This window comes from Ruegeria sp. BF7, from assembly GCF_056538605.1.
The window spans coordinates 1-107,721 of sequence record NZ_JBQFTM010000014.1; the positions used below are offsets into that span (position 1 = coordinate 1).

Genomic DNA, 107,721 nt, shown 5'->3' on the forward strand with positions numbered 1-107,721 from the left:
GGCCCCATGACCATCGCATGCCTGCTGGCCAACACTCTCACAGCATGCTGCCGCACAAACAAACTACCAGAACCAGAAGGCCTGACCGCCTGATCCTGTGCGCACTACAATCTATTCGGGGCCGAGGGTTGGAAACACTTCTCGGCCTAATTGTTTCAACATACTCGCGTTAAGTTTTAAATCTTGGGGTTTGAATGTAACGGGTATCAATGATAAACAAGTGAATCCAGCCAGTTACGTTGTGATATTGCAAGTCTCTGGGGTTGCGCTGGACCCGCAGGCTTTTTGTTGAGTTGGTATGAACATATTCCTGAGCCCAATTCTGGCCGAGGTCTCGTTGCGCAAAGTGATTGCCGCCGTTGCCTTTCCGCCTTTGCTGGCCTCTGCTTTCCAACCTTTTTCAACCATTGACCTGACCTTTTTTCAACGCCTGGTGTTTTGGGTCGGGGTCATGGGACTGGCCCTGATTGTGACGCGGATCGCAAGACACGTGACGCGGATCATTTTTTTGGGCGTTCACTTTTCCAGGCGCGATACCGCGTTGGTTCTGGTCAATATGGCGCTTTTCGTTCCGGCCCTTTGGGTGTTGTCCTACCTTTTGATCACCTTCAACGGGCAACAAGCCCCCGGTTTCCTGTCAGTGGCTCCGTACGGAGCGCTGTTTGTCACCGGTTTGGTGCTGGTACCGGGGCATACACAGAAAGAGACGCCGCCGGAAAAGGCTGAACCCGCGCCGCCGCGGCTGACAAAGCGTCTGCCGGAAACGTTTAAGGGCCAGATTTATCGCCTGACTGTCCGGGATCATGCCGTTGATGTCGTAACGTCCGAGGGAACATTCACCATTCGGTCGCGCCTGAGCGATGCGATAGCCGAGATGGAGCCGGTGCCGGGCCATTGTACGCATCGCTCGCACTGGGTGGTGGATGATGCCATTGCCGGTGTTGAGCGGCAGGGCGGCAAGACCTTTGTGCGGCTGAAGAATAACAATCTTGTTCCAGTCAGCCGAAAGTACAAACCGACATTGGAACGGGATGGCTTAATCTGAGCCACCTTACCTGGGCATGGGAATGATCTGTGGATGGGGGCCGGTCAGGATGGCCAGGGCCCCGTCGTGCATCAAAGCGTTCAGCACGTGGTCCGAACTGCGCAGCCCGCCTGTATAGGTGCCGTAGGCGGGCAGGATCAGCCGCGTCTTGTCGACCAGAAAAGCCGGGCGGCTGATCGAGCATCCGCGCGCCCTCAGCCGGGCCTTGGGGTGGTAATGGCCGGACACCTCCGCCTGTGCCTGGGGGTGTGCAATGTGCCGAAACGTCAGCGGGCCGATATTGCATTCAGACAGGTGTGTCCCACCCAGATCAATCGGGCCGGGATCGTGGTTGCCTTCTATCCATATCCAGCGGCGACCAGCTTGCAGGGCGGTGACGTCCCGTTTCTCGGCCGTACCCATTGCCATCGAGGCATCCAAATCGTCAAAGCTGTCGCCCAAACAGACTACGGTGCCCGGATTGGTGTGCGTGATGTCGGTGGCCAGGCGGGTCAGGGTCTCCTGGCTGTCATAGGGCGGCAGGGTCGAGCCTCCGTGCCGGGCGATGCGCTCGGACTTGCCCAGATGCAGGTCAGAAACACAGAGCAACTTCTTCTCGGGCCACCAGAGCGCCCCGGACCCCAGCGCGCTGAGGCATTGCCCGGCAAAAGAAAACGCGATGCTGTTCATGATCCGTTCTTTGCGCGTTTCGAGCCGGGGCGCAAGCGGTATCAGCCGGGTTCCAGCCCCGCAGCCTGCAACAGCCGGGCACTTTCCTCGGCGAGCAGGCGTTCCTCGGCCGCGCCCTTGACCGGAACCTTGCCGACCTCAAGGAACAGCGGCGCCGCAAGGGGTGAGACGCGATCCAGACGCAGCAGATCAATCCTGTCTCCAATGCGTTCAATCATCGCCTCGACTCGCCCGAAGTCCACCAGCCCGCGCATGGCTTCTTCTCGGGTGATCTGCATGAGCAGGTGATCGGGGTCGTATTTCAGCAACGTGTCGTAAAGGATATCCGAGGAAAATGTCGCCTGGCGTCCGCTTTTCCTTTGCCCACCGGTGTTGCGCTCGATCAGACCGGCGATGGTGGCCGAGGTTCGAAAGGTCCGTTTCATCACCGCATTCCCGGCCAGCCAGGTTTCCAGCCCATCACGCAAGGCATCCAGTTGAAACAGGGGGCGTGGATCAGTCACCGCGTCCAAGCCCCAGATCAGAGTTGCATAGTCGGTGGCCACGAAACCCAACGGCGCCAGTCCGGTCTCCTCCATGCGTTTGGTCAGCAGCAAACCCAGCGTTTGCTGCGCGTTTCGGCCCGCGAAACCGTAGACACACAGATGCTCGCGCCCGTCATTGGGAAAACTCTCGATCAGCAGGCGGTCGCGTTGGGGCAGGCGGGACATGTTCCGTTGCAGGTCCAGCCAGTCCGCCGTGTGCGCGGGCAATTGCGGCCAGTTGGGTTGCGCGAACATCCGCAGGATACGGTCGCTTAGCTGCGTTGAGGTTGCGAATTTCGTGCCAGAGAAAACAGCCACCTTTGGCTTACGATCCGCGCGGCGGCTGACCTCGACCACCATTTCGCGCAGCCCTTCATAGCGGACGATTTGCCCGCCGATCAGAAACGTGTCTCCGGGGGTCAGAGAGGCAGCGAAGGCTTCTTCCACCTCGCCCAAGGGTTTGCCGCCGCGATTGCGCTTCAGGCGCACCTTAAGCGTGTCGGTATCCTGTATGGTGCCAAGGTTCATGCGGATACGCTGTGCCGCGCGGGGGTCGCGCAACTGCCAGCGACCATCGGCGCGCTGTTGCAACCGTTGCCACCTATCGTAGGCGCGTAGGGCGTAGCCCCCGGTGGCGCAGAACTCCAGACAGGCGTCGAACTCTGCACGACTTAGCTGCGCATAGGGCCCGGCGGCGGTCATTTCGGTGAATAGTGTATCCGCATCGAACGGCCCGGCTGCCGCTGCGATCAGTATATGCTGACACAACACGTCGCGGGGCCCCCGGCCGCGCGGTTCTCCGTCAAGTTCGTGCGCCTTGGCAGCCTCGAGCGCAGCGACGCATTCCACCACCTCAAACCGGTTTGCAGGCACCAGCAGAGCCTTGGAAGGCGCGTTGTACCGGTGGTTCGCCCGCCCGATCCGCTGCACCAGTCGTTTGACGTTCTTGGGAGCACCGATCTGGATCACCAAATCCACATCGCCCCAGTCGATGCCCAGATCCAGAGAGCCGGTGCAAACGATGGCACGAAGGTCCCCGCGGACCATGGCGGCTTCAACCCGCTCGCGTTGCTGCCGGTCCAGACTGCCGTGATGGATGCCAATGGGCAGGCCGTCTTCGTTGGCGAGCCAGAGGTTGTGAAAAAAAATCTCGGCCTGTGCGCGGGTGTTGTGAAAGATCAGCGTGGTCTTGTGTTGCTTGATCTGGTCCAGAACCGACGGGATCGCGTAAGCTGCACCGCCGCCGGACCAAGGCGGCATTTCCTGCGTTTCCAGCATCCGGATGTCGGGGTCGGGGCCTGGGTCGGCCTTCACGATCTGACACGAGTCAGGGTGCCCAGCCAGAAAGCGCGCGATGGCATCGGGGTCCTCGACCGTGGCTGACAACCCGACCCGGCGCAGGTCGGGGCACAAGGTTTGCAACCGTGCCAAGGCCAGCATCAGTTGATCGCCGCGTTTGCTTTCAGCCAAGGCGTGGATTTCGTCTACGATCACCCGCTGCACACCCGCAAACATCCGTGGTGCGTCCTCATATGAAGTCAGCAGGGCGAGGCTTTCCGGTGTGGTCAGCAGAATATGCGGCGGGTCCACACGTTGGCGTTTCTTCTGCGTGGCAGAGGTGTCTCCGGTGCGATCTTCGATCCGGATAGGCAGACCGATCTCATCCGCGGGGCCGCGCAGATTGCGGCGGATATCGGCGGCCAGCGCCTTTAAGGGCGATACATAGATCGTGTGCAGGCCCGTGTGATCCTGTTCCGCCAACTCGGCCAGCGTCGGCAGAAACCCCGCCATGGTCTTGCCGCCGCCAGTAGGGGCGATCAGCAAAGTCGCCGGGTTCGAGGCCCGGTCGAACATGTCCTGTTGATGGGGGTGGATCGACCAGCCCTTGGTGGCAAACCAATCGGTGATCCGGGCGGGAATCTGCGTCATGGTCGCATGATTACCTGCCCGGGATCAGAATGGCAGGGGGTCAGTGAATGATCTTTTCTTCCTTGACGAACATGTTGGCCCAGGCGCGATCGATCAGATCGGGGCTCATCTGATAGGGGATACCTTCGAATTCGCAAATCGAGATCATCTGATCGATCAGGAAGATCGGCTGATAGTTCGCGTAAATATTGTTGATGGTCGGGTATTTGACCTTCAACAGATGTACCAGAGCCGCTTCGTCCAATGGCATACCGCGTTTGCGAGCCACCATGGCAAAGATTTTCAGGAAGTTTTCCTGATTCGGCCCGTCGATCTTGATCTTGAAGAAGATCCGGCGCAGGGCCGCTTGGTCGAAAATCTCGTTGGGGTGGAAGTTGGTCGAGAAGATGACCAGCGTGTCGAAGGGCACCTCGAACTTTTCGCCCGATTGCAGGCCGAGAATATCCTTCTTCTCTTCCAAGGGAACAATCCAACGGTTGATCAGCGCCTGCGGTGGTTCCTGCTGACGTCCAAGGTCATCCACGATGAAGATGCCACCGGTCGATTTCAGCTGCAGCGGTGCCTGATAGGTCCGCGCGGTGGGGTTGTAGACCAGGTCCAACATGCTCAGCGACAGTTCACCACCCGTCACAACGGTCGGGCGTTCGCACTGAACATAGCGCGTGTCGAATCTTTTGCGGCGGCGCAGGCTGTTGGGATCATCAGGTTCCTGCTCAACGGCGGTGTGCACGATCGGGTCATATACGGTAATCACCTGACCGGCATACTCGATGGCAAAGGGAACATAGACATTATCCCCCAGCGCATCCTTGATCCCGTTTGAAATCGAGGATTTCCCGTTGCCCGGTGGGCCATACATTAGGATCGAGCGACCGGCGCTGACTGCGGGGCCGAGATGGTCCAGCAGGCTGTCTGGCAGAACCAGATGGCCCATCGCGCCGGTAAGTTGGTCTCGGGTCACCTGAATGTTGCGGATCGACTGGCGTTTGACCTGTTCGCGATAGACATCCAGCGGTACGGGCATCGCGCCGAAATACTCTGACTGGCTCAGCGCATCCAGTGCACGGGCCTTGCCGGCATCGGTCAACTGGTAACCCATCTCGTTCCCGCTGTTGGCGTTCAGCGTCCCGGTGGCCTCGATCAACTTTTGCTCGCGGGCCATGTCGATCAGTTCCTGCGTGACAGAACCCGGCAGACAGACCGCAGCGGCGATCTCGGAGACGGTGTCCACATTCTTGCGGAAGATTGTTTTCAACAAGATGTCGCGCATCATGACGATGGGCAGTCTCATTTCGCCCAAGCCTTTTGGGGCAGGGGGGGCCATTACCGAGGTCGTCTGCATATTCATGAGCGTTGCCCGTCTATCCAGTTTTCGCGCAAAAGGCCCCGAAAAGGGCCGTTAGTGGAAAATCTGGCCCGGCTTTGTGTCAGCACCAAGGCGCGGACAAGGCGGCTTAATGATAGTTTACGAGCCGTAAACAGTGCCGAGAATCAGATAGAGGGCTAGGCTGCCGCCGAGAGAAAGACCCATCGGTATATGTCTGGCCCTGCTCCAACTTTTCCAATCGGGCGCGAAACTCCGAAGCCCTGAAGTGCGCGCCAGCCGGTGGGTGGCCAAAGCCGCCACATTCATCGTGGCCAGAATGAAAACCACCAGGAAATAGTCGCCGGGCCAGATAAATGGCGAGGCTGCGGCCAGAAACTTGGCGTCTCCAGCCCCCATTTGGCGCATCACGTTGAACAGGATACCAATGGCTAAAGCCGGAATGACATGCAATAAGTGCCAAACGTAGGGGGGGAGCGAGATCGACACTGGGCCTACGGTAGCCGTTGACCACGTGGTTGACCAAGGTGGCAGAACGAAAAGGCCAACGATAACGAACACCGCCAACAGCGCGTAGACCGCCTGATTTCTGATCTTCATGGCGCGCAAGTCCGTGAAGGTCACGTACAGGCAGATCGGTAGAACAAAGGGCAGAAATAACAGCGCCGCACTCGCGGGAATGTTCATCTATCAGGCATCCTCGAGCGCCCGGAGCGAGCGGACGGCCTCGTCAAAATGCTGAGGGTGCGTGGCGATGGCTTCGCGGAACAGGTTCTTGGCCGTGGCCACATCCCCTTGTTTGACTGCAGAAATCCCCATCGTGTTCAGCAACATGGCGCGCTCGGTCTGAGACATTGGAACAACCGGCAAACTGTAGTTGCCCTGCGCGGCCCGGGCCAGAACCAAATTGTTCTTGGCGGTGAACAGGTTCTTGTCCTGCTGGATCGCCTCATTGAACAAGCGTTCGGCTTCGGCATATTGACCGCGTGTCAGCTTGGAATAGCCCCAGTTGTTCATTACCCCGCCGGGGCGTGTGGTCAGGCCAACCGCGGTTTCATAGAAGTGATCCGCGCGTTTCCAATCCTTTTTGGAATCAGCCACCACTGCTTCAAGGCGATAGCGTTTGAAGGTTTCATACGTGGGCGGCACTGAATCCAGTACGGATTTGGCCTCACTCCAGTTGCCGGCACGCACAAGGGCGTCGGCATATTCAACCTTGTCGACACTTGCGGCGCCCTTCATGGTCGTCACTTTTTTCCAGGCGGCGACGGCCTCGGTCGAACGTTTTGCCCGGGAAAGAGAGATCGCCAATCCGCGCTGCAGGTCAATCCTGCCGGGGTTTTTGGCTGCCGCGCCCTGAAAGTAAGTAACTGCTTCGTTCGGGTCCGCGGCGGTCAAAAGCACCTCGCTCAGGTTGGTCTCGTCAATGACGTTGACCTCCTGATAGGTGCGCTCGACTTTTTCTTCCTCGGTTTCTTTTTCGCAGGCGGACAGGATTAGCCCGCACATCATCATCGGCGCAATCAAGAATTGTTGGCGCATTTTTGCGTCCCTTACTGCTCTTGCCTGTGTTATGGGAGCTTGCGCAGCTTGTATTGCCCGTCGCCTTGCCGCTCCAGCGTATATTCTTGTTCTTCCGCTGTATTATTAGCAGGATTTTCCATTTTTGCGAGTGCTAAGCGCAGATTGTCGCGGATTGCGTCACTTTCGCCATTGTCGAGCGCATAGGCACGTTTGAAGACCTGCGCGGCCTCAGAGTATTCGCCTGTCTCGACCAGCAAAACGCCAAGATTGTTCCAGGCAACCGACCACTCGGGGTCAGCTTTTACGGCACGGCGCAGCAGGGTTTCGGCCTGCCCCAGGCGTTTGAGCCCAAGGTTGGCAGTACCCATCGCGGTCAGTATCTGCGACGTCATCCCCTGATCCAGAGCGGCGCGCGTGAAGGAATCCAGCGCCAGTTCGTATTCTCCGGCTGCCATCAACCGGTTTCCAACTGTAAGCTCGTCTGCGCCCCTACCGTTCGGATCAATCCCGGGGGCATCCAGATCATTCATTGAACCCGTATCAGTACAAGAGGCCACCGTGGCGATCACCACGGCGGCCCTTAGTGTGTGGCATATCCCAGAGCAGATACGCCTGAAGGTGAACTTCGCGGGCTTATCCGCCGGCACTTTTTCCAAAATCTGCGATCCCTTTTGCCGAAGGTCCGACCAGAATGACCAGCAAAGGCGGCACCGTCAGCATCATTGTGGCAAGTGTCATCTTGGTTGGCAACTTGTTCGCGGCCTCTTCGGCCCGCATCACGCGTTTGTCACGCATCTCGCTGGCATAAACCCGCAGAGCTTCGGCAATGGATGTACCGAATGTTGCCGATTGAATCATCACGGTCACGAATGAGCTGACATCCTGAACGCCGCAACGGGTTCCGAAATCGCGCAACACCGTATCCTTGTCCTTACCGGCTTTCATTTCATGGGCGACAACTTCGAATTCCTGCGCGATATCCGGGTAGGAGGTGCTCATCTCGCGGGCCACGCGCACAATGGCCTGATCCAGTGACTGACCGGCCTCGACACATACCAGCATAAGGTCCAGCGTATCGGGAAACCCGGCGGTGATTGCCTCTTTCCGTTCCTCGACGCGCCGGGTGACCCAATAGCGCGGCAGGAAATACCCTGCGGCTGACGGAATCAGAACGCGAATTGTCATTTGGCTTCCGGTGAATTCTTCTCCGCCTGACAGCACCGTTACCAACAACACACCGATCAGAATTCCGACGATACCCAGTGCAAACTGCGCAAAATGGAAGAATCGCACCGCATCCTTCGAGTGATACCCGGCCTGACGCAACTTGAGTTGCATCGCCGAAAGCTCTTCTTCGTTCTGGGGTTCGAGGAAGGTGGCGAATTTCTGAAGTTGTTCGTTGCGGCTGGCGTTGCGGAGCTTGTCCTTTTTGGACTTTTTATCCGACTTGGGTGCCGCGGTTGATTTCTGTAGCTTTTTCAGCGGATCCTCTGGCTGGTTCAGCATCAGAGAAACGGCGATCAGGATCATGAATAGCCCAAGAACGCCGATAACGATCAGCGGTCCGAACTCACCCAGGTATTGTTTGATCAGGTCGTTGATTTGGGTCAGGAATTCCATTGCTATACCCTCAGACCTTAATGTTGGTAAGAACGCGCATCACAATCAGGTTCAGCGTCAGCATAATACCGACAAAGAAACAGAGTGGGATGAACAGAGGGTGATCGATCACGTCGTCATAGTATCCGGGATCGTTCACAAGAATGAACAACAGGCAAAAGACCGGGAAACCGGACAGGAATTTGCCGGACCATTGCGCCTCGGCGGTGATCGCCTTGACGCGCCGGAACAGGCGGAAACGGGCGCGGATCACCTTGGCCAGACCGGCCAGGATTTCGGCAAGGTTACCACCCGACTGTTGCTGAATCCCGACGGCCACCGACAAAAAGCGAAGATCCTGCATGCCCAGACGCTCGGCCATGTCTTTCAGAGCCTCACCCACGTCACGGCCATAAGCGCATTCATCGGCGATGATGCCAAACTCTGTGCCCAACGGGTCCTGTACCTCGTTTGCAACGATCTGGACGGATGAGACGAACGGGTTACCGACACGCAGCGAACGGACCATCAGCTCAACCGCATCAGGCAGTTGCTCTTCCATCAGGGCCATGCGTGTTTTTGCCTTGCGATTTACCCACGTGTAAACGCCGCCAACTCCGATAAAGCCTGACAGTGCGACCCGAAGAACCATATCCGTCGCGGTGCCGATGCTCAGGCCTACAAAGGCAAAGCCGGACAACAGGATCATAACCATGATCAGTTGTCGCGGAGTAAAGGCGATCGCCGCCTTTTGTGCCTTGTCGGCCAGCAGCGAATAGAGCGGGATGCTCTGCGTCTTCATATGCTGCTGCATTTCCTTGCGCAGCTGTTCCAGAACCTGCTCCCGCCCGACTCCTTTGTCGAGCATGTCGAGACGGCGGTTGACTTTGCTGTTCAGGCTGATGGATTTCCCGAAGGCCACCAGATAGATGCCTTCGACCAGAAAGAACACCGCGATGAAGATCACGACATATATGAGCGCCTCAAGAGGCAGTTGCATATCCAGATCTCCTACATAGTCGTCGGTTCATAGATCGAAGTGGGCAGATCAAAGCCCCACAGGCGGAATCGCTCGGAATAGTGGCTTCGCACGCCTGTTGCCGTGAAGTGGCCGATGATCTTGTTGTCCGGTGTCAGGCCAACCCGCTGGAATTTAAAGATTTCCTGCATCGAAATTACATCACCTTCCATGCCGGTAATCTCGGTGATCGAGGTCATACGGCGCGAACCATCCTGCAGGCGGCTGGCCTGCACGATCAGGTTCACAGCGCTTGAGATCTGGCTGCGGACCGCCTTGATAGGCATTTCAATACCGGCCATAGCGATCATGTTTTCCAGGCGCGAGATACCATCACGCGCTGAGTTGGCGTGGATCGTGGTCATCGAACCGTCGTGGCCGGTGTTCATGGCCTGCAGCATGTCGATCACCTCGGCGCCCCGCGTCTCACCCACGATGATGCGGTCAGGACGCATACGCAGAGCGTTTTTCAGACAGTCGCGGGGACTGACCTCACCTTTGCCTTCAACGTTGGGCGGGCGGCTTTCCATCCGGCCCACATGGGTCTGTTGCAGCTGAAGTTCCGCTGTATCCTCGATGGTCAGGATGCGCTCGGCGTCGTCGATAAAGCTGGACAAGGCGTTCAGAGTCGTCGTCTTACCCGAACCCGTACCACCAGAAACGATGATGTTCAGCCGAGTTGACACAGCGGCCTGCAGGTAGGCCGCCATCTCCTCAGTGAACGCGCCGAAATTGACCAGGTCATCGATGCCCAGCTTGTCTTTTTTGAACTTACGAATCGACACCAGCGAGCCATCCACCGCAATCGGCGGGACCATTGCGTTGAAACGCGAACCATCAGCCAGACGGGCGTCAACATAGGGGTTGGATTCATCAACGCGACGACCCACAGCGGACACGATCTTGTCGATGATCCGCATCAGGTGCTTTTCATCCTTGAAGGTGATGTCGCTGATTTCCAGCTTACCGTTGCGTTCCACGAAGATCTGCTGAGGACCGTTGACCAGAATATCGTTGACCGTGTCGTCCTGCAGCAAGGTCTCAAGCGGACCCAGGCCAGTTACCTCGTCATACAGCTCCTTGTTGAGCTGCGTGCGATCCTCGCGGTTCAGGACGATGTTGCGCGATTCAAGAACTTCGCTGGCAATCGCACTGATTTCTGCGCGTAACTCCGCTTCGCCTGCGTTCTCAAGCGCGGCGAGGTTCAGGTTTTCCAGCAGCTCGCGGTGCAGTTCGATCTTGATTTCACCAAGACGCTCTTTGCGTTTGCGGTCGCGATCGGCCACCACAGGCTCGGCGGTTTTCTTTGGCTGGGGGCGTCGGGCGACCGCATTGGCCGACGGAGCTTTTTCAACCGTAGGCTTCGGTGTTGCGGCCGGGGATTGAACCGGCTGCGCTTCGGACTGTTTCTTGTATCTTGAAAACACGGCGGCTCGTTCCCTTTCAGACTGAGTTACGCAGCTTCAGCGTTGCTGCTGCCCAAGCTGTGAAGCGATTTAGCAAGTTTCGCGATTTCGCGACGCAGTGGGTTCTTGGCGGCTGCATTGGCCAGCGGTTGTCCGTGGTCACCGCTTTGCATGACTGGTTTGCCACCATCAGGCAGTTGCAGATCGATGGAGATACCCAGGCTTTCCGCCATCCGCTTTACCCGGCCCTTGCCGTTCAGATCGGTGAATTTCGGAGCCCGATTTAGGGCGAAACGCAATTTTTCGAACGGCAGTTCTTCGGCCTGCAGGGCACGTTTAAGCCGCAGCGCGTTCTGGGCCGAGCGCATGTCCAGTTCGATCAATGCGAAATACACGTGCGAGGCCTGAAGTACTGTCTCTGACCAGTGAACAAGCGTCGATGGCATGTCCACGACGACGTAGTCAAAGTGGCGGCGGGCCGTGTCGATCACCCGCTGGATATCTTCCGGCGTGATCAGGTCCAGTGGAACCATATCCGACGGTGCGGTCAGAACCTGCAGCTTTTCCTCGTAGGTTTGCAGCGCCTGCGCAAACACTTCCTCATCCATCGAGGCTGTGTCAGACAGCATTTCAAAGACGGTTTCGCGGCGCGGCAGGTCCAGATAGGTCGATACCGTGCCAAACTGCAGGTCCAGATCGAGCAGGCAAACCGACGGTTCTTCTTTTTCGGATACGGTGGCCAGTTCCCAGGCCAGGTTGACCGCCATCGTAGTGGATCCCACGCCTCCGGCCAGACCGTGCACGACGAACAGGGCACCTTCCTTTGATTCGCCTTGCGTCAGCGGCGAAGCCGTCTCGTGAACTGCGACCGGATCGGGCTGGTTCATTCGGGTGATCGCTTCCTGCAGCTCGCCTTCGGGCAGGGGGTAGGGGACAAATTCATCCGCACCCTTGCGCAGCAGCTGATGCAGAGACGCCGGCGTGACGTCTTCGGCGATCAGAACAATCTTGATCTTCTTTTCTTTAGCGCGGGTGATGATTTCGCCCATCAGTGACAGGTTGTCTTCATCTTCGCCATCGATTGCCAGTGCCACAAATTCCAGAGAATCGGCATCGGGTTGGCTGAAAAAGGCCAGCGCTTCAGCGAAACCCAGGTCACCCCAGCGTTCCCCCAGTGCCGCCTCCATGTCCTCGATCAAAAGATCGAAGTTCTGGACATCACGGCTGATGGTGCAAGCCTGAATGGCATTCTTGTCGTCTTGTGGCGAAGCGCTCGTCATTAACACAATCCTCGTCGCGGGAGCAGGCAAACACAGTGGGCTTGAATACCCTGTCTGGTTCGCTCTTGCCCCAGTGCGGCCAGGATCGGCCGCAAGTCACCTAATTGTTGAAAATTTGGCTTGGAACTTAGGCAAGATTTGGGCGCAAAAGAACCAATTGTAGGGAAATGGGCGACGATGCCGCCCATTTCCTAAAGATTATTCACCACCAGAGCCGTCTTCGCGTTGGATGTAGCTCGCTCTTGTCGCGCTCTCGACATATTCGCGATAGATGACTTCGGCGTACTTGCCATCCAGCAGCTGCGGTGCACGATCCACAAAGCCTGAAACTTCTGTCACGGTGCGGCGGTTGCGGCGATCCCTGTCCGGGGTGTCGATAAGAGGCCGCGTTTTCCCAAAGGACACGACAGCCTCGAGGCGCGAGCGCGAGATGCCTTGCCGTGTCAGGAACGCAACGGCCGCATTAGCGCGCCGCTGACCCAGTGCTTTGTTATATGACGTCGAACCAACCGCATCGGTATGGCCATACACGCGGAATCGTGCTTCGGGGAATTGTTTGATCCACGAGGCCTGCCGCAACAGAACACGTCGAGCCGTTTCATCTAGCTGTGCACTGTCGAAGGCAAAGTTGATCTGCGTCGGAACCTCGGCTGCGAAGCGCTGGCCTAGGATCTGAGCGTAGGTCAATTCGCCATTCATGACCTTGAGGTTATTCAGAGTCGCGTTTCCGAATGCGCCTTGGTCTACTTCGTACCCCGCCTCACGCGTGCATGCGGAGACAGCGACCGAAAGACCCAGTGCGATAATCCACTTCTGCATTGGTCCTATCCTCCTATCAATCCAGAATGTAGCCGTAGGAGCTGCCAAAGTCCTGTTTGGCCACTTCCGAAGCCGCACCGGAACCCGGACGCGTTGTACGACCGACTCTGCCGTTAACGAACAGATCAAATTCGCTGGGCGGTTTGACTCGGTCCGTCGGCAATGCCAGGGCTTCGCCACGTGTTGGGGACACAAGATGAACTGTGACGATGATGACTAGCTCGCTTTGTTGGCGCTGGTAATTCGAGCTACGGAACAGGGCGCCGAGCACCGGAACATCGCCGATCCATGGTAGTTGACTGGCAGCGTCCCTGAAATCATCCTGAATCAGGCCGGCAATGGCAAAGCTTTCACCGTCTCGTAGTTCAACCGTCGTCTTTGTCTGTCGAACGATAAAGGTTGGGACGTTGTTACCTGCAATTGTGAAGGACGAGTTAGAATCAATGCTTGAAACTGAAGCCCCCATCTCGAGATTGATCAGATCACTGTCCACTACGCGCGGTGTAAAGAGAACCTGAACACCGAAGTTCCGGTATTCGATGGCGATTTGCCCGTCATCCCCGGGGACCGGGATCGGAACTTGGCCACCTGCCAGAAATTCTGCTTCTTGCCCCGAAAGGGCGGAAAGGTTCGGTTCTGCGAGGCTGCGTGCAAGCCCTTTGGCTTCAAGGGCCTCCAGCAGCAGGCGGACCTGTGTAGAGCCTGCGCCAAAACCGAACAAGATCGCGCCGGTATTAGTTTGCTGAACAGGAATGTTGTTGTTCAAGGCGTTGGCCAACGCACCAGCAGTGTTCAGTGTGTTGATACCTCCGGTTACGTCACCGCCGCCAAAACCTAACGATGCGGTCAGACTTTTGGCCACACTACGGCTCATCTCGGCAAAACGTACCTTCAACATTACTTGTTGAACGTCGCCGACGGACATCAAGTTCGAAACGCGGTCGGGTGCGTATCGTTCGGCCAGTTCCAGTGCACGGCTAAGTTTCGCGCTGCTTGAAACCACACCTGAAAGCACGATTCCGTCATTGGCGGTCCGGACTTCGATCTGCTCAGCCGGAAGAATCTGCCGCAGCCGCTCCTTAAACTCGGACACATCCGGAGACACGCGCACCCGAACGTTCGCCAGCAGGTTGCCCGCGCCGTCAAACAGGGTCAGCGTGGTCAGACCCGGTGTTTTGCCCAACACATAAATCGTACGATCCGAAAGCGACGAGATATCAGCGATGCCGGCATTGGCGATGCTGAGCTCGGCGAACGGTTCTTCGCTTTCCACGACAATTGCGCGGTTCATCGGAACGTCCAGCGTTTCCGCTGTGCCATTCTTCACCACGCGCAAAGTTTCAGCCCAGGCCGTTTGGCCGACCGGACCAACTGTAAGCGCCAACCCAAGCAGGGTTGCGCTGATCCAAGAACGTATTTTCATGTGACCTGCCTCTCCGATCACGCCTCGTTTTTTGGGTCTAATGCCCTATGCTGGGTAACACTGCGCGAATTACGAATTTATTGCAATAATCAATGGTTTCCGGAATTTTCCTTATGTGGACAATGCGCAACATCCAAAACGTAACAAGCCGCGCACATGGCGCGGCTTGCGGTCGTAAATCTCTGATTTACATCAGTTTGTACAAGGAATTTGGGTTTTGACGATCTCACCGCCGCGCCGCGTGTTCACGGTGCAGACCTTTTCTGTGACCGGGGCCGGAGCAGGAGCCGATTCCTTGAGGTTCAGCAATTTGCGCTGGTCCACTTCAACTGCAGTTGCGACCGTATCGTCCTGCACACCAACCAGGGCCAGTGACAACTGGCCAGTGTTCTGCGCCTGCGCCAAAGCCGCGATCTGTTCCGGTGTTGCAGCAACGGTCACGGTGCGCGCGATCGTCGCGCCGGTCAGGTCAGATCCGGCGGTCTGGTCCACTGCGATCAATTCGATGTTGGTCTGAATCAGGCGGGTGATTTGGTCACCGCCGCCTTCGAATTCTCGGCTGACAGAGCCGGTCCAATACACATCCACGCTGTCGCCTGGACGCAGAAAGCCGGAAACGCCCGACGAAACATCGACGCTGATAGCAAACGCGCGCATACCCTTTTCAATTCGGGAAACAAGGCCTGCTGCCTGGCCAGGCTTGGTGACCTTGACCTCCATCAGCGCTTCGTCTTTTTCCAACGCCCTTAGCACGAATCGATCACCTTTGGCGTCTTCGGGGAACAGTACTTCCATGTCCAAAAAGCTGCCTTCTGGAATGGCATCCTCGGGCCAGTTCACGATTCGAACATCATCCTCGACCAGCGGCTCGCCGTATTTCATGGCCCGGTTGGAAACGATGACGCCTACGGTTGGCACCGATTTGACGTTTGCCAGCGCATCCTTTGTGGCTTGGCGTTCACGGGCGAGCTGATCCTGGTGCTGAGCGATGTAGTCGCGAGCCATATAGACCGCACCCCCGGCCAAAGCTACCCCGGCAATCAGGACAAGTCCAAATACCAAACGCATTCGCGTCCCCTCGTTTTTCTTTTCCGTTTAGTTGCCGCAGAAACTACGACAAAGATCAGTTTTGGATAAAGGTAGATTGTGTCGAAAAAGGGGACAATATTTGAAATATTTTGCCTCCGTGGCTTTCGGGACAATCAAGGGCCGTATCGATCAGGGATCGGTTGCGCCGAATTTGACGCTGATCTCTTCAGCGACATCAACCTTGCTCAGGGCTGCGCCAGCTCTGGCATCCAGTTCTTTGACGGGTTGGCCAAAGTAAGCGTATACACCTGCGCCGATGCCCACGATCGCAGCTGTCAGCACGACCCAGTCAACAGTGACTGCCCCGTCTTCGTGCTCTATGAAAGTTTGGATTCTGTTCATCATGAAAGCGCCGGAGTTGGAGTTGTTGCAAAACAAATGGGGCCACGCCTGAACAGGCAAGGCCCCACAAAAGAATTTCTCAGACTAAGCTGTGGTTCCGATTACTTCGGGGTGATCGGAATATCGCTTGCAACGTTGGAGGCTGCGACATCCAGGGTCGAGCCAACGGCGTCTGCGATTGCTTTGGTACCATCACCAACTTGGGTGTAGGCAACGGCGGCCAGGCCAACAACAGCTGCGGTCAGAACAACCCAGTCAACAGTTACGGCGCCGTCTTCGTCTTTGCGGAAGTTCTTGATGAACTTGATCATGTTACGTCCCTCCTAAAGGATCAAAAAAGTCATTTAAACCTCGGCGTCTAACAGAGCTTTCTCTCTCAGTCCGCTCCCGACCGTCTCGGTATGGCATTATGTTTGCCTGTCTGGCATGGCAGGAATTGGGCCAAACACCGTCTTTTTTCTTCCGGGCTTAACTTTTTGGTAGTTTTATTTCTAACATATTGAAAATAAAGGTTTAAAAAATCACAAGGGAGGGCGCCCCATGTTGCCGCCGATGCAAAATTGCGGCAAATGAGGCGAAATTGCCCCAATTCGACGTGTTTTTCTGGCTTTTCAAAGGGATTCGCGCTTCAAAATGTTGAAAAGAAAAAGCACGAGGCAGGCAAATGAAACTCCGGGACGCAATGACCTGCGCCGGCATCTTGGCGCTGGTGGTGGCAGCACCAATGTCAGCTGTCGCAACCGAGACTGAACCCAGGGGCGTATATAAGAGAGTGAAGGCGCCAAAGCCTGGCACGCGGCCCAAGGTGACTGTTCAAATATCGCCCGAGGAACATGCGGCGGCCCCATACGCACCCAGCACCGGGGCTGAGATTTCCGTTCCCGAGGTTGCAACGCGCACAACAGCTGTCCCCCCAAGCGTTCCGGGCACAGGGCCAAAGAACAAGCCGGTCGGGTCATACAAAGCCTTCTGGGACAAAATTTCTCCGGCGCTCTCCGCATCGGGTGCGGGGCGGTTGAACGAAGCTATAAAAGCGTTGGCCGCGACCAATGTGGCCTCACCACGACTGCAGACTCTTCAGAACATCGCACAACAGCAGGGCATCGAGATCCTGCGCTCGACCGTGGGGACCAATGTTTCTCCGGCATTGGTGCTGGCCGTTATTTCTGTTGAATCCGCTGGTCGCGCGGATGCAGTCAGTTCTGCCGGGGCGCAGGGGTTGATGCAGTTGATGCCAGCAACCGCCAAACGATTTGGTGTTAAAGACAGCTTTAAGCCCTCTCAGAATATTTCGGGTGGGGTGAAATACCTGAACTGGTTGATGGAAGAATTTGGCAATGATCCGATTCTGGTGTTGGCCGGGTATAACGCGGGCGAAGGCGCGGTCCGCAAGCACAGTGGTGTGCCACCTTATGCCGAGACGCGCGACTATGTGCCTAAGGTCCTTGCGGCCTTTCAGATTGCCAAGGCCCTGTGTTCAACTCCGCCTGAGCTTATTTCGGACGGGTGCGTCTTCCAGACCCAGAACTGAAAAAGACCCGCCAGTAACGGCGGGCCATTTTGGTGTAAAGGATCAGTTGACGATCTTGGCTTCGGTGGCGGCGCGGATTTCGTCCTCGGTTACGCCCTCGGCAATTTCGACGATCTTCAGGCCACCTTCGACCACATCCAGAACACCCAGATTAGTGATGATGCGATCCACCACCTTCTTACCGGTCAGCGGCAGGGTGCATTTCTTCAGCAGTTTGGACTTACCGTGCTTGTTGGTGTGATCCATCACGACGATTACACGGCCCACGCCGGCCACAAGGTCCATCGCGCCGCCCATGCCTTTGACCAGCACGCCGGGAATCATCCAGTTGGCCAGATCACCTTCCTCGTCCACCTCCATCGCGCCCAGAACGGCTGCGGCGATCTTGCCGCCTCGGATCATGGCGAAAGAAGTCGCGCTGTCGAAGTAGGATGTGCGGGACAATTCGGTGATAGTCTGTTTGCCTGCGTTGATTAGGTCGGGGTCTTCCTCACCCTCGAACGGGAATGGTCCCATGCCCAGCATACCGTTCTCGGATTGCAGGGTGATGTCTTTGTCACCCACATAGTTCGCCACCAGCGTCGGGATGCCGATGCCGAGGTTTACATACATGCCGTCTTCCAGCTCTTGCGCCGCGCGGGCGGCCATCTGATTGCGATCCCAGGGCATTATGCGTCCTCCTTCTTGCGGGTGGTGCGCTGTTCGATGCGCTTTTCGTGATCGCCCTGAATAATGCGATGTACATAGATGCCGGGCAGGTGGATGCTGTCCGGGTCCAGCGAGCCGCGGGGTACGATTTCTTCGACCTCAGCGATGCAGATCTTTCCGCAGGTCGCGGCGGGTACGTTGAAGTTGCGGGCGGTCTTGCGGAAGATCAGGTTGCCGGTGTCGTCGGCTTTCCACGCCTTGACGATGGCCAGATCGGCGAAGATGCCCTCTTCCAGAATATAAGTCTCGCCGTTGAAGTCTTTGTGCTCTTTGCCCTCGGCAATCACGGTGCCCACGCCGGTCTTGGTATAGAAGCCGGGGATACCCGCACCACCGGCGCGCATCCGTTCGGCAAGGGTGCCTTGCGGATTAAATTCCAGCTCCAGCTCTCCGGCCAGGTACTGACGCATGAATTCGGCGTTTTCTCCGACGTAAGAGCTGATCATCTTTTTGACTTGCTTGGTCTGCAGCAGAATGCCGATCCCGAAATCGTCGACGCCCGCGTTGTTCGAGGCAAAGGTCAGGTCCTGAGCGCCCGAGTCCTTGATGGCCTCTAGCAGCAACTCGGGAATACCGCACAGGCCGAAACCGCCCGCGGCGATCATCATGCCGTCCGAAATCACTCCATCGAGCGCCTCGGTGGCATTGGCATAGACTTTCTTCATGGAAAACTCCCCCAATGACATGGTGATGGCGCAGGTTGTGCCGCCGCGTCACGGGGAAGTCAATGAAACCAAGGCGTAGGTGGTATTTCTACCTAGCCGACAGTCAGGTGGCCGCCTTTTTGGCCGTTTTCTTGGCGGCAGCTTTCTTCTTGGGGGTTGCTTTTTTCCTGGTGCCCTTTTTGGCCGCGCGCTCGTTGACCAATTCGATGGCCATTTCCTGCGTCACGTCTTCGGGCTTGATGTCCTTGGGAATGGTCGCGTTGACCTTTTCCCATTTCACATACGGCCCATAACGCCCGTCCAGAACCTGCATCGCACCGCCATCGGGGTGTTCGCCCAATTCTTTCAACGCTTTGGCTGCTGCGCGACGGCCCCGCCCGGGGTTGGCGCGCTTTTCGGCCAGCATTTCAACCGCGCGGTTCATGCCGATCTCGAACACGTCGTTGGGGTCTTTGAGGTTGGCATAAACCGGTTTGGCCTCATCCGCCAGCTGATGCATCAGATAAGGACCAAACCGCCCGAAGTTCGAGCTGATCATGCCGCCCTCGGGGTGTTCGCCGATCTGTCGGGGCAGGGACAGCAGGGTCAGAGCCTTGTCCAGATCCATGTCATCCTTGCTCCACCCGCGCGGCAGAGACGCACGCGGCGGTTTCTTGTTCTCGGGCGTCGGTTCGCCCCGCTGGACATATGGCCCAAACCGACCGGATTTCAGCCAGATCTCATCGCCAGCATCTTCGCCCAGCAGACGTTCATCGCCCTCGGCACCTTCACCGGCAATGGGGCGCGTGTATGTACACTCCGGATAGTTGCCACAACCAACGAAACCACCAGTGCGCGAGGTTTTCAGGTGCAATTGGCCCACGCCGCATTTCGGACAGACGCGCGGGTCGGACCCATCCTCGCGCGGCGGATACAGCTGTGGCGCCAGCGCTTCGTCCAGCTTGTCCAGAACTTCGGAAATGCGCAGTTCGGACGTCTCACCAATGGCGGCCGAGAAATCGCGCCAGAACTTGCTCAGCAACTCCTTGTAGTCACGACCACCCGCGCTGACGTCGTCCAGCTGTTCCTCAAGATTGGCAGTGAATTCATAGCCCACGTATTGCCGGAAGAAATTCAGCAGGAAGATCGTGACGATCCGTCCCTTTTCCTCGGGGATCAGCCTGTTCTTGTCCTTGCGCACATACTCCCGGTCCTGAATCGTGGTCACGATCGAGGCGTAGGTCGAGGGGCGCCCGATGCCCAGCTCTTCCATGCGCTTGACCAAGGTGGCCTCGGTGTAACGCGGCGGCGGTTGGGTGTGGTGTTGCAAGGCTAGAACAGCCTCGTTGTCCGATAGGAGGGCGGCCTTGTCCTCCGCCTTCGCGAACTGATCTTTCAGAGAGGTTTTGGCGAACGGCGCCGGATCGCCCTGCATGATCTGCGGCAGGCGCTTTTCGTCGTCGTCAGAGACGTCATCGCGACCTTCTTCATAAACGCGCATGAACCCGTCGAACAGAACCACCTGACCGGTTGCGCGCAGGCCGACCTGGCCATCGGCGCTGCCAATCTCGACCGTCGTCCGCTCCAACCGGGCGGCGGCCATCTGGCAGGCGATGGTGCGTTTCCAGATCAGGTCATACAGTCGGCGCTGATCCTCATCCGTGACCTTCAGTGCCTTGGCGTCGCGCGACATATCCGTCGGACGGATACACTCGTGGGCTTCCTGCGCGTTCTTGGCCTTGTTCTTGTACATGCGCGGGCTGTCAGGCACGTATTCCGCGCCATATCGCTCGGTAATCGCGTCGCGCGTGGCTGCGACGGCTTCGGGCGCCATGTCGATGCCATCGGTCCGCATATAGGTAATGTAACCCGCCTCATACAGCCGCTGTGCCACCTGCATCGCGTGCCGCGCGCCCATACCGAACTTGCGGCTGGCTTCCTGCTGCAGGGTCGAGGTCATAAACGGCGCGCTGGGATTGCGGGCGGCGGGTTTGGCCTCGACCGATGTGACGCTGAGCGCGCGGCTGGAGATTGCCTGAACCGCCAGTTCCGCCTGCGTGGCGTTCGCCAGATCGTGTTTGTCCAGTTTTCTTCCGGCCAGAGTGACAAGCCGCGCTTCGTAGGTCTGACCGCGCGGAGTTTCGAATAGGGCGCGCACCGACCAGTATTCAACCGGCTTGAACGCCTCAATCTCCATCTCGCGCTCGACAATCAGACGCAGGCAAACCGATTGCACCCGGCCCGCCGATTTCGCGCCCGGCAATTTGCGCCACAAAACCGGAGACAGGTTGAAGCCTACCAAATAATCGAGTGCGCGGCGGGCCAGATAAGCCTCGACCAGAGGCATATCGACCTCACGCGGGTTCTGCATCGCCTCGGTCACCGCGTCTTTGGTGATGGCGTTGAAGGTGACCCGGCTGACCGGAGTGTCCTTCTTGATCGAGCGCCGCTTGGTCAGCGCCTCCTGAAGGTGCCAGCTGATCGCCTCGCCTTCTCGATCGGGGTCAGTGGCCAGGATCAGGGCGTTGTCTTCCTTCAGCGCGTCAGCGATGGCTTTGACGTGCTTGCGGCTGTCATTGCCGACTTCCCATTTCATCGCAAATTCATGCGCGGGATCGACCGATCCGTCCTTGGGCGGCAGGTCCCGCACATGGCCATAAGACGCCAAAACCGTGTAGTCGGGGCCAAGATACTTATTGATTGTCTTGGCTTTTGCCGGGGATTCTACAACAACTACAGGCATTTAAGGGAAAACCTCGCTCGACGAATTGGGCGCCTTCTATGATCGTGCAAAATGTGTAGGGCAAGAGCGAATTGTCAATGCGTTCCTTCAAAAACCGAAATTAGACGGCAATTTCAGCGTGCTAGAAGTGAAAATACCCGTGCGTCACGCGAAAGTGCGTCAGGCCGTCAGGGACAGCAAACCGCCGGGCTGGCGCTGAACTCGCCCTTCCAGTTCCAGATCGACCAAAGCCGGACCAATCTCGCCCGCAGTGGCGGAGATGTCGCGGATCAACTGGTCTTCGGCTATCGGTGACGGTCCCAGCCGGGCCAGTATCTCATCATGTAATGCTGCACTCGAGGGGGCCTGTTCCACAGATGCTTCAGGCAGCGAGGCCTCAAACAAGTCTGCCTGCTGCTGCGGCAGCGCTTCGATTACGTCTTCGGCGGACCGCACCAGGGTGGCCCCGTCGCGGATCAAAAGGTTGCATCCGGCCGCACGGGCATCAAAGGGGTGGCCGGGTACAGCCAGAACCTCGCGGCCCTGATCCAAGGCGTCCCGCGCGGTGATCAGGCTGCCGGATTTAGCGGCGGCTTCAACCACGACAACCGCCTGAGCCAGCCCCGAGATGATCCGGTTGCGGCGCGGAAAGTGCCGTGCTTGCGGGGTCACGCCCATCGGTTGCTCGGACACGCGCAGCCCCGATTGGGCGATCTCTCTGGCCAGATCGGTGTTTTCTGCTGGGTAGATTACGTCCACGCCGCCAGCCATGACAGCAACAGTGCCGGTATCCAATGCTGCCATATGTGCAGAGGTGTCGATTCCGCGCGCTAACCCTGACACAACGATATACCCTTGCTTTCCAAGGTTGACCGCCAACCCACGCGCCATCCGTGCACCCAGTGACGAACAGTTTCGCGCCCCGACCATCGCAATGCAGGGTTTACGCAGCAAAGACACATCTCCAATCGCCCACAACATCGGAGGGGCATCCGACAAGTTATTCAAGGCATCAGGAAAATCAGCGGACCCAAGGCACAAAAGCCGCGCATTTGCGGCTTTTGCGGCCTTGAGTTCCGCCTCAATCACGCCGGGCGGGCAAATTTCATACCCTTCAATTCCGGCTGCACGTGCCATTTCAGGCAGCGCGGCCAGCGCGTTCTGCGCCGAACCATGTTCGCGCAACAGCCGACGAAACGTCGCCGGACCGACCTTGCGCGAGCGCAACAGACGAAGCCAGGAAAACCGATCCTCTTCCGTGGTGGGTGGGAGTGTGGGGTGATAGGAAGAAAGCTGCTCTTCGGTCATCCGTTGCTCCGCCTGATTGCAGAACTGGTTTACGGCTGCAGGGGTTAACAGCTTGTGAATCCTGTCAAATTATTCGGATAATTTTCGGGGCTTTATGTGCGAAACTTTGTAATAACCTGATTTTAAAGCGCAAAATAATGGCGCCCACTTGAGGTGTGAATCAAGCAGGCGCGAAAAAACCAAACTTCCAATGGCTAGGCGTTAACCATCGCTGGGGCGATTCTCTGTCAGGCTGCTGATCCGCCGACCGTCAGACCATCCAGCAGAACTGTAGGCTGACCGACACCTACCGGCACCCATTGACCGTCCTTGCCACAGGTTCCCATGCCCGGATCCAGTGCCATGTCGTTGCCCAAGCCGCGGATGCGGTTCAGTGCGGATGGCCCGTCGCCGATCAGTGTAGCGCCTTTGACCGGCGCGCCGATTTTACCGTTTTCGACACGGTAGGCTTCGGTGCAGGAAAACACGAACTTGCCGTTGGTAATATCCACCTGACCGCCGCCAAAACCCACGGCCCAGATGCCGTCTTTAATACCTGCAACCAAAGAGGCAGGATCGTCGTTCCCGCCCAGCATCACCGTATTGGTCATGCGCGGCATGGGATTGTGCGCATAGCTCTGTCGCCGCCCGTTGCCGGTAGGTGTAACCCCCATCAATCGGGCGTTCTGCCTGTCCTGCATATAGCCGGTCAGAATGCCGTCCTCGATCAGCACGGTCCGCGAACTTGGCGTGCCTTCGTCATCCACCGTAATCGAGCCGCGCCGGTTCGCGATGGTGCCGTCATCGACGACTGTCACGCCTTTGGATGCAATCTGCTGGCCCATTAGTCCGGCAAAGGCTGAACTTCCTTTGCGGTTGAAATCGCCTTCCAGCCCATGCCCGATGGCCTCGTGCAGCAGGATGCCGGGCCAGCCGGGGCCAAGGGCGACCTCCATCACACCGGCCGGGGCAGGGACGGCGTCCAGATTGACCAGCGCGATCCGCAGCGCCTCGCGGGCTTTGTCCTGCCAATCAGAGGGATCAATCAGCCCGTCCAGACCCACGCGACCTCCACCACCTGCCGAGCCACTTTCGCGGCGGCCGTTCTGTTCAACTATGACCGAGATATTCAGGCGGGTCATCGGACGCACATCGCGCACCAGAACACCATCTGGGCGCAGGATTTCGACCTCTTGCACGGCGGCGGCAATGGTGGCGCTGACCTGTACGACGCGCGGGTCAAGGTCGCGGGTGTAGGCATCTATCTCGCGCAGGGTTTCGATCTTGACCGGGAAGCTGGCGGATTCGATCGGGTCTTCGTCCGTATAAAGTCGCGTATTTGTAGGGCGCGGTGCTTCTGCCAATGTACCGCCACCGTCGCCCACAGCCAGGCGGGCGGTTTCTGCTGCCCGTTTCAGCGCGGGAATAGAGACGTCGGTAGAATGGGCATATCCTGCAACCTCACCTTGAACGGCGCGCAGGCCGAACCCTTCGGATGCGTCATAGGATGCGGTCTTCAAACGCCCGTCATCAAAGACCAGAGATTCGGACTTTCGCCGTTCTACGAACAGTTCTCCGTCTTCCGCCCCGGCAGTAGCAGACTGCAAAACCGCGAGCGCTTCGTCCTGCGGAAGAGCGCTTTCAAAGGGGCGAAACGGGTCGTTGGGCATCACTTGGTACCTTTCGGGTTTGATCCAGATCAAAAATAGCGTCTGTTTGACGCAAGCATTTTGCTTTATCTAGCATCAGGAATATGGTTTTTAACTTCGCCAAAGACAACGGGAGAGGTGCGACCGATTCACACCTTTTCGCCAGGGACGCAAAGATCAAACGATCAGGACAGAAAATGAAGAATGCTTTGATGCTTTCGGGGTTCATGACAGCCCTCTCCAGCCTTCCCGCCATGGCTCAGGAGCTTGAGATTATTGGCAAACCGGTTGACGGCGGCTTGGGTTTCCAGCCCGCGGCCACCAGTCTTGCCGACGGGATTCAGCGGCTGGACAGCATGATTCTGGTGATCATCACCGCGATCTGCCTGTTCGTGGCTGCGCTGCTGGTCTATTGCATCGTGCGTTACAACCAGCGTGCGAACCCGACACCGGCGCGCTTCTCGCACTATACCCCGGTTGAAATCGCCTGGACGTTGGGCCCGATCTTGATTCTGGTCTTTATCGGCGCCTTCTCGTTGCCGGTTCTGTTCAAGCAGCAGGAAATTCCCGAGGGCGATGTTGTGATCAAGGTGGTGGGCAACCAGTGGTACTGGACCTACGAGTATGTCGATCACGATTTTGCATTCGACAGCTACCTGCTGGGCCACCCGGCCACGCTGGACGAAGGTTCGCGCCCGGGTGATGCGGATGTTACTCCGTTTGTTCTGGATGACGCCATGCGCGCCAAGCTGGCCGATGCCGGTTACAGCGATGACGAATGGCTGCTGGCCACCGACACCGCCGTTGTCGTACCGGTCGGCAAGGTCATCGTGATGCAGGTCACCGCCTCCGACGTGATCCACTCGTGGACCATCCCGTCCTTCGGCGTAAAGCAGGACGGTGTACCGGGTCGTCTGGCGGAACTGTGGTTCCAGGCCGACAAGGAAGGTGTCTATTTCGGCCAGTGCTCGGAACTGTGCGGCAAAGACCACGCCTATATGCCGATCACGGTCAAAGTGGTCAGCGAAGAGGCGTATGAGCAATGGCTGCAAGGCGCTCTGGAAGAGTATGCAGGCCAGCCTGCTGCCTATCAGGTTGCCTCGAACTGAGCCTGCCAAGGCTTAGGTAAACACTCGCAGGCTGCGCGGGGATCGCGCGGCTTTGGCCCCCAGAAGGACCGGACATGAGCGACGCAAGCATCAATGCCAGCACTGTGACCGCCACGGCGCGCGCGGACGAGGCCAGTTTTGGCGACTATTTCGCCCTGTTGAAACCGCGCGTGATGTCTCTGGTTGTGTTTACCGCTCTGGTCGGTCTGCTGGCTGCGCCGGTACAGGTACATCCGTTTGTGGGCTTTTGTGCCATCCTGTTCATCGCCATCGGTGGTGGCGCGTCCGGCGCGCTGAACATGTGGTGGGATGCGGATATCGACAAGGTGATGAAACGCACGAAACGTCGCCCGATCCCGTCCGGTAAGGTCGATGAGGGTGAAGCTCTGGCGCTTGGACTGGCGCTTTCCGGCCTGTCCGTGATCATGCTGGGGCTGGCGACAAATTGGTTCGCCGGTGCCTTTCTGGCTTTCACCATCTTTTTCTACGTGGTCGTCTATACTATGTGGCTGAAGCGCTCGACGCCTCAGAACATCGTGATCGGCGGCGCAGCCGGGGCATTCCCGCCGGTGATCGGCTGGGTGGCCGCCACCGGGTCGATGACGCTGGAACCGTGGTTGATGTTCGCGCTGACCTTCATGTGGACGCCGCCGCATTTCTGGGCGCTGGCGCTGTTCATGCGTTCGGACTATGACGATGCGGGCGTGCCGATGCTGACCGTAACCCACGGTCGCCGCGCGACACGCTGGCATATTCTGGTCTATACTGCGTTGTTGGCCGCGCTGGCAGTTGGCACCGCATTTTCGGGCATTGGCGGCCCGATCTATCTGACTGTTGCGGTGGTGATGAACGCTCTGTTCCTGCGCGGTGCGTGGCAGATCTCGCGTCGGACCGAGGACGACGCAGAGGAGGACAATTTCAGGGTCGAGCGCGCTTTCTTCAAGCTGTCACTGCTCTACCTGTTCCTGCACTTCGGTGCGATTCTGGCCGAAGCGCTGTTGAAACCCTATGGCTTGGGAGGATGGTCATGAGCCTGCGCAAAGGCCACGAACTGCATGAACGCCGCTTTAGCCGAAATCTGGGGGTTGGCCTGACATTGGCGGCCTTCATCGTGATCATCTTCGGCCTGACCATCGTCAAAGTCTCAGGCACAAGCCTGGGTGTGCCGGCGCAGGAGGTGCAGAACTGATGGCATTGACCGGTCCACAGAAAACGGTGGCGCAGACGGTGGGTGTGGTTGTCTTGATGGGCAGCCTGGCCTGGGCCGCTGTCCCGTTCTACGACTGGTTCTGCCGCGTCACCGGTTTTGGTGGCACCACCGGCGTTTCCGCACAGGCGCCCGAGGATATTCTGGACCGCACCGTGACCGTCCGCTTTGACGCCTCGAAGGCCAAGGACATGGCTTGGGAGTTCAAGCCCGTCGAGCGCGAGATGGAAGTGCGCATCGGTGAGACCGGGTTGGCCTTCTATGAGGCCTATAACCCGACCGACCGACCGATTGCAGGGCAGGCGTCCTATAACGTCGCGCCTTATTCGGCCGGTGGGTATTTTCAGAAAATCGCCTGTTTCTGCTTTGAAGAGCAGGTGCTGAAGCCCGGTGAACGGGTTCAGATGCCGGTAACTTTCTTCGTCGAACCTGAAATGGTCGAGGATCTTGAAGCCAAGTATGTGCATACGATCACTCTGTCGTATACATTTTATGAAATAGACCTGCCCGAGGGCTACGCCGCCCTTGAAACGCAGGCAGATACAAACACGAACTAACGCCTGTAGGTGAGGGACGCTGATGGCACACGCTAAAAACCATGATTATCACATTCTGACCCCGTCGATCTGGCCGCTATTTGGCGCGGTCGGCGGCTTTGTGATGCTGTTCGGAGCTGTCCTCTGGATGCACGGCATCACTTCGTTCATGTTCTGGGCCGGTCTGGTGGCAGTTCTCTACACCATGTTTGCATGGTGGTCCGAAGTGGTGGCCGAAAGCCGCGCGGGCGATCACACACCGGTTGTTCGTATCGGCTTGCGCTATGGTTTCATCCTGTTCGTGATGTCCGAGGTGATGTTCTTTTTCGCCTGGTTCTGGTCGTTCTTCAAACATCGCATGTACCCGATGTACGATTATGCAGGAACTGAGTACATACAGCCGGATATCCACGCGGTTGATCCGTTCCACCTGCCGCTGATCAACACTCTGGTTCTGCTGCTGTCGGGGTGTGCCATTACCTGGGCGCACCATGCTCTGGTCCATGGCAATGATCGCAGGGCGCTGGTGCAGGGTCTGGCCATCGGTATCGCTCTGGGCATCGCATTTACCTTCCTGCAGGGCTTTGAATATTATGAACTGCTGGCCCATGAAGGTTGGAAATTCGGTGGCGATCAGTTCTATTCGAACTTCTTCATGGCCACTGGTTTCCACGGTGCGCATGTGATCATCGGCACCATCTTCCTTTCGGTTTGTCTGATCCGGGCTCTGCGTGGTGACTTTACCCCCGAAAAGCACGTCGGGTTCGAGGCCGCGGCCTGGTACTGGCACTTCGTTGATGTTGTGTGGCTGTTCCTGTTCTTCGCCGTCTACATCTGGGGTCAAGCGCCACTGATGTAACGCCGGTTGGGCTGTTCAATTGCAAAAGCCGCCCTTTGGGGCGGCTTTTTCTCAATTAGGTAGCAAGATTGCGCCCCATACAATTGCGTGGTTGCAATTCGGTCCGCGTGCCCCTTAACAAGACGCCGGTTCCGGATTTGCAACATGGTCTATAGATGCGCCGCATTCTCTTTTTGATGATTTTCGGTCTTGCCGGCTTGGGTGTGTTGCTCTGGCTGGGCATCTGGCAAGTGCAGAGGTTGGCGTGGAAACAGGAAGTGCTGTCGGACATCGAGGCCAGGATTGAGGCGAAGCCTGTGGGCTTGCCACGGGATATCTCGCCAGAGCGAGACAGATATTTGCCGGTGACGGTGGCCGGAGAAATGGAGCCGGGAGAAATCCATGTTCTTGTTTCGGTCAAGCAGGTTGGGGCGGGGTATCGGATCATTCAATCCTTCAGCACGGAAGCCAGGACCATTCTTGTGGACCGGGGTTTTGTGCAGACGACTGCCAAGCAGGCTGATCGCTTAACCGGGCCGATGGAGGTTACTGGCAATCTGCACTGGCCGGACGAGATCGACGGTTACACGCCCGAACCAGACATTGACGACAACATTTGGTTTGCCCGGGACGTGCCCAATCTGGCTGCGGCCCTGGGGGCCGAGCCTGTACTGTTGATCGCCCGATCGGAAACGGACCCGGGTGTTACGCCTCTGCCGGTGGATACGGCGGGCATTCCCAACGATCATCTGCAATACGCAATCACATGGTTTGGTCTGGCTCTGGTCTGGGCCGCGATGACCGGCTATTTCCTGTGGCGCAGTCGCGCCCCTTCTGAAAGTGAAGAGCAATGAAATACATCTCGACCCGTGGCCAAGCGCCTGAACTGACCTTTGAAGAGGCGATGCTGACCGGGCTGGCCCGTGACGGCGGCCTGTACCTGCCTGCCGAGATCCCGGTGATGTCGCAGGACGAGATCGCGGCGCTGGCCGGTCTGCCCTACGAGGAAATCGCGTTCCGCGTGATGTGGCCCTTTGTCAGCGGTTCGTTCGCCGAGGATGAGTTCAAGGCCATCATTGCCCGCGCCTACGAAGGGTTTGGTCACGACGCGCGCGCGCCGCTGAAGCAACTGAGCGAAAATCACTTCCTGCTGGAATTGTTCCACGGGCCGACGCTGGCGTTCAAAGATTTTGCGATGCAGCTGATCGGCCAGCTGTTTCAGGTGGCCCTGAAGCGCCGCGGTGAACGTGTGACCATCGTTGGCGCGACCAGCGGTGACACTGGCTCGGCGGCGATTGAGGCGTTCCGGGGGCTGGACGCGGTGGACGTGTTCATCCTGTTCCCGCATGGCCGCGTGTCCGAAGTACAGCGCCGCCAGATGACGACGCCTGCGGACAGCAATGTGCACGCGTTGGCCGTGGATGGCGATTTCGACGATTGTCAGGCCGCGCTGAAAGACATGTTCAACGATTTCGACTTCCGCGATGGAGTGAAACTGGCCGGGGTGAACTCGATCAATTTTGCGCGGGTTCTGGCGCAGATCGTCTATTACTTTTCGGCTGCTGTCAGCCTCGGCGCGCCGCACCGCAAGGTGAGCTTCACCGTTCCCACCGGCAATTTCGGCGACATCTTTGCGGGCTATCTGGCCAAACGCATGGGGCTGCCCATCGACCGTCTGGTGGTGGCGACCAACCAGAACGATATCCTGCATCGCTGCCTGTCGGGCGAGGGGTATTTCAAGGGCGACACCATCCCTTCGATCAGCCCGTCGATGGATATTCAGGTCAGCTCGAACTTTGAGCGTGCGCTGTATTATGCCTATGGCGAGGATGGCGGCGCCGTGGCGCAGCTGATGGATGAACTCAAGACCGGAGGTTTCAACGTCAGCCAGGGTGCAATGGAAGCCCTGCGCGAGAGCTTTGACTCGGGCCGTGTGTCCGAGGATGAAACTTTGGAGACCATCAAGCACACGCTGGATCATAGTGCCGAGCTGGTCTGCCCGCACACCGCCGTGGGTATCAAGGTTGCCGAAGAACAGCGCGCGGTGGCGGTTCCCATGATCACATTGGCCACCGCACACCCGGCGAAATTCCCGGCGGCGGTCGAGAAGGCAAGCGGCGAACATCCGCCTCTTCCCTCTCGCATGTCTGATCTGTATGAACGTCCGGAACGGGTGACCCGCATTGCCAACGATCTGGGTGCCCTTGAGGATCATATCAGAAGGCACATCGCTGAGTGACAGTCAGACAAGACCAACTGAAGAACGGGTTTCGTATCGTCAGTGAAAACATGCCGGGGCTGCAATCTGCGGCCATCGGCATTTGGGTGACCGCCGGCGGGCGGCATGAGCGGATCGAGCAGAACGGGATTGCGCATTTCCTTGAGCATATGGCGTTCAAGGGCACCGAGCGGCGTTCTGCGCTGCAAATCGCCGAAGCGATCGAGGATGTGGGCGGGTACATCAACGCCTATACCTCGCGCGAGGTGACGGCCTATTACGCGCGGGTTCTGAAAGACGATGTGGCGCTGGCGATGGATGTGATCGGCGACATCGTTCTGAACCCGATCTTTGATCCGCGCGAGATCGAGGTCGAGCGCGGCGTGATCTTACAGGAAATCGGCCAGGCTTATGACACGCCCGATGACGTGATCTTTGACTGGTTGCAAGAGCAGAGCTATCACGATCAGCCGTTGGGCCGCACCATTCTTGGCCCGACCGAGCGGGTGAGTGCTTTCTCGCGCGAGGACCTGTCGGGATTCGTGGCCGAGCATTACGGCCCCGAGCAGATGATCCTGTCGGCTGCTGGCGCCGTGGATCATGACCAACTGATGAAAATGGCTGAAGAGATGTTTGGCTATCTACAGCCGAGCAGGGGCCTTATCCCCGAAGCAGCACAGTTCACAGGTGGCGAAGCGCGGCAGGAGAAAGAGCTGGAACAGGCGCATTTCGCGCTGGCGTTGGAAAGCCCGGGCTATCGCGACGATGCGATCTATACGGCACAGATTTACTCGACTGCATTGGGCGGGGGTATGTCCTCGCGCCTGTTTCAGGAAGTGCGGGAAACCCGCGGGCTCTGCTACACGATCTTCGCGCAAACCGGGGCCTATGCGGATACCGGGACGACGACGATCTATGCAGGGACCTCCGCCGATCAGGTAGCGGAACTGGCGACAATCACTATCGACGAGATGAAGCGCGCCGCCGAGGACATGAGCCCCGAAGAGGTTGCTCGTGCGCGTGCCCAGATGAAGGCTGGAATGCTGATGGGGCTGGAAAGCCCGTCGAACCGGGCGGAACGTCTGGCGCGGTTGGTGCAGATCTGGGGCCGAGTACCCTCGCTTGAGGATACCGTCGCCAAGATCGATGCGGTCAGCACCGAGGACGTGCGTGCCTTTGCCGAAGACATGGCCGTAAAGGCCCCGGCAGCGCTGGCCCTTTATGGTCCGGTTTCCGGTGCACCCACCTTGGCTGAATTGCAGGAGAGGCGCGCGGCGTGATGCTGTTGGGCAGACGCAAGCTGAAACTCGAAACCGAGCGCCTGAGCCTGCGCCCGCCCGTGCATTCCGACTTCAATGACTGGGCGGCGCTGCGGCGTGCGTCCAAGGAATTCCTGACCCCGTGGGAGCCGGTCTGGGCCAAGGATCACCTGAGCCGGAAATCCTTTACCAATCGGGTCTATTGGGCGCAGAGGTCGGTTTCCAGCGGCACCGCGATCCCTTTGTTCCTGTTCCGCCGATCTGACGATGTGCTGCTGGGCGCAATCACCTTGGACAATGTGCGTCGCGGTCCGGCACAGGCAGGGACGCTGGGGTATTGGACCGGTGAGGCCTTCGCCCGCAACGGGTATATGCGCGAGGCGATCGGGGCCGTGGTGCACCACGCCTTTACCCGTCTGGACCTGAGCCGGATCGAGGCTGCCTGTCTGCCGGAAAACAAGCCGTCCCGCGGGTTGCTGGAAAGCTCGGGCTTCAAATACGAGGGCGTGGCGCAGTCTTATCTGCAGATCAACGGGCGCTGGCGGACGCATGTCTTGTACGCCAGCCTGCGATCGGACCGGCGCGGAAAGACTGACGCAGGGTAGGGCGTGGCGCGGGCAAGGAAGCCGATGGTCTGGATCAGCCATGCAATGATGAGCGTTTCAAAAATCAAAGGGTTTGAAGCTGACCTAGTCCTGAGTGACAGTAAACGCGCTATCGAGGCGATGACCCGGAATAAGCTTGGAGAAGTTCAGCCAGACGAAATTTTCCCAAAAGAATTACATGCAAAATGCAAAGACAAAAAGGAAGGGAAGCAACCCCACCTATTCATGGTTGGAGGTTTTTGGGCGGTTTCTTCTTACTGTGCCGCTGTTTTGCGTCAATTCGATCTGGGTGAGGGAAAGCTCTATCCAGCGAAACTGCTTCAACATGACCGTACCAAGCCCGTTGAAGGCGAGTACTTCTGTTTGAACTTTGGTGCGCAGAAGACGGCCGTTCTTACGGATCAGCCACCACGCATAGATTAGCCTAGCGCGAACCATGACGTCTGGGAGCCTATGGCGTGCAGGACAAGGATATCGCTGTCTCGTCGAACGCTTAGGAAGGACTGGGTCTTTGGATGGACACGCGGTTGCACCGCGCTTTTTTTGTGAGTGATCCGTTGGTACAAGCCTTACGCGTAGCGAAGGTTTCTCGCCCATACGCGCTGCGCAAGTGCGTCGTCATCTAAGACTGCCGCTATGACCAGCCCCGTGTTTTCGCTGACCCACCATTTGCAGGGGTGACTTAACTGCGCGCTGCGCTACACTTCCCTCATGCGCTGGATTGTTGCGGCATTGATGGTGATTTCGGGCGGGGCTGCGGCGCAAGAGCGGCGACCGAGCCATTGTATAGCCATCGCGGATGCTGCGCCTGGAATCGAGTATGTTCACAAGGCCGCGTGGCAGGACCCGATACCCGAGTATTCAGTTCGGATCAGCTATATCGCACACGCCTCGTTTCTGATCCAGACGCGCGGCAGGTTGAACGCGGTGACCGATTTCACCGGCTTTATCGGCAGCGCTGATCTGATCCCGGATGTGGTCACCATGAACCACGCGCACAGCACCCATTGGACCGCGCATCCCGATCCGGCCATTCCGCATGTACTGCCCGGCTGGGGAGATTTCGGGCAGGGGATCGAGCATCACCTTGATCTGGGTGAGATGCTGGTGCGCAATGTCTCGACCGATATCCGGTCCCCCTATGGCGGGGTCGAAGAGCGTGGCAATTCGATCTTTGTGTTTGAGATCGAAGGGCTGTGTATCGGTCACCTAGGGCATCTGCATCATGTGCCGTCGGACGAACAGTTTGCTGCCTTGGGGCGGTTGGATGTGGTGATGGCCGCAGTGGATGGCGGCACGACCATGCCTCTGCCCGAAATGATCTCGGTTTTGAGGCGGCTGAAAAGCTCGGTCATTATCCCGATGCACTGGTTTTCCGGCTTTTCGCTGGACCGGTTTCTGGTTGATATCCGCAATGACTTCCCGGTCGAGCGTAATGGTGTCTCGGAACTGACCGTATCGCTGAAGACGCTTCCGGACCGACCCACCGTAGTGGTGCTGGAGCCGCGCTATCTGATTGAATTGGAATAGGGCTTGTGGGGGTAAGGCTGCTTGGGCAAGGAATGGGTATGATACTGAATCCTGCCGATGAGACCCTTGCCAAACTGATCCGGGCCGATCTGGGCGGCGATATCCTGCGCCCTGTCACCGAACGTTACTTGGAGGAACCGCGTCGCCGGTTTGCCGGGCAGGCGGGGCTGCTTGCCCTGCCGCGAACAGTTGAGGACGTGTCTGCATTGGTCCGACTGGCCTCGGAAGCGCGGGTTCCGGTTGTACCCTATGGCGGTGGCACCGGGCTGGTGGGCGGGCAGGTCATGCCCGAGGGGCCTGCGCCGCTGTTGATCTCGCTGGAGCGGATGACGGCGATCCGGGCGGTGTACCCGACCGAGAACATTCTGATCGCCGAGGCGGGTGCCATTCTGGCCGATGTTCAGGCCGCAGCTGAGGACGCCGACCGGCTGTTCCCCCTGGCGCTGGCGGCGCAGGGATCATGCCGGATCGGTGGGAACCTCGCCACCAATGCGGGCGGGGTGAACGTTCTGCGCTATGGCAATGCGCGCAATCTGTGTCTGGGGTTGGAGGTGGTTTTGCCCAACGGTGAGATCTGGCACGGGCTAAGCCGCTTGCGCAAGGACAACACTGGGTATGATCTGCGCAACCTGTTGATCGGGTCCGAGGGGACGCTGGGGATCATCACGGCGGCCTCTCTGCATCTGTTTCCTCGGCCCGAAGCGGTGGGAACCGCGATGCTACAGATCACGTCGCCTGAGTCCGCGATCGAGTTGCTGGCGCTGGCGCGGGACCAGTTGGGTGATGCGGTCAGCACGTTTGAGCTGATCCACCGGCAGGGGCTGCAATTCCTGACCGAGGTGCTGCCGGATGTGCGGCAACCCTTTGTGACCCAGCCGGAATGGTGCGTGCTGATCGAAATAGGGCTGTTTGCCGGGCACGCACCGTCGGAGGCGCTGGAAACGCTTTACGCCGCGGCGGACAAGGCTGGATTGGTTGGTGATGCGGTCATCGCGCAGAGCGAGGCGCAGCGTATGGACCTCTGGGCCGTGCGCGAACGCATCCCCGAGGCGAACCGTTTGATCGGGTCGGTGTCGAGCCACGATATCTCAATCCCGATCTCGCGGATTCCCGAGTTTATTGGTCGTGGTGCCGAAGTGGTGGCAGGGCTTGGCCCATTCCGCATCAATTGCTTTGGGCATATGGGGGACGGCAATCTGCACTACAACATTTTTCCGCCGCTGGGCCATGACCGGTCAGAATTCGATGGGCAAAGGCAGGCTGTAAAGCACGCCGTGCATGATCTGGTTAACGCGTTCGACGGGTCCGTCAGTGCCGAGCACGGGGTCGGACGGCTCAAAGCCGGTGATTTGGAGACATACGGGGACGCGACAAAGTTGGCTGCCATGCGCACCATCAAAACGGCGCTGGACCCTTTGGGGATCATGAACCCAGGCGCGGTTCTAAGGTGAAGGCGCGGCCCTTGGCCGTGTCGGACCGCGCCGAAGCATTTACGAGCCCGGCAGGATGACCTTGTCGATGACGTGTATCACGCCATTCGAGGTCTCGATATCGGCCTGAACGACGTTAGCGTCATTCACCTTCACACCGTTGTCCAGATCGATCGTGATGTCCCCGCCCTGAACCGTGGCTGCGGTCATATCGTCGGACAGATCGCCCGACATCACTTTGCCGGGCACCACGTGATAGGTCAGAACCGCGACCAGCTGATCCTTGTTCTCGGGCATAAGGAGCGTTTCCACAGTGCCTTCGGGCAGGGCCGCGAAAGCGTCATCCGTGGGGGCGAACACGGTGAACGGGCCTTCACCCTTCAGCGTGTCCACCAGATCGGCGGCCTGAACAGCAGCGACGAGGGTTTCAAAGCTGCCGGCACCGACGGCGGTGTCGACGATATCCTTGGAGTGAACATCAGCGAAAGCGGGTGTGCCGACGAGCAGGCTGGCCACACCGGCGTAAGCGAGTTTGCGAAACATGATACAAATCCCTTGTTGAAATGCCTCAAGCGGCATCAACAGGGGTACGGGTTCCCCTCACAACAAGATCACTGAATGTGTCTTTGGGATCGGGTTGATATTGGGCTAAACCGCGCTAAGCCCGCTTAGCCTCGGACATCCACTCACAAATTTGTGACCGCAAAGTGCCTACAGCCCTTCGAATTCGCACAAAATATGCACGTCCATGCCCATGTCTTCCAGCACCTTGCGGCCGCCCAGTTCCGGCAGGTCGATAATGAAGGAGCATGAGACGATCTCACCGCCCAAGCGTTCGATCAACTTGATCCCGGCGGCGGCTGTACCTCCGGTTGCCAGCAGATCATCGACGACAAGGATTTTCTCGCCCGGTTGAATAGCGTCGTCGTGAATCTCGACGATGGCCTCACCATATTCCAGTTTATAGTCTTGGCTGATGGTTGTGCCGGGCAACTTGCCCTTTTTGCGGATCGGGACAAAGCCGACGCTCAACTGGTGGGCAATTGCGCCACCGAGGATGAAGCCGCGGGCCTCAAGTCCGACAACCTTGTCGATCTGCTCGCCAGCATAGGGGTGCAGCATCTGGTCAATCGCCATGCGGAATCCGCGCGGGTCGGCAAACAGGGTGGTAACGTCCCGAAACATGATCCCTTCGTGCGGGAAATCAACGATGGTTCGGATGTAATCTTTGACCGACTTGTTTCTGGACATGGCCAACCCCTCTGGCGTCAAAACACGCGGGCGTGTTTGGCCCATTGGGGTCAGCCTTGCAAGGAAAGATTGCCGCCGCCTTACTTGCGGCGATGCAAAACAGAGTTCGGCAAGCTTTTGTACCGGTAAAGCGCGGCAGGCAGCCACGACAGGTGCGGTTTGCGCCAGTTGCGCTGGTCTCGCAAAAGAAATGCCTGAGCAGCATGAAGGTTCATTGCCATATTCCCCATTTTATTGTTAGGTGCTCGATAACTACAATTTCTATGCCATGTATATACAATGCATCGCTTATAGAATCAAGGGTTGAACAGGGGCAAGACGCGTGGGAAAGAAGGACGGTAGAGGTTCTACCAAGAAAAACAGTCAGTTGGTCTTGCGATTGGACAAGGATGAACGCGACGCATTTGTCGAACTTTGCAAGGAACTGGATACCTCAGCCGCACGGGAAATCCGGCGGTTCATCCGTGGTTTCATGAAGGAACACGCCGAGGATTGATCCTCAGGCCGGGCGACGCAAGACGGCGGTTGCTACCCCCATTCCGATCAGAGTCAAACCGCCGAACCGGGTCATCGCAGTGATGACGCCAGCCTGTCCGATCATCCGACGCAGCCTGTCGGCCAGCAGTGCGTATGCCAGCGCGTTTAGCCAGGCGAGGCTGACGAATGTTGCGATCAGGATTGCGAATTGCGGGCCCAAGGGTTCTGCCGGGCGCAGGAATTGCGGCACGAACGCAATGAAGAATGCGATGGATTTCGGGTTCAGCGCGGTGACGGCGCCGGCGTGGCCAAAAACGCTGCGGGCGGTGACATCGCGCCCGATTTCCACTGTCTGCAGCCCGCCCGCGGGCGCGCTGCGCAGCAATTTGATGCCCAGCCACACCAGATAGGCCGCACCCACCCATTTCAGCACGGAAAACAGGGTGGCTGAGGCCAGCACCAGGGCCCCCAACCCCAGCAGTGACGCTGTCATGGCCACCAGATCCCCTACCGCGACCCCTGTGGCCGAGGCCACGGCAACACTGCGCCCTTTCGAAAGAGCATAGCTGAGCACCAGCAGGACGGTCGGCCCTGGGATCAGAAGCAAAGCGGTCGATGCGGCCACAAAAGCCAGCCAAAGGTCAAGAGACATGGGGGTTCCTGTTCAAGTGTCGAACTCACCAAGCCTCGGAGCGGCGCCAAGGTCAAGCCTTTCGTGGATCGTTCCGATACCTGTTTCGGACGAACAGTTCACAAGCGTGGACAAGTTTTTGTTTCGTCTGTCCCGGGCATGGCGCCCGGCCTGCGCCGAATAAAGATTCTGTTAAGGCTCGTACATCTTTCTTGAAACACGCGTCCGACACTCCAAACTTGGATGAACTCAGGATTGGAGGCAAACGTGACGCAGACGTCCCCTGACTACTCGAAAGTGTTCGAAGACATGTCCCGGTCGAAGACCATGCGGGTGAAACGTGTGCTTACCCTTTTGGTCCTAATCGCTGGTGTTTTCTATGCCGGGATCGTCGGGTACATGTACGCAAATCAAAACGCGCTGCTGTACAAGCCTTCCGGAGAATTGCCCGACCCCAAGGCTGTTGGGCTGGCAGATGTGGACGTAATCAAAGTCCCCATGTCCGACGGTGTAGTACTGACCACATGGTCCGCACCGCCAGCGATTGAGGGCGCGCCGACGGTTCTGTTCTTTCATGGTCAAAGCGGTAATCTGGGCGACCGGGCTGACCGTATGCGTGAAATTCTCAACAGCGGTTATGGCTTGCTTGCGCCCAGCTATCGCGGATTTCCAGGCAGCGAAGGTGAGCCTTCGGAACTGGCGCTGGTCTCAGACGGGATTCAGCTGTTTGACCGTTTGGAGGTAGAGGGCGCAGACATTGTCCTGCATGGCCAGAGCCTCGGCACCGGCATAGCGGCTGCGGTGGCCCAAGAGCGCCCAAATGCGCAGCTGCTGGTGCTTGAGGCACCGTTCACTGCTACTGTGGATGTGGCGACCGAGCGGTATCCGTTTCTACCGGTCTCGGCCCTGATGAAAGATCAGTTCGCCACCCGTGACTTGATCGACAGAATCACCGTGCCAACACTGATATTTCACGGGACCGAGGACGAAACCATCCCGCTGCACCACGGTAAAGCTCTGGCGGCGATGTCTGGGGATACTGCCCAACTTCATGTTATCCCCGGCGGAACTCATAACGACCTCTGGTCGCATGGGCTGTGGGCCGAGGTGCAAAGCGCGTTGGGGCAACAACCTGGCTAGAGGATGCGACCAGCAACCGCATCCAGCTTGGCCAGCAGCGCCGGATCGCGTTTTTCCGGCGCAGTCAGGATGGCGTACTCCAATGCCCGGTCACACCCGTGCGGGCAGGGCACCCGCTCGGTGCCCAGCAGGTCGGGTAGGCCTTTCACCAACGCCCGGCCTTTTTCGGCATTGCCGGTCAGGGTGGCGATGATGGCGGTCACGTCGACCTCTCCATGATCCGGATGCCAACTGTCGTAATCGGTGACCATGGCGATCGAGGCATAACAAAGCTCGGCCTCGCGGGCGAGTTTGGCTTCGGGCATGTTGGTCATGCCGATCACATCGCAACCCCAATGTTCACGATACATTTTCGATTCCGCCAGTGACGAGAACTGTGGCCCTTCCATCGCCAGATAGGTGCCGCCGCGGTGAATGGTGATACCCGCAGCCTTGCCAGCCGTTTCACAGGCATCGGACAGGCGCGGGCAAGTGGGGTGGGCAACGCTGACATGGGCGACGCATCCGGTGCCGAAGAAGCTTTTCTCGCGGGCAAAGGTTCGGTCGATGAACTGATCCACGATCACGAAATCCCCTGGTGCCATATGCTCGCGAAACGACCCGCAGGCAGAAACCGAGATCACATCCGTCACCCCCAGCCGCTTCAGCGAGTCGATATTGGCGCGATAGGGGACTTCGGTCGGCGAATGCACATGCCCGCGTCCGTGGCGGGGCAGGAAGGCCATGCCCACGCCGTTCAGCGATCCGGTCAGAATCTGATCCGACGGATCGCCCCATGGGGTTTCAACGGTAACCCATTCCGCATTCTCCAGCCCATCGATCTCATAAATGCCTGATCCACCGATGATGGCGATTTTGGTCTGGGTCATGGCTGCTCTCCGCATAAAAAATCCGTTGAGGAATTTCTGCGGGGCGGCAAAGGATTTGGCAAGTGGCTTCAACGGTTTGTGTCAGGCGCTTGTCAGGTATGCGCCTGGCGCATATCAGGGTCCCGCCTGACGCGGTATCTCAGGCGGGGTTTGACCGCTAAAAGGCCCCTTTCGCGCGAACAAAAATACCAACAGGACTGTCCCATGCCCCGAGCCATGCTGGCAAGCTTTGCCAATCGTATTGTCAAACCCGACTTGCGTTGGGTACCGGACGAGGGGCTGACTGCTTCGCGTCTGCGGATCGAACTGCTGTCCGGTCTGACTGTGGCGTTGGCGCTGGTGCCCGAAGCAGTGGCCTTTGCCTTTGTTGCCGGGGTGCATCCGTTGGTTGGTTTGTATGCGGCCTTCATGGTCGGTCTGATCACGGCGCTGATCGGCGGTCGTCCGGGCATGATCTCGGGCGCGACCGGGGCGCTGGCCGTGGTCATGGTGGCGCTGGTCGCTGAACATGGGGTTGAATATCTGTTCGCAACCGTAGTGCTGATGGGCATCCTGCAGGTGATTGCTGGGGCCATGCATTGGGGGCGGTTCATCCGTCTGGTGCCGCATCCGGTAATGCTGGGCTTTGTGAACGGCCTGGCCATCGTGATCTTCTTTGCGCAGCTGGGCCAATTCAAGGTGCCGGGTAGCATGGAAAACACCGGCCACGGCGTTGGTGGGGGCGAATGGCTCTCGGGTCTGCAGCTATACACGATGCTGGGGCTGGTGGCGCTGACCATGGCGGTGATCTGGGTCATGCCGCGTATCACGCGCATCGTTCCTGCACCGCTGGCGGGTATTCTGGTTGTCGCCGCGCTTGTGATCGGCTTTGGGCTGGATGTGCCACGCGTCGGCGATCTTGCTTCGATTGAGGGTGGGCTGCCCGCATTCCACATTCCGATGGTGCCGCTGAATTGGGAAACCTTTGAAATTATCCTACCTTACGCGGTCATTCTGGCAGCCATCGGCTTGATTGAATCGCTACTGACGTTGAACCTTGTGGGTGAAATCACCGGCAAGCGGGGAGGGGCCTCGCAGGAATGCATCGCGCAGGGTGTCGCCAACGTGGCCACTGGGTTCTTCGGTGGTATGGGTGGTTGTGCCATGATCGGTCAGTCGATGATCAACGTAAAATCCGGCGGCCGCACCCGCATCGCGGGCATCGCGGCAGCGCTGTTCCTGCTGGTGTTCATCCTGTTTACCGCGCCTCTGATCGAGCAGATCCCGCTGGCCGCGCTGGTCGGGGTGATGTTCATGGTGGTGATCGGAACCTTTGCCTGGAACTCGTTCAAGATCCTGCGCAAAGTGCCTCTGACCGATGCGTTCGTGATCGTGCTGGTGACCGTTGTCACCGTGATGGAGGACCTTGCGGTTGCCGTCGTCGTTGGTGTCATCGTCTCGGCGCTGGCCTACGCGTGGAACAATGCAAAGCGCATTCACGCCGTTACCCGCGAGTCTTCGACCGAAAAGGGGGCTAAGGTCTATGAGATCCAAGGCCCACTGTTCTTTGGTTCGTCCGATGGGTTTGTCGAGTTGTTCGATGTGCCGAACGATCCGGAAACGGTGATCGTGGACTTTGCCGAAAGCCGCGTTGTCGACCAGTCTGCGCTGCAGGCGATCGAGAACATCGCCGCCAAATACGAGGCCGCAGGCAAACGCGTCATGCTGCGCCACCTCAGCCGTGACTGCCACAAGCTGCTCAACAAAGCCGGTCACCTGATGGTCGATAGCGATGATGACCCAGATTACGAGCTGGCGGTGGATTACTCGGTTCGCACCGGCATTCTTGGTGGGCACTGATTTTTGCGGGGCTCTGGCTCGGGCTCCTGGTTATTTTCAGTCAGATGAAAACAGGGTGCCCTTTTTCATCTGACTGGCCTCAAACCCCTCGGGGTAGGCGGCTGTGAGCAACGCCCCTAAGCCGGTGTCAATCGTCTGGGCGGCTGAGAGAAAACAGCTCGGTGACCACCGAATAGTCCCGATATCCAAGCCGCGCGAGTGGGTTGAAGGCCGTCACATCAAAAATACCGTCTTTCAGGCAATCGTCACGCAGGTGAACGCCGGTGACCTCGCCGAACACGACCCGGTTTGACTCTCCCGGTAGAGTGACGATCTGCGTCAGCTTGCATTCCAATGCCGCCGGAGCGCCCTCGACCCGGGCGCAAGGGATAGTTTGGCATTCAACCGCTGTCAGACCGGCATGTTCGAATTCGTCGTGATGTTTGGGCAAGCCTGCGGAGCTGGCATTCATCGCATCCCGATGCGCGTGGGCAACCACGTTCACGCAGAACACGCCGGTTGCCTCGATATTCGATACACTGTCTTTACCGCCGTCCTGATCGTGCTTGGTTCCCGTTGATGCGAACATCACTTGCGGTGGCGTGTAGGCGACGCCGTTGAAAAAGGAATAGGGCGCCAGATTGTTGATCCCATCCGGACCGCGGGTGGAAATCCAGCCGATCGGGCGGGGGGTAATGACGGCGTTGAACGGATTGTGCGGCAGTCCGTGGCCGTCTTCGGGGCGGTAGAACATCTGATCTCCAAGCGTTTGCCCAAGGCGTACCGAAGTGCTAGGGCGAAAGCCAGCAAGTAAAAGAGGGCCGGGGTGCAGCAGTTCGAGATCAGGCCGGAAGAGCCGGATGATTGGTGGGAGGTCGAAGCCCTTTATGACCTGTGCTTTGCGCCGGGGCGCGAGGCGCTGTCCTCGTATCGTCTGCGCGATGATGTGCCACCTGTGACAGGAATGTCATTGGTGGCGCGGGACGGGCAAGGCATTCTGGCCGGGGCCATCCGATTCTGGCCAGTGCATGTGGGCGATCACGATGCGCTGCTGCTGGGGCCGGTGGCTGTGCACCCTACCCATCAGGGCGAAGGCTTGGGCGGATTTTTGATCCACGAAGGTATTGAGGCCGGTCGGGCGTTGGGCTGGGATCGCGTCATGTTGGTCGGTGATGCGCCCTATTACGCCCGATTCGGGTTCTGCCGTCTCAACGGGATAGAGATGCCGCCGCCCACCAACCCGGACCGTGTTCTGGGGTTGGAGTTGCTGCCAGGAGTTTGGAAGGGTGTACGCGGCCCGGTGACCCGGTGGAGTCGCTGACCTATTGAAACGCAGTCCATAAAACCCGATGTCTAAAGGGCAGGAGGGTGTTAATGCAGGACGTGGTTCTTGTCGAAAAGCTGGATGCAGAAGCGGAACTTGACCGTTTGGCCGGGTATTACAGGTCTGCTGGCGGTCCGGGCGTCAAGCTGTTGAACAGTCTGGGCGGGTCGGCTGAATCTCTGCTGGAACAATTGCCGGAACCTATCCGGCAGGGTCTAACGGGTGCGACGGAACAGGCTCTTTGGCTGGCGATGCACGTGGCGGAAGGCTCGCGCCGTGCTGTTCCCGATCAGCGTCCCTGGGTCAATACCGCAGTGACTACAGCAATGGGCGCGGCGGGTGGTTTGGGCGGTGTGTCTACTGCTTTGATGGAATTGCCTGCGACCACCGCGATGCTGTTGCGCGCGATTCAGGGCGCCGCGGCGCGCGAGGGGTTTGATCCATCCGAAGAAGGTGTGAAATTCGACTGTGTGCGCGTGCTGTCGGCGGCAGGGCCTTTGTCCAATGACGATGGTGCCGATCTCGGTTTCTTTTCCGTCCGATTGACGTTGACCGGCCCGGCCATGCAAAAGCTGGTCGCGACGGTTGCCCCGCGTTTGTCCGTCGTGTTGGGGCAAAAACTGGCGGCGCAATCCGTGCCCGTTCTTGGGGCGATCGCCGGGGGCAGCACCAACTATGTCTATACGCGCTATTACCAACAGATCGCCCGCGTTCATTTTGGTCTGCGGCGCTTGGCGATTGACGCCGATATCCCGCATGATGATCTGGTGCGGAAGCTGGCAGCGCGTATGTGATCCAAAGCCGAGGGCTTGGAGAAAAACGCTTTATATGGTACCTGTTTTACCGAGGGCCCGCTAAATAAGCAAAAAATTGCGGGAAGACAGGCAAGAATTGCAGTTGAAAGGCGGCACAGCGTGACTGATGCCAGACTTGCGCCATATGTTTCGCGAAAGACTCGGCACTTGCCGGTGCGGCAACAATCGGCTGCGTTATGCTATCGCATTGAGCAGGGGCGCCTCGAGGTTTTGCTGATAACGACGCGAAAATCCCGTCGTTGGATCATTCCCAAAGGATGGCTGATTGACGGTCTGAGCCCGTCCGAGACAGCCAGCCAGGAAGCATGGGAAGAAGCCGGAATTCGCGGGCTGTGCGAGACGCAGGCGCTGGGGCGGTTCCATTATCAGAAGCAGCGCAAGAAAAAGGGGCCAGTGCTGTGTTCTGTCGATGTGTTTCCCTTATTGGTGCGGTCGGTGGCCCAGCGTTTTCCTGAATGCAGGCAGCGGGATCGAAAGTGGTTTTCTTCGAAAAAGGCTGCTCAAAAGGTAAATTCTCACGAATTGGCAGTATTGTTACGAAAGCTTGAGCCTGTTAGGCACTGAGTTGCCTTTGGAAGGGCTTGATCTTGCCATGTCCCTCGGTATCTATTCGGCAACCGACATTTGGACGGACCATGATTCAATACGCATTGAAATGCAGCAACGGCCATACATTTGACAGTTGGTTTCAATCGGCCGCCGCTTACGATAAACTGGCAACTGCGGGCATGGTAACATGCGCGGAGTGCGGGTGTCGTGACGTCGAAAAGGCCATCATGACACCACGCGTCCGTCCGGCCCGCAACGCCAAGGCGCGACCTCTTGCGCCGATGCCAGGAGCCGATACGATAGATGTGGCAGCCCCTGCACCTGACGTCGAAAAAGTGCTGGCTGAATGGCGCCGCAAAGTCGAGGAAAGCTCGGACTATGTCGGCAAGGATTTCGCTAGCGAAGCCCGTAAGATTCATCTGGGTGATGCCCCCGAACGGGCAATCTATGGCGAGGCCAGGCCGGATGAAGCGCAGGCCCTGATTGATGATGGGGTGCCGGTAACTCCACTGCCATTTGTGCCCAGCAGGAAGACTAACTAGATCATGCATGTTGTGATTACTGGCGCCGGTCGTGGAATCGGTAAAACGCTGGCGGATCACTATCGGGCGCGGGGAGACACGCTGACCGGCACCGCGCGGGACGGTAGCGCTCAAGTTTTACTGGATGTTACCGACCCGGCGCAGCACGCAGATATGGCGGTGCAACTGGCTGATCAGCCGGTTGATCTGCTGATCTGCAATGCCGGGGTTTATCTGGACAAGGGGCAGGACATCGACGGCTTTCCGGCAGAGATGTGGGCGCAAAGTTTTGCCACCAATGTCACCGGCGTTTTCCTGACCGTTCAGGCCTTGTTGCCCAACCTTCGCGCCGCGCGCGGCAAGGTTGCCATCCTGTCCTCGCAAATGGCGTCGCACACGCGGGCACCGGGCGGTAGCTACATTTACCGTGCCTCGAAAGCCGCCGCATTGAACTTGGGGCGGAATCTCGCCACCGATCTGCGCGCGGACGGCGTCGCCGTGGGCATCTATCACCCTGGCTGGGTGAAGACGGAAATGGGTGGATCTGCGGCCGAAATCACTTCGGACCAAGCCGCAGAGGGCTTGATCAAGCGGTTCGACGCGTTGTCACTGAATACCACAGGCAGTTTCGAAACCTGGGACGGACGGCCCCAAGCTTATTGACGGATCAGCGCGGCGGTGGGGATTTCGTAGACCTCATCCGGGTCAATGAAAACCACCGTGAGATCACCGCGGGTTTCGTGGCTGATCTTGGCGGGCGAACTACTGGAACTCGGAACGCCATCGGTGAAGTAGATGCTGCGTACCTCTCCGGCACTCAGTGCCACGGCCAAAGTGGTGGTGCCGTCGTCGTGGTGACGCAATTCGGCGTGGCAGTCGCTTAGTGCCGCGCCGCCCACGGCGCAGGGAACAGTACCCAAAGCATTCTTGCCATCGGTCGCGGCCAGTGTGGATACCTGCGCAATGGCGGGAGAGGACAGCAGGACGGTTGCGATGACAAGGCGGAGCATGGAAAACCTCATGGAAAATGCGTCGCCCAAGGCTGACACTGCAGCAGTCGGATGTAAAGCGACCCGATACCGCATTCGATGCAGTTTTTGAGCCCTTGCCCTTACGGGCCCCCTCGCATAAGACGCACGGGATCTGAATTCCAAGGCGCGGAGAGACCACCCTCATGCCCGTACTCGTTATGAAATTCGGTGGCACATCGGTTGCCAACCTTGACCGCATCCGCCGCGCGGCCAAACGCATCGGTGTCGAGGTGGCCAAGGGCTATGACGTGATCGTCATTGTTTCGGCCATGTCTGGCAAGACCAACGAACTGGTCGGCTGGGTTGATGAGACTTCACCGCTGTATGACGCGCGTGAATATGATGCCGTGGTTTCTTCGGGTGAGAACGTGACCGCCGGTCTGATGGCCTTGACCCTGCAGGAAATGGACATACCGGCCCGCAGTTGGCAAGGCTGGCAGGTGCCTCTGAAAACCACCAGTGCCCACAGCCAGGCTCGGATCGAGGAAATTCCGACCGAGAACATCGGCCAGAAATTCGACGAAGGCATGAAAGTTGCCGTTGTCGCCGGGTTCCAGGGTATCAGTCCCGAAGGCCGCATTACCACGCTGGGCCGGGGTGGGTCGGACACCACTGCTGTGGCATTCGCCGCAGCGTTCGGTGCTGAACGCTGCGACATTTATACGGATGTGGACGGGGTTTATACGACTGACCCACGTATCTGTGAAAAAGCGCGCAAGCTGGATAAGATCGCGTTCGAAGAGATGCTCGAACTGGCCTCGCTGGGGGCCAAGGTACTGCAAACCCGCTCGGTCGAGCTGGCGATGCGGTATAAGGTAAAACTGCGCGTTCTCTCAAGTTTTGAAGAACAATCCGACGAGGCCGGTACGCTGGTTGTCGACGAGGAGGATATCATGGAATCCAATGTTGTGGCCGGTGTGGCCTATTCCCGGGACGAAGCCAAGATGACAGTCGTTTCGGTGGCGGACCGCCCCGGTATCGCCTCGACCATCTTTACCGCGCTTAGCGATGAGGGTGTGAATGTTGACATGATCGTCCAGAACATCTCGGACGAGGGTCGCACCGATATGACCTTTTCCTGCCCCACCGACCAAGTGGCGCGCGCCGAAAAAGCGCTGCTGGGCATCAAGGAAAAAGGCGAGCTAAACTACGCTGAACTGGTTGCCGACGAAGACGTTTGCAAGGTCTCGGTCGTAGGTATTGGCATGCGCTCTCAGTCCGGTGTTGCGGCCAAAATGTTTAAAGTCCTCTCGGATGAGGGGATCAACATCAAGGTCATTACAACCTCTGAGATTAAAATTTCCGTCCTGGTGGATCGGAAATACATGGAACTTGCGGTTCAGGCACTGCATGATGCCTTTGAACTGGACAAGGCGGCCTGAGCATTTCAGCCAAGGATCACGCCTAACGCACTAATTTGGTTGGGCCATGGCGGACGGCACCGAAACAGAATCCCGCAAGCTGCTGGGGCGGCTGCGCGAAGAGATGGCGAGCGAAGCCGCCGGTCAGGAACGTCTTGACCGGATCACCAGCCTGATTGCGGACAGCATTCGGGCCGAGGTGTGTTCGATCTACCTGTTCCGCGACGAAGATACGCTCGAGTTGTGCGCTACCGAAGGCCTGTCACCAGAGGCGGTCCACAAGACCCGCATGCGTATGGGCGAAGGGCTGGTGGGCCGCGTTGCGCAATCCGGCAAAGTGATGAACACGGCGGATGCACCTTCGGCCAAGGGCTTCCGTTATATGCCCGAAACCGGCGAAGAGCGGTTTTCGTCCTTCCTTGGCGTGCCCATTCAGCGCCTGGGCGAAAAGCTGGGTGTGCTGGTGGTTCAGTCCCGCGAGGCGCGCGAGCTTTCGGCGGATGAGGTTTATGCGCTGGAAGTGGTCGCTATGGTTCTCGCCGAAATGGCCGAGCTGGGCGCTTTCGTGGGCGAGGGCGCTGCCCTGTCGCCGTTGCACCAGCAATCGGTGCAACTGAACGGTGGCCCGGCGCAAGAGGGCTCGGCAGAGGGACATGTATGGCTGCACGAACCGCGCGTGGTGGTAACCAACCCCATCGCCGAAGACCCGCATCGTGAGCTTGAGCGCCTGAACGAGGCGGTGGAAGAATTGCGCGTCGGCGTCGACAAGATGCTGGAAATCTCGCAGGGGGCTGACAAAGAACAGCTTCAGGTTCTGGAAGCTTATCGCATGTTTGCCAACTCCAAGGGCTGGATGCGTCGGATGGAAGAGGATATCGCCCGCGGTCTCAGTGCCGAAGCTGCGGTTGAAAAGGAACAATCTCAGGCCCGCGCCCGTATGGGGCAGGTCACCGATCCTTATCTGCGCGAGCGGTTGGCCGATCTGGACGACTTGTCCAACCGGTTGTTGCGGATTTTGACCGGGCAGGGCAAGACCGATGGGGCCGACCTGCCGCCCGATCCGATCCTGGTTGCCCGCAATATTGGCCCTGGTGATCTGTTGGAATATGGCCGTTCGCTGAGAGGTATCGTGCTCGAGGAGGGTTCGGTCGGCAGTCATGCCACCATTGTTGCCCGCGCACTGGCGATTCCGCTGGTTGTTCACGTGGGCCGCATCACCACCGAGGCATTGAACGGCGACCACATCCTGGTTGATGGTGATCATGGTGTCGTGCATTTGCGTCCCGAAGACACCGTTGTCAGCGCTTTCAGAGACAAGATCGCGATGCAGGCCAAGGCGCAGGAACGTTACGCCTCGATCCGCGAAACCCCGACCGTGACGCGGGACGGCGAGCGGATCAATCTGGTGATGAATGCGGGCCTGATGGCCGATCTGCCATCCTTGAACAACTCGGGTGCCGAGGGTGTGGGGTTGTTCCGGACCGAATTGCAGTTTCTGATCCGAAACCAGATGCCGAAACGGTCGGAGTTGGTAGCGCAATACCAGCGTGTTCTGGATGCGGCAGGGGACAAACGCGTTGTGTTCCGAACACTGGATATCGGCTCGGACAAGGTTCTGCCCTACATGAAACACGTGGCCGAGCCGAACCCGGCGCTGGGCTGGCGCGCGATTCGCGTCGGACTGGACAAGCGCGGCGTGATGCGGATGCAGTTGCAGGCCCTGTTGCGCGCCGCCAACGGCCGGCCGCTGACAATAATGTTCCCGTTTGTGGCGCAGGCCGATGAATTCCGCGAGGCGAAGTGGGAGGTCAACAAGACCATCGAGCGGGAAAAGCGCCTTGGCCACGTCCTGCCCGAGACAATCGAGGTCGGCGCGATGCTGGAAACGCCATCGCTTGCCTTTGCGCCGCAGAAGTTCTTTGACGAAGTTGATTTCGTCTCTATCGGTGGAAACGATCTGAAGCAGTTCTTCTTTGCCGCCGACCGCGAGAACGAACTGGTGCGTCGCCGCTATGATACGCTTAATGTCAGCTTTCTCTCTTTCATCGAGCGGATCGTGGAGCGCTGCAACATCTCGGACACGCCGCTGTCCTTCTGTGGCGAGGATGCGGGCCGCCCGGTCGAGGCGCTGTGTCTGGCGGCGATGGGCATTCGGTCGCTGTCGATGCGCCCCGCCTCGATTGGTCCGGTCAAGAGCCTTCTGCTGCGGGCCGATTTGCAGTCGCTGCGCAAAATCATCGCTGACGCGCGCCACCGCGGAGAGCAGTCGGTGCGACCCGCTGTCATGGAATGGCTGCGCAATCAAAGCTGATTTCCCAAATCCGGGCTTGCTTTCTGCATCCGCATTGCCTATTCAGACCGTGAATGTTAGCGATAACATACGCCGTGTCACGTGCGCTGCGAAGGGTCGGTGCTATGATGACTCGGGTGGAAATTGAAGGAGCCTGTCGATGGTTTCACGTGTTATTCCGGTCAGCCCGTTCGATTTGGTGTTGTTCGGCGCCACTGGCGATCTGGCACAGCGCAAGATTTTGCCGGGCCTCTATCACCGTTTTGAAGTGGGCCAGATGCCCGAGGATGCCCGGATCATCGGGACGGCCCGTTCGGATATGGACAGCGATGCGTTTCGTGAGCAGATCCGCACCTCGATGAAGGAATTCGCGCCGGAGTTCAAAAAGGTTGTGCTGGATCAGTTTCTCGGCCGGGTCGAATATGTCCCGGTCGATGCAATGGGTGAGGCGGGTTGGCCAGATCTGGCAAAGGCTCTGCGCCCGGATGTGGTGCGTGCGTTCTATCTGTCGGTCGGCCCCAGCCTGTTCTCGGGCATTGCGCAACGTTTGCATGAACATGGGCTGGCCACGCCGGATAGCCGCATAGTAGTGGAAAAACCCTTCGGACACGATCTGGCCTCGGCCAAGGCGCTGAACGAAGGCTTGCGCGCCTGTTTCGAAGAGCATCAGATTTACCGGATTGATCACTATCTGGGCAAAGAGACGGTGCAGAACTTGATGGCCCTGCGCTTCGCAAATTCGCTCTTCGAGCCGCTGTGGAACGCGACCCATATCGACCATGTGCAGATCACCGTGGCCGAAACCGTCGGGGTCGAGGGGCGTGGAGCTTATTACGACCAGTCCGGCGCCATGCGGGACATGATCCAGAACCATCTGGTGCAGCTTCTGTGCCTTACGGCGATGGAGCCGCCCTCGAAATTCTCGCCCAACGCCGTACGTGATGAAAAGGTCAAGGTAATTGAGGCGTTGGAGCCGGTTGAGCCTAAAGACATCGCGCGCGGTCAGTATCGCGCGGAACATGGGCAAGGCGGCTATGTCGATCATGTCGGCAATCCCGCCAGCCGGACCGAAAGCTTCATTGCCCTCAAGGTTCATCTGGGCAACTGGCGCTGGGCCGGGGTGCCGTTTTATCTGCGCACTGGCAAACGTCTTCGGGCACGGGAATCCGAGATTGCCGTGTTCTTCCGCGATCCCCCGCATACGATCTTTCCGAATGTCGGCCCGCTGCACGGCAACGTGCTGGTGATCCGTTTGCAACCGGACGAAGGCATCACCTTGCGCACCACCATCAAAGACCCCGGCCCGGGCGGCTTCCGACTGTCAGACGTGGCGCTGGACATGAGCTTTGCCGACGCGCTGGGCGCCGAGGCCAGTGTGCCTGACGCCTATGAAAGGCTGGTGATGGACGTCATTCGCGGCGACCAGACCCTGTTCATGCGCGGGGACGAGGCCGAGGCCGCATGGGCCTGGGTCGATCCCATCATTCAGGGCTGGGAGGATCGGGGCGATCGCCCGGCGCGTTATGATCAGGGCAGTTCCGGCCCCGAAGAAGCATTGATGCTGATGCATCGCGATGGGCGCCGCTGGCGTCAGATCGGAGGTTAAAATGGTCCACTCTGTTATCACCGACGTCACCCAGCGGATCATCGACCGCAGCGCTGATCTGCGGGGGCCACATGTAGAGCGGATGGAACAAGCCTGCTCGAAAGGGCCGGCTCGCGCGCATCTGTCCTGCAGCGGTCAGGCCCACGCCTATGCTGGCGCGGGTCAGGATCAGCAATCTATGGCAACGGGGACTGCCGGGAATTTGGGCATTGTCACCTCGTATAACGACATGCTCTCGGCCCACCAGCCGTTCGAACGCTATCCCGGCCTGATCCGCGATGCGATCCGCGCGGCGGGTGGCACCGCACAGGTCGCAGGCGGTGTTCCCGCGATGTGCGATGGCGTCACGCAGGGTGAGGCGGGGATGGAACTGTCCCTGTTCTCACGCGATGTGATTGCGCTGGCGACCGGTGTAGCGCTCAGCCACAACACCTACGACGCGGCGGTGTTCCTCGGCGTTTGCGACAAGATCGTGCCGGGCCTTATCATCGGTGCGCAGGCCTTTGGCCATTTGCCTGCTGTTTTCCTGCCCGCTGGTCCCATGACCAGCGGTTTGCCGAATGACGAAAAGGCCAAGGTTCGCCAAAAATTCGCCGCCGGAGAGGTTGGGCGCGACGAACTGATGAAAGCCGAAATGGCCGCCTATCACGGCCCCGGCACCTGTACCTTCTATGGAACAGCCAACACCAACCAGATGCTGATGGAGTTCATGGGCCTGCACTTGCCGGGGGCCAGCTTCATCAATCCCAACACCCCCCTGCGCGATGCGCTGACACAGGAGGGCGCCCGCCGCGCCCTGTCTCTCAGCGCTTTGGGAAATGAATACACGCCGGTCTACCAAGTGCTTGACGAGCGCGCCTTTGTGAATGGCATCGTCGGCCTGATGGCGACGGGTGGATCGACCAACTTGCTGATCCACCTGATAGCAATGGCGCGTGCGGGTGGTATCGTGCTGGATTGGGAAGACTTTTCTGACATCTCTGCCGTGGTTCCATTGGTCGCGCGGGTCTATCCCAACGGTCTGGCCGACGTAAACCATTTCCACGCAGCCGGTGGTCTGGGCTATTGCATCGGCACGCTGCTGGAAGACGGGTTGCTGCATCCCGACACGCTGACCGTGGCGGGGCAGGGCCTGCACAACTACACCAAAGAGCCCAAGCTGAAGGGCGACGAATTGATTTGGGAAGAGGGCGCGGGCCACAGCCTGAACGACAAGATCGTTCGCCCTGCCAAGGACCCGTTCCAGCCCACCGGCGGTCTGTCACGCCTGACCGGTAACCTTGGTACCGCTGTCATGAAGGTCTCGGCCGTGGCCCCCGAACACCAGGTGGTCGAGGCCCCCGTACGCGTGTTCCACGATCAGGACGAGGTCAAAGCCGCCTTCAAGGCCGGAGAGTTCACTGGCGACGTCATCGTTGTTGTCCGCTTTCAGGGCCCCAAGGCCAACGGCATGCCCGAACTGCACTCGCTGACACCAATGCTGTCGATCTTGCAGGGCCGGGGGCAAAAGGTCGCGCTGGTCACAGATGGCCGCATGTCCGGGGCTTCGGGCAAGGTGCCCGCCGCGATCCATGTTTGCCCCGAGGCGCTGGAGGGCGGTGCAATTGCCTGTCTGCAGGATGGCGACGTGCTGCGCGTTGATGCGGTGAAGGGTGACTTGGAAATTCTCACCCCTGGCGTTCTGGATCGAAGCCCCGTCACCGCGGATCTGTCTGCCAATCAACATGGCGTCGGGCGTGAGCTGTTCACCGCATTCCGCAACAACGTCGGTTCTGCCGACGCCGGTGCCAGCATTTTCGGAGCGTAATCCCCATGTCGAAAACTCAACGTACCCGCGAAATCTGCGCCCTTGCGCCGATTGTACCCGTTCTGGTCGTCGATGATGCCGAGCACGCCCGTCCCCTGGCCGAGGCTCTGGTCGCCGGTGGGCTGCCCGCGCTGGAAGTCACGCTGCGCACACCTGCGGCGCTGGATGTGATCCGCGAGATGGCGCAGGTGCCCGGCGGTGTCGTTGGCGCAGGCACGCTGGTTACTCCTGATGATGTCCGCGCCGCCAAAGAGGCCGGCGCGCAGTTTGGCGTCTCACCCGGTGCAACTGATGTACTGATCGCCGCCTGTGAAGCCGAAGGCCTGCCATTGCTGCCCGGTGCCGCCACGGCCAGCGAGGCGATGCGATTGCTGGAGCAGGGCTACGACATGCTGAAATTTTTCCCAGCCGAAGCGTCGGGCGGCGCGCCTGCTCTGAAGGCAATAGGCGCACCTCTGCCCCAGATCACCTTCTGCCCCACAGGCGGCGTGTCGCCCGCGAATGCGCGGGATTACCTGTCGCTGCCAAATGTCGTCTGTGCCGGTGGCAGTTGGGTTGCGCCCAAGCAGATGGTTCTGGATGGCGACTGGGCCGGGATCGAAGCACTTGCCCGTGAGGCCGCCAAGCTGGTGGATTGACGCCACCTTTTGCGGCGCTAGGGTGGGGGCAATTCAAACAGGTTGATCCCATGACAAACCAAGTCTCTCGCGCGCGGGGCCGCGAGTATCTGGCTATTCCCGGCCCGTCGGTCATGCCCGATGCGGTTCTGCAGGCCATGCATCGCCCATCGCCCAATATCTATGACGGTGAACTGATCGAGATGATGCCCGCTCTGACCCGCGATCTGAAGCGCGTGGCCCGGACCGAGCATCACGTCGCCATCTATATCGCCAACGGTCACGGTACGTGGGAGGCCGCGCTGTCAAACGTGATCGCGCCGGGGGAAACCGTGCTGGCTCCGGCTTCGGGCCGGTTCACCCATGGCTGGGCCGAAATGGCCGAGGCAATCGGAGCCAAGGTCGAGCTGATTGATTTCGGCACGTCCTCACCGTGGGATCTGGAGCGTATCGCGGACGCTCTGCGCGCGGATACAGGCCACCGGATCAAGGCGGTTCTGGCGGTGCATGTGGATACCTCAAGCTCCATCCGCAACGACGTCCCGGCGCTAAGGGCGCTGCTGGACGACCTGCACCACCCGGCGCTTTTGATGGCGGATTGCATCGCCTCGCTTGGCTGTGACCGGTTCGAGACGGACGCCTGGGGCGTCGATGTCATGGTCACCGCTTGCCAAAAGGGGCTGATGACTCCGGCGGGTGTTGGCTTTGTTTTTTTCAACGACAAAGCGCAAGCCAAGCGGGCCGAAATGCCGCGAGTCTCTCAGTATTGGGACTGGCAGCCGCGCGTGAACCCGGACCTGTTCTATCAGTATTTCAATGGTACTGCGCCGACGCATCACCTGTTTGGACTGCGCGCGGCACTGGACATGATTCACGCAGAAGGCATCGAGCATGTCTGGGCGCGCCACGAACGCCTTGCCACTGCAATATGGACAGCCTGCGAAAACTGGGCTGAAGGTGGCGCGCTACACCTGAACGTCGCGGATCGCGCCCATCGTAGCCATGCCGTCACCACCCTGTGCCTGACGGATGAGCGCGGTACGCCATTGCGCCAGTTTACCGAGGGACAGATGGGTTTGACGCTGGGTATCGGCCTTGGCATGGAAGACTGGAACGGCTTTTTCCGTCTCGGTCATATGGGCCATGTGAACGGTCAGATGGTAATGGCGATGTTGGGTGGGATGGAGACGGCAATGGCCGCGCTTAACATCCCGCGCGGCAAAGGCGCGCTTGAGGCCGCTGCCGCTGTTCTTTCCCATTAAGGTACGGGCGCCTTTTATCGTTCGTCTCCACGCGCGATTGCCAAGGCATTCGGTAGCGCGGCGGCAAAGGCGTCCAGATCCGCCGCCGTACCACAGCTGACACGGATACACCGGTTCTGTGGAGCGGCGAAGGGCATGCGCACAAAGATACCCTGTGTCACCAGTGCCTCCAGAACTGCCTTGGCAAAGGCGCCATCCTGCCCGCAATCGATGGCCACAAAATTCGTGGCTGAGGGCAGCGGCTCCAGCCCGTTATTCTGAGCGATTTGTACAATCCGGTCGCGTGCGGCCGCGATCTGCGCCTGCACATGGGTCAGCCATTCAGCATCCTGCAATGCGGCCAGGGCGCCTGCCTGTGCGGCCCGGTTCATGCCGAAATGGTTGCGCACCTTGTTGAAAGCTTCGATCAACCCCTGCGCGCCAATCGCATAGCCAACCCGCGCCCCGGCCATGCCGTAGACCTTGGAAAAGGTGCGCATCCGGATCACGCGTGGATCATCCGCCGCGACCGGGGCTGCGGTGCCTTCGGGCGCGCATTCCACATAGGCCTCGTCCAGAACCAGCAGGCATCCTTCGGGCAGAGCCTCCATCGCGGCGACGATTTCAGCGCCGCTGTGCCAACTGCCCATCGGGTTGTCGGGGTTGGCCAGGTAGACCAGCTTTGCATCCACTTCAGCCGCTTTGGCGAACAACGCCGCGGGGTTCTCGTGGTCGCCCTGATATGACACCTTGTGTACCACGCCGCCATTGCCCGCGACGTGGTAGTTGAAGGTGGGGTAAGCCCCGTCCGAAGTGACAACCGCATCATCCGGTCCAACCAGAAGCCGTACGAGGTAACCCAGCAAGCCATCAATACCCTCGCCAACCACAGTGTTTTCCGGTTTTACCCCGTGGTGATCCGCAAGCGCATTGCGCAGGTCATGATTCTCGGGGTCGCCGTACATCCAGATATCTGTCGCCGCCATTGCCTGGATTGCACGGGGGGAGGGGCCGAAGATGCTCTCATTCGCGCCAAGCCGGGCCACAAAAGGCGCGCCACGCTGACGCTCTTGGGTTTCGGGCCCGACAAAGGGCACGGTTGCGGGCAGTGACAGGGCAAGCGGGGTATAGCGTGGGTCAGTCATGCAGCGAGATAAACCCAAGGTCGCCCGTCAGGCAACACCTGCAATAGCACCGCCAAACGTGCCCCGACGTTGCGGTGGAACTCGGTGAGCCTTCCGGGCATGGTTGGGGCAAGAGAGTTTGGGAGGTCTTCATGACACGCGTATCCGTCGAGTACAAAGATCACATCGCTCATGTCACCCTGACGCGCGGCGACAAGATGAACGCGCTGGATGACGCGATGGTCAAGGCGCTTCTGTCGGCCGGGCAAGAGGTCGCGGCCTCGGACGCGCGTGCCGTGGTTCTGTCGGGTGAAGGCAAGAGTTTTTGCGCCGGACTCGACATGGCCAGCTTTGCCAAGATGGCCCATATGGATCCGACCGAGTGGTTGATGGCCCGCAGCCATGAAGATGCCAACGAGATGCAGGAACTGGCCTTGGTCTGGCGGCGCGTGCCGGTGCCGGTGATCTGCGCCATTCAGGGCGTGGCCTATGGAGGTGGTCTGCAAATCGCACTGGGCGCGGACATCCGTATCGCACACCCCGAGGCGAAGCTGGCGGTGATGGAAATGAAATGGGGCATCATCCCCGATATGGGCGGGATGGTCCTGTTGCCGCAACTCGTGCGATCGGACGTGCTGCGTTTGCTGACCTACACCGCGCGTCCTATTGGCGCGCAGCAGGCGGCGGATTGGGGGGTGGTGACCAAACTCTCGGACGACCCGCTGACCGAGGCGCAAGCGCTGGCAGAAGACATCGCGGGCAAAAGCCCCTCGGCCATCCGGGCCGCCAAACGCCTGATCGAAGTGGCAGAGACCAAAACCCGGGCCGAAGTTCTGCTGGAGGAATCCGCTGAACAGGTCGAACTGATTGGCAAACCCGATCAGATGGAGGTCGTGATGGCGCAGATGCAGGGCCGCAAGCCCGAGTTCAAGTAATCAGCGCATAAAAGCCCGCCGCGCGTCACGTGCCATATTGTATCGCATCTCAAGGTCCGCGATCCGGGCCATGGCGGCTTTGCGTTCATCCCGGTCGGTCAGGCTGGCGTAGTTCTTTCGCGCCGAGTCCAGCCTTTTCTTGATCTCGAACTCTTCAGGAAGGACTCCGGCCTGTGCCATGATCCGATGACTGGCTGCAATTGCGGGGTCACTTTGCGCTTCGCTGGAGCGGTCTGGCAGAGGCCGTCCTTCGCCTTCGAGACCTTGCAAGAGGCCCTCGGACTGTGCCTTTTTGATCTGGCGTTCGATCAGTTTTCCCAGTGATCCAAGCATGGAGAGAGGATACCTCAGCCATTATTGCTTTGAAAGCGGCTACCGTGCTCGAAGTGTCACAAGATAGACGATCCCGCCTGCCAGTAATCCCCAGACGGCCGCCCCCAGACCAAAGACCGAAATGCCAGAGGCTGTGATGGCAAAGGTCAGAATTGCGGCTTCTCTTTCGGCAGTCACCTCAAGTGCCGCGTGGGTTGCATTGGCCAAAACCCCGATCAGCGCAATTCCCGTCAATGTACCCATCAGCAAAGGATCGGCATGTACGGCAAAACCGGTAATCGCCACCGCAAAGATGCCGAACAGACAATAGAACACACCCGCCATCACGGCCGACCAATAGCGCTGGGCCGGGTCGGGGTGGCTGTCCTCGTTTGAACACATCGCGGCGGTGATCGCGGCGAGGCAGGTGGCTGGAGCGCCAAACGGGGCTGACAGAATGCTGGCCGCACCCACCGAAGAAAACAGCCGACCAGGCGCAGGCGTATAACCAAAGCTTCGCATCACCGCGATGCCCGGGATGTTCTGTGTTGCCATAGTTACAATGAAAAGCGGGATTCCGATGCCGATGATGGAAGCCAGCGAGAAAGTCGGCATCGTCCAGACCGGTGCGGCCATCAGATGAGATAGTGCAACCGGTGTATCGCCTGCATTCAGGACCACAACAATCGCTGCAGCGATCACCGCCGCAGGGACGGCGCACAGTCGATTGATACGCCCGGCGATGAACCACGTCAGGATCACCGGCAAGGCTTGCCAGGGCAGGTCAACGGCTGCCTTGAACGGGACGATGCACAGGGGTAGCAGAACGCCTCCCAGCATAGCCTGTGCCAGCGTCGTCGGAATTGCTGCGGCCAACCGCCCCAATGGGCGCCAAAGCCCGGCCAGCACGGTTAGCGCGCCTGCACACAGGAACGCCCCTACGGCATCCGAGAAACCCGCCGCGGGCATCGCGGACACAGCCAACAGCGCGACGCCCGGTGTCGACCACGCGACGCTGATGGGTTGCCGGTACCACAGGCTGAGGCCAATGCCCGCCAGCCCCATGGCAATGGCGGCCATCATCAGCCCTGAGGCGGATTCCGACGGTGACGCCCCCATGGCTGCCAATCCCTGTAACACGATGGGGAATGAGCTGAAGAACCCGACAATAGCCACAACCAGCCCGGTCGAGACGGTTCGGATCGGCGGAATTGTGCGTGCCATTCTGACCTCGGGGCTTGCCACCGGCAATTGCTAACAAGGGTTAGGCTTTGGGGGCAAGTCCCTGCGTAAAAAGAAAACCCCACCGCCGGATTGGGAGGTGGGGTTTGGATTTAAGCGTTTTGTGAAAGGATCAAGATCAGGCGATTTCGGCCAGACGGGCGAGCGCCTCGTTCAGTTTTGCTTCTTCCTCTTCGCGGGCTGCAAGGTTGGCCTTGGCTTCAGCAACAACCTCTTCCGGGGCCGAGGCCACGAATTTGGGGTTGTTCAGGCGTCCTCGCAGACCGCCCAGTTCCTTGGCCAGCTTGCCCTTGGCTTTCTCCAGCCGCTCCTTTTCCGCGCCGATGTCGATGATATCCGCCAAAGGCAGGCCGAAGCTCGCGCCTGGAGCGGCAATCGAGATCGTGCCTTTGGGAAACGAATCCGCTTTGGTCAAACTTTCAATGCGAGCCTGACTTTTGATAAGCGCTTCGTTGCGATCCCAAGCCTCCTGACCTTTCGGATCGATATCCGTAACCAGCATCGAAACGAACAGACCCGCTGGAACGCGCATTTGCTGCCGCGCCGAGCGAGTGTTGTCGATCATGGAAATCACCCAGTTCATTTCGGCTTCGGCTTCGTGGTCAACGAGGTCCGCCGCAGAGTAAGTTGGCCAATCCTGATGAACCAGCATCTTGGAAGTGTCGCCGGTCTCGTAGCCACGGCTCGACGTGGCGTTCCAGATTTCCTCACTGACGAAGGGCATAACAGGGTGCATCAGGATCATGAATTGATCGATTGCCCACGCATAGACTTGACGTGTTTCCGCTTTGGCGGCTTCGTCATCCCCTTGGAAGATCGGTTTGGTGAATTCCAGATACCGGTCACAGAAGGTGTTCCAGAAGGTAGAATACAAAGCATGCGCGGCGTCGTTAAAGCGATAGCTTTCAAAGCTGCTATCAACCGTTTCGCGCAGCTTGGCGACTTCACCGATGATCCAACGGTTCAGCGTCAGGCTGGCCTTGGGCGGCATCGCGCCGCGCTCGGCGTCGAAGGCACCGATGACGTTGCAGCCGTAGGACGAAGCCTGCCAAATCTTGGTGACGAAATTCCGGTATCCGGTGATGCGTTCGCGGGACAGTTTCAGCACGCCGCCAATCGCCGCCATCGAGGCGTTGGTGAAGCGCAAGGCGTCGGCGCCGAATTCGTCCACGATTTCCAACGGGTCGATGACGTTGCCGGTGGTTTTGGACATCTTTTTACCCTTCTCGTCGCGGACGAGCTGGTGCAGGTAGACGGTGTGGAACGGGATCTGATCGACCACGGCCAGCTGCATCATCATCATCCGGGCGACCCAGAAGAACAGGATATCGAAGCCAGTGATCAGAACGTCCGTGGGGAAGTAGCGCTCTAGCTCCTCGGTCTGCTCAGGCCAGCCCAGCGTGCCGATCGGCCAGAGGCCGGAGGAGAACCAGGTGTCGAGGACGTCGGGGTCGCGCCAGACCGGATAGACCAGCTTGGTTGGGTCCTGTTCAACCGCATACTGCGCAAGGCTCTCGGCGAACCGATGCATTGCCTCGTGTTTGTCCGCGACTTCAACGACGGTAGCGTGGCTCAGCGGGCTGGGAATGTCGGCATTGTCATTGAGGAACTTTTCAGTGACCGCCTCGAATGTCGGCGCACACTCCATGACGCTGCCACGGTGCAACATGCCACCTTCATTGAGCAACCGGCCCAGTTCAACGAGATCAAGATTGCCGTCATTTTCATCATCCATGAAATTCTCTGCGGACAAATCCAGACCGTACCAGACCGGAATCTGATGCCCCCACCACAGTTGGCGCGAGATGCACCAGGGCTCGATGTTTTCCAACCAGTGGTAATAGGTCTTCTCGCCCGATTCAGGGATGATCTTGACTGTGCCGTCCTTGACCGCATCCAGAGCGGGGCCGACGACCTTTTCGGCATCTACGAACCACTGGTCGGTGAACATCGGTTCGATCACAACCTTCGAGCGGTCGCCGAAGGGCTGCATGATCGGTTTGCTCTCGACCAGCGCGACTTGCTTGTCTGCGCCTTCGTGGTCCGGCTTCAACGCGGTCGAACCCAGACGCGGATCATCCGCGCGGGTCATCACGGCCAAACCATCGGCGGTGATTTCTTCAACCACCTTCGCACGTGCCTCGAACCGGTCGAGGCCACGCAGGTGATCGGGGACGAGGTTGATGGCGTCGATCTCGTTCTCGGTGAACTCACGCCCACGCGCGTATTCCTGCGCTTTTCCCGCCTCGTCGGCGTAAGGCGCACCATCGGCCCGCATCGCGCCCTTGGTGTCCATCAGGCGGTACATCGGAATGCCGCCGCGTTTGGCGACCATGTTGTCGTTGAAGTCATGCGCGCCGGTAATTTTCACCGCGCCCGAGCCGAAATCGGGATCGGGGTAGTCATCGGTGATGATCGGGATCTGGCGGCGATGCTCTTTCGGACCAACCGGGATTTCGCAAAGCTTCCCTACAATTGGCGCGTATCGCTCATCCGACGGGTGAACCGCAACCGCACCGTCGCCCAGCATGGTTTCCGGGCGGGTCGTGGCGATCGAGATGTAGTCGCGCTCTTCCTCAAGGATGACGTTCCCGTCCTCGTCCTTTTCGACATAGGTATAGGTCTCGCCCCCGGCCAGCGGGTATTTGAAGTGCCACATATGGCCCGCGACTTCGATATTCTCGACCTCAAGGTCGGAAATCGCGGTCTCGAAATGCGGGTCCCAGTTGACCAGACGCTTACCGCGATAGATCAGGCCCTTTTCGTACATGTCGACGAAAACCTTGATCACCGCGTCGTGGAAGTTGGCCGAGTTCTCATGGCCCGTGCGCGGATCACCCGACGCACCGGCCATGGTAAAGGCGTTGCGAGACCAATCGCAGGAGGAACCCAGGCGCTTCAACTGCTCGATGATCGTGCCGCCGTACTCGCCTTTCCATTCCCAGACTTTCTCAAGGAATTTCTCGCGCCCCAGTTCCCGGCGACCGGGCTGCTGGGTGGTAGCCAGCATCTTTTCCACCTGCATCTGCGTGGCAATGCCTGCGTGGTCCTGACCGGGCTGCCAAAGCGTGTCAAACCCGCGCATCCGGTGCCAGCGGATCAGAATATCCTGCAGCGTGTTGTTGAACGCGTGACCCACGTGCAGCGCGCCCGTCACGTTGGGCGGCGGGATCATGATGGTAAAGCTCTCGTCGCGTGATTTGTTCGCGCCTGCCTTGAAGGCTCCGGCCTGCTCCCAGGCCTTGTAAATGCGGGCCTCGGCCTCGGCCGCGTTGAATGTCTTTTCCATCGCCATGGGTGCGTCCTGCGTCATCAATCTCGGGTCAGCGCCTGCAATAGCGAATGCGCAAGGGAAGGGGAAGGGTCTGCGGACGCACTGGACAACGAACTGGCGCAGCCTAATGTCGCCTGCAGGGCATCGACGGGAGCATGCAATGAAAAGGTTCGGAAAAAGCCAACCGCTCAAACGGACCGAGGATCAGCGCTTTTTAACCGGGCAGGGGCGGTACATGGATGATGTAGTGCCAAGCGACGCGCTGTTCGCCGCCTTCTTCCGCAGCCCGGTTGCCCATGGTCGGATCACCGTTCTGGATCTGGATGCCGCGCGCGAGGTGGAAGGTGTGCGGCTGGTCATGGCGTTGGACGATCTGACCGAAGCGGGGATCGATACAGTATTGAACGCGGCAACAGTGACCAACCGGGATGCCTCCAAAGCGGCGGCACCTGACCGGCATATGCTGGCGAAGGATCGGGTTCGGTTTGTCGGCGAGCCGGTGGCGGTAGTGATCGCGGACACCCCGATGCAGGCCCGCGATGCGGTCGAGTTGATCTGGTTGGAGACCGACGATTTGCCCGCCAAGCTGGATGTCGATGCCGGAGGGGAGCCGCTGCACCCCGAAGCCCCTGACAATCGCGCCTTTGACTGGGGGCTGGGGGATGAGGCCGCGACCGAAGCCGCGTTTCAACAAGCCGCCCATACGGTTTCACTGAACGTGGCTGACAACCGGGTGATCATCACTTCCATCGAGCCGCGCGGGTGCCAGGCGCATTGGGCCGATGGGCGGCTGCATTTTGCCTATGGCGGACAGGGTGTCTGGGCTATGCGCGGGCAGCTGGCTCAGAAGCTGAAACTGAAGCCGGAAACTATCCGTGTCACCACCCCGGACGTAGGGGGCGGGTTCGGCATGAAAGTAATGCCGTACCCTGAGTATTTCTGTGTCGCAGTAGCCGCGATGAAACTGGGCAGGCCCGTTCACTGGATGTCGGATCGGTCCGAAGCGATGCTGTCCGATCATCATGGCCGCGACCTGACCTCTCTGGCCGAGCTGGCCTTTGATGCCGATCACCGGATCACCGCCTACCGTGTCCACAGCAAGGTAAATCTGGGAGCTTACAACAGCCATTTCGGGCAGGCGATTCAAACCGACCTGTTCAGCAAGGTGCTTATGGGAGGGTATGACGTACAGACCACCTATCTGCGGGTCGAGGGCTTTTATACCAACACCACGCAGGTCGACGCCTATCGCGGGGCGGGACGGCCTGAGGCGATCTATGTGCTTGAACGGGTCATGGACCGAGCTGCACGCGAGCTGGGTGTCGACCCTTGGGAGCTGCGGCGGAAGAACTTTATCCGGCCCGAGTTGTTTCCCTACAAGTCCGCGACAGGCGAAACCTATGACGTCGGCGATTTCGATATGGTCCTGACTCGTGCGGGTGAACAAACGCGGGGTCTTGCTGCCCGCAAAGCTGCCGATGCCGAGCGCGGACTGATCCGGGGGCAAGGGCTGTGTTATTATATCGAGAGCATTCTGGGCGACCCCTCCGAAAACGCGAAGATCGCATTCTGTGAGGATGGAACCGTGAACCTTTACGTCGGGACACAGTCAAACGGGCAGGGGCATGAGACGGCCTATACCCAGTTCCTGTCGGACCAGACGGGCATTCCCATGGACCGGATCACCATCGTTCAGGGGGATAGTGATCAACTGCCCCACGGTGGCGGTACAGGCGGGTCGCGCTCGGTCACCGTGCAGAGCACAGCGACCCTGGCGACAATCGACGTCATGATCGCCGCATTCATGCCTTACCTTGCCGATAAGATGGGGATCGAGGAGGCTGACGTGAGTTTTGATCACGAAACATTCCGCGCACCCGGATCGAACCTGACACCGACCCTGACCGAGGCGGCTGAGATGGCTCGCGCCGATGGCCGCACCGACCTGCTGCAGCACGAAGCGCGCGCCAACCTAGATGCCCGCAGCTATCCCAACGGCGCACACGTTGCCGAAATCGTTATCGATTCTTTCACCGGTAAAACATGTGTGGACCACTATACAGTCGTTGATGATTTTGGTAACCTTATCAATCCGATGCTGGCCGAAGGGCAGGTGCATGGCGGTGTGGTCCAGGGCATTGGACAGGCCCTGACCGAGCATGTTGTGCATGATGCGCAAGGGCAACTGCTCACGGCTTCGTTGATGGACTACGCCTTGCCCCGCGCGGCCGAGATACCCATGATAAAGTTTACCTCGGCGCCGGTTCCGTCAACTTCCAACCCGATGGGTATGAAAGGCTGCGGAGAGGCCGGCACCGTGGGCGCGCTGGCCGCTGTGGCAAACGCGGTTCAGGACGCGCTTTGGGATCACGGGGTGCGGCAGGCGGATATGCCTTTCACACCCAGCAGAGTATGGGAATTGTTGACACATGGTTCTGTCGCGGCTGAGTAGAAAGGTACTGGGATGGCTCGGGCGGCCTCTGCGGTCCGAGCACTCGGCCGAGGCGCTGCACCGTGAGCCTGTCAGCCATGTCATCATCCTCGACGGCACCATGTCGACTCTGGAGCCGGGATTTGAAACCCATGCGGGTCAGGCGTTCCGTCTGTGTCAGGAAATGGGTGGCAAGGTCTCGGTGTTCTACGAAGCGGGGGTCCAGTGGGAAAGCTGGAAAACCTCGCTGGACGTGATGATGGGGCGCGGGATCAACCGGCAGATCCGTCGCGCTTATGGCTATCTGGCGTCGCGCTACAAACCCGGTGATCGGATCTATTTTATCGGTTATTCGCGCGGGGCCTACGGCGTGCGCAGCCTTGCCGGGGTGATCGACATGATTGGCCTGCTCAAGGCCGAGCACGCCACCGTGCGCAATATCAAACAGGCCTACCGCCACTACGAATGCAATCCCGACGGCACCGCAGCCCGGTATTTCCGCGATCAGTTCTGCCACGAAGAAATCGCCATCGAGATGATCGGTGTCTGGGACACTGTCAAAGCGCTGGGCCTGCGCCTGCCGCTGCTGTGGCGCCGGGCCGAGGAAAAGCACGCATTCCACAATCATCAACTCGGACCTGCTACCCGGCACGGTTATCACGCCATGGCGCTGGACGAGACGCGCGAGGTTTATGAACCGGTTCTGTGGGAGTGTACCTCTGATTTCAATGGTCACGTCGAACAGGTCTGGTTCCGGGGCACCCATGGCGATGTCGGTGGGCAACTGAACGGGTTCGAAGAGGCGCGGCCGCTCAGCAACATTTCCCTGATCTGGATGCTGGACAAGGCCGAGCTGCACGGGTTGCCTCTGCCGGACGGCTGGCGCGACCGGTTCCCGACTGCGACCACCGCGCCTTCGGTCGGAACCTGGCGCGGCTGGGGCAAGATTTTCCTGTTGCGCAAGCACCGGAAAGTCGGGCGCGATCCCTCAGAACGCCTGCATGTCTCGGTCGCACCGGATGAATTACCGGGCTGGGTGCCGATGCCGGATTTGCCGTCGCATCCGGCTCAGTAGGGGCCAGCCGGGGACGCAGACCTTTGTGACTGGTTTGATCAGCGCATCCGGGCGCTCAACCAGATCGAAACACCTTCGTCGCGGCGACCAATTGAAGATGCGTTCTTCTTTGGGATCATCGACAATTAGCAGACCGTGAAAGTACCATTCGGAAGTCGACTTGTAGCCGGCCTTTGCTGTGTAGAATGAAAACCCACGTAGTTGGCGCAAGGTTTCGATCGGAGAATTTTCCACATGTTCGGCGATGCAATAGGATGAACCATCCGCGATCACACGTGTTTAAATAAGGATCATCGGGACGGTCAGCAAAGACCACAGCGCTGCGACAACCGACACCGCTATTCCAAGCATTGCAAAACGTAAGGGACGTACTTTCTTATCTTTTCCGGGCCAGATGGGAACCCAAGCCCAATGCAATTGTCAAGGTAAGACCATGGAGCAGTTGAATGGTGGAAAATAGAGAGAGCACGCCAGAGGCTAGTGTGAAGAAAACTCCAATAAGAAGTGTAGCGCCGAAAAGGGTGTGGGAGAGGAAAGCGGGTATCCGGCGCAGTCCCATGAAAACCATAACTGAAAGGATCAACGGCACCGTAGGTGCAATCCAAACCACGAGATACCTGGCCTGTATTCCGAATGGGAAAGTTCCGAAGGAATAGTCCGGCTCGAAGACAGTTCGATCAAATGGTGTAGGGCGACACACAGTTCTGCCACCAGCGACAAAACCTTGCCATTTTCGCCTCACTTCTTTTATCCAGCACCTAGACCGATCTCATTGATCCTGACTTCCTTTTGGGAAAATCTGGGATTATTTGCAGATCAGACTCCGAGGGCGCCTGTTCCTGCTGATCTGCCACGTGGCGAACGCAGATGTTGGAGAGGCAATGTTATTCGACAATAGTGGTGCGGCCCGCAGGCGCAGCCGAGGACACGGTGTTATCTAACAGGGTTGCCCGAGGGAGAAGGCAGCGTCTTACCCCTGATGGCCAGGGGCGTTTGGCTTGTCCAAATCCCACTTGCCCCAAAACAAGTGCGGAAGCGTAGGCTGCGCCGTCACTCTATGTGCCAGAACACGTTGTTTTTTTAAAGAATGGGCGGGAACCGGACATTCGCGGCAGGTGTTGGAAACGCCTCGTACCAATGTATTTAAAGCCAACTTTGGCGTCATCACGTAGACATGCCCAGGTTCTCTTCAGGAAATCATTTGTCTCCTGGATATCGGACAAGGGTATGGTTGGAGAGAATTCGATTATCAAGATCAGATTCCGTTCTCATTTCTCATAGCTAACATTTTTTTGCAGCGCGAGTTTCTAATGTGTCGCCGATCGAAGCGACGCTCATCGCAAGCAATAGCAGGGAGTGGGGTTGATGCACGAAAATTGACGGATCAGAGCTTTCGACGATTCAGAATTCGAGTGCCGTTCTCAATCCACTTGAAGTTATCCAAGCAACCTTTGTCTCGTCAGTACAGACGAGGTTGAGTTCAAAGTTCCGTTTTATTCTCATCTCAGCCGTTGGTGGTTTTCGCAGCGAACTTCCGCTCTCCGCCCATGGTGTTTTTCGTTGCGGTAGCCGAGTGCGCAAAGCAGCCGTTCGATTTCGCAGGGTCAACGACAGCATCGTCTCGCGAGGCAGCCTTTCGTACTCGTTCCAATGAACGGCCATCACTCAACCAGAGATCGCTTCACATAAAACTGCTAATGCGACGTTTGGGGATTGTAATGGTGGTGCAGAGCAACCCTTGGTTGCGGAAGCTTAGCGTTCTCATCCCTGTTAATAAGGCCGCCTGATGCAGCGGGGTTAGGATGTTGAATAATGAACTTACGAAATTCGTCTGGTAAGCACAGAAATTAAACTTGCCTATCAGGTCCCGTGTCGCTGATCCAGGTGATGGTGATAGGCAGCAGCAACAGCGAGCTACATAGCCTCCAGCGTATGTGAGAGACCGTTTCGGATGTGATCTTCCAACAGCTTGATTGCGGTGCCCGCGTCTCTGGCCAATGCGGCATCGAACATGCCCTTGTGCTCCCTTACGGCCTCTTCGCCGCGATAGGTCAGCACGAGCATCTGATACCGCAGATACTTGTCATAGATGATCGAGTGCAGAGACAAAAGGTTCTTGGAGTTGCAGGCCGCGATCATCGCTTGATGAAACTCCCAATCATATCGTTTCCAGGTTTCTTTCTCGGACTCGTCGCCCTTAAGAAGCTGCTGTTCCATCAGGTGCAGTTTGTGATGTGCGGCAACAAGGTTGCCTTCCCAGTCCGTGTCGCCATTCGCAATGGACAACTCCAAAGCGTGGCATTCCAACAGGACCCGCAGCTCTGAAATCTCGGTCAGGTCTTCTCGTGAAACTGGTGTGACCAGGAAACCCCGTTGCTCGGGAGCTTCGACAAATCCGTCGCTGGCGAGCCTGTTCAGCGTTTCACGAAGTGTCGAAAGGCTTGCCGAGTAGCGCTCCTTCAAGGCGTCCAGCTTCAGTTTGGAGCCGGGCTGCAGCTCCCCGAAGATGATGTCCCGCTTGATGCGCTGATAGGTGCTTGCACCTATCGTAGACGGCTGTTTCGCCATACGTTTCACCCGATATTATCAGTTTCTTCGTTCAACTAGCATTTTTCAGAGACATCAGCAATCCAAACTGATGTATGGTAAAAATAAAAATATCATACATTATTGCGGAATCGCGAAAACCCCAATACGGTCGTGGCCAAGTTGGGCAAAGCAGCCCGATCGCAATCATCGGTTCCGGGTTTTCCCGGACCCTCCGGAAGGAAGCAAAGTGTCTAAGAACTTTCGCATTGCCATTGTCGGCATTGGCCTTGTTGGACGCCGCCACGCAGACGCCATCCGAGCGTTGCGCCATGTTGATTTTGTCGCGGTAGTTGATCCCAGCGACGAAGGCCGTGCGTACGCCGTTGAGCACGGGGTCGAGTTTTACGATACCCTTGGCGAGATGTTTGCAAATCTGACGCCGGATGGAGCTGTGCTTGCGACCCCCACAACGCTTCATGTCGAACAGGGCCTCACGTGTGTTCGAAACGGTTGCCCCGTTCTCGTCGAAAAGCCGATCGCCGTGGAAGCCGCTGCAGCACTGGAGCTTGTTCAGGAAGCGGAGAAGGCCAATGTGCCTCTGATGGTCGGACATCATCGTCGGCACAATCCTCTGATCAGGTCAGCTAAAGAAGCCATTGTGGATGGGAAGATTGGAGATGTTCGCGCTGTCCATGCGAATTGCTGGTTCTATAAGCCAGACGAGTATTTTGACGCTGCGCCCTGGCGAAAGAAACCAGGTGCAGGGCCTATCTCGGTCAATCTGGTCCACGATGTGGATCTGCTGCGGTACCTGGCCGGAGAAGTTGTGACCGTACAAGCCCAGTCGGCTGCATCGCAGCGAGGTTACGACAACGAAGATGTTGCCGGTGCTCTGTTGACGTTCGAAAGCGGGGCGATAGGGACCATAAGTGTATCCGACAGCATCGTCGCTCCATGGAGCTGGGAGATGACGTCTCAGGAATATCCAATCTATCCTTCAACCCCTGAGAGTAGCTACATGATAGGTGGCTCTCATGGTTCGTTGTCCGTTCCCGATCTTCGCCTGTGGAGTTACCAGAGAGAGCAAAGGGATTGGTGGACGCCAATCTCAACAACCGCGCTGAAGAAGGGTGCTTCTGACCCCCTGGTCAATCAACTCAGGCACTTTGTTGAAGTTGCTCGGCGCGAAGCAGATCCGATTGTGTCTGGATGGGAAGGTTTTAGAACACTTCAAGTTATTGAAGCCATTCAGAATTCCTGCAGGACTGGCGAGACTGTCAGGATAGGAAACCTTCAGGAAACGCAACAACAGAGATTGCAGGTAATGAAAAATATCTGATATTTTGTAAAAAATCTTGCAAAATTACCAAAATAGGTCAAAACTCAGAATCGGAAAAATACATCATGATGTCTCAGGGAGGAGCAAAGTGATTACCAAACTTACCCGCCGGGCTGCTGTATCAGCCCTGGTTGCAACCGGTGTTTTGTTTAGCGCAACAAGCGGTGCGCTGGCAGAAGACAAAGTGCAACTTCGCCTCGCAACATCAGGATCGGAGACCGACCAGCGTTCGGTCGCCATGGCCGAGGTTTTCGCGCCCATGGTCGCTGATTTCGCAAGCTACGAGCCCAGCTATAATGGAACCATATTCGCCCAAGGCACCGAGTTGGACGCCATCAGCCGGGGTAACCTGGAAATGTCGATCACCTCGGCGCAGGAACTGGCACAGTTCTTCCCTGAGTTTTCGATCTTTACCGCAGGCTATGTTCACCAGGACGCCGCGCATCAGGTGGCTGTCTTCAACGATCCCTTGATGGATGCCTTTAAACAGAAGGCAGAAGAAGAACTGGGCGTCAAACTGCTGTCGGTCATGTATCTGGGGCGTCGTCAGGTGAACCTGCGCCAACCCAAGGACGAACTGACCGTCAGCACTCCGGCTGATCTGGAAGGTGTGAACCTGCGGATGCCAGGCACAGATGCATGGCAGTTCCTTGGCAAAGCACTGGGTGCTGCCCCGACACCAATGGCGTTCTCAGAGGTATATACGGCTTTGTCGACCGGTGCTGTTGACGGTCAAGACAATCCACTGCCGACCGTTGTGGACGCAAAGTTCTACGAAGTGACCAATCAGATCGTTTTGACGTCTCATCTGGTTGACCTGAACTACATCGCCATCGGCAAAGAAGTTTGGGACGGGCTGACAACGGAACAGCAAGCCAAGGTTCAGGAAGCTGCCGACGCAGCGGCTGAAGCTGGTCGCCAGAAGCAGCTTCAGAAAGAAGAGGACCTTGTCAGCTTCCTGAAAGAGCAGGGCATGGAGGTCTATGAGCCCGACCTCGCGGCGTTCCGGGATCAGGTACAGTCGATGTATCTGGAAAGCGAGTTCGCCGGATCATGGCCGGACGGTGTTCTGGAGCAGATCAACGCTCTGGGCAACTAAGCTCATCTGAAGAAGGAAGGGAGAACCGCAATGAAAGGCTTCATAAAGGGGTTCTCCCGACTGACCGAAGCGATTGCCGGCGGGATGCTGGCGGCAATCTTCCTGATCTTCCTTCTGCAAATTCTTCTGCGGTACTTCTTTACGCCCGCCGGTTGGACTCTTGAACTTATCGGCATTCTTTGGGTCTGGGTGATCTTCTTCAGCTGCGCCTTCATCGTGCGCGAGAGGGATCACGTAAAGTTCGACATTATCTATCTGTCTGTGCCCCGGCGCGTCCGTCAGGTCTTTGCGATGCTCGCGGCTGCGGCAATCGTGGTCGGGATGCTCTACAGTTTCCTACCGACGTGGGACTACATCGACTGGATGAAAATCCGCAAGACCGCGACGGTTCGCAATCCCTTCTCGGGCGAGAAGATACCGCTGCGCACCGTGTTTTCGATCTATGCCGTGTTCATGCTAGTCGTTGCCGCGCGGTATGCTTGGTTATTCTTTGACATCATGCGCAACGGCCCACCAAAAACTGAACTTGAAATGGTCGTGGGATACAACGTGGTCGACGAACATCCCCGCGTTGACGTGGAAGAAGACGAGGGCGCAAGAAAATGAGTTTCGAACTTCTTTCCTGCCTGCTCACACTCTTTGTTCTGGCAGGCATCGGGACCCCTATCGGCTATTCCATCCTTTTGGCGTCACTGATGTATCTGGGCGTCGCTGGTCTGGACGTTGCGCTGGCGGGTGAAAAAATCCTGCAAGGATTCTACAAAAGCACGATCCTGCTTGCCGTGCCATTGTTCATCGTCGCTGCAAATATCATGAACGCGGGGTCGATCACGGACCGTCTTCTAAACTTTTGCGTCGCTGCGGTCGGGCGGTTCAAGGGTGGCCTCGGTCACGTCAACGTGGTCGCGTCGCTGATATTTTCCGGCATGTCCGGCTCTGCAGTCGCGGACGCGGCAGGCATCGGCAAGATTATCATTGAGATGATGACCAAAGATGGCCGTTACAGCCGGGGCTATGCAGCCGCAATCACTGCGGCGTCGGCGACGATTGGTCCGATAATTCCGCCCTCGATCCCGATGGTTCTTTATGCGCTGGTCTCAAAGGCGTCTATCGGGTCGTTGTTCCTTGCTGGTATTCTGCCGGGCCTGATCATGGGCGTCGTTCTGATGGCGATGAACTACTATCTGGCTGGAAAGCGAAACTTTGCCCTGGAAGAACCCATTCCTCTGCGCGAGTTGCCCGCAAAAACCGCCAACGCGTTTCCGGCGCTGTTGATGCCTGCGATCCTGCTCTATGGCATCTACGGGGGTGTCACTACACCGACCGAGGCCGCCGCGGTGGCCGCATTCTATGCCCTGCTGCTGGCAGCGTTCTTCTATCGCGCCCTGTCGTTCCGTGGTCTCTATCAGGTCTTCGTTGACAGTGCCCGTTCGTCGGCAGCCGTTGGGGTAGTCATCGGTGGCGCGTTCATTCTGAACTTCATCGTCATTCAGGAGCAGATTCCACAGTCGATCTCGGCCTTGCTGGAAGGTTCTGATGTCAGCCCGATTGTGTTCCTAATCCTGGTTAACCTGCTGATCCTCGCGCTGGGATGCGTGTTAGACGCAACAACGATCATCCTGGTGATTGTGCCCCTGTTCATTCCGACCTGCGAAGCGCTCGGGATTGATCTGGTGCATTTCGGGGTGTTGGTTGTCGTGAACTCGATGATCGGTCTGATCACGCCTCCCTATGGCATTCTACTCTTTGTGATCAACGCCGTAACGGACATTCCGCTGCGTGAAATCATCTCGGAAATCTGGGCCTTCCTCGCGGTTCTCATCTTCGCTCTAGTGATAATGATGCTGATGCCGGATCTGGTCCTGTGGTTGCCGCGTATGTTTGGATATCAGGGATAATGTGCCTCTCGGTTTCGACAACGTCGATCCCCGGTGATCTGGCCGAAAAACTAAGTGCTATCGCTGAAGCGGGATTCGGGGGCGTCGAGTTGCACGAACCTGACCTGACCGCGTTTGACGGGCCGCCTTCGCACATCCGCGATATTGCGTCGGACCTCGGCCTGAAGATTTGCCTGCTACAACCCTTCCATAACCTTGAAGGCCAGCCCGATGCCGGACGTGAGCGCGCCTTTGATCGACTGAAGCGCAAACTCGACCTGATGAGTGAGTTGGGAACGGAACTACTGCTCATCGGGTCTGCGTTCGAGGTCGATGCCGCTGCGACCGAAGAACAGGTAATCGCAGATCTTGGCGAGGCGGCCCAGATCGCGAAAGAGATGGGGTTGCGTCTGGCCTATATGGGCTTGCCATGGTCGGATCTTATTCATTCGGATGAGCAGGCGTTAGGCGTCGTTGAAGCAATCGACAGCCCTCATTTGGGGCTGGCCTTGAACTCCTTCTTCTCGCTTGCCGACGGGTCCAAACCAGCCCGCCTTCGGGGCATTCCCGGAGAGCGGCTGTTCCATGTGCAACTGTCCGATGCACCCCGGCTTGAGATGGATATACGTCGGCTCAAGCGGCACTTTGGGCTTCTTCCGGGGCTTGGGTCGCTGAACCTTGCGGGATTTGTGCGGGTGTTGTCCCGCGCTGGGTACAAGGGGCCTTGGTCCATTGCGCGCGTCAACGAAGCAGCTCCTCAACCCGGTGGCCGAACACTGGCCCGAGACAGCTACAGGTCGCTGGTGAACGTCCTGGATGAGGTATCCCGGACCGAGCCGGGAACCGATTTCGGCATCCCGGGCCTACCGGAACGCGTCTATGCGTCAGGCTTTGAGTTCGTCGAATTTACAGCCGACGAAACAAGCGGCGCGCAGCTGGCAGATATGTTGTCAGCAATGTGTTTTCGAATGGAGCGAAAGCATGTGAGCAAGTCCGTCGAGTTGTGGCGGCAGGGCGCGATAAACATCGTTGTGAATACCGAAAAGGAAGGCTTTGCCCATTCGGCGTTCCTGGGTCACGGCCCCTCCGTTTGTGACATGGGGTTGCGTGTCAAAGATGCGGATCAGACGGTTCGGCGCGCCACCGCGTTGGGCGCACCGGATTTCTCACAACCGGTGGGGACCGGAGAGCTGGATATCCCGGCCATCCGTGGTGTCGGCGGCAATGTTGTCCATTTCATCGATGAGAAATCCGATCTGCACCGGGTATGGGATATCGAATTTGAACCGGTAGCAAAAACCAAAGCGACCCAGCCTGCCGGTCTGCGCCGTATCGATCATCTGGCCCAGACGATGCGTCACGATGAGATGCAAAGCTGGCTGCTCTACTACATTTCGACGTTTGAGATGGCAAAATCCCCTATCGTGAACGTCGCCGACCCGTCAGGTGTTGTGCAAAGTCAAGCTATCGAAAGCCCGGAGGGCGAAGTGCGCCTGAATCTGAATGGGGCAGTTGGGCGTCGAACTTTGGCAGCGTCATTTCTTGACGATGGATTTGGGGCCGGTGTTCAGCATATCGCTTTCCAGTCGGATGATATTTTTGAAACCTCAGCCCAGTTGCTCAAGTCCGGCTTTCCCAGCCTGTCCATCCCTGAAAACTACTATGCTGATCTGCAAGCGACTTTCGGATTGGATGACGATCTGATCGCCCAATTGCAACGGGGTAACATCCTCTATGATCGGGCAGCGGGTGCTGAGTATTTTCAGATCTACAGCCGCCCCATCTTCAACGGCTTCTTCTTCGAAATTGTTGAACGCCGTATGGGCTATGCCGGTTACGGTGCGCGCAATGCACCCATTCGCCTCGCTGCGCAAAGCAAAACCCAGACGCTCAAAGAGGTGCAGACTCAATGATTGTGCTGGATGAAAACATGACGATGGATGAGCGCGCCGTTCGCCAATGGTGGCGTACCTCCATCATCGACATGAAGCCCGGTCAGATCGCTTTTCGTGGCAACGCCATAGAGGACCTGATCGGGAACATTTCATTCCCGCAGATGATCTGGCTAATGGTGCGGGGCGATCTGCCCAGCGACGCACAAGCGCGCCTTTTCGAGGCAGCTTTGGTCGCAGGCGTGGATCACGGTCCGCAGGCCCCCTCGATCGCGGCGGCGCGTATGGCTGCGACCTGCGGGGTAGGTCTCAATAATGCGATGGCGACTGCGGTGAACATGCTGGGAGACGTGCACGGCGGGGCAGGAGAGCAGTGCGCAGAGCTGTACTATGATATCTCGGCTCGCATGGATTGCGGAGCATCGTTGAATGACGCTGTGAAGGACGGTCTGGACAGCTGGCGCGAGACCCACGGCAAGATCGTATCTGGCTTTGGTCACAGGTTTCACAAGCCTGTTGACCCACGTGCACCACGATTGATGCAACTTGTTCGTGATGCGGCGGCAGAAAGCACAGTTTCTGGTCGGTTTGCCGATGTCGGAGAAGAGGTTCAGGCCGAACTCGGTCGTCAACGCGGAGGTCGACCTATTGCCATGAATATCGATGGCGCGACAGCTGTGATCTTCTGCGAACTTGGCTTTCCTGCGCCCTTGTCGCGAGGGTTGTTTTGCCTGTCCCGCTCGGTCGGAATACTCGCCCACGCCTGGGAGCAGATGGGGCAGGGCGGTCGGAACAAAGGACCGATGCCCCCGAATTACTTACCCCTCTACGAAGACAGGAATGATGACACGTGAGACATCGAAATCCTTCCGGGTCGGCCTTATCGGCTGTGGTCGTATCAGCGATATCTATTTAAAAACACTATCCAAATTTTCGAACATCGAGGTTGCGGCTTGTGCAAGCCTCGATCCATCAGAAAGCCGCGCCAAGGCGGATCAATACGGCATCGCCAAGGTCTGCACGCCGGATGAGGTGTTCGACGATCCGACAATCGACTGTGTTCTGAACCTGACAATTCCGGCGGCGCATGCCGAAATCAGCCTGCGTGCGTTAGAGGCGGGCAAGCACGTATATTCCGAAAAGCCACTGGTCATGAACCGATCGGATGGAAAAGCGATCCTGCATACTGCCACTGAAAAGGGGCTACTGGTCGGTTGCGCACCCGACACGTTTCTGGGCGGTCGTTGGCAAACCGTTCGGCGCTTGATCGATGAAGGCGCTATCGGGAAACCAACAGGGGTTTTTGCCCATGTCGGGACCCACGGGACGGAGCGCCACCATCCCAACCCGGATTTCTACTACCAGGTCGGTGGCGGGCCCTTGCTGGATCTTGGCCCCTATTACCTGACCGCCATGATTTGCTGCCTTGGTCCAGTTGACCGCGTCGCCGGAATGGCTCGGCGCACGTTCGACAAGCGGATGATCGAAAATGGCCCTCGCAACGGCGAATGGATGGATGTTGAGGTCGACACGCATTCCCTAAGCCTGCTTCAGTTCTCATCCGGAGCTGTAGGGTCGATGACCATGAGCTTCGACGTCTGGGACAGCGAAACTCCGCGGTTCGAAATCTACGGTGAAAACGGCACCATCAGCATTCCTGATCCTGACCCGGTTCATGGTGCCAATATCTTTCAAGGGGTTGTCTGGCTGAAAACCCGGGAGACCTCGCGCTGGTCTCATCAGCCTCGTCCAACTGGTCGCGAAGACTGGCAGGTGGTCGACAACAAACACGGGTTCAATGAGGACAGCCGCGGGCTCGGCCTTTTGGATCTGGCCCTGGCGGCACAAGAAGGACGCCAACCCCGTGCAAGTGGAGCGCTTGCCTACCACGTTTTCGAGGTCATGGACGCGATTGAACGAGCGCCGAAATTCGGCGCCTATCAGACGATAGAAAGCCGCTGTGCGGCTCCCGAGCTTTTGCCGGTCGATTTCCTTAGCGATGAAAGGAAGGAAATGGTTCATGCCGATTGAGACACTCGACTTTGCTCAGCCATTCTTTCGCGTCCAGCACATCAGTGATGAAGACAGAATATCCGTCGATGGTCGCGCCATCGTCCTTAACCTTGGGCGGCTGGAACTCTCGGTCGAGGATCAGGCCGTTGCACCGCTTTCGTCTGTTATCGTGCAAAATAGCTCTCTCAAAGGTTTGGAACGTGCAGTCATTGTCCACGGTTTCGACACCCATGCCGATGACAACGATTTGTTTGAACGGGTCAAAGATACGTGGCCATCGGCTTTTGATGTCCGCCAAGAGGAGCGTCTGCGCGGTGTCAGCCACTACATGTCGCCGAAGGTCTTCGTGGGTAACGTTGGACTGACCATGTACCACTCGGGCTCGGTGCCGCTGAATGTCGGATTGCACAAGGATCATCCGTTCTGCCCGGTACCGGGGTTTCGAGAAGTGCATACGCAAATCGTAGGCTTTGGCAAAATGCAGCAATGCCGCGAACGGGACGTTGAAACCCTTTACCTCGAAGAATTCATGGCCCCCGGCACGACGCACAAGCCGGTGTATGACGCTGAAGGCAACTATCCCTGGCATCAATACGAGACGATTACCCCCAGCATCTTCATGGCGGTGGAAATGCTGCCAGAAGGCGTACGGGTCCCGGACATGGAGGTTCAGAATGGCTGAGAGACTTTTACCCGAAGACCTGAACTTTGACGGCCCTTTCCCCCGGTTGTCTCGCCGTTTGCGGCTGGGCGTTGTTGGCGGAGGGCGGATCTCTGTCACGCAAGCGATGGCAGCGAGGATGAGCGACCGTTGGGAGGTCACCGCAGGCGCGCTCAGTTCTGACGCTGCGCGCAGCAAGGCGCGTGGGGCTGAGTGGTTCCTGCCGCCAGACAGGTGCTATGCGTCATTCGACGAGATGGCACAGGCCGAGGCGTCCCGCCCGGATGGCGTAGATGTCGTCATGATCACGACCCCGAACCACGTTCATTTCGAAGCGGCCAAAGCCTTTCTGGAGGCGGGCATTGACGTGCTGTGCGACAAGCCCCTGACCAACGAAGTCGCCGAGGCCGAGGGGCTTGAGGAGATTACCGCGCGCACGGGGCACATCTTTGCTGTCGGCTATGCGATGTCGTGTTTTCCGGTGATCCGGCAGGCGAGGCAGATAGTGGCCGACGGCGGCATCGGTAAAATCAACCAAATCCACGTCGAGTTCATGCAAGACTGGATGACGCCCGAAGATGTGGCCGATGCGCCTCATGTAAAGTGGCGGCTGGACCCAAAGATTTCTGGTCCGACCAGCTGTGTCGGTGATATCGGCACCCATGCCGCGCATCTCGCCAGTTTTGTCTCGGGTCTGCCAATGACCCACCTGCGCGCCGAGTTTCATGTTTGCGGCGCGCCAAAGCCTTTGGAAGACACGGTATTCATGTTCACCCGCTATCAAAACGAGGTTCCGGGCACTCTGATGGCAACGCGCCTTGCCCCCGGAAACCGGGGCGGGTTGCGGTTGCGGGTCTTCGGCAGCGAAGGGGGCTTGGAGTGGGATCTGGAGAATTCGGAGCAGCTGAAGTTCAATCGGTTTGGTGAGCCGGATCGTATCATCAGCCGAGGTCACGGGCACGGCATCGGCCGCGGTGCGGAACGTCTGATCCGTACCGCGCGTGGCTTCCCCGAAGGGATTATCGAAGCCTGGGCCAACCTCTATACGGAATTTGCCATGGCCGTGGCCGCGCGTTGGGATGGCGTTACCGTTCCGGCCGATTGGCTTGCTTACCCCAGTGTCGAACAAGGCGCAGACGGTGTCCGATTCATTGATGCCTCTGTGCGCTCTCACCAGTCCGGAGGGGACTGGGTCACTCTCTAAGGCTTTGCCAACACAAATGTAAAACACGCCTGGGCTATTGCTCGGGCGTTTCTATTTTCTGTTCAGTATTAAAAGTTGATAATTTATATAATATCAGATATTTTTAATAACGCATGATGAAATTGAGATTCGCAGACACGTGGAGCTGTCGTTCATGGTGAAACCCGAAGAGGCTGGCACAAGCCCCTCTCTCTATTCCTTGGCGCATCTGACGCTGATTGGCTGTACGCCGCCCGAGCTGGTCTATATCGCCGCGCGGGCCGGTTACGATGCCGTCAGCCCCCGATTCATTCCGATGCATGTGCCCGGTGAATTCACTCAATCTCCAATCGACAAGGCACAGGTGCATGCCACCAAAACTGCTCTCTCTACCACCGGGTTGAAAGTCCTCGATGTCGAACTTGCGCGCATCACGGAAGATGTCGATCCGCGCAGTTTTGAGCCTTCATTGGAGATCGGCGGAGAACTCGGCGCCAAACGCATGATCATGAGCGCGTGGACAAACACCCGCGATGATCGCGACTATCTGATCGACGTCTATTCTGAAACCTGTGAACTGGCAGCGCCCTACGGTTTAACGGTGGACCTGGAGTTCCCGAGCTTCTCTCGCTTGCGCACTCTGGATGAGGCATTGGATATTGTCCGTGCCTCCGATCAGCCGAATGGCGGAATTCTGGTCGATACGCTTTATCTGCATCTCAGCCGCGTTGATCTGGGAGAGTTGCTACACGTCCCCTCGGGCCTGTTTCACTTCCTGCATATCTCTGATTGCCTGCCCGGCATCGCCGATACGCGCGAGGGCATGATCCAGCTGGCGCGCGATGCAAGGTTGTACCCCGGCGAAGGCTGGATCGATTTCACCGGCATTATCGAACGGATGCCGCCCGTCGACTATTCCATCGAACTGCCCAACCAAAGCCGCGTTGCCGAGTTGGGATATGAAGAACACGCGCGTCGCTGTCTCAGCCACGCCAAACGAACATTCGGCAAGGCGCGATCTCAGCGTCGTGTGCCCGATGCAGCAATTCCAAAACACCAAGAGGATCATCATGGGCAAAGAGCTCACTGAAAACGACCGCAACATGGCGGCCGATATGCTGGCGCGCGCCCGCGCTGCCATGGCCGAGATCGAGGATTGGGATCAGGACAAGCTGGACCGCCTGTCTCAGGCCATTGCATGGTACGCAGGGAACGAGAAAACCTTCACCCGTCTGGCCCAGCAAGGCGTGGACGAGAGCGGTATCGGAGATCGCGAAGGACGCCCAGCAAAGCGCTTCAAAATTCACATGGTGCTGCGTGATGTCCTGCGCACTCCATCGACCGGGATCGTCGAGGTGGATGAGGAAAAAGGTCTGGTGAAGTATGCCAAACCTGCCGGTGTGATCGCCTCCCTTATCCCGATGACCAATCCAGCAATGACACCACCGGTGACCGGTGTTTCCGCCGCAAACGCCCGGAATGCCGTTATCTTCAGCCCGCATCCGCGAACCGCTCATACGACCTTTGAAATGGTCGAGGTCATGCGTGCAGCTTGTCGTGCTGCCGGTGCCCCCGAGGACTTGTTTCAATCCATTCGCAAACCGTCGATCCCATTGACGCAACATCTGATGGAGATCTGCGACCTGACTTTGGCGACGGGCGGCAAACCCATGGTCAAAGCGGCGTACAGTTCAGGGCGTCCAGCCTATGGTGTCGGCGCGGGCAATTCATCCATTGTCATCGATGACACAGCCGACTTGGATATCGCCGCGCAGAACACTCGCATTTCAAAGACCTCCGACTTTGGGTCGGGCTGCTCGGCCGACGGCAACATCATCATCCAGCGCTCAGTTTACGACGATATGGTCAAGGCGCTTCAAGCCGAGGGCGGCTACCTGTGTTCGGATGAAGAGAAGGCCATGCTCGAAGCGGCCATGTGGGACGAAAAGGGAAACCGTACGTTCCCGACAATCGCCTGTCCGCCTCAGCAAACGGCCAAGGTCGCCGGTTTTAGCATCCCCGAAGACCGCAAGTTTCTGATGGTTGAAAATCAGGGGCAAATCGGCCCGCAGCATAAGTTCTCAAAGGAAAAACTGACCACTCTGATGGCGCTTTATCACTTCGATACATTCGATGACGCGCTGGAAACGGTCAGTCAGATCTATAACACGGGCGGCAAAGGCCATTCCTGCGGCATCTACAGCCACAATGACGATCATATCGACCGGCTGGCGCGCCTGGCTCCGGTCAGCCGCATGATGGTGCGACAGCCTCAGTCCAAGGCCAATGCGGGTGCCTGGACTAATGGCATGCCTATGACCAGCAGCCTTGGTTGCGGCATCTGGGGCGGCAACATCACCAATGAAAACGTCACAATGAAACATATGATGAACTACACCTGGGTCAGCCGTCCGATCCCCGAGGATCGCCCTTCGGAGCCGGACCTGTTCGGTGAATTCTACGGACAGGAGGTCGCGTGATGGACGGAGCGAAACTAGACGGCAAGACGGTTGCCGAGCATATCGTTGGTTTTCTCGAACGCCGTGAGATCAAGCATGTTTTCGGTCTATGCGGCCACACGAATATCGCGGTTCTGGCCGCGCTGGCGGAAAGCCCCATCGATTTTGTCACCGTGCGGCACGAACAAATAGCCAGCCACGCGGCGGATGCATATGCCCGCGTGACGGGCAAGGCCTCGGTGGTCTTGTCTCACCTCTCCCCAGGTTTGACAAACTGCGCCACCGGGGTCGCCAACGCCGCACTGGACTGTATCCCCATGGTTGTGATCGCAGGTGACATTCCCACGCATTACTACGGCAAGCATCCGCATCAGGAGGTGAACCTGCACGCGGACGCTGCCCAGTGGGAGATCTATCGCCCCTTCGTCAAACGTGCCTGGCGGGTAGACCGTGCAGACTTGATGGCCGAAATTCTGGAAAAGGCGTTTCATCTTGCCGAAAGCGGCCAGCCAGGACCGGTGCTGGTCAATGTGCCGATGGATATCTTCTCCGAAGTGATCCCCTCGGACAGCTTCGACCGTATCCGCGACAACACGCGCGCGATCAAGAAACCGTCGATTGATGATGAAACCGCGCATGAAATCATTGAGGCGCTGGCGCGGGCCGGAAACCCGGTTGCTTATGTCGGTGGAGGTATCCTTTTGGCACAAGCCAGTGAGGAATTGCGCGAATTCGTTGAACATATGGGGCTGCCCGTCGCGCATTCACTGATGGGCAAGGGCGCGTTGCGGGACGACCATCCGCTTGTGCTGGGAATGACTGGCTTTTGGGGCACAGAACTGGTCAACCAATCCTGCCTGAACGCGGACTATATCTTTGCCGTAGGCACAAGGTTCAAAGAGGCCGATTGCTCCAGCTGGTATCCCGGTTACACGTTCAACATTCCCGGTTCCAAGGTCATTCACATCGACATTGAGCCGCAAGAGATCGGTCGGAACTACCCCACCGAGATCGGCGTCGTTGCGGACGCCAAGGCCGCGCTTTGTGTACTCAATCGGGTGGCCCGCGAGATGTATCCGGACGGCTTCAAGCACCCCACGCTGGAGCAGGAGATCGCTGACTTCCGGACGGAATTCAAAGCGCACAACGTGGAAATGGCGACCTCAGCAGCCTTTCCGATGATGCCCGAGCGTATTCTGGCGGATACCCGCAAGGCACTGCCTGAGGATGCCATCATCACCACGGACGTTGGGTGGAACAAGAACGGTGTCGGACAGCAATTCGATATCCTGACACCCGGCTCAATACTGACCCCGGGCGGGTTCGCGACGATGGGATTTGGCCCGCCGGGCGCGATCGGCGCGAAGCTGGCAGCACCTGAACGTGTGGTGATCAGCCTGGTTGGCGATGGCGGTTTCGGTCAGAACCCGTCAATGCTGGCAACGGCTGTCGAACTTGATCTGGGCATCATCTGGCTGGTTATGAACAACAACGCCTTCGGCACTATCGCGGGTCTTCAAAAGGCGCACTACGGTCTGACTTATGGAACAACGTTCCCTGGATCAGCGGCAGCTCCTGCAAACGGACCGGGTTATGCAGACATTGCACGAGCTTACGGTGCAGAAGGGCACAGGCTCAGTGCTGCTGATGAATTGTTGCCCGCATTAGAAGCAGCGATCGCCAGCGGCAAACCAACCGTTCTTGACGTCCCAATGATCAACAACCCGACACCAACAACCGGGCATTGGAACATTCTCGACATCTATTCGCCAGACAGGGATGTTTCGCACGTTGCAACCTAAAGCAATTTAGAGCGTGCGATCCGCCTGTGCATACGGCTTTTGCCCGTATCTGTTAAACAGAAGGGCAATTGCCGCTTTGCGATGGTTTCAGCCTGACGGAAAACCCTTGAGTCGCAAATGGCAAAACCCGTGCGCCCATCAAAAATCGAATGACTCAAAATCAATGACTTAGCTGTCGATGAATGGCAATACTATGTGTCGCCCGACAAATGGCTGGAAAGATGCCAAAAAGATAAGGGCAGCGTAGCCGCAGAAATAGTATTTAGGATTCAATCTGAACTGAATCTGAAAAAATCTTGTAAAGAAAACATAGTGGTAAGGTTGGTCGCCCGCCATTGGGCGAGCGGCCAGCCTATTTGTCAGATCAAGCTTACCGGCGGCGGTCGCGGCGCGAGCTCATGGGTTGGAAGGCCACGCCCACATGCGCCTCGCAATAGGGCTTACCGGCTTCAACGGGCAGGCCGCAGAACCAGAAATCCTCGGTTGCGGGGTCGCCGACGGGCCACTTGCAGGTCTTCTCGGTCAACTCCATGAGCGTCAGCTTCTTGGCTTTCTTTTCGATCTCGTTGACCTTGGCCAGAGCCTCGGGGCTGATTTCATTGGCCGAGGGCTGTGGCGGCAGCGGTTGGCCTGCCGGGATGATCTGGCGGCGGGCGGGGACTGCGGGTTTCGCCTCGGCCGCCGGGGTTGGGGCCGGGCGGGCGGGTTCGGTTTTGGGTGCAGGTTTCGGCTTGGCTTCGGCCTTAGGGGCGGGTGCCGGTTTTTCTTTGGGTTCGGCTTTGGCCGGGGCGGCACCGGTTGCGCGGTTCGACAGGCCCAGACGGTGCACTTTGCCGATCACGGCGTTGCGGGTCACACCGCCCAGTTCCTTGGCGATCTGGCTAGCCGACTGGCCCTCGCCCCACATTTTCTTCAGAAGTTCTACGCGCTCGTCAGTCCAGGACATCGGTTGCCTTTCAAAAGCGGAAAGCGGCCCCGGATTCGGGCCGCCTTGGGAATTCGTCTCAGCGACCTATTTTAATCACTGCGGGCCGAGTTACAAGCGGTCTTCGAATCAGCTATGGGGCAGACATGCAGAATCTTATGGATCAGGACGCGCGCCGGTTTGGGGCGGTCAACTGGATGGGCCTCTACACGCTGGCCAAACGTGAAACCCTGCGGTTTCTGGCGGTCTGGACACAGACCCTGCTGGCACCGCTGGTAACGGCAGGTTTGTTCCTGCTGATCTTCACAATCGCCATTGGACCGGGGCGACCCGACGTGATGGGCGTGCCGTTTATCCTGTTTCTGGCGCCGGGGATCATGATGATGACAGTGATCCAGAATGCCTTTGCCAACACCTCATCCTCAATCATCATCGCCAAGGTTCAGGGGAATATCGTCGATACTCTGATGCCGCCGTTGTCGCCGTTGGAGATTCTGCTTGGTTACTTGGCCGGAGGCATCGCCCGAGGCGTCCTGATCGCCTTTGTCGTTTCGGCGGCGTTTTTGGTGTTCCTGTCTATTGCACCGCAAAAGCCGTTGATTTCCCTGATCTTCGTGATCCTGGGCGGTGCTTTGATGGGGGCTCTGGGTCTTTTTGCCGGTATCTTCGCCAACAAGTTCGACCAGATGGCGGCGATCACAAACTTCATCGTCACTCCGCTGGCCTTCCTGTCGGGTACCTTCTATTCGGTCGAGGCGCTGCCTCCTGTTCTCAACAGCCTGAGCCATCTGAACCCGGTATTCTACCTGATTGACGGCTTGCGCTATGGGATGATCGGCGTGTCCGATAGCTCTCCGTGGTTGGGTATGTTCGTCTGCACTGGCGCAACACTTGCGGTCGGTGGGATCACATGGCAGATGCTGCGCACCGGTTACCGGCTCAAGGCCTGACGCTGCCGCGTTTCGCGCCACACCAGGATCAGCCCGCCGATCAGAATGATGGCCGAGCCGATCTGGCTGATCGCATCCGGAATCACGCCGAAAACCGCGAAATCGTAAAGGGCGGCAAAGATCAGCGTGGCATAGCTGATCGGAGCCACAAAGGACGCATCCGCGCGCGCCATACCGTTGACAAAACAGGCCTGCGCGCAGGCCATCAGCACGCCAATCCCAACCAGTGCTGCCCATTGTTGTGGCGTGGGCATCTGGAAGACAAAGCTTACTGCGACCGAGGCAATCGTTAGCCCTATCGCGTTGTTGATCAGCAGAATCTGGATCGGGATTTCCCGGTTAGAGAGTTTCTTGATGAAGATCAGCTCCATCCCGATCACCACCGCTGCCGTCAGGGCCAGTAGGGCCGCGGGCTGGAAACTGGCAGGCGTTGGTCGCAGCAGGATCAACGCTCCGGTCAGGGCGACTGCGGCGGCCAGCCAGCGCCATGGGCCAACGCCCTCTTTCAGCAACGGAATCGCCAGTACCATCGCGAAAACCGGGTTCAGAAAGGAAATCGCCGTGGCGTCAGAAATGGGGATAAACGCGACCGAGGCAAACATCAGCGTGATCCCGACCCAACCGAAACTGGTCCGCCCGATATGCAGCCCCCAATGTGGGCGGCGCAGCTTCGGGCGCAGGATACCCACCGCGCTGACGATCACCAGAAAGGCAAACAGAAACCGTCCGTGGCTGATCTGCATCGGATGCAGCGCCGGACCCAGCGTATCCGTCCCCAGCGCTTTGGCCAGCAGTGTGGTGCCGGCGATGAATGCGCTGGCAATCACGATCAGCAAGGCCGCAAGGGCAGGGTTGTGGCGTACGAGCGTCATGCCACTAGCGGTGGGCCAGCATCAGGGAATTAGCAAGCAAGAAACATGCGTCTCAGTATGAAATTTCGGGTGCCGCGATTTTCAGGGTTTTCAGACCGTCACCGTATCGCTATACGCGCCGACATGATCAAACACGTACATATCCTGCGACTCCGACGCCGACGCATTGCCGCGTAACCGGCCCGTTTGATCAATTGCGCGCTGTAAATCCGCGCAAACCCCACCAAATCTGTTGACGAACCCTGCCTTCGTGTATCACTCACGGGGCTTAACTTATCGAAAAGGATGATCCGATGATCCCGTCCGTTCTGCCGACCTACAATCGTGCGCCCCTGACATTCGTGAAGGGCGAGGGCGCTTGGCTGACCGAGGCGGATGGCCGACGTTTTCTGGACCTCGGCGCCGGGATCGCGGTGAATGCGCTGGGGCACGCGCATCCCGCTTTGGTCAACGCATTAACCGAGCAGGCACATGCGCTGTGGCATGTCTCGAACCTCTATCAGATCCCGCAACAGCAGGCGCTGGCCGACAAGCTTGTCGAGCATACCTTTGCGGACACGGTGTTCTTTACCAACTCGGGCACCGAGGCCTGCGAACTGGCCGTGAAAATGGCCCGCAAGTATTTCTATGACAAAGACCAGCCCGAAAAGGTTGAGATTATCACCTTCAGCGGCTCGTTTCACGGCCGGTCCTCTGCCGGTATCGCCGCTGCGGGGTCCGAGAAGATGACCAAGGGTTTCGGCCCGCTGCTGCCGGGTTTCGTGCATGTCACGTTCGGGGACCTCGACGGCGTCACCAATGCCATCACCGACAAGACCGCTGCCATTCTGATAGAACCGGTTCAGGGCGAAGGTGGTATCCGCCCTGTCCCCGACGCTGAGCTCAAGGTCCTGCGTCAAATCTGCGACGAAAACGGGCTGCTACTGATCCTGGACGAGGTGCAATGCGGCGTCGGCCGGACCGGCAAGCTGTTCGCGCATGAATGGGCGGGGATTACCCCAGACATCATGATGGTCGCCAAAGGCATCGGCGGCGGCTTTCCGCTTGGCGCGGTACTGGCCACCGAAGACGCGGCTAGTGGCATGACGGCGGGCACCCATGGCTCGACCTATGGCGGCAACCCCCTGGGCTGCGCCGTCGGTTGTGCGGTGATTGATCAGGTCGCCACACCGGCCTTTCTGGAAGGTGTGAACCGCAAGGCTGGACTGCTGCGCCAAAAGCTGGAAGGCCTGGTCGCTGACCACCCTGAGGTGTTCGAAGAGGTACGTGGCACTGGCCTGATGCTGGGTATCAAGTGTAAGGCAACCAATACGGACGTAGTGAACGCGGGCTATGACAATGAGGTCATCACCGTTCCCGCCGCCGACAATGTGATCCGCCTGCTGCCGCCGCTGACCCTGACCGAGGATGACATTGCCCAGGCCATGATCCGCCTCGACAAGGCTGCTGCTCAGGTCGAAGGTGAGCTTGCGACCGCCTGATTTCCATCTGTTCCCAATTACCTTGGGTGAGGGGGGCTGACCCCACCACCCGACAGCCAAAAGCGAAACGAAATGAACCATTTTCTCGATATCCACAAAACCGACGCAGGCGACCTGCGGGCGATGATCGATCAGGCCTCTGAGATGAAGCAGGCCCGACTGGGTCAGCCCAAAGCCGCCCCGGATGATGATCTGCCGCTCAAGGACCGCATGGTTGCGCTGATCTTCGAAAAGCCCTCCACCCGGACTCGCGTGTCCTTTGACGTGGGCGTGCGCCAGATGGGTGGGCAAACCATGGTACTGTCGGGGAAGGATATGCAACTGGGCCACGGCGAAACCATCGCCGACACCGCCCGTGTGTTGTCGCGTTATGTCGACATGATCATGATCCGGACCTTTGACGAAACCATTCTGACCGAGATGGCGGAATACTCGGATGTTCCGGTGATCAACGGCCTGACGGACCGTACCCACCCCTGCCAGATCATGGCCGATGTTTTGACCTTCGAGGAACACCGCGGTCCGATCGCTGGCAAAAAGGTTGTCTGGACTGGTGACGGCAACAACGTCTGCGCCTCGTTCCTGCACGCGGCGGGCCAGTTCGGGTTTGACCTGACCTTCACCGGCCCGGCGCAGTTCGACCCCGAGGAAGAGTTCATGGGTTTCGCCCGCAAGAAGGGCTCGAAAATCGTAGTCGAGCGTGATCCGTTCAAAGCCGTTGAAGACGCAGACCTGGTGGTCGCTGACACTTGGGTGTCGATGCACGATTCACAGTCGGCCAAGGAACGCCGCCACAACCTGCTGCGCCCGTATCAGGTAAACACCGAGCTGATGTCGCACGCCAAACCGGACGCGCTGTTCATGCATTGTTTGCCCGCGCACCGAGAGGAAGAGGCTACATCCGAGGTGATGGACGGGCCGAACTCGGTGATCTTTGACGAGGCCGAAAACCGCCTGCATGCGCAAAAGGCGGTAATGCGCTGGTGTCTGGGCGTTTAACGCCTGCGCACATCCCAGACACACAGTTTGGCGAGCGTCCGGGCGCTTGCCAACAAGACCAGCGCGCAAAGGGCGGTTTTGGTCATGATCTCCATCGTGCCTTCGATCAGCATTGCGTGCACGACGCTGCCCGTTATGGTTACAGCGGCCAGCCCTGTATGACCCAGCCTCCAGACCCGGAACCGCAGTTTCAGACGTTGTCTGTAAAGTCCCAGACAAACGGCCGCAAAGGCCGCCCACATCGCGATGACGCCCCAAGCAGAAAACGGGGTGGGCGAGACAAACAGCAAAGCGTCCACAACATCCGGCGGGCTAGTGACCCATAAGCCACCTACGTGAATGAAGATGGCTGCAACCAGAGAGATGCCAACCTTTCGGTGCCATTGGCGGCTGGCCAATGGGGAAAGACCAGGCAGGTATCGCCCGGCCAGAAGAGGTTGCACCAACAGCAACCCCATTCCGACTGCGCCGGCAAACCCCGCGATGATGTAGACCGGGTCACGCCACGCCAGAAGCGGGCTGTTTGCCGCCGCGATCAGCGGAACCGCCAGGATCAGGGCCAGAACAGTCCAGGTCAACAGGGCGCGGGTCACAAAAGGTCAGGCGGGTTGCAGGACGAAATGTGCGGCAAGGGTCTTGTCCTTTGAACTCGCCATGATCGGCCGCAGGAACACGGTCTCGAATTCGCCGCTGTCATAGGCCAGATGGCCATGTGGTTGGCCAAAGGCCGGCACAATTTGCGGCATCTCCAGCCGAAATACTCCGTTCGCATCTGTCAGCGTTGCGCCGTGGCTCTGCGGGTCGCGTTCGTGCCCTTCGGTCGTGTGCGCCCAGATCTGGATGCGCTGGCCGGGCAAGGGGGCTCCATCACCTGCGCGGCGCACCGTGCCGGTCATCCAGAACCCGCCGCCACCGATCCGATCAACGATGGGCGCGCCGGGACGGTAGTTGTTGGATCCACCGCGCATTGACCGCGTGGGGGCCGGCCCCGCCGCACGCGCGGGCAGCAGCAGGCCCGTCGTGCCGGTCGCCAGAATAGTACCGCCGAAGGCGATCACGGAACGACGGGTAAAGCGTGTATTCGTCATGTCGGAACCTCCTGCAAGGTGTCGTCCAAACGGGCTAGGACGAGCCACAGCGCAAAGATAGCACGGTTTACACCTTTTCCGAGGCAGCCTTCACGTCCCCGTGATCGATGCGCGCGAATTTCTTTGACCCTGCTCAAAAAACGGTGCCATCTTTGCGATACCGATCCGAAAGGCTGCCCAATGGACAAGATGCAAACAGTGTCACCCGATGAAATCGCCGCCTTCAAGCGCGACGGGGCGGTTGTTCTGCGTTCGAAATTTTCGGATCATTGGCTGACGTTGCTGCGCGACGGGATCGATGCGGACCTTGCCGACCCGACCGACAACTTCACCCGCCATACCAAAGACCCGCGCGCCCCGGCCTATTTCGAGGATTACTGGGCCTGGAATAAAATTCCTCAATTCACCGACTTTGTGCGTCATTCCCCCTGCGCTGCGCTGGCAGCTGAACTGTTGGGCGCATCCTCGATCAACCTTGTGATGGACAACTGGTTCCTGCGGGAGGCCGGGTCAACCTCGCGCCCGCCGTTCCATCAGGACCTGTCCTATTTCGATTTCGAAGGCACGATGTGCGTCCTCTGGCTGCCGCTGGAGCCGGTGAGCAAGGAGAACGGGATAGCATTCGTCAGGGGCTCGCACCTATGGGACAAACTGTTTATGCGGGTCCGGTTTGCTGACGGGCATCCAAGCTATGAACCGACCGAGGTCGCGGGCCTTACTTATCATCCACCACCCGATGTCAACGCCGATCCAAAAGCTTATGACCTGCTGCAATGGGATATGCAGTTGGGCGATTGCATCTTCTTTGACATGCGCACGTTGCACGGTGGATTGTCCTCGGTCACGCCAACTGAAACGGTTCGGCGCTTTACCCTGCGGATGACGGCGCCGGACGGGATCATCCGGTATCGCGGCGATTGGGCAAAAGATGAGCGCGCTCAGTTCGAGGCGGCAGGCTACCGAGAAGGCGATCGTATCGACGGGCCGTTCTTCCCCCGGCTATGGCCTTAGGCATTACATAAAGTACCGATTGCTGAGGGAAATGCACCCAAGCTGTGCAAATTTGCGAGTTTTCTGGCAATAATTTGACCTATATTACCAATTTATGAACCTTAAGCCTCTGATCGCAGGAGAGTTGGAATGAGTTGGAGCCCGACCCACAACCCCGAGTGCCTGTCGGAAAACGCAGCGCTTGAGACATTGATCATCCCGCGCGCCCGCGATCTGGGGGGATTTGAGGTGCGCCGCGCGCTGCCTTCTGTCAAACGCCAACTGGTGGGTCCATTCATCTTCTTCGACCAGATGGGGCCTGCCGAGTTCATCACCGATGGCGGCATCGACGTTCGCCCGCATCCGCATATCGGTCTGGGCACCGTCACTTACCTGTACCAGGGCGAATTCGAACATCGCGACAGTCTTGGCACCCATCAGATGATTTACCCGGGCGAGGTCAACTGGATGGTCGCCGGGCGTGGCGTCACTCATTCGGAGCGCACCAGTGCGAAAACGCGCGCCCAAAAGCACAGCTTGTTTGGCATCCAGACCTGGATCGCCTTGCCAGAGGCGCATGAGGATATGGCCCCCGATTTCGAGCATCACAAACAAGCCGCCTTGCCGCACATTCAAGACAACGGAGTCAGTGCCCGTCTTATCCTCGGCTCGGCTTATGGCGAGACCAGCCCGGTCACGATGTTATCCGAGACCTTTTATCTGGACGTACAGATTGACCCGGATGTCACGTTCCCCCTGCCGGACGATCACGAGGACCGGGGCGTCTACGTCACGCAGGGCTCGGTCGAAATTGCCGGTGACAGGTTCGAGGAAGGCCGCATGATGGTGTTCCGCCCGGGCGACCGCCTTTCGATCAAAGCCGGACCTCTGGGCGCGCGGCTCATGCTATTGGGTGGCGCGACGCTGAACGAGGATCGTTACATCTGGTGGAATTTCGTGTCATCGTCGAAGGAAAAGATCGAGGCCGCCACCCGTGAATGGAAAACCGCCGATTGGGCAAATGGCGCGTTCCACCTGCCTCCGGGGGATGATCTGGAGTTCATTCCGATCTCGGAAGAATTGGAGCGCACTCGGCCACGATTAGCGCGCTGACCAAGCGTCAGGGGGCCTTGCCTGAGGCGCTGATCCCGGCGATCCTTCGCGCCGGGGAGGGGCTTCATGAAGATTGTGATCGCAGGCGCTGGTAGTATTGGGTGCTTTTGTGGGGCCTTACTGGCCAATGCAGGCCATGACGTGACTCTGCTGGGCCGGTCGCGCATTTTGGACCCGATCCGCAACAAAGGGCTAACGGTCACGGACTATTCTGGCCTGAACCGTCACGTACCCGCACGAATGTTGACCTTAACTGAGAACCCAAGTTGTCTGACCAACGCAGAGGCCGCGATTGTGACGGTCAAGACTGGCGCGACAACTGAAATTGCCGCCCGGATCGCCCAATATGCACCGTTAGACACCCCGATCCTGTCTTGGCAGAACGGAATGGACAACACCCGTATTCTGCGTGCGACCCTACCGGAACACGACGTTAGGGCCGGGATGGTGCCGTTTAACGTGGTGCCGACCGACCCGTCGTGTTTTCACCGTGCGACCTCGGGCGAGATTGTCATTCAAAGCGGTCCCGGTGCGCTGGGCTATAGGCTCGGCAGCCCCGACCTGCCGGTTATCGAGAGCGACAACATTGATGCTGTGCAATGGGGCAAGCTGGTTATCAATCTCAACAATGCTTTGAATGCGCTGTCGGGGCTGACGTTGAAAGAGCAATTGTTGGATCGCAACTGGCGGCGGTTGATGGCGGATCAGATGGTCGAAGCTCTGGAGGTTCTCAAGGCAGCAGATCACCCGGTGGCTTCGACCACACCGCTGCCTGCGTGGGCAACACCGCATATCCTGCGGCTGCCGACGCCGGTGTTCTCGCGGATCGCGGCGCGGATGCTGACCATCGACCCCAGCGCGCGGACCTCGATGTCATATGATCTGATGGCGGGGCGCCCGACTGAGATTGACAGCCTGCAAGGTGAGATCATTCGCCTTGGCGAGCAGTTTGGTGTGGCGACCCCGATCTGTGCCAAAGTGCGGGCGTTGATCGAACAGGCGCCCGAAACCGCGCTGTTGCCGGGGCAGATCTCGCTCTAGCCGGGTTAGGTAAAGGCCGTCAGAAACACGAAAATCGCCGCCGACATAGCCGCAGCCGCTGGTACGGTAATTACCCAAGCCGCCACAATCGTCATGAAATGCGAGCGACGCACAAGCTTGCGGCGCTGACGCTCTTCGCGGGCGAGGCGCTGTTCGGCGGGGCGCTGGCGGTTCGTTTGCTTCCAGCGGCGATCCGAGTGCCATTCGCGGTAGAATCCAACTCCGAACACGGCACCCACGGCGATGTGGGTGGAACTGACGGGCAGTCCCAGCCAACTGGCCACGATCACCGTAATTGCAGCCGACAGCGCCACACAGAACGCGCGCATCGGGTTCAGTTTGGTGATCTGGCTGCCCACCATCCGGATCAGTTTGGGGCCGAACAGGAACAGACCGAACGAAATCCCAAAGGCACCAATCACCATGACCCAGCTTGGGATCGCCACTTTCGAGGCGAAATCGCCAAACTCAACCGCGTGTACGATCGCGGCCAGAGGGCCAACCGCATTGGCAACGTCATTGGCGCCGTGCGCGAAGCTGAGAAATGTGGCCGAGATCACTAGCGGCAGGCCAAACAGTGTTTTCAGAGACTTGGTGCGGTTTTCCATCCCTTCGGACTTGCGCCGTACCCATGGCACCGTAACCGACCAGGCCAGCAGGCCCGAGGCCAAACCGATCAGCAGAGCCATCTCCAGCTCGATCTTCACGATCCGCTTCAGGCCTTTGACGGCCAGATAGGTGGCAAATGCCGCCGCCATGACGGCGACAAGGATGGGAACCCATCGCCGAGCAGCGGCGATCTTGTCGTCCTGATACTGGATCTTGGTCTTGATCAACGCCAAAAAACACGCTGCAATCACCCCGCCCAGAACCGGTGAGATCACCCAGCTTGCGGCGATGGCGCTCATCGTGCCCCAGCTGACAGCGCTCAGACCTGCTGCAGCAATGCCTGCGCCCATCACGCCCCCAACGACTGAATGCGTGGTCGAAACCGGTGCACCGACCCAGGTGGCAAGGTTGACCCACATCGCCGACGATATCAGCGCGGCCATCATCGCCCAGATGAATACATTGCTGTTCTGAACCGAGGCCGGGTCGATGATTCCCTTTGAAATGGTCGAAACAACATCTCCGCCAGCCAGTAACGCGCCCGCGCTTTCTGCGATGGCCGCGATAACGATCGCACCGCCCATGGTCAGGGCATTTGCGCCAACTGCAGGTCCCATGTTGTTGGCCACATCGTTGGCACCGATATTGACCGCCATATAAGCCCCGAAAACCGCTGCCGCGACTACGATCAAACCGCCATCGGCCTGTCCGAAAAACACTGCAGCCGACAGACCGGCCAATGCGATAAAGGCCAGTGCGATGCCGGGTGCCATCATCGGGCGCGCAATATGGACACTCGCACTTTCGACACGCGAGATGCGGTGCAGGTCGTTGTCCAGCGCCTGCCAACGGGGTTTTGTAGTCATGTTCGACATGGGATTTCGCGGCTTATTTGCGTTGCCGCACGCGGCTAGACGGTTTCACGAGCGTGAGCAACCGCTTTGTCTTCAATTTTTTGCGAAACTGTTACAGTTGGAGCAGTATGTCGCGCAGTTCCGGCTCATTTACACGTTCAGCTGCAGTCGCAGGAGCCACCCAAGTCCGCTTGCGTTCATCTGCTTCTGGAAACGCATTCGCAAGATCCTGAACCTCGATCCGGTAGACACTGGTCAACACTGGCAGGGCCGAGCCGTTGTTCAGGATTTTCTCGTAGGTAAAATGGCCTATCGGCTCTTTGGCAAGGCTGACCCCGCGCACGCCGGCCTCTTCCCAGGCTTCCTGCAGGGCGGTTTCTGCACCATCCTTGCCATCGATCGGCCAGCCCTTGGGGATGATCCAGCGTCCGGTATCTCGGCTGGTGATCAGCAAAACCTCTGTTCCGGTCTCGCGTTCCCGGGTGCACAGCGCAGCGACCTGCACCCGCTTGGGGCGTAGGAATATGGGTCGTGCGACCTCCTCCCAGATGTTTCGCAACCATTTTGTCATGAGTTGATTAATTGCACGCGCGTTACCGTTAAGCCGCAGAGATATAGCAACGCAAAGCTGCATCTTCAATGAGCCTTTTTGGGAAGTTAGTGTGCCTTCGTCGCCTGCCCAGACATTTAGTTGAAAACCTGAACAAAAGGTCAATCGCGGTTTTGTCTCCTTCGTTTGGCGCGCAGGGTGGGGTCGGCTTGGGTTGGGTCTTCGGGCCAGGGATGTTTGGGGTATTGCGCGCGCATATCCTTGCGAACGTCCGCATATGATCCCGCCCAAAAACCCGGCAGGTCCCGAGTGATCTGGATCGGGCGTTGCGCCGGAGACAGCAGGGTGATCTTCAGCGCCTCGCCGCCCACTACGGGATGGCGGGTTACTCCGAACAATTCTTGCAGGCGGACCGAAATCTCGGGCACTGCGCCCCCGTACTCAATCGGTACTTTGCGCCCCAGCGGTGTTTCAAACGAGCCCGGCGCGCGGCGGTCCAGCTCTTGCGTCTGGTTCCAGTCCAGCCGGGCACGCAGGGCGGGCAGCAGGTCAAACCGTTTCCACTCGTCGACACTACGCACACCCGAGAGCATCGGCAGCAGCCAATCTTCAAGGGTTTGGGTCAACCCCTCGACGGTGAAATCGGGCAGGTCCGCTCCCTCGGCCCGCACCAGTTCCACCCGTGCGGCGAGCCGCGCCGCGGCACCGTCCAGTCGCAGGCCAAGATCGCGCACACCGTTCAGCATGGCATGTGCCACCACATCGTCAGGAACGTTCTTCCAGATGCGGTCGCTCAGAGTGATTGCACCGAATCGCTCTTGTTGGCGCGCAACGACCCGACGGTCGCGCTTTGACCATTCGCAACTGTCTACCCATTCGATCTGATCCGCAAACAGATCGCGGATTTCCCGTTCCGATATCTGGGCCGCCATGCGCACGCGTGCCTCACGCGGGTTGCCGTCGGTATCCGTGACCACCAGATAGGGCGCGGCGGCCAGCGTGTCGCTACTGTCCAGCACAACCCCTTTGCCGCCCGACAGGACATAGCGCGGCACATCGCCGTTGCGGCGCTGTCCGATCCTGTCGGGATAGGCCAGCGCGGCCATGGAGGCGGGACTTAGGTCGGAGGAGTTGCCTTGTTTGCGCAGCCGTTTGGCTTCGGCCTTGATCCGATCCACTGCGCCCGGCTTCACCTGCCAGACCCTGTTGCGTTGAAATGCGCGAATGTCGCGCAATGCTTCCAGCCGCAGCAGCATATCCGCCGGGGCACCTTTGAGTGGATCGCGGTCGGCCATCAGTGCGGCCAATGGCGCGGCGTCTGATCCCGCCCGAACCAGCATATGCCCCAAACGCGGGTGCAGAGGCAGCGCGGCCAGCGCGCGCCCGTGATCGGTGATCCGCCTCTTGGCATCCAGCGCGCCCAGCATGTTCAGCAGGGCCTCGGCCTCGGCCATGGCGCCGTCAGGCGGCGCCGTCAGGAAGGCCAGATCGCCCGGCCCCGCGCCCCAAAGCGCCAGTTCCAGGGCCAGCCCGGTCAGGTCGGCCGCCTCGATTTCGGACGGGGGATAGGCGGCCAGAGCGCCTTCTTCTCCCTTGGACCACAACCGATAGCAGACCCCTTCGGCTACGCGCCCGGCGCGGCCTGCACGCTGGGTGGCCTCGGCCCGCGTCACGCGCTCGGTCACCAGCCGTGACATGCCCGAGCCTGGATCGAAACGCGCCCGCCGCGCTTGGCCCATGTCGACCACAACACGGATGTCGGGAATGGTCAGCGAGGTTTCGGCGATCGACGTGGCCAGCACCACTTTGCGGCCCTCGTCAACCGGCGCAATCGCGGTTCGTTGGGAGGAAAAGGGCATCGCTCCGAACAAGGGACGTACCACGCAATCGCCAGGCAAACGTCCGGACAAGGCGGTCTCGACCCGCCGGATTTCGCCCTCGCCGGGTAGGAACACAAGTACACCGCCGCCGGTTTTGCGCGTGTCCCTTTCAGCCTGAATCACAAGATCGACCAGAGCGTCCAATCGCCTTGCCTGCGCAGCCAAAGGCCGGTCCAGCCAGCGGGTTTCGACCGGATAGCTGCGCCCTTCGGAGGTGACCAATGGGGCCTCCATCAGCCGCCCAACAGGCTCAGCATCCAGTGTCGCGGACATGGCCAACAGGATCAGGTCGTCCCGCAGCGCGCCGGTGACTTCCAGGCACAAAGCCAAACCCAGATCAGCGTTCAGGGACCGTTCATGGAATTCGTCAAAGATTACCGCACCGACACCTGGCAGATCGGGATCGGATTGCAGCATTCGGGTCAGGATGCCCTCGGTGACAACCTCGATCTGCGTTGATTTCGAAACTTTGGTGTCGCCGCGCACCCGGTAGCCGACCGTTTCACCCGCGCGCTGACCCAGCGTTTCAGCCATGCGTTCGGCGGCTGCGCGCGCGGCCAGCCTGCGCGGTTCCAGCATTACGATCTTGCCGTTGCACAAGCCCGCGTCGAGCATTGCCAAAGGCACCCGTGTAGTCTTGCCCGCACCCGGAGGCGCCTGTAGCACGGCGCGGCCCGAGGCCTTTAGGGTCGCAAGCAGGTCAGGGATGGCGTCGTCGATGGGCAGGCGTGTCATGCGGGCTTTATCCGCCAACCGCCCGGCAAGGTCCAGTTCCGACGCACTGCGGCAATTCTCACGGTTCTTGGCACTGGACAAACCCCGTTCCGCTACGCCATCAAGGCGAAAATCGGGTAGGGGGACGTGCATGAATACCGCTGAGCTGGGCGACAGGATTTTGAACGGTGAACGCCGCGCGCTGGCTCGGGCGATCACTTTGGTCGAAAGCGGCCGCGACGACCACCGGGCGCAGGCGACCGAGTTGCTGGCCCATGTAGCCAAGTCTCAACGGCAATCCTTGCGCATTGGTCTGTCGGGGACGCCAGGGGTGGGTAAATCCACCTTTATCGAAAGCTTCGGTATGATGCTGATCAGGCAGGGGCTGCGCGTAGCGGTTCTGGCGGTCGATCCCAGCTCGGCTCGGTCTGGAGGCTCGATTTTGGGCGACAAAACCCGGATGGAGCGTCTGAGCCGTGAGAAAAACGCCTTTATCCGTCCGTCGCCCAGCCAGTCGTATCTGGGTGGTGTCGCGCGCCGAACGCGCGAAGCGATTGCCCTATGCGAAGCGGCTGCCTTCGACGTCGTCCTGATCGAAACTGTGGGGGTCGGTCAGTCGGAAACCGTGGTTTCGGAAATGTCGGATCTGTTCCTGTTGCTGCTGGCCCCGGCGGGCGGGGACGAATTGCAGGGCGTCAAGCGTGGCATCATGGAAATGGCCGACATGATTCTGGTCAACAAGGCGGACGGAGACCTGAAGGCCACCGCAACCCGAACCTGCGCCGACTACGCTGGGGCCCTGCGCCTACTGCGCAAACGCCCGCAAGACCCAGAGGGGTTCCCCAAGGCGATGACGGTCTCGGCGGTCGAGGAACATGGGTTGGAGGGAGCGTGGTCCGAGATGCAATCCCTCACCCAGTCGCGCCGAGAACGTGGCCACTGGGACACGAACCGGGCGGCGCAAGCGCAGTACTGGTTCGAGCAGGAGGTGCGCGCCGCGCTTTTGGCGCAGCTGACTACTGCGCAGGCGCGGGCTGACATGGAAAACTTGGGCGCCCAGGTGCGGGCAGGCGGGCTGAGCCCCTCAGCGGCTGCGGAAACCATGCTGATGTCACTGATCCCGCGTTAGCAATTGCCCCGGACTTGGGTGCGGCGGACTTTCCATCCAGAGTTGTGTTGTGACCTGACGGTGGCGCAGAATAGTGTTATTCTGACACCCTCGACGTACAGGACCGGTCCGAATGCCCCGCATAAATGGGACAAATAGCGACGACGATATCGACGTCACAAACAATAGCGGTACCCTGAACGGGAACCCGCAGGGATCTCCGATTGACAATATCCGGGGGCGGGGTGGTGATGACGACATAAATGTCACCAACAGTGTCATCGCCGACAACGTGCTCGGCAATGCCGGAAGTGACACCATAACGGTTACCAACAGCACCATTGGCGACCGCGTTGCATCGGGGTCGGATGCCGACACCGTGGACATCACCGGCTCGACCGTTGGGTCCATTCGTCTGGGGGGCGGTGACGATACTCTGAATTTCAGCAGTACATCCGTCGACGGCGATATCCGCGGTGGCAACGGAACGGACACGCTGAATCTACCCGTAGGGACGGTGATCAATGACAGCGTTTTCGGCACCATCACGGTTGAGGATGGTGTCGGCTATTCGTTGTCCAGTGGCACATTTACCTTGCCGTCCGGGATCGCGGTCACGTATTCGACGTTCGAAAACGGCTCGGGGGTTCCCTGCTTTACCCGCGACACCGCTGTACTGACGCAGACCGGAGAACGCCCGATTCAAGATCTGCGGATCGGGGATATGATCCCCACCATGGAGGACGGGCTGCAAAACATCCGGTGGATTGGTCGCCGTGGGTTTGACCGGGCTGCATTGCTGAACAATCCGCGCCTTTGGCCGGTTCGCATCCTGACAGGGGCGCTGGGCACCGAGCTGCCCCGGCGCGACCTGCTGGTTTCGCGTCAACACAGGATGCTGGTGCAGTCAAAGATCGCGGAACGCATGTTCGGTACATCCGAAGTGTTGATCCCGGCGATCAAATTAACCGTTTTGCCGGGGATTTTCGTCGATGAATCTGTTGCGGGGGTGGAGTATTTTCACCTGTTGTTCGACCGCCATCAGGTAATCTTCGCCGAAAACGCCCCGACCGAAAGCCTGTTCACCGGGGCCGAGGCCCTGAAATCGATTGGTGTGGACGCAAGGCGTGAGATTTTTGAAATTTTTCCAGAACTGATCGAAAAGCGACTGTCTCCGATGCCTGCGCGGTTAATTCCGCGTGGGCGGCAGCAGGCGCGCCTGCTGGAACGGCACCGAAAGAACAACAAACCACTGTTGCGGGCACAAACCTATCCGGTCAGTGACGTCGGCTTAAAGAATTCGCGTGATCCGTCTTGACCCTTCCTGCGATTCCCACTACACGCATCCAACCAGTTTTCGGGCGCGACTTCGGGTTGCGCCCCTTGTGATTTGGCCGAGGGTGTAATGCCCGGCCTCCAGAAACAAAGGAAGAAACCATGTCGCGCCGTTGCGAACTGACCGGAAAAGGCCCGATGACTGGCAACAATGTCAGCCACGCCAAAAACAGAACTCGTCGTCGTTTTCTGCCCAACCTGAACGACGTTACCCTGCAGTCCGAATCCCTGGGTCGTGGCGTCAAGCTGCGCATCTCGGCTGCTGCGCTGCGCTCGGTTGACCATCGCGGTGGTCTGGACGCGTTCCTGGCCAAAGCCAAGGACGAAGACCTGTCGGCAAACGCGCTGAAAGTGAAAAAGGAAATCGCCAAGGCACAAGCCTCGGCCTAAGCCCTTTTTACTTGAGAAGAATTCGGCCCTGTACCGCAAGGTGCAGGGTCTTTTCTTTCGTGGGCTGTTCCTGAATTGGAACTAAAATTCACCCCTTGGTGATATTGTTCACATACACCTTGCTCTGCTCGCCTTATGTTTAGTCATATTCATCTGGCGGAGTTCAGTTTCATGTCTTTCAAATTATCTGATTATCTCTCCCTGTTGGCGGCCTTTTTAGGCAAAACGTTTGGGACATGCTTTCGGATGCAACGACAGGTGAACAGGTTGCATACGAGCCTGACCAAAGGAACTGTCAAACGTCCTGGCGTGGACAGCTGATACGTAACCTGAATTAGCGGGCTTCGGGCGCATCCGTTTGCGCTTGAAGCCCGCTTTGCGTCGGGCTTATATCTGGCCCAGAATGAAAAACCTTCTGAACAGATTCCTGCCTTTGGCACTGTCACTGCTCGTCATTCTTACGGGGCAGGGGGTGTCCGCATCTCGCGGAATGGATAGGGCGGTGGGGCAGGTGGTGCTGTGCACAGGCTCGGGTCCGGTGGTGGTCTATATGGACGCCGGGGGCCAGCCGACGCATCCGCCGCATTTCTGCCCCGACTATGCGCTGACCCTTTTGGGTGCGATTGCGGTCGCGGCACCCGAATTGCCTGTGGCACCGGCGGCAGCACTGCCCGCGCCCGTGCACAAGGCAGAAAACCTGATTGCGCTTCCGGTACCGTACAGACCGGCGCGTGCGCCGCCGGTTCTGTTTTAGAAAATTCTCCATTCCTATCAAATATCTAAGTAAGGAGAGACGCGATGTCCCTCAAATCCAAACTGCTCGCCACTTTGGCTGCCTCAACCTTGGCCACAACTGCTTTTGCGCAGGATACAATTTCTGTCGATGACGCCTATGCCCGGTCGTCGGGCAAATCGGCCAAGGCAGGTGCGGCCTTCATGATGATCCAGAATACCGGTGAAGCTGACGACCGGTTGATCGGCGCGGAATCCGATGCGGCGGCGCGGGTCGAACTGCATACCCATCAGGTCGATGACAGCGGCGTGGCCAAGATGGTGCATGTCGAAGAAGGTTTTGCCATCCCTGCGGGCGAAACCCATATGCTGAAACGTGGTGGCGACCATGTGATGTTCATGGGGCTGACCGCTCCGTTCGAACAGGGCGCAACGGTTCCCGTAACCCTGATCTTTGAAAAGGCGGGCGAGGTTGAGATCGAGATTCCCGTCGATCTGGAGCGTCAGGACGAGGGCGGTCACGGGTCGCATTCGAACTGAGGCTACGCCTGTCTTCAGGCCGCGTTGCGGCCGTCATCCATACGTCAGGCCGGGCTTTGCCCGGCCTGTTTGCGTTGTGGCGAATGGTTCAGCGATTGACCACCCGCATCGCCACGCGATCATGGGCGCGTTTGAAACGGGCGGTCAGCCAGAACATCACAGCCGAAAAGGCCAGTGCCCCGAATGCGATAGCCCAGCCCAGCGCCATCATGCCGCTTCCGGGCCAGAAGATCAGCGCCAGACCGATTACCAACGCCACGATCCCCGAGTTGCGGACCGAAGCGGCATCGGGGTGTTGATCCGACATCTGCCGCCAAGCCATAAGAGAACCAACGCCCATGATCAGCGCCCATGCGCCCAGCAGGAAGAAGGTCAGCCGGGCCACGCCCTCGGGCCAGATCAGTAAGATCAACCCGATCAACAAGGCGCCGATCCCGGCGCCTCCAATCAGGCCGCGTCGTCCAAAGCCCAGCAAGGTCAGGCCGCCGTCGAACACCAGCAACAGGCCGACCAACCGCAACAGCAGTGAGATGCTGCCCGTCGGCCAGAACAGGGCCGCGATGCCCAGCGCTCCGGCCAAAACCCCGCGCAACAGGAAGGTCCACCACAGCCCCGCCAACTGGTCACCCAGCGCGTCGCGGTCGTCCAGACTGTCGTCATCAAGGATTTCTTCGCGTGGAAACTGGGGGTCTGTCATGATGCTCTCCCGGCGTGTTAGTCCTGTAGTATAAACAGGAAAATTTGCTGCTGTCTGCGGGGTTCGCTACCAGATTATCCCAGCAACCCCTGGACCCAGCGTGGGACAGTTTCTGACGCGGGGCCGAGGATGACGTCGTCAAAACTGGACGCGCCATCCGACGGGGCGAGGTTCAGTTCGACTGTTTGCGCGCCGGACATGCGGGCTTCGTGCACGAAGGCAGCAGCGGGGTAGACCTGACCCGAGGTGCCGATGGCCGCGAACAGGGTTGAATTGGCCAGATGGTCATAGATCGCGTCCATGTGGTACGGCATTTCACCAAACCAGACCACATCCGGTCGCGCTTTGGGGGCGTTACAGGCCGGGCAGTTTTCGCCAACCGCCATTTCAGGTGGAGCGGGCCAACGGTGATCGCAAGCCGCACACAGCGCCCCGGCCAGCGTGCCGTGCATGTGGATCACGTTTCGGGCGCCGCCAACCTCGTGCAGGTTATCGACGTTCTGAGTGACGATCACCACGTCGCCGCGAAAGTCCTGTTGCAAGCGGGCCAACGCCTGATGCGCTGCGTTAGGCAAGGCCTTGGCTGCCTGAACCCGGCGGGCGTTGTAGAAGCCATGGACCAGAGCCGGATCGCGGGCAAAGCCCTCGGGTGTGGCGACATCCTCGATCCGGTGCTTTGCCCACAGGCCGTCTTCATCGCGGAACGTGCCCAGCCCGCTTTCGGCGGAGATCCCGGCCCCTGTCAGAATGACGATCTTTTCCATCTTTGCCTCACGCGGTACACCTTGGCCTATGACCCATCGTATCCTCTTTGTCTGTCTCGGCAATATTTGCCGTTCTCCCGCTGCCGAAGGTGCGTTTCGCGCCCGTGCTCCCCAACACATGACCGACAGTGCCGGGACTTCGGGCTGGCATATCGGCGATCCGCCCTATGGGCCGATGCAGACGGCGGCGCGAGCACGGGGTATTGAACTGAGCGACCTGCGGGCGCGGCAATTCGGGACCGAGGATTTTGATCGGTTTGACCTGGTCATTGGTATGGATGCCGAGAACATCAGGAACATTGAGTCCTTGCGGCCTGCAGGGAATGAGACCCCGGTCCGCCTTCTGACCGATTTCGCGCCGCAGGCAGGAGCCGACCACGTGCCCGACCCTTACTATACGCGGGATTTTGAAGGGGCGCTGGACCTGATCGAGACCGCGGTGGCGGGGCTCGACGCGTATCTGCAGTCCTAGCCCATCACCTTCAGACGGTCGGTAAGCCATGGCAGTTGCGCAAGCGCCGGATCGACAATCTGGTTGCGCATCAGGCGACGCATCATGCCGGCAACCTCTTGCGGAACCTGATCGGACCAGTCGGTGCGCGTGAATAGGGAAATCGTGCGCGCAAAATCCCCGAACGGGGCGGGATGCGCTTCGAGTGCATCGTGAAACCGGGTTGCCCGCATGTAGCCCAGAGGCGTGGTAATAGCCCATCCCAACCCGCGCGCAACCATCGCCATAAGCGCCAGATGTGAGCCGATTTCGAACCGCTCTTCATAGTCCAGTCGCTGCCGGGCCAGATGTGCCTCGATCTGGCGGCTGATCAATTGTTCGCGGGCATAGCGCAAGAAGGGAAGTTCCTGAATGGCATTCTCAACCCCTTTGGGCGTCACTAGGATGAATGGGTCCTGCACCAAGGGGTATTCGACCACGCCCTCCAGCACCTCGCCGGAGTGGGCCGATACCATAAGATGCAGGCGTTGGGCTTCTAGCTCTTCGAACAAATCCAGGCTGGGCAGGGTGAGCAGCTTGAAGTTCGAACGGGTCAGGCTGTCGGCTAGCAGGGTCGCAAGCCGAGGCGTCAGGTCATTGTCGAAATCGTCGATCAGCCCGATGGACAGGGTGGTCAGATGGCCCAGGTCCATCACGGTCAACTCGCTCTGAGCCATTTGCAATTCGGCCAGCACTGCCTCGGTCCGGGCCAGAAAGCTGCGCCCCGCCTGCGTCAGTCGCATAGGGCGGCGCCCGTGATCGACCAGATCGGTCCCCAGGGCGTTTTCCAGATTGCGCAACTGCTGCGACACCGAGGGCTGGCTGAGCCCCGTGATCTCGGCAGCCTGCGCCACCGAGCCAGTCCGCGCCAGCGCCTCGAACACTTCGAGTCCGCGCAGGGTCAGCCCTTTTATAAGCATGCAACATCCTCTCGCTGCGCCTTTTCTGAGGCGCAGCGAGCGTCAGGTCAAGGATTTGAACCGGGTCAGTTGCAGATTGCCTGTGCCATCTGGCCGAAGTTCCGATACCGGTCCCACAGCGCATCATCGCGCGCGGTTTTCGACATCTTCAGCTCTTGCGCCTGATGGGGATCGTTGAACCATTTGGCGACAGTCTTCTGGTCGCTGCGGGTGAGCGCCTGATCCGCGACGCGCTGGATGCAGCTACACCGGTCCCGCGTTGCGGCCGTACGGTCGGACGTCAGACACGCTCGTTTGATCTGCGCCGCGTCCACTGTCGGAGCCATCGCCGTCAGCGATGCCGCACAGAATGCGATTAAGAGAAACTGTTTCATGCTCGAGCCTCGTTTTTGCCTGCCCGGACGGGTCTGTTGCCCCTCTCGGTCTGGGCAGGAGTATGAATCAAACGGGGGAAGGGATCAATTGTTTTGACAGCCAAATCAAACGGTGTTGATTTGCTGGGGATAAAACAGCACGCTGAGGTGCGTTGGAAGCGAGTATAAGCAGTCGAATTATAGGGTAGACAAGTGAATTCTATCAGGTCGTTTTTTATTTCAGCGTTACTTTGTTTGTCGCCGATTATGGCTTTGTCGGATACGCCTTCTTTGCAAGGTAAAGATGCGCCGGAATTCATAGAGGCGGTTCAGGCGTGGTTGAATGGAGAGGATTTGACAGCATTACAAAGCTTGTCTGATCAGGCACAAAAGGGCAACGCAGCTGCGCAGATCTTGCTGGCTAGCATCGCTGGCCGGAGTAGTTTCCACGCGCATGTAACTTCTGAAATGGCTCGGAAAGTCCGCATAGCTCTGTTACGAAAACCCGGCGGTCTGTCGGGAAAGTCATGGCTAACAGAAGCGCAAAACTCTGAGCCTTTGGCCCTTGCATTACTGCAAGCTGCCAAGTTCGAGGATAAAGCGCCTGCAATCGCAGTGCTAGTCGAGCTTGGTGAGCCAATAACAGCAATGCTTGCAGCGCAATCCATGCTCTACGATGGCAGAGGGGCTGATTTGGTTGAGGTTTTGCGAGGCCTTGACCACAAATTGCCCGAAGAAGCCAGTATCTTCCTATTCTGGGCATTGTACCTACAGACACATAGTTCGGACGGTCCAAATTATGGAGGTTCGGCATCGCTGGCCTGGCTTAATACTGGAGATGATCGCTTCAAGGCGTCCGAGCTAGCTTGGGGCATTTTCGCTCCAAGAGAATTGATTCATGACACCGATATCCGGGAGGCAGCGGCTAAACTTAGCGCAGAGATAGTGGCTTGGACCCCCATTCGTAACTTTTGCAGCGATTACTGTGCGGATGAGATTTCCGATTGTACCGTTACCGCTGCTGCGTTGCTGTCCTCTCCTTACTCTCCGAGAAGCCCGCTACAGAGCTTGATTGCCAATGAAGACTATTGGGCGAGTGAACGCATTGAAGGGGACGTCGCGCGCACAATCATAGACCTCAGGGATTGGAGGTCTGATTCAGACTATGGATACAATCAGTGCTTTATATCCAATATGCAGCAACTTCAGCACGCGCATTGGCCTTAACAAGGCGTGCCGCGACAACACGAGACAAACTCCGAAATCAGGTGCGACGCCACGTACCAGTATCGAGCCAATTTCTAGGCAACTTGCAATGAGAGTGTTTTGGCTACGGCAGATCACCTTGAACCATTGACCACAGCCCATTTCCGACGCATATCCCCAACCCATGACAGACCTCGCTCATATCCGCAATTTCTCCATCGTCGCGCATATCGACCATGGCAAATCCACCCTTGCTGACCGGCTCATCCAAGAGACCGGAACGGTCAAGGATCGCGACATGAAGGAACAGTTGCTCGACAGTATGGATATCGAGCGGGAACGCGGCATCACCATCAAGGCCAACACGGTCCGCATCGACTATACCGCCGACAACGGCGAGCAATACGTGCTGAACCTGATCGACACCCCCGGTCACGTGGACTTTGCCTATGAGGTCTCGCGATCCATGCGTGCGGTCGAGGGCTCGCTGCTGGTTGTGGACTCGACCCAAGGGGTCGAGGCGCAAACGCTGGCCAACGTGTATCAGGCCATCGACGCCGATCATGAGATCGTGCCGGTGCTGAACAAGATCGACCTGCCCGCGTCCGACTGTGACCGCGTGGCCGAACAGATCGAGGATGTGATCGGCATCGACGCGACCGACGCCATTCAGGTCAGCGCCAAGACGGGGCAGGGCATCCATGAGACGCTGGAAGCCATCGTAAAACTACTGCCCGCACCAAAGGGCACTCTGGACGCGCCGCTCAAGGCGATGCTGGTGGATTCGTGGTACGACGCCTACCTGGGCGTCATCGTTCTGGTCCGCATCATGGACGGCACGCTGAAAAAGGGGATGCGGGTCAAGTTCATGTCGAACAACACCCTGCACCATGTTGACCGGGTCGGCGTGTTCCGGCCCGAAATGCAGATGATCGACTCATTGGGCCCCGGCGAGATCGGCTTCCTGACTGCCTCGATCAAACAGGTCCGCGACACGCGCGTCGGTGACACAATCACCAATGACCGAAATGGCGCCGAGGTCGCCCTGCCGGGCTTCAAGCCCGCGCAACCGGTGGTCTTCTGTGGCCTCTTCCCCGTGGACTCGGCTGAATTCGAAGACCTGCGCGACGCGATCGATAAACTGGCGCTGAACGACGCCAGCTTCAGCTTTGAAATGGAAACATCGGCCGCGCTGGGCTTTGGCTTCCGCTGCGGCTTCCTCGGGCTGCTGCATCTTGAGGTCATCCGCGACCGCATCGAACGCGAATATGATATCGAGCTCATCACCACCGCGCCCTCGGTGATCTATCACGTCTACATGAAAGACGGCGAGATGATCGAGCTGCATAACCCCGCCGACATGCCCGACCCGTCGAAGGTCGACCATATCGAGGAGCCGCGCATCAAGGCGACCATTCTGGTGCCCGACGAATACCTCGGCGACGTGTTGAAACTCTGCCAGGACCGCCGCGGCGTCCAGCTGGACCTGACCTATGCGGGCAGCCGCGCCATGGTCGTCTATGACCTGCCGCTGAACGAGGTCGTCTTTGACTTCTACGACCGCCTGAAATCGGTGACCAAGGGCTATGCCTCGTTCGACTATCAGATGACCGGCTACACGCAGGATAATCTGGTCAAGATGTCGGTGCTGGTGAATGACGAACCGGTTGATGCGCTGTCGACCATGGTTCACCGCGACCGGGCCGAGATGCGGGGCCGGGCGATGTGCGAAAAGCTCAAGGACCTGATCCCGCGCCACATGTTCAAAATCCCGATCCAGGCGGCCATCGGAGGCAAGGTCATCGCCCGCGAGACCCTGTCCGCCTTGCGCAAGGACGTGACTGCGAAGTGCTACGGAGGCGACGCCACACGGAAACGCAAACTGCTGGACAAGCAGAAGGCGGGTAAGAAGAAAATGCGCCAGTTCGGGAAGGTCGATATCCCGCAGGAGGCGTTTATTAGCGCCTTAAAAATGGACAGCTAAAATGCTGGCCATTTTTACGGCGAGTGGGTGAAAGCGGTTGGCGCAGCCGACTGCGTGCCCACACAGTAGCAAAATGTATGTTAGTTGAAACTTATGTCATCCATGATCTCGTGGACGCTCTTAGGCTGAAGTGCCCAACGATACGCGGGGTGAACTTCCCATTTATATCCGAAATCCACAAATTGGCTTTGTAGCATTCGGTTTTGATCAAAGTGAGTCCACCGAGCGTCACCTCGCTCGTCATCGTCGCGGGCAATAATGAAGTCGATTTTATAGAGGAATTCAGCGATTGCCTTGGGCGTGGCGGCTTTTCCGTTCCTAAACGAAAGAGATTGACTCTGGCCGATGTCCTTAATTTTTTTGATCAGTTCGTCATTTGTGTATAACCATCTTTTGTCTTTATCTTGCTGCCTTTTTCCGCTCGGCTTCATGTTATACAAGAGTTTTTCGATTTCCGGCATTTCAGATTTAAATTCGAGGGTAAGGTCCGTTATGCGTCCGTGCGAGTAATCGGAGAATGTCTTCTCCAAATCGCTCGATTTGATTTTATCGTTCCCATTCTTGTAGGCCTCGCGAGCCGCGGCGGTTAGCAACTTAATCAGATCACGAGGTCTATTGCGGTTTAAAGATAAAAGAACGATGTGGATTGGTGCACCGGACCAATGTCCTTTTCCGACAGTAAACCGATCCTCAATTACCGGGTGAATCTCTCTCGCAATGTCCTTCTGACCCAATTCCTCAAGTATTGCAGGGTCTATACTTTTTCCGAAGTAACTGGCCACACGGAGAGCCATGACGCTGATTACATCGTGCCGTGTCCATGAAAGTCTAACCACGTTGCCTTCAACTTTGTCAGTGCTCTCATCTGATGTTCTGAATAGATAGTACGCGTCGCTTCGCAGACCAATGCGTATCTTGATACGTTGATCCTCGTTTGTTAGGTCCCTAGAAGCATTTACGAGGGCGGAAATGTTGTTGATGTCATCCTGCGTCGCTTTCCAGCCGCGATCGATGTCATCAATATAAATTCGAATCTCGCGATCCGAAGCGAAGAGGTCGCGCATCTTCTGAATTTCCAGATCGGTATCCGCGCCGGTATGGCTTAGGACTTTTTCAACTAAAGCTGAAATGATCTGTTTTCCGGCGTTTTGGAGAGTAATCGTTGGTGTGCTGGCGTCTTGAATGCCTAGGGTCAGGACTCATAGCCAATAGATGACGAGTGCTGCGAGGGCGATGGCTGACAGGAAGACCTTCGGGCACCTGTCGTAGCGGGTCGC

100 protein-coding genes and 1 pseudogene are annotated in these 107,721 nt (G+C 58.5%); 58 read left to right on the forward strand and 43 right to left on the reverse strand.

Annotation, left to right across the window (positions count from 1 at the left end; translation table 11 throughout):
• Together ACR0IK_RS19955 and ACR0IK_RS19960 are read left to right on the forward strand one after the other, a co-directional pair.
• A pseudogene (locus ACR0IK_RS19955) lies at nucleotides 1-93 on the forward strand (bifunctional methylenetetrahydrofolate dehydrogenase/methenyltetrahydrofolate cyclohydrolase); the annotation flags it as partial.
• Nucleotides 94-298: 205 nt separating this feature from the next.
• Nucleotides 299-1,045 (forward strand): LytTR family DNA-binding domain-containing protein, encoded by a 747-nt coding sequence (locus tag ACR0IK_RS19960; RefSeq protein WP_480642917.1) that lies wholly within the window; start codon nucleotides 299-301, stop codon nucleotides 1,043-1,045.
• 6 nt (nucleotides 1,046-1,051) lie between these two features.
• On the opposite strand, the gene pdeM is transcribed toward ACR0IK_RS19960, so the two are convergent.
• The 15 genes from pdeM to ACR0IK_RS20035 form a co-directional block, all read right to left on the reverse strand.
• Nucleotides 1,052-1,714, reverse strand: a complete 663-nt coding sequence (gene pdeM / locus ACR0IK_RS19965; protein ID WP_480642918.1) for a ligase-associated DNA damage response endonuclease PdeM — start codon at nucleotides 1,712-1,714, stop codon at nucleotides 1,052-1,054.
• 41 nt (nucleotides 1,715-1,755) lie between these two features.
• Nucleotides 1,756-4,167 (reverse strand): ligase-associated DNA damage response DEXH box helicase, encoded by a 2,412-nt coding sequence (locus tag ACR0IK_RS19970; protein WP_480642920.1) that lies wholly within the window; start codon nucleotides 4,165-4,167, stop codon nucleotides 1,756-1,758.
• A 40-nt stretch (nucleotides 4,168-4,207) separates the two neighbouring features.
• Nucleotides 4,208-5,515, reverse strand: coding sequence for a P-loop NTPase family protein (locus ACR0IK_RS19975; RefSeq protein ID WP_480593947.1), 1,308 nt, complete (start codon nucleotides 5,513-5,515; stop codon nucleotides 4,208-4,210).
• Between the two features lie 117 nt (nucleotides 5,516-5,632).
• On the reverse strand, nucleotides 5,633-6,178 hold the full coding sequence (locus ACR0IK_RS19980; RefSeq protein ID WP_480642921.1) for a prepilin peptidase: 546 nt from the start codon (nucleotides 6,176-6,178) through the stop codon (nucleotides 5,633-5,635).
• Between the two features lie 3 nt (nucleotides 6,179-6,181).
• Nucleotides 6,182-7,033 (reverse strand): tetratricopeptide repeat protein, encoded by an 852-nt coding sequence (locus tag ACR0IK_RS19985; RefSeq protein WP_480593943.1) that lies wholly within the window; start codon nucleotides 7,031-7,033, stop codon nucleotides 6,182-6,184.
• 29 nt (nucleotides 7,034-7,062) lie between these two features.
• Nucleotides 7,063-7,545 (reverse strand): tetratricopeptide repeat protein, encoded by a 483-nt coding sequence (locus ACR0IK_RS19990; RefSeq protein ID WP_480593942.1) that lies wholly within the window; start codon nucleotides 7,543-7,545, stop codon nucleotides 7,063-7,065.
• A 103-nt stretch (nucleotides 7,546-7,648) separates the two neighbouring features.
• On the reverse strand, nucleotides 7,649-8,635 hold the full coding sequence (locus tag ACR0IK_RS19995; protein WP_480593940.1) for a type II secretion system F family protein: 987 nt from the start codon (nucleotides 8,633-8,635) through the stop codon (nucleotides 7,649-7,651).
• Nucleotides 8,636-8,645: 10 nt separating this feature from the next.
• Nucleotides 8,646-9,614, reverse strand: coding sequence for a type II secretion system F family protein (locus tag ACR0IK_RS20000; RefSeq protein WP_480593938.1), 969 nt, complete (start codon nucleotides 9,612-9,614; stop codon nucleotides 8,646-8,648).
• A gap of 11 nt (nucleotides 9,615-9,625) precedes the next feature.
• Nucleotides 9,626-11,059: a TadA family conjugal transfer-associated ATPase gene (locus ACR0IK_RS20005; RefSeq protein WP_480593936.1), complete on the reverse strand. Its 1,434-nt coding sequence runs from the start codon at nucleotides 11,057-11,059 to the stop codon at nucleotides 9,626-9,628.
• 26 nt (nucleotides 11,060-11,085) lie between these two features.
• On the reverse strand, nucleotides 11,086-12,318 hold the full coding sequence (locus tag ACR0IK_RS20010) for a CpaE/TadZ family protein (RefSeq protein ID WP_480593935.1): 1,233 nt from the start codon (nucleotides 12,316-12,318) through the stop codon (nucleotides 11,086-11,088).
• Between the two features lie 198 nt (nucleotides 12,319-12,516).
• Nucleotides 12,517-13,137 (reverse strand): OmpA family protein, encoded by a 621-nt coding sequence (locus ACR0IK_RS20015; protein WP_480642922.1) that lies wholly within the window; start codon nucleotides 13,135-13,137, stop codon nucleotides 12,517-12,519.
• 16 nt (nucleotides 13,138-13,153) lie between these two features.
• Nucleotides 13,154-14,560: a type II and III secretion system protein family protein gene (locus ACR0IK_RS20020; RefSeq protein WP_480593933.1), complete on the reverse strand. Its 1,407-nt coding sequence runs from the start codon at nucleotides 14,558-14,560 to the stop codon at nucleotides 13,154-13,156.
• 192 nt (nucleotides 14,561-14,752) lie between these two features.
• Nucleotides 14,753-15,628, reverse strand: a complete 876-nt coding sequence (gene cpaB / locus ACR0IK_RS20025; protein ID WP_480593932.1) for a Flp pilus assembly protein CpaB — start codon at nucleotides 15,626-15,628, stop codon at nucleotides 14,753-14,755.
• Between the two features lie 150 nt (nucleotides 15,629-15,778).
• Entirely contained in the window at nucleotides 15,779-15,994 is a 216-nt protein-coding gene (locus tag ACR0IK_RS20030; protein ID WP_480593930.1) for a Flp family type IVb pilin, read from the reverse strand.
• A gap of 98 nt (nucleotides 15,995-16,092) precedes the next feature.
• Nucleotides 16,093-16,302, reverse strand: coding sequence for a Flp family type IVb pilin (locus ACR0IK_RS20035; RefSeq protein WP_480593929.1), 210 nt, complete (start codon nucleotides 16,300-16,302; stop codon nucleotides 16,093-16,095).
• A 353-nt stretch (nucleotides 16,303-16,655) separates the two neighbouring features.
• Between ACR0IK_RS20035 and ACR0IK_RS20040 the strand changes: the two genes are divergently transcribed.
• On the forward strand, nucleotides 16,656-17,522 hold the full coding sequence (locus ACR0IK_RS20040; RefSeq protein ID WP_480642924.1) for a lytic transglycosylase domain-containing protein: 867 nt from the start codon (nucleotides 16,656-16,658) through the stop codon (nucleotides 17,520-17,522).
• Nucleotides 17,523-17,564: 42 nt separating this feature from the next.
• On the opposite strand, the gene ACR0IK_RS20045 is transcribed toward ACR0IK_RS20040, so the two are convergent.
• The 5 genes from ACR0IK_RS20045 to tldD form a co-directional block, all read right to left on the reverse strand.
• Nucleotides 17,565-18,191 (reverse strand): CoA transferase subunit B, encoded by a 627-nt coding sequence (locus tag ACR0IK_RS20045; protein WP_480593927.1) that lies wholly within the window; start codon nucleotides 18,189-18,191, stop codon nucleotides 17,565-17,567.
• Nucleotides 18,191-18,895: a CoA transferase subunit A gene (locus tag ACR0IK_RS20050; protein WP_480642926.1), complete on the reverse strand. Its 705-nt coding sequence runs from the start codon at nucleotides 18,893-18,895 to the stop codon at nucleotides 18,191-18,193. Before ACR0IK_RS20050 ends, ACR0IK_RS20045 begins: the two co-directional genes overlap by 1 nt.
• A gap of 103 nt (nucleotides 18,896-18,998) precedes the next feature.
• The gene (gene topA / locus ACR0IK_RS20055) at nucleotides 18,999-21,617 is read right to left on the reverse strand and encodes a type I DNA topoisomerase (RefSeq protein ID WP_480642927.1); all 2,619 of its coding nucleotides are present in this window, start codon (nucleotides 21,615-21,617) and stop codon (nucleotides 18,999-19,001) included.
• Between the two features lie 159 nt (nucleotides 21,618-21,776).
• Nucleotides 21,777-22,904: a DNA-processing protein DprA gene (gene dprA, locus ACR0IK_RS20060; RefSeq protein ID WP_480642929.1), complete on the reverse strand. Its 1,128-nt coding sequence runs from the start codon at nucleotides 22,902-22,904 to the stop codon at nucleotides 21,777-21,779.
• A 227-nt stretch (nucleotides 22,905-23,131) separates the two neighbouring features.
• The gene (gene tldD / locus ACR0IK_RS20065; protein WP_480642931.1) at nucleotides 23,132-24,553 is read right to left on the reverse strand and encodes a metalloprotease TldD; all 1,422 of its coding nucleotides are present in this window, start codon (nucleotides 24,551-24,553) and stop codon (nucleotides 23,132-23,134) included.
• Between the two features lie 176 nt (nucleotides 24,554-24,729).
• Here tldD and coxB point away from each other — a divergent pair, with 176 nt between their 5' ends.
• The 12 genes from coxB to ACR0IK_RS20125 all read left to right on the forward strand — a co-directional run bounded on the left by coxB (nucleotide 24,730) and on the right by ACR0IK_RS20125 (nucleotide 35,285).
• Nucleotides 24,730-25,641, forward strand: coding sequence for a cytochrome c oxidase subunit II (gene coxB / locus ACR0IK_RS20070; RefSeq protein ID WP_480642932.1), 912 nt, complete (start codon nucleotides 24,730-24,732; stop codon nucleotides 25,639-25,641).
• Nucleotides 25,642-25,715: 74 nt separating this feature from the next.
• On the forward strand, nucleotides 25,716-26,672 hold the full coding sequence (cyoE, locus tag ACR0IK_RS20075) for a heme o synthase (protein WP_480642934.1): 957 nt from the start codon (nucleotides 25,716-25,718) through the stop codon (nucleotides 26,670-26,672).
• Nucleotides 26,669-26,830, forward strand: a complete 162-nt coding sequence (locus ACR0IK_RS20080; protein ID WP_480593918.1) for a hypothetical protein — start codon at nucleotides 26,669-26,671, stop codon at nucleotides 26,828-26,830. Before cyoE ends, ACR0IK_RS20080 begins: the two co-directional genes overlap by 4 nt.
• Nucleotides 26,830-27,405, forward strand: a complete 576-nt coding sequence (locus ACR0IK_RS20085) for a cytochrome c oxidase assembly protein (RefSeq protein WP_480593916.1) — start codon at nucleotides 26,830-26,832, stop codon at nucleotides 27,403-27,405. The genes ACR0IK_RS20080 and ACR0IK_RS20085 overlap by 1 nt, the downstream gene beginning before the upstream one ends.
• A gap of 22 nt (nucleotides 27,406-27,427) precedes the next feature.
• Complete coding sequence (locus ACR0IK_RS20090; RefSeq protein WP_480642936.1) at nucleotides 27,428-28,243, forward strand: cytochrome c oxidase subunit 3; 816 nt, start codon at nucleotides 27,428-27,430, stop codon at nucleotides 28,241-28,243.
• A 155-nt stretch (nucleotides 28,244-28,398) separates the two neighbouring features.
• A complete protein-coding gene (locus tag ACR0IK_RS20095; RefSeq protein WP_480593913.1) occupies nucleotides 28,399-29,076 on the forward strand; it encodes an SURF1 family protein in 678 nt (225 codons plus the stop codon).
• Nucleotides 29,073-30,461, forward strand: coding sequence for a threonine synthase (thrC, locus tag ACR0IK_RS20100; protein WP_480642938.1), 1,389 nt, complete (start codon nucleotides 29,073-29,075; stop codon nucleotides 30,459-30,461). Before ACR0IK_RS20095 ends, thrC begins: the two co-directional genes overlap by 4 nt.
• A complete protein-coding gene (locus ACR0IK_RS20105) occupies nucleotides 30,458-31,720 on the forward strand; it encodes a M16 family metallopeptidase (protein WP_480642940.1) in 1,263 nt (420 codons plus the stop codon). The genes thrC and ACR0IK_RS20105 overlap by 4 nt, the downstream gene beginning before the upstream one ends.
• Nucleotides 31,720-32,304, forward strand: coding sequence for a GNAT family N-acetyltransferase (locus ACR0IK_RS20110; RefSeq protein ID WP_480593908.1), 585 nt, complete (start codon nucleotides 31,720-31,722; stop codon nucleotides 32,302-32,304). The genes ACR0IK_RS20105 and ACR0IK_RS20110 overlap by 1 nt, the downstream gene beginning before the upstream one ends.
• A 24-nt stretch (nucleotides 32,305-32,328) precedes the next feature.
• Entirely contained in the window at nucleotides 32,329-32,727 is a 399-nt protein-coding gene (locus tag ACR0IK_RS20115) for a hypothetical protein (RefSeq protein WP_480642943.1), read from the forward strand.
• Between the two features lie 288 nt (nucleotides 32,728-33,015).
• Entirely contained in the window at nucleotides 33,016-33,834 is an 819-nt protein-coding gene (locus tag ACR0IK_RS20120) for an MBL fold metallo-hydrolase (RefSeq protein WP_480642944.1), read from the forward strand.
• 38 nt (nucleotides 33,835-33,872) lie between these two features.
• Complete coding sequence (locus ACR0IK_RS20125; RefSeq protein ID WP_480642945.1) at nucleotides 33,873-35,285, forward strand: FAD-binding oxidoreductase; 1,413 nt, start codon at nucleotides 33,873-33,875, stop codon at nucleotides 35,283-35,285.
• A gap of 39 nt (nucleotides 35,286-35,324) precedes the next feature.
• On the opposite strand, the gene ACR0IK_RS20130 is transcribed toward ACR0IK_RS20125, so the two are convergent.
• Complete coding sequence (locus ACR0IK_RS20130; RefSeq protein WP_480642946.1) at nucleotides 35,325-35,807, reverse strand: fasciclin domain-containing protein; 483 nt, start codon at nucleotides 35,805-35,807, stop codon at nucleotides 35,325-35,327.
• Nucleotides 35,808-35,975: 168 nt separating this feature from the next.
• Nucleotides 35,976-36,515 (reverse strand): adenine phosphoribosyltransferase, encoded by a 540-nt coding sequence (locus tag ACR0IK_RS20135; RefSeq protein WP_480593903.1) that lies wholly within the window; start codon nucleotides 36,513-36,515, stop codon nucleotides 35,976-35,978.
• Nucleotides 36,516-36,837: 322 nt separating this feature from the next.
• Here ACR0IK_RS20135 and ACR0IK_RS20140 point away from each other — a divergent pair, with 322 nt between their 5' ends.
• Complete coding sequence (locus ACR0IK_RS20140) at nucleotides 36,838-37,011, forward strand: hypothetical protein (RefSeq protein ID WP_480593902.1); 174 nt, start codon at nucleotides 36,838-36,840, stop codon at nucleotides 37,009-37,011.
• Nucleotides 37,012-37,014: 3 nt separating this feature from the next.
• On the opposite strand, the gene ACR0IK_RS20145 is transcribed toward ACR0IK_RS20140, so the two are convergent.
• Complete coding sequence (locus ACR0IK_RS20145) at nucleotides 37,015-37,644, reverse strand: LysE family translocator (RefSeq protein ID WP_480642948.1); 630 nt, start codon at nucleotides 37,642-37,644, stop codon at nucleotides 37,015-37,017.
• 246 nt (nucleotides 37,645-37,890) lie between these two features.
• Here ACR0IK_RS20145 and ACR0IK_RS20150 point away from each other — a divergent pair, with 246 nt between their 5' ends.
• The gene (locus tag ACR0IK_RS20150) at nucleotides 37,891-38,763 is read left to right on the forward strand and encodes an alpha/beta hydrolase (RefSeq protein WP_480642949.1); all 873 of its coding nucleotides are present in this window, start codon (nucleotides 37,891-37,893) and stop codon (nucleotides 38,761-38,763) included.
• Here ACR0IK_RS20150 and ACR0IK_RS20155 read toward each other — a convergent pair.
• Nucleotides 38,760-39,632 (reverse strand): S-methyl-5'-thioadenosine phosphorylase, encoded by an 873-nt coding sequence (locus tag ACR0IK_RS20155; protein WP_480642950.1) that lies wholly within the window; start codon nucleotides 39,630-39,632, stop codon nucleotides 38,760-38,762. The two genes, ACR0IK_RS20150 and ACR0IK_RS20155, sit on opposite strands and share 4 nt — an antisense overlap.
• 204 nt (nucleotides 39,633-39,836) lie before the next feature.
• Here ACR0IK_RS20155 and ACR0IK_RS20160 point away from each other — a divergent pair, with 204 nt between their 5' ends.
• Nucleotides 39,837-41,471, forward strand: a complete 1,635-nt coding sequence (locus ACR0IK_RS20160; protein ID WP_480642952.1) for a SulP family inorganic anion transporter — start codon at nucleotides 39,837-39,839, stop codon at nucleotides 41,469-41,471.
• 127 nt (nucleotides 41,472-41,598) lie between these two features.
• Here ACR0IK_RS20160 and ACR0IK_RS20165 read toward each other — a convergent pair whose 3' ends face one another.
• On the reverse strand, nucleotides 41,599-42,204 hold the full coding sequence (locus tag ACR0IK_RS20165; RefSeq protein ID WP_480642953.1) for a flavin reductase family protein: 606 nt from the start codon (nucleotides 42,202-42,204) through the stop codon (nucleotides 41,599-41,601).
• Between the two features lie 72 nt (nucleotides 42,205-42,276).
• Here ACR0IK_RS20165 and ACR0IK_RS20170 point away from each other — a divergent pair, with 72 nt between their 5' ends.
• The 5 genes from ACR0IK_RS20170 to ACR0IK_RS20190 all read left to right on the forward strand — a co-directional run bounded on the left by ACR0IK_RS20170 (nucleotide 42,277) and on the right by ACR0IK_RS20190 (nucleotide 45,322).
• Nucleotides 42,277-42,771 carry a GNAT family N-acetyltransferase gene (locus tag ACR0IK_RS20170; protein ID WP_480593896.1) on the forward strand — a complete coding sequence of 165 codons (495 nt, stop codon included), beginning with the start codon at nucleotides 42,277-42,279 and terminating at the stop codon, nucleotides 42,769-42,771.
• A 53-nt stretch (nucleotides 42,772-42,824) separates the two neighbouring features.
• Nucleotides 42,825-43,568 carry an EcsC family protein gene (locus ACR0IK_RS20175; RefSeq protein WP_480593895.1) on the forward strand — a complete coding sequence of 248 codons (744 nt, stop codon included), beginning with the start codon at nucleotides 42,825-42,827 and terminating at the stop codon, nucleotides 43,566-43,568.
• Between the two features lie 15 nt (nucleotides 43,569-43,583).
• A complete protein-coding gene (locus ACR0IK_RS20180; protein WP_480642955.1) occupies nucleotides 43,584-44,153 on the forward strand; it encodes an NUDIX hydrolase in 570 nt (189 codons plus the stop codon).
• 71 nt (nucleotides 44,154-44,224) lie between these two features.
• Nucleotides 44,225-44,680, forward strand: a complete 456-nt coding sequence (locus ACR0IK_RS20185) for a DUF1178 family protein (RefSeq protein ID WP_480593893.1) — start codon at nucleotides 44,225-44,227, stop codon at nucleotides 44,678-44,680.
• Between the two features lie 3 nt (nucleotides 44,681-44,683).
• A complete protein-coding gene (locus tag ACR0IK_RS20190) occupies nucleotides 44,684-45,322 on the forward strand; it encodes an SDR family NAD(P)-dependent oxidoreductase (protein WP_480642956.1) in 639 nt (212 codons plus the stop codon).
• Here ACR0IK_RS20190 and ACR0IK_RS20195 read toward each other — a convergent pair.
• Nucleotides 45,316-45,669, reverse strand: a complete 354-nt coding sequence (locus ACR0IK_RS20195; protein ID WP_480642957.1) for a hypothetical protein — start codon at nucleotides 45,667-45,669, stop codon at nucleotides 45,316-45,318. The genes ACR0IK_RS20190 and ACR0IK_RS20195 overlap by 7 nt on opposite strands.
• Before the next feature lie 164 nt (nucleotides 45,670-45,833).
• Between ACR0IK_RS20195 and ACR0IK_RS20200 the strand changes: the two genes are divergently transcribed.
• The 6 genes from ACR0IK_RS20200 (at nucleotide 45,834) to ACR0IK_RS20225 (ending at nucleotide 54,633) form a co-directional block, all read left to right on the forward strand.
• Nucleotides 45,834-47,072: an aspartate kinase gene (locus ACR0IK_RS20200; protein WP_480593890.1), complete on the forward strand. Its 1,239-nt coding sequence runs from the start codon at nucleotides 45,834-45,836 to the stop codon at nucleotides 47,070-47,072.
• A gap of 46 nt (nucleotides 47,073-47,118) precedes the next feature.
• A complete protein-coding gene (gene ptsP, locus ACR0IK_RS20205; protein ID WP_480593889.1) occupies nucleotides 47,119-49,362 on the forward strand; it encodes a phosphoenolpyruvate--protein phosphotransferase in 2,244 nt (747 codons plus the stop codon).
• 139 nt (nucleotides 49,363-49,501) lie between these two features.
• Entirely contained in the window at nucleotides 49,502-50,947 is a 1,446-nt protein-coding gene (zwf, locus tag ACR0IK_RS20210) for a glucose-6-phosphate dehydrogenase (protein ID WP_480642958.1), read from the forward strand.
• Nucleotide 50,948: 1 nt separating this feature from the next.
• The gene (edd, locus tag ACR0IK_RS20215; protein ID WP_480642960.1) at nucleotides 50,949-52,754 is read left to right on the forward strand and encodes a phosphogluconate dehydratase; all 1,806 of its coding nucleotides are present in this window, start codon (nucleotides 50,949-50,951) and stop codon (nucleotides 52,752-52,754) included.
• 5 nt (nucleotides 52,755-52,759) lie between these two features.
• On the forward strand, nucleotides 52,760-53,392 hold the full coding sequence (locus ACR0IK_RS20220; protein WP_480642962.1) for a bifunctional 4-hydroxy-2-oxoglutarate aldolase/2-dehydro-3-deoxy-phosphogluconate aldolase: 633 nt from the start codon (nucleotides 52,760-52,762) through the stop codon (nucleotides 53,390-53,392).
• Nucleotides 53,393-53,442: 50 nt separating this feature from the next.
• Entirely contained in the window at nucleotides 53,443-54,633 is a 1,191-nt protein-coding gene (locus ACR0IK_RS20225) for a pyridoxal-phosphate-dependent aminotransferase family protein (protein WP_480642963.1), read from the forward strand.
• Nucleotides 54,634-54,647: 14 nt separating this feature from the next.
• On the opposite strand, the gene ACR0IK_RS20230 is transcribed toward ACR0IK_RS20225, so the two are convergent.
• Nucleotides 54,648-55,757: a pyridoxal phosphate-dependent aminotransferase gene (locus tag ACR0IK_RS20230; protein ID WP_480642965.1), complete on the reverse strand. Its 1,110-nt coding sequence runs from the start codon at nucleotides 55,755-55,757 to the stop codon at nucleotides 54,648-54,650.
• Nucleotides 55,758-55,888: 131 nt separating this feature from the next.
• On the opposite strand from ACR0IK_RS20230, the gene ACR0IK_RS20235 reads away from it, so the two are divergent.
• Nucleotides 55,889-56,671 carry a crotonase/enoyl-CoA hydratase family protein gene (locus ACR0IK_RS20235; RefSeq protein WP_480642967.1) on the forward strand — a complete coding sequence of 261 codons (783 nt, stop codon included), beginning with the start codon at nucleotides 55,889-55,891 and terminating at the stop codon, nucleotides 56,669-56,671.
• Here the strand turns inward: ACR0IK_RS20235 and ACR0IK_RS20240 are convergent, their stop codons facing one another.
• From ACR0IK_RS20240 to ACR0IK_RS20250, 3 genes are all read right to left on the reverse strand, one after another.
• Entirely contained in the window at nucleotides 56,672-57,004 is a 333-nt protein-coding gene (locus ACR0IK_RS20240) for a DnaJ family domain-containing protein (protein WP_480642969.1), read from the reverse strand. It abuts the gene before it with no gap.
• A 39-nt stretch (nucleotides 57,005-57,043) separates the two neighbouring features.
• A complete protein-coding gene (locus ACR0IK_RS20245) occupies nucleotides 57,044-58,207 on the reverse strand; it encodes a benzoate/H(+) symporter BenE family transporter (protein WP_480593881.1) in 1,164 nt (387 codons plus the stop codon).
• Nucleotides 58,208-58,343: 136 nt separating this feature from the next.
• Nucleotides 58,344-61,520, reverse strand: coding sequence for a valine--tRNA ligase (locus ACR0IK_RS20250; RefSeq protein ID WP_480593880.1), 3,177 nt, complete (start codon nucleotides 61,518-61,520; stop codon nucleotides 58,344-58,346).
• 139 nt (nucleotides 61,521-61,659) lie between these two features.
• Between ACR0IK_RS20250 and ACR0IK_RS20255 the strand changes: the two genes are divergently transcribed.
• Both ACR0IK_RS20255 and ACR0IK_RS20260 read left to right on the forward strand, forming a co-directional pair.
• Nucleotides 61,660-63,951 carry a xanthine dehydrogenase family protein molybdopterin-binding subunit gene (locus tag ACR0IK_RS20255; RefSeq protein ID WP_480642970.1) on the forward strand — a complete coding sequence of 764 codons (2,292 nt, stop codon included), beginning with the start codon at nucleotides 61,660-61,662 and terminating at the stop codon, nucleotides 63,949-63,951.
• Nucleotides 63,929-65,005 (forward strand): DUF2235 domain-containing protein, encoded by a 1,077-nt coding sequence (locus ACR0IK_RS20260; protein ID WP_480593878.1) that lies wholly within the window; start codon nucleotides 63,929-63,931, stop codon nucleotides 65,003-65,005. The genes ACR0IK_RS20255 and ACR0IK_RS20260 overlap by 23 nt, the downstream gene beginning before the upstream one ends.
• Nucleotides 65,006-66,919: 1,914 nt before the next feature.
• Here ACR0IK_RS20260 and ACR0IK_RS20265 read toward each other — a convergent pair.
• On the reverse strand, nucleotides 66,920-67,573 hold the full coding sequence (locus ACR0IK_RS20265; protein ID WP_480642971.1) for a GntR family transcriptional regulator: 654 nt from the start codon (nucleotides 67,571-67,573) through the stop codon (nucleotides 66,920-66,922).
• Between the two features lie 208 nt (nucleotides 67,574-67,781).
• Here ACR0IK_RS20265 and ACR0IK_RS20270 point away from each other — a divergent pair, with 208 nt between their 5' ends.
• From ACR0IK_RS20270 to ACR0IK_RS20325, 12 genes are all read left to right on the forward strand, one after another.
• On the forward strand, nucleotides 67,782-68,873 hold the full coding sequence (locus tag ACR0IK_RS20270) for a Gfo/Idh/MocA family protein (RefSeq protein WP_480642973.1): 1,092 nt from the start codon (nucleotides 67,782-67,784) through the stop codon (nucleotides 68,871-68,873).
• 88 nt (nucleotides 68,874-68,961) lie between these two features.
• Complete coding sequence (gene dctP / locus ACR0IK_RS20275) at nucleotides 68,962-69,972, forward strand: TRAP transporter substrate-binding protein DctP (protein WP_480642974.1); 1,011 nt, start codon at nucleotides 68,962-68,964, stop codon at nucleotides 69,970-69,972.
• 30 nt (nucleotides 69,973-70,002) lie between these two features.
• Nucleotides 70,003-70,578: a TRAP transporter small permease gene (locus tag ACR0IK_RS20280; RefSeq protein ID WP_480593874.1), complete on the forward strand. Its 576-nt coding sequence runs from the start codon at nucleotides 70,003-70,005 to the stop codon at nucleotides 70,576-70,578.
• Nucleotides 70,575-71,870 carry a TRAP transporter large permease gene (locus tag ACR0IK_RS20285; RefSeq protein WP_010443512.1) on the forward strand — a complete coding sequence of 432 codons (1,296 nt, stop codon included), beginning with the start codon at nucleotides 70,575-70,577 and terminating at the stop codon, nucleotides 71,868-71,870. Before ACR0IK_RS20280 ends, ACR0IK_RS20285 begins: the two co-directional genes overlap by 4 nt.
• Nucleotides 71,870-73,762, forward strand: coding sequence for a bifunctional sugar phosphate isomerase/epimerase/4-hydroxyphenylpyruvate dioxygenase family protein (locus ACR0IK_RS20290; RefSeq protein WP_480642976.1), 1,893 nt, complete (start codon nucleotides 71,870-71,872; stop codon nucleotides 73,760-73,762). Before ACR0IK_RS20285 ends, ACR0IK_RS20290 begins: the two co-directional genes overlap by 1 nt.
• A complete protein-coding gene (locus ACR0IK_RS20295; protein ID WP_480593871.1) occupies nucleotides 73,759-74,595 on the forward strand; it encodes a citryl-CoA lyase in 837 nt (278 codons plus the stop codon). The genes ACR0IK_RS20290 and ACR0IK_RS20295 overlap by 4 nt, the downstream gene beginning before the upstream one ends.
• Nucleotides 74,582-75,772 (forward strand): Gfo/Idh/MocA family protein, encoded by a 1,191-nt coding sequence (locus ACR0IK_RS20300; protein ID WP_480642977.1) that lies wholly within the window; start codon nucleotides 74,582-74,584, stop codon nucleotides 75,770-75,772. The genes ACR0IK_RS20295 and ACR0IK_RS20300 overlap by 14 nt, the downstream gene beginning before the upstream one ends.
• Nucleotides 75,762-76,436, forward strand: a complete 675-nt coding sequence (locus ACR0IK_RS20305; protein WP_480642979.1) for a hypothetical protein — start codon at nucleotides 75,762-75,764, stop codon at nucleotides 76,434-76,436. The genes ACR0IK_RS20300 and ACR0IK_RS20305 overlap by 11 nt, the downstream gene beginning before the upstream one ends.
• Complete coding sequence (locus ACR0IK_RS20310) at nucleotides 76,429-77,619, forward strand: Gfo/Idh/MocA family protein (protein ID WP_480642980.1); 1,191 nt, start codon at nucleotides 76,429-76,431, stop codon at nucleotides 77,617-77,619. The genes ACR0IK_RS20305 and ACR0IK_RS20310 overlap by 8 nt, the downstream gene beginning before the upstream one ends.
• 154 nt (nucleotides 77,620-77,773) lie before the next feature.
• A complete protein-coding gene (locus tag ACR0IK_RS20315; RefSeq protein WP_480593867.1) occupies nucleotides 77,774-78,688 on the forward strand; it encodes a sugar phosphate isomerase/epimerase family protein in 915 nt (304 codons plus the stop codon).
• Nucleotides 78,669-80,078 carry an aldehyde dehydrogenase family protein gene (locus ACR0IK_RS20320; RefSeq protein ID WP_480642981.1) on the forward strand — a complete coding sequence of 470 codons (1,410 nt, stop codon included), beginning with the start codon at nucleotides 78,669-78,671 and terminating at the stop codon, nucleotides 80,076-80,078. Before ACR0IK_RS20315 ends, ACR0IK_RS20320 begins: the two co-directional genes overlap by 20 nt.
• Nucleotides 80,078-81,859: a thiamine pyrophosphate-binding protein gene (locus ACR0IK_RS20325; RefSeq protein ID WP_480642982.1), complete on the forward strand. Its 1,782-nt coding sequence runs from the start codon at nucleotides 80,078-80,080 to the stop codon at nucleotides 81,857-81,859. The genes ACR0IK_RS20320 and ACR0IK_RS20325 overlap by 1 nt, the downstream gene beginning before the upstream one ends.
• A gap of 370 nt (nucleotides 81,860-82,229) precedes the next feature.
• Here ACR0IK_RS20325 and ACR0IK_RS20330 read toward each other — a convergent pair whose 3' ends face one another.
• Nucleotides 82,230-82,805 carry a GcrA family cell cycle regulator gene (locus ACR0IK_RS20330; RefSeq protein WP_480593864.1) on the reverse strand — a complete coding sequence of 192 codons (576 nt, stop codon included), beginning with the start codon at nucleotides 82,803-82,805 and terminating at the stop codon, nucleotides 82,230-82,232.
• Between the two features lie 125 nt (nucleotides 82,806-82,930).
• Here ACR0IK_RS20330 and ACR0IK_RS20335 point away from each other — a divergent pair, with 125 nt between their 5' ends.
• Nucleotides 82,931-83,734 carry an ABC transporter permease gene (locus ACR0IK_RS20335; protein ID WP_480642983.1) on the forward strand — a complete coding sequence of 268 codons (804 nt, stop codon included), beginning with the start codon at nucleotides 82,931-82,933 and terminating at the stop codon, nucleotides 83,732-83,734.
• On the opposite strand, the gene ACR0IK_RS20340 is transcribed toward ACR0IK_RS20335, so the two are convergent.
• Nucleotides 83,716-84,606 carry a DMT family transporter gene (locus ACR0IK_RS20340; RefSeq protein WP_480593862.1) on the reverse strand — a complete coding sequence of 297 codons (891 nt, stop codon included), beginning with the start codon at nucleotides 84,604-84,606 and terminating at the stop codon, nucleotides 83,716-83,718. The two genes, ACR0IK_RS20335 and ACR0IK_RS20340, sit on opposite strands and share 19 nt — an antisense overlap.
• A gap of 293 nt (nucleotides 84,607-84,899) precedes the next feature.
• Between ACR0IK_RS20340 and ACR0IK_RS20345 the strand changes: the two genes are divergently transcribed.
• Together ACR0IK_RS20345 and argF are read left to right on the forward strand one after the other, a co-directional pair.
• Nucleotides 84,900-86,087, forward strand: a complete 1,188-nt coding sequence (locus ACR0IK_RS20345; RefSeq protein ID WP_480642984.1) for an acetylornithine transaminase — start codon at nucleotides 84,900-84,902, stop codon at nucleotides 86,085-86,087.
• Nucleotides 86,088-86,159: 72 nt separating this feature from the next.
• Nucleotides 86,160-87,086 carry an ornithine carbamoyltransferase gene (argF, locus tag ACR0IK_RS20350; RefSeq protein ID WP_480593860.1) on the forward strand — a complete coding sequence of 309 codons (927 nt, stop codon included), beginning with the start codon at nucleotides 86,160-86,162 and terminating at the stop codon, nucleotides 87,084-87,086.
• Here argF and ACR0IK_RS20355 read toward each other — a convergent pair.
• Entirely contained in the window at nucleotides 87,083-87,679 is a 597-nt protein-coding gene (locus ACR0IK_RS20355) for a ferric reductase-like transmembrane domain-containing protein (protein ID WP_480642985.1), read from the reverse strand. The two genes, argF and ACR0IK_RS20355, sit on opposite strands and share 4 nt — an antisense overlap.
• Before the next feature lie 6 nt (nucleotides 87,680-87,685).
• Complete coding sequence (locus ACR0IK_RS20360; protein ID WP_480593858.1) at nucleotides 87,686-88,174, reverse strand: twin-arginine translocation pathway signal; 489 nt, start codon at nucleotides 88,172-88,174, stop codon at nucleotides 87,686-87,688.
• A 180-nt stretch (nucleotides 88,175-88,354) separates the two neighbouring features.
• Between ACR0IK_RS20360 and ACR0IK_RS20365 the strand changes: the two genes are divergently transcribed.
• From ACR0IK_RS20365 to ACR0IK_RS20375, 3 genes are all read left to right on the forward strand, one after another.
• Entirely contained in the window at nucleotides 88,355-89,185 is an 831-nt protein-coding gene (locus ACR0IK_RS20365) for a phytanoyl-CoA dioxygenase family protein (RefSeq protein ID WP_480642986.1), read from the forward strand.
• 129 nt (nucleotides 89,186-89,314) lie between these two features.
• Nucleotides 89,315-90,277 carry a pirin family protein gene (locus tag ACR0IK_RS20370; RefSeq protein ID WP_480593856.1) on the forward strand — a complete coding sequence of 321 codons (963 nt, stop codon included), beginning with the start codon at nucleotides 89,315-89,317 and terminating at the stop codon, nucleotides 90,275-90,277.
• 66 nt (nucleotides 90,278-90,343) lie between these two features.
• Nucleotides 90,344-91,318, forward strand: a complete 975-nt coding sequence (locus tag ACR0IK_RS20375; RefSeq protein ID WP_480593855.1) for a 2-dehydropantoate 2-reductase — start codon at nucleotides 90,344-90,346, stop codon at nucleotides 91,316-91,318.
• A gap of 5 nt (nucleotides 91,319-91,323) precedes the next feature.
• On the opposite strand, the gene ACR0IK_RS20380 is transcribed toward ACR0IK_RS20375, so the two are convergent.
• From ACR0IK_RS20380 to hrpB, 3 genes are all read right to left on the reverse strand, one after another.
• On the reverse strand, nucleotides 91,324-92,802 hold the full coding sequence (locus ACR0IK_RS20380; protein WP_480642987.1) for an inorganic phosphate transporter: 1,479 nt from the start codon (nucleotides 92,800-92,802) through the stop codon (nucleotides 91,324-91,326).
• Between the two features lie 91 nt (nucleotides 92,803-92,893).
• Entirely contained in the window at nucleotides 92,894-93,352 is a 459-nt protein-coding gene (locus tag ACR0IK_RS20385; protein WP_480593853.1) for an NUDIX hydrolase, read from the reverse strand.
• A 140-nt stretch (nucleotides 93,353-93,492) separates the two neighbouring features.
• Complete coding sequence (hrpB, locus tag ACR0IK_RS20390) at nucleotides 93,493-95,946, reverse strand: ATP-dependent helicase HrpB (RefSeq protein WP_480642996.1); 2,454 nt, start codon at nucleotides 95,944-95,946, stop codon at nucleotides 93,493-93,495.
• A 130-nt stretch (nucleotides 95,947-96,076) separates the two neighbouring features.
• Between hrpB and meaB the strand changes: the two genes are divergently transcribed.
• From meaB to ACR0IK_RS20415, 5 genes are all read left to right on the forward strand, one after another.
• Entirely contained in the window at nucleotides 96,077-97,054 is a 978-nt protein-coding gene (gene meaB / locus ACR0IK_RS20395) for a methylmalonyl Co-A mutase-associated GTPase MeaB (RefSeq protein ID WP_480642988.1), read from the forward strand.
• Nucleotides 97,055-97,166: 112 nt separating this feature from the next.
• Nucleotides 97,167-98,351, forward strand: a complete 1,185-nt coding sequence (locus ACR0IK_RS20400) for a Hint domain-containing protein (protein ID WP_480642989.1) — start codon at nucleotides 97,167-97,169, stop codon at nucleotides 98,349-98,351.
• A gap of 119 nt (nucleotides 98,352-98,470) precedes the next feature.
• A complete protein-coding gene (gene rpmB / locus ACR0IK_RS20405) occupies nucleotides 98,471-98,758 on the forward strand; it encodes a 50S ribosomal protein L28 (protein WP_480593850.1) in 288 nt (95 codons plus the stop codon).
• 403 nt (nucleotides 98,759-99,161) lie between these two features.
• The gene (locus tag ACR0IK_RS20410) at nucleotides 99,162-99,512 is read left to right on the forward strand and encodes a hypothetical protein (RefSeq protein WP_480642990.1); all 351 of its coding nucleotides are present in this window, start codon (nucleotides 99,162-99,164) and stop codon (nucleotides 99,510-99,512) included.
• A gap of 44 nt (nucleotides 99,513-99,556) precedes the next feature.
• Nucleotides 99,557-100,030 (forward strand): copper chaperone PCu(A)C, encoded by a 474-nt coding sequence (locus ACR0IK_RS20415; RefSeq protein WP_480642991.1) that lies wholly within the window; start codon nucleotides 99,557-99,559, stop codon nucleotides 100,028-100,030.
• A gap of 88 nt (nucleotides 100,031-100,118) precedes the next feature.
• On the opposite strand, the gene ACR0IK_RS20420 is transcribed toward ACR0IK_RS20415, so the two are convergent.
• Nucleotides 100,119-100,727, reverse strand: coding sequence for an HdeD family acid-resistance protein (locus tag ACR0IK_RS20420; RefSeq protein ID WP_480593847.1), 609 nt, complete (start codon nucleotides 100,725-100,727; stop codon nucleotides 100,119-100,121).
• A 74-nt stretch (nucleotides 100,728-100,801) separates the two neighbouring features.
• Nucleotides 100,802-101,491, reverse strand: coding sequence for an NAD-dependent deacylase (locus tag ACR0IK_RS20425; RefSeq protein WP_480593846.1), 690 nt, complete (start codon nucleotides 101,489-101,491; stop codon nucleotides 100,802-100,804).
• Between the two features lie 28 nt (nucleotides 101,492-101,519).
• Here ACR0IK_RS20425 and ACR0IK_RS20430 point away from each other — a divergent pair, with 28 nt between their 5' ends.
• Nucleotides 101,520-101,963 (forward strand): low molecular weight protein-tyrosine-phosphatase, encoded by a 444-nt coding sequence (locus ACR0IK_RS20430; RefSeq protein WP_480593953.1) that lies wholly within the window; start codon nucleotides 101,520-101,522, stop codon nucleotides 101,961-101,963.
• On the opposite strand, the gene ACR0IK_RS20435 is transcribed toward ACR0IK_RS20430, so the two are convergent.
• Together ACR0IK_RS20435 and ACR0IK_RS20440 are read right to left on the reverse strand one after the other, a co-directional pair.
• A complete protein-coding gene (locus tag ACR0IK_RS20435; protein ID WP_480642992.1) occupies nucleotides 101,960-102,901 on the reverse strand; it encodes a LysR family transcriptional regulator in 942 nt (313 codons plus the stop codon). The genes ACR0IK_RS20430 and ACR0IK_RS20435 overlap by 4 nt on opposite strands.
• Nucleotides 102,902-102,966: 65 nt before the next feature.
• Nucleotides 102,967-103,275, reverse strand: coding sequence for a hypothetical protein (locus ACR0IK_RS20440; RefSeq protein ID WP_480593844.1), 309 nt, complete (start codon nucleotides 103,273-103,275; stop codon nucleotides 102,967-102,969).
• A 192-nt stretch (nucleotides 103,276-103,467) separates the two neighbouring features.
• Between ACR0IK_RS20440 and ACR0IK_RS20445 the strand changes: the two genes are divergently transcribed.
• Both ACR0IK_RS20445 and lepA read left to right on the forward strand, forming a co-directional pair.
• On the forward strand, nucleotides 103,468-104,481 hold the full coding sequence (locus ACR0IK_RS20445; protein ID WP_480642993.1) for a hypothetical protein: 1,014 nt from the start codon (nucleotides 103,468-103,470) through the stop codon (nucleotides 104,479-104,481).
• A 163-nt stretch (nucleotides 104,482-104,644) separates the two neighbouring features.
• Nucleotides 104,645-106,444 (forward strand): translation elongation factor 4, encoded by a 1,800-nt coding sequence (gene lepA, locus ACR0IK_RS20450; protein WP_480642995.1) that lies wholly within the window; start codon nucleotides 104,645-104,647, stop codon nucleotides 106,442-106,444.
• A gap of 80 nt (nucleotides 106,445-106,524) precedes the next feature.
• On the opposite strand, the gene ACR0IK_RS20455 is transcribed toward lepA, so the two are convergent.
• Nucleotides 106,525-107,640, reverse strand: a complete 1,116-nt coding sequence (locus ACR0IK_RS20455; protein WP_480642997.1) for a P-loop ATPase, Sll1717 family — start codon at nucleotides 107,638-107,640, stop codon at nucleotides 106,525-106,527.
• Nucleotides 107,641-107,721: the final 81 nt, after the last annotated feature.

What these genes read in the sequence shown, in the direction of transcription:
- argF (WP_480593860.1), top strand. Translation starts at nt 86,160, where the DNA reads ATGAACCATTTTCTCGATATCCACAAAACCGACGCAGGCGACCTGCGG.
- coxB (WP_480642932.1), top strand. Translation starts at nt 24,730, where the DNA reads ATGAAGAATGCTTTGATGCTTTCGGGGTTCATGACAGCCCTCTCCAGC.
- ACR0IK_RS20220 (WP_480642962.1), top strand. Translation starts at nt 52,760, where the DNA reads ATGTCGAAAACTCAACGTACCCGCGAAATCTGCGCCCTTGCGCCGATT.
- meaB (WP_480642988.1), top strand. Translation starts at nt 96,077, where the DNA reads ATGAATACCGCTGAGCTGGGCGACAGGATTTTGAACGGTGAACGCCGC.
- topA (WP_480642927.1), bottom strand. Translation starts at nt 21,617, where the DNA reads ATGCCTGTAGTTGTTGTAGAATCCCCGGCAAAAGCCAAGACAATCAAT.
- ACR0IK_RS20250 (WP_480593880.1), bottom strand. Translation starts at nt 61,520, where the DNA reads ATGGCGATGGAAAAGACATTCAACGCGGCCGAGGCCGAGGCCCGCATT.
- ACR0IK_RS20425 (WP_480593846.1), bottom strand. Translation starts at nt 101,491, where the DNA reads ATGGAAAAGATCGTCATTCTGACAGGGGCCGGGATCTCCGCCGAAAGC.
- ACR0IK_RS20030 (WP_480593930.1), bottom strand. Translation starts at nt 15,994, where the DNA reads ATGATGAACAGAATCCAAACTTTCATAGAGCACGAAGACGGGGCAGTC.
- cpaB (WP_480593932.1), bottom strand. Translation starts at nt 15,628, where the DNA reads ATGCGTTTGGTATTTGGACTTGTCCTGATTGCCGGGGTAGCTTTGGCC.
- ACR0IK_RS19990 (WP_480593942.1), bottom strand. Translation starts at nt 7,545, where the DNA reads ATGAATGATCTGGATGCCCCCGGGATTGATCCGAACGGTAGGGGCGCA.
- ACR0IK_RS20120 (WP_480642944.1), top strand. Translation starts at nt 33,016, where the DNA reads ATGCGCTGGATTGTTGCGGCATTGATGGTGATTTCGGGCGGGGCTGCG.
- ACR0IK_RS20255 (WP_480642970.1), top strand. Translation starts at nt 61,660, where the DNA reads ATGAAAAGGTTCGGAAAAAGCCAACCGCTCAAACGGACCGAGGATCAG.
- ACR0IK_RS20235 (WP_480642967.1), top strand. Translation starts at nt 55,889, where the DNA reads ATGACACGCGTATCCGTCGAGTACAAAGATCACATCGCTCATGTCACC.
- lepA (WP_480642995.1), top strand. Translation starts at nt 104,645, where the DNA reads ATGACAGACCTCGCTCATATCCGCAATTTCTCCATCGTCGCGCATATC.
- ACR0IK_RS20240 (WP_480642969.1), bottom strand. Translation starts at nt 57,004, where the DNA reads ATGCTTGGATCACTGGGAAAACTGATCGAACGCCAGATCAAAAAGGCA.
- ACR0IK_RS20090 (WP_480642936.1), top strand. Translation starts at nt 27,428, where the DNA reads ATGGCACACGCTAAAAACCATGATTATCACATTCTGACCCCGTCGATC.
- ACR0IK_RS20325 (WP_480642982.1), top strand. Translation starts at nt 80,078, where the DNA reads ATGGACGGAGCGAAACTAGACGGCAAGACGGTTGCCGAGCATATCGTT.
- ACR0IK_RS20230 (WP_480642965.1), bottom strand. Translation starts at nt 55,757, where the DNA reads ATGACTGACCCACGCTATACCCCGCTTGCCCTGTCACTGCCCGCAACC.
- ACR0IK_RS19985 (WP_480593943.1), bottom strand. Translation starts at nt 7,033, where the DNA reads ATGCGCCAACAATTCTTGATTGCGCCGATGATGATGTGCGGGCTAATC.
- ACR0IK_RS20050 (WP_480642926.1), bottom strand. Translation starts at nt 18,895, where the DNA reads ATGAAGAAAGTCTATGCCAATGCCACCGAGGCGCTCGATGGAGTGATT.
- ACR0IK_RS20130 (WP_480642946.1), bottom strand. Translation starts at nt 35,807, where the DNA reads ATGTTTCGCAAACTCGCTTACGCCGGTGTGGCCAGCCTGCTCGTCGGC.
- ACR0IK_RS19970 (WP_480642920.1), bottom strand. Translation starts at nt 4,167, where the DNA reads ATGACGCAGATTCCCGCCCGGATCACCGATTGGTTTGCCACCAAGGGC.
- ACR0IK_RS20035 (WP_480593929.1), bottom strand. Translation starts at nt 16,302, where the DNA reads ATGATCAAGTTCATCAAGAACTTCCGCAAAGACGAAGACGGCGCCGTA.
- ACR0IK_RS20165 (WP_480642953.1), bottom strand. Translation starts at nt 42,204, where the DNA reads ATGTTCTACCGCCCCGAAGACGGCCACGGACTGCCGCACAATCCGTTC.
- ACR0IK_RS20370 (WP_480593856.1), top strand. Translation starts at nt 89,315, where the DNA reads ATGAGTTGGAGCCCGACCCACAACCCCGAGTGCCTGTCGGAAAACGCA.
- ACR0IK_RS20385 (WP_480593853.1), bottom strand. Translation starts at nt 93,352, where the DNA reads ATGACAAAATGGTTGCGAAACATCTGGGAGGAGGTCGCACGACCCATA.
- ACR0IK_RS20420 (WP_480593847.1), bottom strand. Translation starts at nt 100,727, where the DNA reads ATGACAGACCCCCAGTTTCCACGCGAAGAAATCCTTGATGACGACAGT.
- ACR0IK_RS20190 (WP_480642956.1), top strand. Translation starts at nt 44,684, where the DNA reads ATGCATGTTGTGATTACTGGCGCCGGTCGTGGAATCGGTAAAACGCTG.
- ACR0IK_RS20280 (WP_480593874.1), top strand. Translation starts at nt 70,003, where the DNA reads ATGAAAGGCTTCATAAAGGGGTTCTCCCGACTGACCGAAGCGATTGCC.
- ACR0IK_RS20145 (WP_480642948.1), bottom strand. Translation starts at nt 37,644, where the DNA reads ATGTCTCTTGACCTTTGGCTGGCTTTTGTGGCCGCATCGACCGCTTTG.
- ACR0IK_RS19980 (WP_480642921.1), bottom strand. Translation starts at nt 6,178, where the DNA reads ATGAACATTCCCGCGAGTGCGGCGCTGTTATTTCTGCCCTTTGTTCTA.
- ACR0IK_RS20430 (WP_480593953.1), top strand. Translation starts at nt 101,520, where the DNA reads ATGACCCATCGTATCCTCTTTGTCTGTCTCGGCAATATTTGCCGTTCT.
- ACR0IK_RS20285 (WP_010443512.1), top strand. Translation starts at nt 70,575, where the DNA reads ATGAGTTTCGAACTTCTTTCCTGCCTGCTCACACTCTTTGTTCTGGCA.
- ACR0IK_RS20365 (WP_480642986.1), top strand. Translation starts at nt 88,355, where the DNA reads ATGGACAAGATGCAAACAGTGTCACCCGATGAAATCGCCGCCTTCAAG.
- ACR0IK_RS20330 (WP_480593864.1), bottom strand. Translation starts at nt 82,805, where the DNA reads ATGTCCTGGACTGACGAGCGCGTAGAACTTCTGAAGAAAATGTGGGGC.
- ACR0IK_RS20195 (WP_480642957.1), bottom strand. Translation starts at nt 45,669, where the DNA reads ATGCTCCGCCTTGTCATCGCAACCGTCCTGCTGTCCTCTCCCGCCATT.
- ACR0IK_RS20340 (WP_480593862.1), bottom strand. Translation starts at nt 84,606, where the DNA reads ATGACGCTCGTACGCCACAACCCTGCCCTTGCGGCCTTGCTGATCGTG.
- ACR0IK_RS20085 (WP_480593916.1), top strand. Translation starts at nt 26,830, where the DNA reads ATGGCATTGACCGGTCCACAGAAAACGGTGGCGCAGACGGTGGGTGTG.
- ACR0IK_RS20225 (WP_480642963.1), top strand. Translation starts at nt 53,443, where the DNA reads ATGACAAACCAAGTCTCTCGCGCGCGGGGCCGCGAGTATCTGGCTATT.
- ACR0IK_RS20095 (WP_480593913.1), top strand. Translation starts at nt 28,399, where the DNA reads ATGCGCCGCATTCTCTTTTTGATGATTTTCGGTCTTGCCGGCTTGGGT.
- ACR0IK_RS20305 (WP_480642979.1), top strand. Translation starts at nt 75,762, where the DNA reads ATGCCGATTGAGACACTCGACTTTGCTCAGCCATTCTTTCGCGTCCAG.
- ACR0IK_RS20435 (WP_480642992.1), bottom strand. Translation starts at nt 102,901, where the DNA reads ATGCTTATAAAAGGGCTGACCCTGCGCGGACTCGAAGTGTTCGAGGCG.
- ACR0IK_RS20115 (WP_480642943.1), top strand. Translation starts at nt 32,329, where the DNA reads ATGGTCTGGATCAGCCATGCAATGATGAGCGTTTCAAAAATCAAAGGG.
- ACR0IK_RS20175 (WP_480593895.1), top strand. Translation starts at nt 42,825, where the DNA reads ATGCAGGACGTGGTTCTTGTCGAAAAGCTGGATGCAGAAGCGGAACTT.
- ACR0IK_RS20265 (WP_480642971.1), bottom strand. Translation starts at nt 67,573, where the DNA reads ATGGCGAAACAGCCGTCTACGATAGGTGCAAGCACCTATCAGCGCATC.
- ACR0IK_RS20110 (WP_480593908.1), top strand. Translation starts at nt 31,720, where the DNA reads ATGCTGTTGGGCAGACGCAAGCTGAAACTCGAAACCGAGCGCCTGAGC.
- ACR0IK_RS19995 (WP_480593940.1), bottom strand. Translation starts at nt 8,635, where the DNA reads ATGGAATTCCTGACCCAAATCAACGACCTGATCAAACAATACCTGGGT.
- ptsP (WP_480593889.1), top strand. Translation starts at nt 47,119, where the DNA reads ATGGCGGACGGCACCGAAACAGAATCCCGCAAGCTGCTGGGGCGGCTG.
- ACR0IK_RS20080 (WP_480593918.1), top strand. Translation starts at nt 26,669, where the DNA reads ATGAGCCTGCGCAAAGGCCACGAACTGCATGAACGCCGCTTTAGCCGA.
- ACR0IK_RS20245 (WP_480593881.1), bottom strand. Translation starts at nt 58,207, where the DNA reads ATGGCACGCACAATTCCGCCGATCCGAACCGTCTCGACCGGGCTGGTT.
- ACR0IK_RS20295 (WP_480593871.1), top strand. Translation starts at nt 73,759, where the DNA reads ATGATTGTGCTGGATGAAAACATGACGATGGATGAGCGCGCCGTTCGC.
- ACR0IK_RS20300 (WP_480642977.1), top strand. Translation starts at nt 74,582, where the DNA reads ATGATGACACGTGAGACATCGAAATCCTTCCGGGTCGGCCTTATCGGC.
- ACR0IK_RS20415 (WP_480642991.1), top strand. Translation starts at nt 99,557, where the DNA reads ATGTCCCTCAAATCCAAACTGCTCGCCACTTTGGCTGCCTCAACCTTG.
- ACR0IK_RS20335 (WP_480642983.1), top strand. Translation starts at nt 82,931, where the DNA reads ATGCAGAATCTTATGGATCAGGACGCGCGCCGGTTTGGGGCGGTCAAC.
- rpmB (WP_480593850.1), top strand. Translation starts at nt 98,471, where the DNA reads ATGTCGCGCCGTTGCGAACTGACCGGAAAAGGCCCGATGACTGGCAAC.
- tldD (WP_480642931.1), bottom strand. Translation starts at nt 24,553, where the DNA reads ATGCCCAACGACCCGTTTCGCCCCTTTGAAAGCGCTCTTCCGCAGGAC.
- hrpB (WP_480642996.1), bottom strand. Translation starts at nt 95,946, where the DNA reads ATGACACGCCTGCCCATCGACGACGCCATCCCTGACCTGCTTGCGACC.
- dprA (WP_480642929.1), bottom strand. Translation starts at nt 22,904, where the DNA reads ATGACCGAAGAGCAGCTTTCTTCCTATCACCCCACACTCCCACCCACC.
- pdeM (WP_480642918.1), bottom strand. Translation starts at nt 1,714, where the DNA reads ATGAACAGCATCGCGTTTTCTTTTGCCGGGCAATGCCTCAGCGCGCTG.
- ACR0IK_RS20410 (WP_480642990.1), top strand. Translation starts at nt 99,162, where the DNA reads ATGAAAAACCTTCTGAACAGATTCCTGCCTTTGGCACTGTCACTGCTC.
- ACR0IK_RS20000 (WP_480593938.1), bottom strand. Translation starts at nt 9,614, where the DNA reads ATGCAACTGCCTCTTGAGGCGCTCATATATGTCGTGATCTTCATCGCG.
- ACR0IK_RS20260 (WP_480593878.1), top strand. Translation starts at nt 63,929, where the DNA reads ATGGTTCTGTCGCGGCTGAGTAGAAAGGTACTGGGATGGCTCGGGCGG.
- edd (WP_480642960.1), top strand. Translation starts at nt 50,949, where the DNA reads ATGGTCCACTCTGTTATCACCGACGTCACCCAGCGGATCATCGACCGC.
- ACR0IK_RS20015 (WP_480642922.1), bottom strand. Translation starts at nt 13,137, where the DNA reads ATGCAGAAGTGGATTATCGCACTGGGTCTTTCGGTCGCTGTCTCCGCA.
- ACR0IK_RS19975 (WP_480593947.1), bottom strand. Translation starts at nt 5,515, where the DNA reads ATGAATATGCAGACGACCTCGGTAATGGCCCCCCCTGCCCCAAAAGGC.
- ACR0IK_RS20040 (WP_480642924.1), top strand. Translation starts at nt 16,656, where the DNA reads ATGAAACTCCGGGACGCAATGACCTGCGCCGGCATCTTGGCGCTGGTG.
- ACR0IK_RS20375 (WP_480593855.1), top strand. Translation starts at nt 90,344, where the DNA reads ATGAAGATTGTGATCGCAGGCGCTGGTAGTATTGGGTGCTTTTGTGGG.
- ACR0IK_RS19960 (WP_480642917.1), top strand. Translation starts at nt 299, where the DNA reads ATGAACATATTCCTGAGCCCAATTCTGGCCGAGGTCTCGTTGCGCAAA.
- thrC (WP_480642938.1), top strand. Translation starts at nt 29,073, where the DNA reads ATGAAATACATCTCGACCCGTGGCCAAGCGCCTGAACTGACCTTTGAA.
- ACR0IK_RS20045 (WP_480593927.1), bottom strand. Translation starts at nt 18,191, where the DNA reads ATGCCCTGGGATCGCAATCAGATGGCCGCCCGCGCGGCGCAAGAGCTG.
- ACR0IK_RS20310 (WP_480642980.1), top strand. Translation starts at nt 76,429, where the DNA reads ATGGCTGAGAGACTTTTACCCGAAGACCTGAACTTTGACGGCCCTTTC.
- ACR0IK_RS20440 (WP_480593844.1), bottom strand. Translation starts at nt 103,275, where the DNA reads ATGAAACAGTTTCTCTTAATCGCATTCTGTGCGGCATCGCTGACGGCG.
- ACR0IK_RS20320 (WP_480642981.1), top strand. Translation starts at nt 78,669, where the DNA reads ATGGGCAAAGAGCTCACTGAAAACGACCGCAACATGGCGGCCGATATG.
- ACR0IK_RS20400 (WP_480642989.1), top strand. Translation starts at nt 97,167, where the DNA reads ATGCCCCGCATAAATGGGACAAATAGCGACGACGATATCGACGTCACA.
- ACR0IK_RS20290 (WP_480642976.1), top strand. Translation starts at nt 71,870, where the DNA reads ATGTGCCTCTCGGTTTCGACAACGTCGATCCCCGGTGATCTGGCCGAA.
- ACR0IK_RS20010 (WP_480593935.1), bottom strand. Translation starts at nt 12,318, where the DNA reads ATGACGAGCGCTTCGCCACAAGACGACAAGAATGCCATTCAGGCTTGC.
- ACR0IK_RS20160 (WP_480642952.1), top strand. Translation starts at nt 39,837, where the DNA reads ATGCCCCGAGCCATGCTGGCAAGCTTTGCCAATCGTATTGTCAAACCC.
- ACR0IK_RS20360 (WP_480593858.1), bottom strand. Translation starts at nt 88,174, where the DNA reads ATGACGAATACACGCTTTACCCGTCGTTCCGTGATCGCCTTCGGCGGT.
- ACR0IK_RS20125 (WP_480642945.1), top strand. Translation starts at nt 33,873, where the DNA reads ATGATACTGAATCCTGCCGATGAGACCCTTGCCAAACTGATCCGGGCC.
- ACR0IK_RS20185 (WP_480593893.1), top strand. Translation starts at nt 44,225, where the DNA reads ATGATTCAATACGCATTGAAATGCAGCAACGGCCATACATTTGACAGT.
- ACR0IK_RS20155 (WP_480642950.1), bottom strand. Translation starts at nt 39,632, where the DNA reads ATGACCCAGACCAAAATCGCCATCATCGGTGGATCAGGCATTTATGAG.
- ACR0IK_RS20315 (WP_480593867.1), top strand. Translation starts at nt 77,774, where the DNA reads ATGGTGAAACCCGAAGAGGCTGGCACAAGCCCCTCTCTCTATTCCTTG.
- ACR0IK_RS20020 (WP_480593933.1), bottom strand. Translation starts at nt 14,560, where the DNA reads ATGAAAATACGTTCTTGGATCAGCGCAACCCTGCTTGGGTTGGCGCTT.
- ACR0IK_RS20345 (WP_480642984.1), top strand. Translation starts at nt 84,900, where the DNA reads ATGATCCCGTCCGTTCTGCCGACCTACAATCGTGCGCCCCTGACATTC.
- cyoE (WP_480642934.1), top strand. Translation starts at nt 25,716, where the DNA reads ATGAGCGACGCAAGCATCAATGCCAGCACTGTGACCGCCACGGCGCGC.
- zwf (WP_480642958.1), top strand. Translation starts at nt 49,502, where the DNA reads ATGGTTTCACGTGTTATTCCGGTCAGCCCGTTCGATTTGGTGTTGTTC.
- ACR0IK_RS20135 (WP_480593903.1), bottom strand. Translation starts at nt 36,515, where the DNA reads ATGTCCAGAAACAAGTCGGTCAAAGATTACATCCGAACCATCGTTGAT.
- ACR0IK_RS20200 (WP_480593890.1), top strand. Translation starts at nt 45,834, where the DNA reads ATGCCCGTACTCGTTATGAAATTCGGTGGCACATCGGTTGCCAACCTT.
- ACR0IK_RS20380 (WP_480642987.1), bottom strand. Translation starts at nt 92,802, where the DNA reads ATGTCGAACATGACTACAAAACCCCGTTGGCAGGCGCTGGACAACGAC.